82 protein-coding genes and 2 pseudogenes are annotated in these 88,877 nt (G+C 57.4%); 20 read left to right on the top strand and 64 right to left on the bottom strand.

The features are described 5' to 3' along the window. From GOX88_RS21710 to GOX88_RS21720, 3 genes are all read left to right on the top strand, one after another. Positions 1-502 (top strand): BCCT family transporter (locus GOX88_RS21710; RefSeq protein WP_170407022.1); only part of this gene is annotated, 502 nt, incomplete at its 5' end. Positions 503-1,146: 644 nt separating this feature from the next. Beyond that, the gene (locus tag GOX88_RS21715; RefSeq protein ID WP_170407026.1) at positions 1,147-1,878 is read left to right on the top strand and encodes an SDR family NAD(P)-dependent oxidoreductase; all 732 of its coding nucleotides are present in this window, start codon (positions 1,147-1,149) and stop codon (positions 1,876-1,878) included. After that, a complete protein-coding gene (locus GOX88_RS21720; protein ID WP_170407028.1) occupies positions 1,875-2,609 on the top strand; it encodes an SDR family NAD(P)-dependent oxidoreductase in 735 nt (244 codons plus the stop codon). Before GOX88_RS21715 ends, GOX88_RS21720 begins: the two co-directional genes overlap by 4 nt. A 293-nt stretch (positions 2,610-2,902) precedes the next feature. Here GOX88_RS21720 and GOX88_RS21725 read toward each other — a convergent pair whose 3' ends face one another. The 5 genes from GOX88_RS21725 to GOX88_RS21750 all read right to left on the bottom strand — a co-directional run bounded on the left by GOX88_RS21725 (position 2,903) and on the right by GOX88_RS21750 (position 11,275). Beyond that, complete coding sequence (locus GOX88_RS21725; RefSeq protein WP_170407030.1) at positions 2,903-4,456, bottom strand: trimethylamine methyltransferase family protein; 1,554 nt, start codon at positions 4,454-4,456, stop codon at positions 2,903-2,905. 565 nt (positions 4,457-5,021) lie between these two features. Continuing rightward, a complete protein-coding gene (locus tag GOX88_RS21735) occupies positions 5,022-5,837 on the bottom strand; it encodes a glycosyltransferase family 25 protein (protein ID WP_170407036.1) in 816 nt (271 codons plus the stop codon). A 395-nt stretch (positions 5,838-6,232) separates the two neighbouring features. Further along, entirely contained in the window at positions 6,233-6,667 is a 435-nt protein-coding gene (locus tag GOX88_RS21740; RefSeq protein WP_170407038.1) for a hypothetical protein, read from the bottom strand. Between the two features lie 380 nt (positions 6,668-7,047). Further along, the gene (locus tag GOX88_RS21745; RefSeq protein WP_170407040.1) at positions 7,048-10,188 is read right to left on the bottom strand and encodes an efflux RND transporter permease subunit; all 3,141 of its coding nucleotides are present in this window, start codon (positions 10,186-10,188) and stop codon (positions 7,048-7,050) included. A 4-nt stretch (positions 10,189-10,192) separates the two neighbouring features. Continuing rightward, on the bottom strand, positions 10,193-11,275 hold the full coding sequence (locus GOX88_RS21750; RefSeq protein ID WP_170407043.1) for an efflux RND transporter periplasmic adaptor subunit: 1,083 nt from the start codon (positions 11,273-11,275) through the stop codon (positions 10,193-10,195). Positions 11,276-11,668: 393 nt separating this feature from the next. Here GOX88_RS21750 and GOX88_RS21755 point away from each other — a divergent pair, with 393 nt between their 5' ends. The 3 genes from GOX88_RS21755 (at position 11,669) to GOX88_RS21770 (ending at position 14,468) form a co-directional block, all read left to right on the top strand. Further along, a complete protein-coding gene (locus GOX88_RS21755) occupies positions 11,669-11,923 on the top strand; it encodes a helix-turn-helix domain-containing protein (protein WP_170407046.1) in 255 nt (84 codons plus the stop codon). A 38-nt stretch (positions 11,924-11,961) separates the two neighbouring features. Continuing rightward, a complete protein-coding gene (locus tag GOX88_RS21760) occupies positions 11,962-13,233 on the top strand; it encodes a HipA domain-containing protein (protein WP_254443401.1) in 1,272 nt (423 codons plus the stop codon). Between the two features lie 401 nt (positions 13,234-13,634). Beyond that, positions 13,635-14,468 carry a Rossmann-like and DUF2520 domain-containing protein gene (locus GOX88_RS21770; RefSeq protein ID WP_170407054.1) on the top strand — a complete coding sequence of 278 codons (834 nt, stop codon included), beginning with the start codon at positions 13,635-13,637 and terminating at the stop codon, positions 14,466-14,468. A gap of 172 nt (positions 14,469-14,640) precedes the next feature. On the opposite strand, the gene GOX88_RS21775 is transcribed toward GOX88_RS21770, so the two are convergent. From GOX88_RS21775 to GOX88_RS21830, 12 genes are all read right to left on the bottom strand, one after another. Further along, positions 14,641-14,949, bottom strand: a complete 309-nt coding sequence (locus GOX88_RS21775) for a hypothetical protein (RefSeq protein WP_170407057.1) — start codon at positions 14,947-14,949, stop codon at positions 14,641-14,643. A gap of 360 nt (positions 14,950-15,309) precedes the next feature. Next, on the bottom strand, positions 15,310-15,546 hold the full coding sequence (locus GOX88_RS21780; RefSeq protein WP_170407059.1) for a hypothetical protein: 237 nt from the start codon (positions 15,544-15,546) through the stop codon (positions 15,310-15,312). Further along, positions 15,497-16,024: a 2,4'-dihydroxyacetophenone dioxygenase family protein gene (locus GOX88_RS21785; protein ID WP_170407062.1), complete on the bottom strand. Its 528-nt coding sequence runs from the start codon at positions 16,022-16,024 to the stop codon at positions 15,497-15,499. Before GOX88_RS21785 ends, GOX88_RS21780 begins: the two co-directional genes overlap by 50 nt. Positions 16,025-16,036: 12 nt before the next feature. After that, positions 16,037-16,741, bottom strand: a complete 705-nt coding sequence (locus tag GOX88_RS21790) for an SDR family NAD(P)-dependent oxidoreductase (RefSeq protein ID WP_170407065.1) — start codon at positions 16,739-16,741, stop codon at positions 16,037-16,039. Between the two features lie 3 nt (positions 16,742-16,744). Further along, complete coding sequence (locus tag GOX88_RS21795) at positions 16,745-17,662, bottom strand: sugar kinase (RefSeq protein ID WP_170407068.1); 918 nt, start codon at positions 17,660-17,662, stop codon at positions 16,745-16,747. A gap of 61 nt (positions 17,663-17,723) precedes the next feature. Next, positions 17,724-18,914, bottom strand: a complete 1,191-nt coding sequence (locus tag GOX88_RS21800) for an L-dopachrome tautomerase-related protein (protein ID WP_170407071.1) — start codon at positions 18,912-18,914, stop codon at positions 17,724-17,726. Between the two features lie 67 nt (positions 18,915-18,981). After that, entirely contained in the window at positions 18,982-19,632 is a 651-nt protein-coding gene (locus GOX88_RS21805) for an RraA family protein (protein WP_170407073.1), read from the bottom strand. Further along, positions 19,629-20,288, bottom strand: coding sequence for a bifunctional 4-hydroxy-2-oxoglutarate aldolase/2-dehydro-3-deoxy-phosphogluconate aldolase (locus GOX88_RS21810; RefSeq protein ID WP_170407076.1), 660 nt, complete (start codon positions 20,286-20,288; stop codon positions 19,629-19,631). The genes GOX88_RS21805 and GOX88_RS21810 overlap by 4 nt, the downstream gene beginning before the upstream one ends. Beyond that, on the bottom strand, positions 20,282-21,250 hold the full coding sequence (locus GOX88_RS21815; RefSeq protein WP_170407080.1) for a C-terminal binding protein: 969 nt from the start codon (positions 21,248-21,250) through the stop codon (positions 20,282-20,284). Before GOX88_RS21815 ends, GOX88_RS21810 begins: the two co-directional genes overlap by 7 nt. Positions 21,251-21,271: 21 nt before the next feature. Next, a complete protein-coding gene (locus tag GOX88_RS21820) occupies positions 21,272-22,282 on the bottom strand; it encodes a DctP family TRAP transporter solute-binding subunit (RefSeq protein WP_254443400.1) in 1,011 nt (336 codons plus the stop codon). Positions 22,283-22,301: 19 nt separating this feature from the next. After that, complete coding sequence (locus GOX88_RS21825; RefSeq protein WP_170407084.1) at positions 22,302-23,588, bottom strand: TRAP transporter large permease; 1,287 nt, start codon at positions 23,586-23,588, stop codon at positions 22,302-22,304. Positions 23,589-23,591: 3 nt separating this feature from the next. After that, complete coding sequence (locus tag GOX88_RS21830) at positions 23,592-24,092, bottom strand: TRAP transporter small permease (RefSeq protein ID WP_170407090.1); 501 nt, start codon at positions 24,090-24,092, stop codon at positions 23,592-23,594. Between the two features lie 163 nt (positions 24,093-24,255). Between GOX88_RS21830 and GOX88_RS21835 the strand changes: the two genes are divergently transcribed. Beyond that, complete coding sequence (locus tag GOX88_RS21835; RefSeq protein WP_170407094.1) at positions 24,256-24,897, top strand: GntR family transcriptional regulator; 642 nt, start codon at positions 24,256-24,258, stop codon at positions 24,895-24,897. A 108-nt stretch (positions 24,898-25,005) separates the two neighbouring features. On the opposite strand, the gene GOX88_RS21840 is transcribed toward GOX88_RS21835, so the two are convergent. The 7 genes from GOX88_RS21840 to GOX88_RS21870 form a co-directional block, all read right to left on the bottom strand. Next, positions 25,006-25,350, bottom strand: a complete 345-nt coding sequence (locus GOX88_RS21840; protein WP_170407097.1) for a RidA family protein — start codon at positions 25,348-25,350, stop codon at positions 25,006-25,008. 14 nt (positions 25,351-25,364) lie between these two features. Further along, positions 25,365-26,480 carry an NAD(P)/FAD-dependent oxidoreductase gene (locus GOX88_RS21845; RefSeq protein ID WP_170407100.1) on the bottom strand — a complete coding sequence of 372 codons (1,116 nt, stop codon included), beginning with the start codon at positions 26,478-26,480 and terminating at the stop codon, positions 25,365-25,367. After that, positions 26,477-27,874, bottom strand: a complete 1,398-nt coding sequence (locus GOX88_RS21850; protein WP_170407103.1) for an NAD(P)/FAD-dependent oxidoreductase — start codon at positions 27,872-27,874, stop codon at positions 26,477-26,479. Before GOX88_RS21850 ends, GOX88_RS21845 begins: the two co-directional genes overlap by 4 nt. After that, the gene (locus tag GOX88_RS21855; protein WP_170407106.1) at positions 27,861-28,172 is read right to left on the bottom strand and encodes a (2Fe-2S)-binding protein; all 312 of its coding nucleotides are present in this window, start codon (positions 28,170-28,172) and stop codon (positions 27,861-27,863) included. The genes GOX88_RS21850 and GOX88_RS21855 overlap by 14 nt, the downstream gene beginning before the upstream one ends. Before the next feature lie 74 nt (positions 28,173-28,246). Beyond that, positions 28,247-29,239, bottom strand: a complete 993-nt coding sequence (dctP, locus tag GOX88_RS21860; RefSeq protein WP_170407109.1) for a TRAP transporter substrate-binding protein DctP — start codon at positions 29,237-29,239, stop codon at positions 28,247-28,249. A 35-nt stretch (positions 29,240-29,274) separates the two neighbouring features. Further along, a complete protein-coding gene (locus GOX88_RS21865) occupies positions 29,275-30,573 on the bottom strand; it encodes a TRAP transporter large permease (protein ID WP_170407112.1) in 1,299 nt (432 codons plus the stop codon). After that, positions 30,570-31,061 (bottom strand): TRAP transporter small permease, encoded by a 492-nt coding sequence (locus tag GOX88_RS21870; protein WP_170407115.1) that lies wholly within the window; start codon positions 31,059-31,061, stop codon positions 30,570-30,572. Before GOX88_RS21870 ends, GOX88_RS21865 begins: the two co-directional genes overlap by 4 nt. Before the next feature lie 145 nt (positions 31,062-31,206). Between GOX88_RS21870 and GOX88_RS21875 the strand changes: the two genes are divergently transcribed. Continuing rightward, positions 31,207-32,121 (top strand): LysR family transcriptional regulator, encoded by a 915-nt coding sequence (locus GOX88_RS21875; RefSeq protein ID WP_170407118.1) that lies wholly within the window; start codon positions 31,207-31,209, stop codon positions 32,119-32,121. A gap of 145 nt (positions 32,122-32,266) precedes the next feature. Here GOX88_RS21875 and GOX88_RS21880 read toward each other — a convergent pair whose 3' ends face one another. From GOX88_RS21880 to GOX88_RS21890, 3 genes are read right to left on the bottom strand one after another with little or no spacing between them, the layout of a single operon-like run. After that, on the bottom strand, positions 32,267-34,735 hold the full coding sequence (locus GOX88_RS21880; RefSeq protein WP_170407120.1) for a GcvT family protein: 2,469 nt from the start codon (positions 34,733-34,735) through the stop codon (positions 32,267-32,269). A gap of 12 nt (positions 34,736-34,747) precedes the next feature. Further along, a complete protein-coding gene (locus tag GOX88_RS21885; RefSeq protein WP_174826214.1) occupies positions 34,748-35,923 on the bottom strand; it encodes a mandelate racemase/muconate lactonizing enzyme family protein in 1,176 nt (391 codons plus the stop codon). After that, on the bottom strand, positions 35,910-37,430 hold the full coding sequence (locus GOX88_RS21890; RefSeq protein ID WP_170407123.1) for a trimethylamine methyltransferase family protein: 1,521 nt from the start codon (positions 37,428-37,430) through the stop codon (positions 35,910-35,912). Before GOX88_RS21890 ends, GOX88_RS21885 begins: the two co-directional genes overlap by 14 nt. A gap of 92 nt (positions 37,431-37,522) precedes the next feature. Between GOX88_RS21890 and GOX88_RS21895 the strand changes: the two genes are divergently transcribed. Further along, entirely contained in the window at positions 37,523-38,431 is a 909-nt protein-coding gene (locus tag GOX88_RS21895) for a LysR substrate-binding domain-containing protein (protein ID WP_170407126.1), read from the top strand. 27 nt (positions 38,432-38,458) lie between these two features. Here the strand turns inward: GOX88_RS21895 and GOX88_RS23565 are convergent. The 5 genes and pseudogenes from GOX88_RS23565 to GOX88_RS21925 form a co-directional block, all read right to left on the bottom strand. Continuing rightward, positions 38,459-39,472 (bottom strand): annotated as a pseudogene (locus tag GOX88_RS23565) (MlrC C-terminal domain-containing protein). Positions 39,473-39,502: 30 nt separating this feature from the next. Beyond that, a complete protein-coding gene (locus GOX88_RS21910; protein ID WP_170407133.1) occupies positions 39,503-39,745 on the bottom strand; it encodes a M81 family metallopeptidase in 243 nt (80 codons plus the stop codon). Positions 39,746-39,828: 83 nt separating this feature from the next. Further along, positions 39,829-40,119, bottom strand: coding sequence for a hypothetical protein (locus tag GOX88_RS21915; RefSeq protein WP_170407135.1), 291 nt, complete (start codon positions 40,117-40,119; stop codon positions 39,829-39,831). Positions 40,120-40,134: 15 nt separating this feature from the next. Further along, the gene (locus tag GOX88_RS21920; protein WP_170407137.1) at positions 40,135-40,326 is read right to left on the bottom strand and encodes a hypothetical protein; all 192 of its coding nucleotides are present in this window, start codon (positions 40,324-40,326) and stop codon (positions 40,135-40,137) included. A gap of 27 nt (positions 40,327-40,353) precedes the next feature. Continuing rightward, positions 40,354-40,641 (bottom strand): ABC transporter substrate-binding protein, encoded by a 288-nt coding sequence (locus tag GOX88_RS21925; protein WP_170407242.1) that lies wholly within the window; start codon positions 40,639-40,641, stop codon positions 40,354-40,356. Between GOX88_RS21925 and GOX88_RS21930 the strand changes: the two genes are divergently transcribed. Further along, positions 40,640-41,260, top strand: coding sequence for a hypothetical protein (locus GOX88_RS21930; RefSeq protein ID WP_170407139.1), 621 nt, complete (start codon positions 40,640-40,642; stop codon positions 41,258-41,260). The genes GOX88_RS21925 and GOX88_RS21930 overlap by 2 nt on opposite strands. 149 nt (positions 41,261-41,409) lie before the next feature. Here GOX88_RS21930 and GOX88_RS21935 read toward each other — a convergent pair whose 3' ends face one another. From GOX88_RS21935 to GOX88_RS21955, 5 genes are read right to left on the bottom strand one after another with little or no spacing between them, the layout of a single operon-like run. Next, positions 41,410-43,110: a thiamine pyrophosphate-binding protein gene (locus tag GOX88_RS21935; protein ID WP_170407141.1), complete on the bottom strand. Its 1,701-nt coding sequence runs from the start codon at positions 43,108-43,110 to the stop codon at positions 41,410-41,412. Positions 43,111-43,114: 4 nt separating this feature from the next. Continuing rightward, a complete protein-coding gene (locus GOX88_RS21940) occupies positions 43,115-45,526 on the bottom strand; it encodes a GcvT family protein (RefSeq protein WP_170407143.1) in 2,412 nt (803 codons plus the stop codon). Then, on the bottom strand, positions 45,523-47,934 hold the full coding sequence (locus GOX88_RS21945; RefSeq protein ID WP_170407145.1) for a GcvT family protein: 2,412 nt from the start codon (positions 47,932-47,934) through the stop codon (positions 45,523-45,525). Before GOX88_RS21945 ends, GOX88_RS21940 begins: the two co-directional genes overlap by 4 nt. Next, entirely contained in the window at positions 47,931-49,220 is a 1,290-nt protein-coding gene (locus GOX88_RS21950) for an aspartate aminotransferase family protein (RefSeq protein WP_170407147.1), read from the bottom strand. Before GOX88_RS21950 ends, GOX88_RS21945 begins: the two co-directional genes overlap by 4 nt. After that, entirely contained in the window at positions 49,217-50,761 is a 1,545-nt protein-coding gene (locus tag GOX88_RS21955; RefSeq protein ID WP_170407150.1) for a trimethylamine methyltransferase family protein, read from the bottom strand. The genes GOX88_RS21950 and GOX88_RS21955 overlap by 4 nt, the downstream gene beginning before the upstream one ends. Before the next feature lie 109 nt (positions 50,762-50,870). Here GOX88_RS21955 and GOX88_RS21960 point away from each other — a divergent pair, with 109 nt between their 5' ends. Next, positions 50,871-51,731, top strand: coding sequence for a LysR substrate-binding domain-containing protein (locus GOX88_RS21960; protein ID WP_170407152.1), 861 nt, complete (start codon positions 50,871-50,873; stop codon positions 51,729-51,731). 271 nt (positions 51,732-52,002) lie between these two features. On the opposite strand, the gene GOX88_RS21965 is transcribed toward GOX88_RS21960, so the two are convergent. The 4 genes from GOX88_RS21965 to GOX88_RS21980 are packed head-to-tail and all read right to left on the bottom strand — an operon-like array spanning position 52,003 to position 55,886. Further along, positions 52,003-52,800: an HpcH/HpaI aldolase/citrate lyase family protein gene (locus tag GOX88_RS21965; RefSeq protein ID WP_170407154.1), complete on the bottom strand. Its 798-nt coding sequence runs from the start codon at positions 52,798-52,800 to the stop codon at positions 52,003-52,005. After that, a complete protein-coding gene (locus GOX88_RS21970; protein WP_170407156.1) occupies positions 52,794-53,630 on the bottom strand; it encodes an FAS1-like dehydratase domain-containing protein in 837 nt (278 codons plus the stop codon). Before GOX88_RS21970 ends, GOX88_RS21965 begins: the two co-directional genes overlap by 7 nt. Before the next feature lies 1 nt (position 53,631). Continuing rightward, the gene (locus GOX88_RS21975; protein ID WP_170407158.1) at positions 53,632-54,726 is read right to left on the bottom strand and encodes a CaiB/BaiF CoA transferase family protein; all 1,095 of its coding nucleotides are present in this window, start codon (positions 54,724-54,726) and stop codon (positions 53,632-53,634) included. Then, entirely contained in the window at positions 54,726-55,886 is a 1,161-nt protein-coding gene (locus GOX88_RS21980; protein WP_170407160.1) for an acyl-CoA dehydrogenase family protein, read from the bottom strand. The genes GOX88_RS21975 and GOX88_RS21980 overlap by 1 nt, the downstream gene beginning before the upstream one ends. Before the next feature lie 107 nt (positions 55,887-55,993). Between GOX88_RS21980 and GOX88_RS21985 the strand changes: the two genes are divergently transcribed. Continuing rightward, entirely contained in the window at positions 55,994-56,920 is a 927-nt protein-coding gene (locus GOX88_RS21985) for a LysR family transcriptional regulator (RefSeq protein WP_367648095.1), read from the top strand. A 356-nt stretch (positions 56,921-57,276) separates the two neighbouring features. On the opposite strand, the gene GOX88_RS21990 is transcribed toward GOX88_RS21985, so the two are convergent. The 15 genes from GOX88_RS21990 to GOX88_RS22060 all read right to left on the bottom strand — a co-directional run bounded on the left by GOX88_RS21990 (position 57,277) and on the right by GOX88_RS22060 (position 72,586). Continuing rightward, positions 57,277-58,038 (bottom strand): Phenylacetic acid catabolic protein, encoded by a 762-nt coding sequence (locus tag GOX88_RS21990; RefSeq protein ID WP_170407164.1) that lies wholly within the window; start codon positions 58,036-58,038, stop codon positions 57,277-57,279. Between the two features lie 13 nt (positions 58,039-58,051). Then, the gene (locus GOX88_RS21995) at positions 58,052-59,125 is read right to left on the bottom strand and encodes a 2Fe-2S iron-sulfur cluster-binding protein (protein WP_170407166.1); all 1,074 of its coding nucleotides are present in this window, start codon (positions 59,123-59,125) and stop codon (positions 58,052-58,054) included. 13 nt (positions 59,126-59,138) lie between these two features. Next, positions 59,139-59,600: a 1,2-phenylacetyl-CoA epoxidase subunit PaaD gene (gene paaD, locus GOX88_RS22000; RefSeq protein ID WP_170407168.1), complete on the bottom strand. Its 462-nt coding sequence runs from the start codon at positions 59,598-59,600 to the stop codon at positions 59,139-59,141. 6 nt (positions 59,601-59,606) lie between these two features. Next, complete coding sequence (paaC, locus tag GOX88_RS22005) at positions 59,607-60,365, bottom strand: 1,2-phenylacetyl-CoA epoxidase subunit PaaC (protein WP_170407171.1); 759 nt, start codon at positions 60,363-60,365, stop codon at positions 59,607-59,609. Then, a complete protein-coding gene (gene paaB / locus GOX88_RS22010) occupies positions 60,365-60,649 on the bottom strand; it encodes a 1,2-phenylacetyl-CoA epoxidase subunit PaaB (RefSeq protein ID WP_170336421.1) in 285 nt (94 codons plus the stop codon). Before paaB ends, paaC begins: the two co-directional genes overlap by 1 nt. Positions 60,650-60,672: 23 nt before the next feature. Next, positions 60,673-61,650: a 1,2-phenylacetyl-CoA epoxidase subunit PaaA gene (paaA, locus tag GOX88_RS22015; RefSeq protein ID WP_170407174.1), complete on the bottom strand. Its 978-nt coding sequence runs from the start codon at positions 61,648-61,650 to the stop codon at positions 60,673-60,675. Between the two features lie 64 nt (positions 61,651-61,714). Then, complete coding sequence (locus GOX88_RS23365; RefSeq protein WP_217354286.1) at positions 61,715-61,915, bottom strand: hypothetical protein; 201 nt, start codon at positions 61,913-61,915, stop codon at positions 61,715-61,717. A 16-nt stretch (positions 61,916-61,931) separates the two neighbouring features. Next, complete coding sequence (gene pcaF, locus GOX88_RS22025) at positions 61,932-63,134, bottom strand: 3-oxoadipyl-CoA thiolase (protein ID WP_170407177.1); 1,203 nt, start codon at positions 63,132-63,134, stop codon at positions 61,932-61,934. A gap of 209 nt (positions 63,135-63,343) precedes the next feature. After that, entirely contained in the window at positions 63,344-64,159 is an 816-nt protein-coding gene (locus GOX88_RS22030) for a PaaX family transcriptional regulator C-terminal domain-containing protein (protein WP_170407180.1), read from the bottom strand. 49 nt (positions 64,160-64,208) lie between these two features. Further along, entirely contained in the window at positions 64,209-66,239 is a 2,031-nt protein-coding gene (paaZ, locus tag GOX88_RS22035; RefSeq protein WP_170407183.1) for a phenylacetic acid degradation bifunctional protein PaaZ, read from the bottom strand. Between the two features lie 119 nt (positions 66,240-66,358). Continuing rightward, positions 66,359-67,546, bottom strand: a complete 1,188-nt coding sequence (locus GOX88_RS22040; RefSeq protein WP_170407186.1) for a cytochrome P450 — start codon at positions 67,544-67,546, stop codon at positions 66,359-66,361. Next, a complete protein-coding gene (locus GOX88_RS22045; RefSeq protein WP_170407189.1) occupies positions 67,546-68,898 on the bottom strand; it encodes a TRAP transporter large permease in 1,353 nt (450 codons plus the stop codon). The genes GOX88_RS22040 and GOX88_RS22045 overlap by 1 nt, the downstream gene beginning before the upstream one ends. Further along, a complete protein-coding gene (locus GOX88_RS22050; protein WP_254443402.1) occupies positions 68,895-69,350 on the bottom strand; it encodes a TRAP transporter small permease in 456 nt (151 codons plus the stop codon). Before GOX88_RS22050 ends, GOX88_RS22045 begins: the two co-directional genes overlap by 4 nt. Before the next feature lie 108 nt (positions 69,351-69,458). Beyond that, the gene (locus GOX88_RS22055) at positions 69,459-70,481 is read right to left on the bottom strand and encodes a TRAP transporter substrate-binding protein (RefSeq protein ID WP_170407195.1); all 1,023 of its coding nucleotides are present in this window, start codon (positions 70,479-70,481) and stop codon (positions 69,459-69,461) included. 77 nt (positions 70,482-70,558) lie between these two features. After that, a complete protein-coding gene (locus GOX88_RS22060) occupies positions 70,559-72,586 on the bottom strand; it encodes a 3-hydroxyacyl-CoA dehydrogenase NAD-binding domain-containing protein (RefSeq protein WP_170407198.1) in 2,028 nt (675 codons plus the stop codon). A 103-nt stretch (positions 72,587-72,689) separates the two neighbouring features. Between GOX88_RS22060 and paaG the strand changes: the two genes are divergently transcribed. The 6 genes from paaG (at position 72,690) to GOX88_RS22090 (ending at position 77,044) form a co-directional block, all read left to right on the top strand. Beyond that, positions 72,690-73,475: a 2-(1,2-epoxy-1,2-dihydrophenyl)acetyl-CoA isomerase PaaG gene (gene paaG / locus GOX88_RS22065; protein ID WP_170407201.1), complete on the top strand. Its 786-nt coding sequence runs from the start codon at positions 72,690-72,692 to the stop codon at positions 73,473-73,475. A gap of 2 nt (positions 73,476-73,477) precedes the next feature. Continuing rightward, positions 73,478-73,903, top strand: coding sequence for a hydroxyphenylacetyl-CoA thioesterase PaaI (paaI, locus tag GOX88_RS22070; RefSeq protein WP_170407244.1), 426 nt, complete (start codon positions 73,478-73,480; stop codon positions 73,901-73,903). Positions 73,904-73,926: 23 nt separating this feature from the next. Continuing rightward, positions 73,927-75,237, top strand: a complete 1,311-nt coding sequence (gene paaK / locus GOX88_RS22075) for a phenylacetate--CoA ligase PaaK (RefSeq protein WP_170407203.1) — start codon at positions 73,927-73,929, stop codon at positions 75,235-75,237. 3 nt (positions 75,238-75,240) lie between these two features. Continuing rightward, the gene (locus GOX88_RS22080) at positions 75,241-75,837 is read left to right on the top strand and encodes a TetR/AcrR family transcriptional regulator (RefSeq protein WP_170407206.1); all 597 of its coding nucleotides are present in this window, start codon (positions 75,241-75,243) and stop codon (positions 75,835-75,837) included. Between the two features lie 96 nt (positions 75,838-75,933). Next, positions 75,934-76,422, top strand: a complete 489-nt coding sequence (locus GOX88_RS22085) for an acyl-CoA thioesterase (protein WP_170407210.1) — start codon at positions 75,934-75,936, stop codon at positions 76,420-76,422. Then, positions 76,322-77,044 (top strand): transferase hexapeptide repeat family protein, encoded by a 723-nt coding sequence (locus GOX88_RS22090; protein WP_367648096.1) that lies wholly within the window; start codon positions 76,322-76,324, stop codon positions 77,042-77,044. Before GOX88_RS22085 ends, GOX88_RS22090 begins: the two co-directional genes overlap by 101 nt. 124 nt (positions 77,045-77,168) lie before the next feature. Here GOX88_RS22090 and GOX88_RS22095 read toward each other — a convergent pair whose 3' ends face one another. The 5 genes from GOX88_RS22095 to GOX88_RS22115 are packed head-to-tail and all read right to left on the bottom strand — an operon-like array spanning position 77,169 to position 83,499. Beyond that, positions 77,169-78,257 carry an ABC transporter ATP-binding protein gene (locus GOX88_RS22095; RefSeq protein WP_170407213.1) on the bottom strand — a complete coding sequence of 363 codons (1,089 nt, stop codon included), beginning with the start codon at positions 78,255-78,257 and terminating at the stop codon, positions 77,169-77,171. Positions 78,258-78,260: 3 nt separating this feature from the next. Beyond that, the gene (locus tag GOX88_RS22100) at positions 78,261-79,916 is read right to left on the bottom strand and encodes an alpha-glucosidase (protein WP_170407217.1); all 1,656 of its coding nucleotides are present in this window, start codon (positions 79,914-79,916) and stop codon (positions 78,261-78,263) included. A 9-nt stretch (positions 79,917-79,925) separates the two neighbouring features. After that, positions 79,926-81,074: a carbohydrate ABC transporter permease gene (locus GOX88_RS22105; protein ID WP_170407220.1), complete on the bottom strand. Its 1,149-nt coding sequence runs from the start codon at positions 81,072-81,074 to the stop codon at positions 79,926-79,928. 3 nt (positions 81,075-81,077) lie between these two features. After that, entirely contained in the window at positions 81,078-82,085 is a 1,008-nt protein-coding gene (locus GOX88_RS22110; protein WP_170407223.1) for a carbohydrate ABC transporter permease, read from the bottom strand. A 55-nt stretch (positions 82,086-82,140) separates the two neighbouring features. Next, positions 82,141-83,499: an ABC transporter substrate-binding protein gene (locus tag GOX88_RS22115; RefSeq protein ID WP_170407225.1), complete on the bottom strand. Its 1,359-nt coding sequence runs from the start codon at positions 83,497-83,499 to the stop codon at positions 82,141-82,143. Positions 83,500-83,708: 209 nt separating this feature from the next. Between GOX88_RS22115 and GOX88_RS22120 the strand changes: the two genes are divergently transcribed. Together GOX88_RS22120 and GOX88_RS22125 are read left to right on the top strand one after the other, a co-directional pair. Continuing rightward, a complete protein-coding gene (locus tag GOX88_RS22120; protein ID WP_170407227.1) occupies positions 83,709-84,740 on the top strand; it encodes a LacI family DNA-binding transcriptional regulator in 1,032 nt (343 codons plus the stop codon). A 2-nt stretch (positions 84,741-84,742) separates the two neighbouring features. Beyond that, complete coding sequence (locus GOX88_RS22125) at positions 84,743-86,062, top strand: GH1 family beta-glucosidase (RefSeq protein WP_170407229.1); 1,320 nt, start codon at positions 84,743-84,745, stop codon at positions 86,060-86,062. Between the two features lie 8 nt (positions 86,063-86,070). Here the strand turns inward: GOX88_RS22125 and GOX88_RS22130 are convergent, their stop codons facing one another. The 3 genes and pseudogenes from GOX88_RS22130 to GOX88_RS22135 all read right to left on the bottom strand — a co-directional run. Continuing rightward, positions 86,071-87,192: a linear amide C-N hydrolase gene (locus tag GOX88_RS22130; RefSeq protein ID WP_170407231.1), complete on the bottom strand. Its 1,122-nt coding sequence runs from the start codon at positions 87,190-87,192 to the stop codon at positions 86,071-86,073. A gap of 812 nt (positions 87,193-88,004) precedes the next feature. Continuing rightward, positions 88,005-88,306, bottom strand: a pseudogene (locus tag GOX88_RS23570) (DDE-type integrase/transposase/recombinase); the annotation flags it as partial. 422 nt (positions 88,307-88,728) lie between these two features. Next, positions 88,729-88,877, bottom strand: a 149-nt coding sequence (locus GOX88_RS22135) for an arginase family protein (protein ID WP_170407234.1), incomplete at its 5' end; no start/stop codon positions are given.

Below are 88,877 nucleotides of genomic sequence, written 5' to 3' on the forward strand. Positions count from 1 at the left end.
GCAAACGCCATACTCAGATGGAAAGAATGGAAAGCACGAGAGGAATAACCCGGGCGACAGCCTACCCATCGCTCATATTTCCAAAGGTGTGATGGTTGCTCTTGTCCTTTGGTCGCTGCTTTTCCTATTGAACGCCAATGGCTTGCCGACCACCTTCATCATCTTCAGGTCGTTCGTATTTGCGATATCCACCTACGCAACCGCTTTCATCGCCTGCGTTATCAGCTTCTTCTCGCGGTCCTTCGAAGCCTACGCGGCCAGGGTGCAGGGGCGTCTGTTTGGCTGGCAAGCGGGCTGGACCACCTTCTATTGGGTCTGGTGGATCGCGTTCTGCCCCGCGCCGTCCTGTTTTGCCTGGATAGCCATGCTGGGCGGTACTGCGGCTGATCTGGAAGTTGCCGGCACGACGAGCATGCTGAGTTACACGCGCAGACCGCTGAATAAACCCCGGCCAATCAATAAACGCACGCCACCCAATTCCGGGCGGCGTGTTACTATCTAATTACCAAGCCGACAGTTCAATGAAATCGACGTTTCTTTGTCGCTTGCTGGCCAACACTGTCGCGAACCGGCAAGCCGTAGTAGAATGATCGCTCTACCCATTTTCCATGCTCCATATTCAGAACCAAATAAAAGAAAACCCGGACCGTCAGCTTTCCGAAAAGAGCCTTGCTGCCCGATGCGTTGGCGCATCACGGGTTGCCGGAAATGCTTCGCTGCGAACGCAAAACAAGTACTTTCCCAACCACGAACCGATGGTGATTGGGTCTCTGATACCTTGCGATGCAGCTATTCGGGCTGGGTTTGGCGGAACGAAACACAAGGCGCTGATCAAGTGCCGCAGGTTTTTGTCCGATTGTCGGCTTGGCTGCTTAAAGTTTCGAACTTGGGCTGTTTGCTTCGCAACCCTCGTACGGCCTGTCGCGAAAAAAAATCGATCCAACAGACGGCTTCCGACCACAAGGCCCGCGATTGCCGCGCATTGCCCCAATCTCGAATGCCGAAGTCCTCTCGGTATCTTTGTTCGTTTGCATGAGAGGTCGACAGAACCCGCCCGTGCGACCGGACCGCAACCTGCAACCGACACCACCATGCGATGCCGCTGATCTGCCGGGACAGGCAATCGCAACTTAGGAGTACTGGAATATGTTTGAAAACAAATGCGCGCTGGTAACTGGCGCAGCTGGCGGTATCGGGCGGGTCATCGCAGACAAGCTCAGAGCCAGCGGTGCAAAAGTTGCCGTCGCCGATCGCACGACGGACGGCATCGAGGCCGATGCACATCTGCCCGGCGATCTGCTTGAACCGACCTACAGCGATCAACTGGCTGCGGCGGCGCAAAAGGCACTGGGTGGTTTGGATATTGTCATCAACAATGCCGGTGTCATCACCCGCGGTCCGGTCACGGAAACCAGCGACGCCGATTGGGCCTTGTCCATGGGCGTGAATGTCGAGGCCCCCTTTCGGATCTGCCGCGCTGCGATCCCTCTGATGGCCGAAACCGGTGGCGGGACTATCGTCAACACGTCATCCTGCTGGGGCGGAAAGGCCCCCGGCCCGAACCATGCCCTGTATTGCATGACCAAGGCCGCGATTGCGTCGCTGACCGAATGTATGGGCATGGATCACGCACATCAGGGCATCAGGATCAACGCGGTCTGCCCTAATGAGGTGAACACGCCGATGCTGCGCTCGGGCTTTGCCAAGCGCGGTTTCGATCCGGACAAGGCCGTGGCCGAACTGGGCAATACCGTCCCATTGGGCCGCATCGCCGAACCCGAGGACATCGCCGATGTCGTTCTGTTCCTCGCATCGGATGCGTCGCGCTACATGTGCGGCACGTTGGTCGAAGTCAATGGCGGGAAACCGGTGGCATGAGGCGTTTTGAGGGCAAAGTCGCATTGGTAACCGGAGGTCGATCAGGTATCGGACAAGCCATCGCAGCGCGGTTGGCCGACGAAGGTGCGCGCGTCTTCACGGCCCAACGTGGCGCGGAGGAAAGGTTCGAAGGGATCGCGGCGGATTTCACAGACCCCAACTCTCCGGCGCAGGTGATGACCGAGGTCGTGGACCGTGCGGGGCAACTGGATGTTCTGGTCAACAATGCGGGCATGATGCAAGAGGCTCGCGTCGAAGACATGACCCTGGAAGATTGGCAGAAAAACCTGACTGTCAATCTGACCGCGCCCTTCCTGATGATCCAGGCTGCCCTGCCCCACCTGCGCAAGACGCGGGGCAGTATCGTCAATACCGGCTCGATCGAAGGTTTGGGCAGCAATCCGGGCCACGCGGCCTATTGTGCCTCCAAAGCCGGCTTGCACGGGCTGACACGCGCCGTAGCCGTGGACCACGGGTCGGAAGGCATTCGTTGCAATGCAATCGCCCCGGGCTGGATCGACACCGAGCTAAATCTCGACTTCATCGAGACGATGCCTGATCCCGATGCGTTTCGCCGGGACATCGGAATGATCCATCCGGTCGCGCGTACTGGCAAACCCGAAGAAGTGGCCGCGTTGGTCGCTTTCCTTGCCGCCGAAGAAAGCGGCTTTATCACTGGTCAGGTTTACACCGTCGACGGTGGGCGCATGGCGAAACTGAGTTTGCCGTGAGAAAGTCACGGCGCACCTTTATCGCAGAGTGAAATCTGGACGTTGGCAATCGACCACAGGTGTTGATTTGCCAACGGCCTTAGTTCAATGGGCCAGTGAACCGAGCACCGCCTGGTGAGGCTTCGGTAATTCTTGCGCTGCCACCCCGGTCTCGTCGGGTTTCCGCGCCTAACCGCCTCCCTTAGCCAAGGCTCCGAACCCGCGGCAATCGTCCCGCCATAAAGCTATTTCCCATTTCATGGGCAAAAAAAGCCCGCCCATATTTCGGGCGAGCAAGTCGGGGAGTATTTTTCTTAGTAGGTCTGGTTCAGTTCATCGGCAGCGGGGATTTCCCGCTCGCGCCGGGCGATGTAGTCCAGAAGTTCTTCGTTCTTGGCTTCGTCCAGCTTGGGCTCTTCATATTCGCCAAGCAGTTTCCTGGCATGTTTCAGCGCGCGTTCGGTGATCTCGACGCTGCCTTCCGCCTGCCATTGCTCGATCGAGTTGTTGTCGAACAGTTCAGGCATGAAGAACGCGGTCTGGAAGTTGTCTTGCGTGTGCGGGTGACCCAGATAGTGGCCGCCGGGGCCCACGTCGGGAACAGCTGCCAGCGCCTGATCGAAATCGCCCCATTGCGGGCCTTCGGCCATGCGATAGGCCATTGCGCATTGTTCGGCGTCGACGATGAACTTGGCGACCGAGCAGTGCATCCCGGCCTCGTTCCAACCCGCCGAGTGCCAGATGTAATTCGCACCGGCATGGACAACCGCGCCGAGCGTGGTTGCGGATTCATAGCCCGCCTGGGCGTCAAAGGTCTTGGCCCCGCCCAGCGTGTTCGACGTGCGCCACGGCACATCGTAGAACCGCGCCATCTGGCCGATCATGAAGTTCATCAGGCTGATCTCGGGCGTACCCGCCATAGGCGCGCCCGACTTCATCGACACGGTCGAAAGGTAGTGGCCCCAGATCGCAGGCGCGCCTTTGCGGATCACCTGCGTATAAGCCAACGCCGACAACGCCTCGGCGGTCAGCTGTGCCACGGTGGCCGGAACGGATGCGGGTGTGTTTGCACCGCCCAGAACGAAGGGCGAGCACAGAACCGGCTGGTTGCGGCGGCAGAAGGCGCGCATTGCACCCAGCATGGTTTCATCCCAGACCAGCGGACTGTTGCCGTTACAGTTGCCGGTGGTGACGGGGTGGCTGTCGATGAATTCGTCACCAAACAGAATGGCACACATATCCATCACGTCCTCGGCGTTCTTGGGCGAAGTGGTCATGCCCATGAACATCTTGTCTGAATACTTCATCGATGAATACGTAATGCGCAGGTGCCGCTGGCTGATCGGGTGGTCGTAAGGCTCAACGATATGGTGGGCCGAGCTGTGCAGCGCAGGCATCATGTGGCTGAGCTTGTGGAACATCGCCAGATCTTCCAGCAGCGGGTTACGACGTACATCGTCCAGATCGCGCAGGAACGGCGCGCCGGTCATCGGCACGAACACCGAGTGCTTGCCACCCAGCTTGACGTTATTGTTGGGGTTACGCGCGTGATAGGTGAACTGCGCCGGAATGGTCGATATCAGCTCGCGCACCATGTTGCGATCCAGATAGACCAGCTCTCCAACCACCTTGGCACCGGCTTTCTTCCAGTCTTCCAAGGCGATCGAGTCGCGGAATTGGACGCCGACATTCTCAAGAATGTCCATGGCGGCGTTGTCGATGCGTTCAACCTGGCTGCCATCCATAACCTCGCAATCGGGAATTGCGCGGGTCAGGCCTGGCAACATGTCAAACTTCGGAGCGGTACGGATTGCCCGGCGGGCAGAACGCCCGCCTGAGCGGGAACGAGTGCGGGTTTCAGTGGTCATCGGGATTCTCCTGAATTTTCCTGAAGATCACATTTCCCAACTGTTCCCGCGTGCCATCTTGCGAAGCAAATTTGAAAGATACGACATGTATCCGATGTGTGTACCTTGCCTCAGCCAAAATCCACGCACTAAACACAGAGCCCCTATTTCAGCTTCCTTGACCTGCTCGCGACGCAGCGCTGACAACAATGGTCGGCTGACATGCGGGCGCATGTTGATGCCCGACAAAACCAGAAGCCTGTCGCATTTTTGAACCGAAGAGAAATCTCGGTCTACAACAGACTTTGCCCCATTCGAGCAGGTGGCAAAATCGCCATCTTCGGAATGCAACGACCACTCGCACAAGTTTCTTGTCACTGAGCAGGTTTGCAATTCGCAACGGTTCAACAGCGCAGGAAAATGCAAGGTGAGGAAAAACACGAACTATTGCGACTGGGAGGCTTCTGCCTCGGTCTAAAGGCCGGACCTGGACGGAAGTTGTACGACGAACTCGAAAACTTCTACGCCCGATACCGGCAAACACTGGATAGCTTTGGCACAGATGCACTGCCGGCATCAGTCAGGGTCAGGGGCTTTCAGCATAGGCCGCTGGCAGCAAGAACTGTTCCGACCGAATAGACAGGGGTCTGCGCTCTCCAAACAGCAACCCCTGACAAAACAAGCCTGATTCAGCAAAAGAAACCGAAAGCCGCTTGAGTTTTGCCTTTGTCCAAGAGCTGTTTTTATAGACCGCGTATGCTTGCGGTGAAGGGGGGTTCAGCTCTTGGGGTCCAAAAACTGCTTCCTTGTCGAAAACATCAAGCTGAACAGCCTGACACGGTTCGACCTGCATCTGCTGTGTCCAGTTTCTGGTCCACAAAAATGCCTCCATCATCGAATAATGCGTGGCTTCTTTGAGCAGTCTTTCCGCGACTTTCGGCCCTAAGATATAGGCGGCTGCGCCGCGCTTGTTCTTAAAGATCTTTCGCGAGACAACCTGCAGCGTAGGGTTTTGCCAAACCGGGTTTCGTCCAACCGTGTGTTTGTATTGCGCGTACTCAAGATCGTATAAGTAATTCCACGGCTCTTCGCGACTATCGATGTAGTCGAGAACTGACTTGAAACCGTCAGACAGCAAAACATCGTCTTCCAGTACGCAAACTTTTTCGGTTTGCGCAGCAGCTTTTTTCCAAACAACCCGATGCGAAAATGTGCAAGCGATATCTTGTGCTCTGACTTTTCGGGTCCATTCATTGGCTGCTTTTTGCAGCGTGGCCTCGGACAGGTCGCTAACCGAGACCCCGTCTATGAACTCTATGTCCAATCCGAGCCGCGCAGCTTGGCGCTGCTGAAACTCACGGCGCAGCTTGTTTTGGGGCGGGTTGATCATCATGATTTTCATAGTGGAACCTTTTTTCTTTCAGACCTGGTAGGAATTGGCCCTGAAAGAAGTTCGAGTGATTGCGCCCCGCAGGCGTTTCAACATGGGCTATTGCCGCCTGTGATTATTGGAAGGTACATCGCATGGTGTGCGCTGACCCCTGAGCCTGGACCCAGGCGTATCTGTACGATTGCAATCCAATTGACCTCACTATTCGAGAAAATACTATTGCATTTTTCGTCTGAGCCCGTTGATCCTCGATACGATGATTTTGAGTGCTATTAGTCGAAAGACCAACCTAAATCCACCCCCAAATCAAGGCTACAATAAAGGCGTGTAGATTGATTTCCACCAACGCAGCCAGCGGGTTTCGACAACGTGACTTTCCGTTTTCGAGTGTGTTCCAGCCAAGCCGCTCAGCTTCGCTGATCTGAATGACGTACAGGTGCCACAATAAATAACGACTGCGTTCGACCAAAACCAGCAACAACATACCAAGGTTTGCGATTGCCGATTTCAACGGGCCTATAGCTATGGAAAGAAATGAGCTGACCGAGTGATAGCTCTTTTTTCCATCCAATCTCGAAAGCTTTTCGGAACTGTTTGAAAATGTCGACAATTTCGGAATCCTTGCTCACTGACGGAAACGCTCTTGCCGATATATCGCCCGAGAAGATTACATCAGGATTACAACGCGGCAATAATAGCATCCCTGTTCCTTTTTTCAGAATCTTGGCGATCCATTTCACTAATTGAACGCAAACTAATGGCAGGCGCAGTCGCCTCTTCGTCCAAGGATTTCTGATTGAACGCATGGCTGAATTTCGAAACACGAATAGTTCTGTCGTCATGCGTCGGACATGAATCAGAGCGAACCATCCGCGACTATGCACCTAACGGATCACCAAGCTGCCACGTGTCAGAACGTTCCCAAGAAACGCCGTTCACGACGGGCTCGGGGCGTTTGGCCTACAAGTTGTTCAGTCGCTACAACGCGGCCCCACACCTCATCTGAAGCTTTAGCATCCCTCACAACATGACGGGCTTCCAGCCCCCTGGGCATTCTCGGAACCAGTGATGTGAAAGACAGTTCCAATCCCGATTGTTCCGCAAGAAGCGTGAAAATCATAATCCCAAGCCCCAGATCCTTTGCGCTGCGCGCCCTGATTTCTTTAATGGGCTCTATTTCAACAATTTCGCAGTCGTTTCGTTTTCTGATTAATCGGACGATCTAAAGGGCATTGTCACCATCACCCTTATTCGCCTTGCCATGCACTCTTTCCCTGAACCGCTGAGCAATTATGTACAGGGATGGAATTATGAATATGCCGACGAGGGCCGCCGAGATCATCCCGCCGAAAACCGGCGTGCCAACACCTCGGCGCGCAAGCATCGAGGCGCCGTCGGCCACAACCAGCGGGTAGAGCCCGGCGATGAATGCAAAGCTGGTCATCATCACCGCCCTGAAGCGCGCGCGGGCGCCCTGAATGGCAGCATCCATGGCGCTCAGGCCCTGTTGGTACCGATCCATTGCGAACTCGACGATCAAAATCGCATTCTTCGCAGCAAGCGCAATCAGGACCACCAGGCCGATTTGGGCATAAAGGTTGTTCTGAAGCCCCAACAACAGCAACGCCCCCAAGGCACCGCACACTGCAAAGGTGACCGAGAACAGCACCGCAAGCGGGATCGTCCAACTCTCGTAAAGGGCGACAAGAAAGAGATATGCGAAGAGCAAAGCAAGCCCCAGAACAATGGGCGTTTTTCCGGCGGCCTCGATTTCCTGCTGCGCAGTTCCCGTCCAATCGTAGCTGTACCCTTCTGGCAGGGTCTTGGCCGCGATTTCTTCCATCGCTGCAATGGCTTCTCCTGTAGAGACCCCCGGAGCAGGTCCACCGTTAATGGTCACCGCCTGGAAGTTATTGTAGCGGGTCAGCAATTGCGGACCCAGAACAAGCTCTGTCTTTGCAACGGCGCGCAACGGCACCATCTCACCGTCGCTGTTTCGCACATGAATGCGGGCAATATCTTCGACATTGGCCCGGTATTTCTCATCTGCCTGCAGATTGACCTGCCACGTCCGGCCAAAGAGGTTCATGTCGTTCACATGATAGCCGCCCAACGTGACCTGCATGGCCCGGAACAGGTCGTCGACATTCACGCCCAGCGTTTGCAACCTTTTACGGTCGAGATCGAGGTTCAGTTTCGGGGATTGTGCCGAGAATGTCGTGTAAACGCCGGACAGGCGGGGATCGGCATTGGCGGTTGTGACCAGCCCCGCCGCGGTAGCACCCAGATCCAAAACACTGTCGCCATGCAGATCCAGAAGCTCGAACTCGAACCCGGCACCCGTGCCCAGACCAAGGATTGGCGGTAGATTGAAAGGGAAGGCAATAGCATCTTCCAAACCGGCAAACTCGCGCCGGACATGTTGGATCGAGGACTTGACGGACAAGGCCGGATCCGTCCGGTCTTCGAACGGCTGCATGATAGCGATGCCAAATCCGCTGTTCGATTTGTTCAGGCCATCGACAAAGCTAAAGCCCGTGACCGTCATGACATCCTGCACGCCGGGCGCGGATTTGATGATGGTCGAGACGTCTTCCATAACTTTGGATGTGCGATTGATCGAGGACCCCTCGGGCAGCGCGACCTCAACGAAGTAAGCCCCTTGATCTTCGACCGGTAGGAAACCGGACGGCGCTGTCTTGAACAGCCAGCCCGCACCAAAAAGTGCAAAACCAAGCAACAAAACAGCCAGAATTACCCGACGGGCCAGAATTGAGACTGCATAGGCATAGCCGTCGCGCGCGTTGTCTATTCCGCGAGATAGCCAGGCAAGCGGTCCGCTTTTTGGCGCGCTATCCCGGCGCAACAACACCGCGCACAAAGCCGGGCTAAGTGTCAGGGCGTTCAGCGCTGAAATCAGCATCGAAAAGGAAACTGCCACCGCGAATTGTTGGAACATCGTTCCTGTAATGCCGGGAATGAATGCAACCGGCACAAACACCGAAAGCAGCACACAGGTTATTGCCAGAATGGGGGCTGTAATCTGTTTCATGGCCTCGCCGGTGGCTTCGGCCACGGTCATCTCGGGGTTTTCACCCATGACCTTTTCGACGTTTTCGATCACCACAATCGCATCATCCACGACGATGCCAATCGCAAGCACCAGTGCCAGCAACGAAACGGTGTTGAGTGAGAACCCCAAAGCGAGAATGAACGCCAGCGCACCAATAAGCGAAACCGGAACCGCGATAAGCGGGATTAGCGCCATCCGCAGGTTGCCCAGAAACAAAAAGACCACGATCACCACCAGGGCAAACGCTTGTACCAGAGTTTTCACAACTTCATCGATACTGGCGCGGACGAAGGTCACAGAGTTGTAGGGCACACTCCAGTTAACCCCATCGGGGAAAGCGCTCTGTAATCCTGTCAGCGCCTTTTTTATGGATTCTGACGTGTCCAAGGCATTTGCGCCCGGCTCAAGGTAGACACCGATCATTGCGGCCGGCTTATTGTCAAACGAGGAAAAGGAGTCCCGGGTTTTTGCCCCAAGGTCCACCCGTGCGATGTCACTGATCAAAACAAAAGAGCCGTCTGGAAGTGCCCGCACGACAATCTCTTCGAACTCGGCGACCGTGCTCAACCGACCTTGCGTCTGGATACTCAGCTGAAAGGTCGGGTCATTTGTCATCGGCTGCGCACCGACGCGCCCCACCGCTGCCTGAACGTTTTGCGCATTAAGGGCGGCGATCACATCGTCGACGGTCACCGAAAGACTTGTCATCTTGTCGATGTCGAGCCAGATCCGCATCGAGTAGTCAAGCGCTCCGAACAGCGTCGCATCCCCTACACCGGGTGATCTTTTGATGCTGTCCAGAACGTTGATTGTTGCAAAATTCGACAGAAACAAGTCGTCGTTCTTCGGGTCGTCCGAAGTAATGGCCACGACCTGCAACAGAGCCGAGGACTTCTTTTTGGTGTTGACGCCCGCGCGTGTGACCTCTTCGGGCAATGCGGACATGGCCAGGCTGACACGGTTCTGCACATTGACAGCGTTAATATCAGGGTCCGTTCCAGGCTCGAAAGTAACCTGCAGGTTATAGCTGCCATCCGAACCGCTCGTCGATTTCATATAGAGCATGTCGCTGACCCCGATCACCTGTTCTTCGATGATCTGGGCAACGGTCGACTCGACCACTTCAGCCCCGGCCCCAGGGTAACTGGTAGTAACCTGAACCTGTGGCGGCACGATGTCGGGCAGCTGCTCCACCGGCAGCTGCGTAATGGAGATCAACCCGGCCAGCGTAATCACCACCGAGATGACAATTGCAAATCTGGGGCGGCGGATAAACAGTTGCGAGATCATGGGATCAGTTTCCGCTGGTGGCTGACGGTGTGCTCTGGGGTGTGGAAATACTGACCTCGATGCCCGCATGGACGCGCTGAAGGCCGTCGGTGACAACCTGATCACCTTCGGTCAGACCGCTCGAAATGACGGCTTCGGCTCCTTCGGTCCGTTCCAGTTGAATCGGCTTCTTTTCAACCTTGTCGTCGCTTCCGACCGTGAAGACAAAGTAACCCGACTGATCTTTCTGCAAAGCCTTGGCAGGGATCACCAGCGATTTGTCCTGCGTGGGATCGGTGACAAGAACCCGCACCAGCTGATCATCAATGAGTGATCCATCCGCATTGGGGAAAGACCCCCGGACCAGGACGGTATCCGTGCCCGACTGCACTTGCGTGTCAGTCACTTCAATGCTGCCCGATTCACCATATGTCGTGCCATCGGCAAGGATCAGCTGCAGTTTCAGAGGCTCGGAGTCCGATGCCTTGGCGCGGCGGGCGCGAAATTCAAGCAGTTCGGCTTCGGTTACCGGAAAGGTCACATTGATGGGATCAATGCTGGACAGCGACAACAGGGTTCCACCCTCTGGACTGACGAATGCACCCACGGACAAATCCGTCAGTCCGATCCTGCCATCAAAGGGCGCGGTTATCTTTGTGTAAGACAGATCAAGCTGGGCGTTCTGGAGGCTGCCCTGTAGCTCGAGCACATGTCCGTCCGCCTCACCTTGCTGCGCTTCCGCTTTCTGAACGACCGCCTGCGGCGTGTCGCCTTTGGCGTAGAGCTTTTGCTGTCGATCAAGCTCGATATCGGCAAGTTTCTTTGCCGCTTGTGCCGCCTGGATCTGCCCCTGAATTTCCGTCACCGTCGCCTCGTAGGAATCCGGTTCGATCTCAATCAGGACATCCGCCGCTTTGACAGTCGAGCCATCTTTGAAATTGATGGATTTCACATATCCGGGCACGCGCGCAATCAGATCGACACGGTTCACTGCCACAACCCGGCCAGTGAACACTTCGGTCAACGACACCGGCTTCATTTCCGCCGCTGTCACGGTCACTTTGGGCTTCGGTTGGTTTTCCTGCGCCATGACTATGGAAGGAGACATACCCAAGTGCAGAAACATTGCAGCGACTAGCAACCTTAATAGCAAGGTTCATCCTCCTGAAAAATTTGTAAGTAACTGCGTTGGTGCCAGAGTAACTCAATGCATATGAAAATCCAGAAACTGACTTTGTGTGTCTTGTCCGCGCTTCAACCAAATGAACATTGTTGCAATCAAGGGACACAGCTTTGCCTCGCTCTGCTGTCTTTAATGCCGCGAAGTTGCTGCGTAATCGACGAAGGTCCGGTTCGAAGGGTTGCATCGCAGTGGAGTGGCCGATGAAGTTTGGCCTTTTCTGCACTCTTGGGCATTTGCAGGAAGGGTAATCCTATTGGGATTTATTGACAAAGTAACGATTTTGTCCTATTTGCGTTAAATCCCAAAAGGATTACCAACATGAAGCCCATTCGCAGCACCTCGGATCTTTCGGCATTCCTTCGCATCACCCGGCAGCAAAAGGGTTGGACACAAGCTCAACTTGGGGAACGGGCTGGAGTAGCCGAGAAGCATGTGAACCGCATCGAAAACGGTGCGAATGAACCGCGCATATCAACCGTCATTGCGCTTATGGCTGCGCTGGGGTTTGAACTGACGGCTCAGGATACAGGAGCCGACGCATCGATTGGCCGGTCGGTTGAGGATCTGTTTTGATGGCGCGACCCAGCCAGAAGCGCAGCCTTGATGTGTGGATGAACGGGCGCCTTGTCGGTGATTACAGCTACTCCGCCAGTACCGGCATCAGCTTCCAATATGAACGTGATTGGTTGGACAATGGATTTGCCGTGTCGCGCCAGCTGCCTCTCACGGACCGGGTTCAGAGGGGAGACCGGGTGGCGGCGGTCTTTGAGAACTTGCTGCCCGACAACACAGACCTGCGCCGTATTCTTGCGGAACGCACCGAAGCGCGCTCGGCGCGGCCCCATGATTTGCTCTCCGTCATCGGTCGAGATTGCGTCGGAGCCATGCAGTTCGTTCCCAAAGGCAGTGATCCCGGTGATCCGTTCGCCTACGACAGCGAGGCACAGGGCGAGGCAGAAATCGCTGACACGCTACGCAATCTCGCAACGTCTCCGCTTGGATTGCGCGAGGGCGAGCCATTTCGCATTTCTCTGGCTGGGGCGCAGGAGAAGACGGCCTATTTCCTGAAAGATGGCCAATGGCATCGCCCATTGGGACTGACCCCAACCACCCATATATTCAAGCGTTCAATGGGGGTGGTGAATCAGCAAATTGACATGTCTGACAGTGTCGAAAACGAGTACCTGTGCCTCGAACTGACCCGTAGCCTTGGGCTGCCTGTGAACAAAGCGCAAATTGGTACTTTTGAGGATCAAAAAGCCCTCATTCTCACGCGTTTCGATCGACGCCATCGCCAAAAAGACGGCACGCTCTTGCGAATGCCGCAGGAGGATTTTCTGCAGGCAATGGGTCTGGAATCCGGTCAAAAATACCAGGAATATGGCGGCCCGAGCTTTGAGGATTGTGCAGAACTGGCGAAAGGTTCAGCGGCACGAGAGGCAGATATGGCGCTGTTGGTAAAAGCACAGATCGTCTTTTGGATTCTACAGGCCACAGACGGGCACGCAAAAAACTTCTCAATCGAGATGCTGACCGATGGGTACAAGATGACCTCACTCTATGACATCCTGAGCGCGGCCCCTCATGACGCAGGTGGCAATCTGCGTAAGAAAGATGTCCGAATGGCCATGTCGGTCGGAGACAAGCGATATTACCGCATGGACCAGATACATCCTCGGCACTTTGCACAAAGCGCGGCACGCTCGGGCATTCCCCCTCGCGTTTTCAGTGAGGCCATTGCGGAGCTTGCAACACGCGGTCAACAGGCAATTATCCAAGTGGGCGACGAGCTTCCAGAGAATTTCCCGGATCGGGTTGCCGGGCCAATCATAAAGCTGGCTCAAAGCAGGATGCGGGTTCTTGAGGGCTTTGTAAAAGGATAGGTGATTGGTCCTCAAGAGCATCCGGCTGCAGACAGAACCGGGCCGGTCGTTCTTTGGCAATACCGGTATACACCTGACCTCGGTCGAACAGGTCAAGAAACAACCATTCTTATCAAGCTGAACTGGGCGCTGACCAACACCACCTGTTTCTACCTGAATGGGAGCGTCATCGAGCACAGCCTGCAGGATTGTCGGTCCGCTGGTCATGATCCTGTTTTTTTGCAAGTAGAGCCGAACATCCCCCAACCTGATGTCGCGTGCGAAATACAGTTTGTCAAAGACACTCTCTGAAAACGCTGCTTGAGAGAACAAGTCCAGAAGTGTTGAATTGGGCGCAAGGAAACCAACGCGACCGATCGATGTTGGCTACCCCTCATTTAAGCAGCTGAGGACCGCAGGATATGAAACAGATTTCCATAAACCTGATCGGCGCGGGTCGAGTCGGGCGAACCTTCCTGCACCTTCTGGCGGCAAACCCGAATTGCCGGGTTCAGGATGTCCTCAGCGCCAACTACAGTTCGGCCCAAAACGCCGTCGAACAGGCCGGGGTCGGGCGCGCCGTGCAGCAGATTTCGGAATTGCGCCCCGCCGAACTTTGGATCATCGCAGTGCCGGATACTCAGATCGCCGCGGTGGCGGCGGACCTTGCCGATGGGCTGGCCGGGACAGATGCGGCACGGCAATCAGTGGCGTTTCACTGCAGCGGCTTTTTCCCGGCTGCTGAGATGGATCCGCTGCGGCGTCTGAACTGGCACCTTGCCAGTGTTCATCCGGTCTTGTCCTTCGCCGACCCAGTGAGCGCAAAAGACCAGTTCAGGGGTGCGCTGTGCGGGCTTGAAGGTGACGAGGCGGCCCTGGCCGTCATTCAGCCCGTGCTGGAACAATTGGCGGCCGAGTGCTTTGCAATCCGTTCAGAGGGCAAAAGCCTCTATCACGCGGCAGCCGTGATCTCGAACAACTTTACCGTCGTGTTGCAAGCGATCGCACGAGAAGCCTGGAAAGATGCGGGCGTGGCGGATGATATTGCACGTCGGCTGAACGAAAAGCTCCTCGACAGTACGGCTGAGAATGTCCGTTCTTTGGGTCCGCAGCAGGCACTGACGGGCCCGGCGGCTCGCGGCGACGAACAGGTTGTCGTCTCTCAGGGTCAGGAGGTTGCGCGCTGGCATCCGGAGGCTGGCGAGATTTATCGTATCCTGAGCAAACTGGCGCGTGCCATCAAGACAGGCGACTGACTTTGTTGTGATGTTTCTGAATGAACAAAGAGGTCACGCGGAATGAGCAGAGACCGGTCGTGATTTTACTTTTCAGACCATGTTCGCGACAGGATCACATCCTTCGTATTGTGCCGCTCGCCACAGACACCAAAGAGACGAAGATCAAAGGTCACATGCGGTCATTGTGTGATTAACGGTGGGCAATGCTACTCGGAGGCCAGCTTGCCTGTGGCAACAAGAGTTTCAAAATACTCGCCCTACGATCGAAGGATTTCCGGAGCTTTCTGATGCTTGGCTTGACCACGGCATCATCGAAAGCGCCCTGCTCAAAGTGCCCAGCAGCCTCAAGATCGAACCAAAGACGCGTGACCACCAATTCCTTCTGATCGCTGGTCACCTTGACAACAAGGGCCGCGCCGAGATGTCCGGGAAGCTGTGCAATTTTGAAGTAGGAGCCCCGGCCATAACTTCTTTGCTTCGGGTTGATTGCGGAGTTCACTTGCTTTCAACGCCACCAGGGAGGGACAGCTTTGTGGACTTCGATTTGCTTAACGCCGAGGTGGGCCGTGTGTCGTCAGAGGAGTTTGGAGGACCGCGTGGCCGCACTAAAGGCGCTATTTCTACGTCCCTCCCATGTCCCCAGACCGAAGACACTTTACGGTCTGCTTCCTTTGCAAAAAACATGTTGGAGACCTATACCATGACCCCGGTAAGCATTTGGATTGGCATCGATTTCGGCACACCAAATTCGGCGGTGGGACGTCGGATTTTTTAGAGTTTCGATCGGGAACCATCATCCCAGTGGAACACAGGCCGATCATGCTCTAACAATCACGTTGGACCAGTCAGATAGGGCTGCTCAGCCTCCAAACGGGCCGCTGTTCAGCGCGGTGACCTGAAGATCAGGCAAGGCGTCGCTGATGCGGCCACCGGTGGTTCCGGTGGCAAATAGTTGCGCCTGACGCAGGGTGTCAGCGTGGGACCGGGCCCATTCGACCATCAGGTCTTTCTTGGCGTCATGGGCAACCAGGGCCAGTTTCAGCGGTTTACCTGATGAATTGCTCGACGTAATCCGCCCCGAAACCAACCTCTTCATAGTGCTTACGGCACATGTCGATCTTGGTAAAGACGTCCTCGTAACCCATGGTTTTGCCCCATGGATCGACATAAAGCATCACGCCGTTGACCTGAAAATAGGTGATCATCTCGTCTACATCATCGGGCACAACCAGCGTATGGGTTTCACCCGGCGGCTCGAACACATAACCGCCTTCCTGCGCCACCCAGTCATGTTCCAGGTAATGCCAGCGGCCTTTCAGAACAAAACCGTGAACGGGTTGTGGGTGCCGGTGCCGCGACAGAACCCCGGATTTCCGTACGCGCAGCAGGTTCATCCAGTAACCCTGCGACCGGTTCAAGCACAACGGCCGGAAAGAGACATTTTCGGTTTGCGGCACCCAGATGCGCTCATCCGTGGCCACAGCGTCAGGGATGACGATCTCATCCTGCGCGTCCTTTGGAAAGGGCAGTTGGTAGGGCATTCTGGGCTCGTCGTCGTGTTCTTGCACTGGCATCAGATGCCCTCCTCACATTGCAGAATAGCCACCGTCTACGGGATAGACGGCACCTGTCACGAAAGCAGCTTCATCCGACAGCAGCCACGCGGCCAATGCCCCCACTTCCGCAGGTTTGCCCCAGCGATCCAACGGCGTCCGACTCAGGATCGGCTGGTTGCGGTCTGGATCGGCGCGCAGGGCCTCGGTCATTTCGGTTTCGATCCAACCCGGTGCAACCGCATTGACACGCACGCCGTCTGCAGCCCATTTCCCGGCCAGCGCTTTAGTCAGCTGCGCTACCCCGCCCTTACTGGCGGAATAGGCCGGAACCAAAGGCCCGCCGAAGTAGCTGAGCATCGACGCCGTGTTGACAATAGCCCCGCCGGACGCGGCCAGCAGGGGCTGCGCGGCCAGACAACAGCGCATGGTCCCGGTCAGGTTGATGTCGATCACCGTTTCAAAGGTTTCGATGTCATATTCCGCACCGCGGGCCAGAATGCCTGCGCAATTGACCAACCCGTCCAGCTGCTCAATCCCGGCGAAAAATGCGGTGACGGCCTGCGTGTCACGCACGTCCAGCTGCACGCAGGTCTCGTTGGGGTGTTGCGCGGCGCAGGCTGCGACCTCGTCCGCGCCGACGCCGGTCGCCGTCACACGCCAGCCCTTGCGGCGCAACTCACCCGCGATACCAGCGCCGATGCCGCGGGTTCCACCAATGACAACGGCGTGTTTCATGGGTCAGCCCCCTTCCGCCAGAAACGCCTCGACAGCGTCTTTGCGCGGCATCGGAGCAACCGCCCCATACCCTTGGGTCGACAACGCAGCCGCGGCGTTGGCATAGCGGGCGGCGGTGAACGGATCGTCCCCGACCACGATACGCGACAGGAAGGCACCGTCAAAGGTGTCACCCGCAGCGGTGGCATCAACCGCATCGACCCGGCGGCCTTTGACTCGTTCGCGCTTGTCGGGGGTGGCGACCAGAGTGCCCTCGGCCCCCAGCGTCAGGGCGATAATTTTTGCGCCCAGCTCCAGATAGAAGTCGGCGATGGCATCCGGATCGGACAGACCGGTCAGTTGCTCGGCATCATCCAGCCCCGGCAGAGCGATGTCGCATTGCGCCATGGCGGCATGGGTCACGGCCCGTGCACGTTCGATCGGCCAGAGCTTCAGCCGCAGGTTGGTGTCATAAGAGACCATGCCCCCGGCCTCTTTCACGATCCGGATGGCAGCAAAGACGGCATCGGCGGCGGTGTCGGAAATCGCCTGACTGATACCGGACACATGCAGGATCTTCGCCGATTGCAGCGCGGACACCGGCAAATCATCCGGCCCCATCCGGCTGCTGGCGGACCCCGCGCGGAAATAGCTGAATTCATGCCCGTTCGCGCCGTGGGTCACGAAATATACCCCGGTATGAGCATCCGAGACCTGACGCACGGTCGAGGTGTCAACGCCCTCAGCCTGCCACAGGTCCATGAAGGAATTGCCGAACGTATCCGCCCCGATATGCGTCACATATCCAACGGATGCCCCCTGGCGTGCGGCAGCGATAGCGCAGTTCGAGGTGTCTCCGCCATGTCCGGGTAGGTAGTTGCCGTCCGGTTGCTGGTTGAACTCCAACATCGGTTCGCCAAGGCACAGAATATCGGGGGTCATTGTCATCTCATCTCAGGTAAAGGGGCCAGCCCGGGTGCGCTGGCCAAGTTTTGTGGGAGGATTATTCGGCCGTATAGCTTCGGCCGACACCCTGAATTTTCCAGATACGGAAGTTCGGGATTTCAGGATTTTCAAAGTTCATGTCGCCATCAACCCAGATATGCAGGTGGTTCGAGACCACATACATCTCGCCATCCGGCCCCCAGGCCAGCGTGTCGGGCCAGTTCATTTCCGGGTGGTGAACGAAGCGGCTGATCTGACGGGTGGATTCATCGAATTTCATGATCCCGTCCAGCGACAGTGCGGTCATGTAGATATTGCCCGCGTTGTCTGCCGTCATCCCGTCGGTGTTCGAGGGCAACACGGCTGCAACCTCCACCGCATTTTCGATCACGGTTTCATTGGTTTCAAAGTCGCGCAGAACCTCGGTTGGCAAGCTATACAAGTGATTGCCGGTCAGGTTGGTCCAATAAAGCGTTTCCTTGTCGCCCGACAGCGCGATGCCGTCAGCCCCTGTGCGCATCCCGCCATTTTTCAGAACCGGGCGGTCGTCGATATTAAAGAAGAAATTCGGCTCATCATTGGTGAACCGGTGTTGATCCAGAATGCGGCGCACCGAGTTGGTGTTGCTGTCATAGACGATCAAACCACCGTGCAGCGGATCGCAGAAAATGCCGCTGTCAGCGATGTAGGCAAAGCCGGTGTCGTTATCGACGGCCAAATCGTTCAGGAAGGAACACTGGCGATCCGCTTCTTCCGCCGTGAAGACATAGCGCTGGATTTCCTTGTTCTCTTTCAGATCCCACAGCACCAGCTTTGCGTCGCCGTCTTCGAAGGGGGGCCCCGCCACGTGGCCCTGATCCAGGATCCACATCACGTCGTTGCGGTCAATCTCAAAACCCAGGACGGCCTTCAGACCATCGGGGTTCGACATGCTGTTCATTTCCTCAGACGGAAACGCCTCCAGTTCCCACGTGTCGCCGTTCTTGACCAGCTTGGACACTGTCGAGGGGATTTCCGCTCCGCCCCAGCGCGCAGTTGAGACATAGATGTTGCCCTGACTGTCGACCTTGGCACCCTGAATCAACGCCTTGCCGAAAATCTCGCTGCCTTCCCAGGCGGACTTCGTAGCCTTATCCTTGACGGCATAGGGCAGGCTGTTCCATTCCGCTATGACCTCGGGCTCGTTTGCAAGCGCCGGGGTGGCCAGAACGGCGGTTAGGGCCACCGTGTTGAGCATTCGTTTCAGCATGTATTCCTCCCTTGCTGATCTCTGGTGCCCCGCAGGCTGTTGCGAGCGGCTTGCGGGGCGTTTTGGGTCAGATACGGCCGTATTTCGCCAGACCTTCGCGCAGCGAGCCGCTTTCGATAATCAGGCGCGCCTGTTCGGCTTCGCGCTCATCAATCTCGCGCGCCATTTCCAGAACCGCTTCGGCATGGTCACGCGGCACGGCGACAGCTCCGTCGATGTCGGCCACGATGATGTCGCCCGGGTGGACGATCACTCCGCCCATGTCGACTTCAACGTTCGAGGCCAGGGTTTTGATGCGGCCCAGCGTGGTGCCGGGGCTGACACAGCGGGAATAGACCGGGAAGTCATAGTCGCGTTTGATTTCGACCAGATCGCGCACGCCGCCATCCAGAACCGCGCCTTCGTGTTTGTTGGCCACGGCACCAGCGGTCATCAGGCCGCCCCACAGCGCCACATCGGTCGTGCCGTTGGTCGAGATCACGATGACCGACCCGGCCTCGGATTCGTCGATGGCGTCCAGCGCGTGCTGGGGCGGCAAGAATTCGTCGGTGGCCCCTTCCAGAATGGTCATGGCCGGACCGACGATCTTCTTTTCGTTGATGCGGGGCTTGATCGAGGCGGGCAGAAAGCCGGTCTTGCCTGCCACCTTGTCCACGGCATCGGCGACGGATGCGGTGGCCACGTCGCGAAACCCGGCAACGAGTTCTTGGGTGTTCATGAGAGTATCCTCTTACGTTGGGAAGATTGAAAGGATGCGGCCGAGAGGGCCGCGTTAATTTGTGCGCGGGCCAGGCTGATGTGACCGGCCTCAAGCGCCTGGGCGGGCAGCAGGTTTCCACCCATACCGACGCAAAGCGCGCCAGCGTTCAGATAGGATTGCGCAGTATCAGGAGACACGCCGCCGGTCGGCATCAGGGCAAGGCCGGGAAACACGGATTTGACGGCCTTCAGGAACCCGGGTCCACCGGCGGCATCAGCCGGAAAAACCTTGATCACCGCAGCGCCGTTTTCCGCGTGATGGTGAACCTCGCCCGGGGTCATTGCACCGGGCAGATATGGTACTTTTGCAGCAGCGGCTTCCCGTGCGGCAGCATCGCTCCAACACGGAGAGACAACAAACTCGGCTCCGGCAGCCAACACCATTTCGGGCTGACCAGCGCTAAGAACTGTTCCGGCGCCAGTGCAGATCGCAGGATAGCGTTGGCGCAGTTCCGCGATCAGTGCAGCGGCATCCGGGACCGTCGAGGTGATCTCCAATGCGCGTATTCCGGCATCGGCCAGCAGGTCGCAGGCCGTCAAAGCAATCTCGGGATCGCTGTGCCGGATCACCGGGACAATTTGCGCCGATCGTAGGCTGCTGACCAAATCTACCATTTGTTCACCCAGTGCTCGGGATGCTCATCGTTGAGAACCTTTGCGACCTCGCGCGCCGCGCATCGCTGCAGCACCGCGACCGAGCGTTCCGAGTACCAGGCGGCATGATCCGAAACGATGGTGTTGCGGCTATGCAGCAGCGGATTGTCCGGCGCGACCGGTTCCTGTTCGAACACATCGATGCCAGCGCCGAAAATACGCCCCTGGTTCAGGGCTTCGGCCAGCGCTGCCTCATCCACCAACCCGCCGCGCGAGACGTTGATCACGACCGAGGTCGGTTTCATCAGCGCAATGTGGTCGGCGTCCAGAATATGCCGCGTCTCGGGTGTCAGCGGCGCGTGCAGGCTGATGACGTCGGCGGTCTTGCACAGGTCGGCCAGATCGACCTTTTGCACATCGGCGGCGGCGGCCGCACCACCCGTCAGATAGGGGTCAAACACCAGAACCGATGTGAACCCCAGCGCCCGAAATTTATGCGCCGCCTGCAACCCGATCTTGCCGCAACCGATAAGACCCAGCGCGGCGTTCTCGCGGCTGGGGATCAGGGCGGCCTGCCCGATGCCCCATTGGCCCTGCCGAACTTCTCCATCGCGGGACGGAATGCGCCGCTGGATCGCCAGATATAGGGCGAGGGCGTGTTCGCTCACTTCGGCTTCAGCGCCATAGTCGGGCACATTGGCGACATAGATCCCGCGCGACCGCGCGTAATCCAGATCGATATTGTCGACGCCCACCCCATAGCGGACGACGACTTTCAGATTTGGGCAGGCGTCGATCACCGACGCATCCACGGTACGTTCCCGCACCAGGATGGCGACCGGGTCCAGCGCCTGCAATGCCGGAACCGCCTCAGTCTCCGGTGTGACCGGCGCGATCTGAGCGCCCTGCGCAGCCAGCACCGAGGCCTCGGTGTCATAGGTGGCGTAGCCGGGTTCAAGAATTGCGATGGTCTGGCAGGTCATGTGACAGTCCCGCGGCATCGGTTACTGGGCCTGATAGGCCGCAACGGCGGCGTCGAGACGGTTCGGCCAGTCTTCGCCAATCTCGCTGACGATGTATTCGCGTACAGCCGGCTGGGCAGCGGCACGGAACATGGCCTTCTGCTCGGGGCTGACAGGGATCACTTCCATGCCTTTTTCCGACAGGATCGTGGTCGCGTTCGCGTCCTGCGCAGCGGTCATGCCACGGTGGATCGTCTTTGAGATTTCAACGCATTGCTCAACGGCCTTTTTCTCGTCATCGGTCAGGCTTTGGTAGAACATGTCCGACATCAGATAGGCGTGCCAGCTGAACACATGTCCATCCAGCGAGACATATTTCTGGTGCTGGTAGAGCGATGCGTTGACGATATTGGTCACACCGTTTTCCTGACCGTCCACAACGCCCTGCTGCAATGCGCCGGGCAGTTCAGGCCACGGAACCGGGGTTGCCGAGGCACCAAGGCTTTCCACCAGGGTCACCCAGACCGGCGCGGTCATCACGCGCATTTTCAGGCCTTCCATGTCGGCCGGTTCGGCCACAGGTTTGACGTTGTTGGTAAAGTTGCGCACGCCGTTGTCAGCGACGCCAAAGTTGCGGATGCCGGTCTGAGCCAGCATGTCCTCGGCCAGCGCGTCACCGAATTCGCTGTCCATCACCGCCCAGGCCATTGCCTGATCGTCGAACAGGTAAGGCATCGCCAGAACCGAGAACGGTTTGTAGACGGCCGAGATCGGACCATCATGAATGGCCGCCATCTGGACGGTGCCCAGTTGCAGGCCCTCCATGATCTCGGACCCGCCACCCAGCTGGGAGGCCGGGAAGATCTGAACATCGATCGAGCCCGAGGTCTTGCCCTCGACACAGGATTCAAACGCCAGCGCAGCGGCGTGTTTGGGCGAGCTCAGGTCAGCGGCCTGGAAATGCGCGTATTTCAGTTCCTTGGCCGAGGTAGCGCCGGCAGCAGTCATTGCAATAACAGCCGTGGCCGTCATCAGTTTCGACATGGATTTCATGAGGTTCCTCCCTTTCATGTCAGTTCGCAAATCCAAAGAAGTTGGGGATGAAGGTGCTGACGCTTGGCACGAGGATGACCAGCAGTAGCACCACGAGTTCAGCCAGCAGCAGCGGCAGCACCGCCTTTGATAGCCGTTCGATTTTCAGTTGTCCGACGGTGGCAATCACAAACAGCACTGGGCCAACCGGAGGTGTGATCATGCCAATGGTCAGGTTCAGCACCAGCATCATGCCAAATTGCAGCGGGTCGATCCCGGCGGAATAGGCGATGGGCCCAAGGATCGGCGTCAGAATGATCAGCGCTGGCAGAGTGTCGATGAAGAACCCGCAGATCAGGGCGAAACCTGCCAGAATGAACAGGATGCCCAGACGGTTCTCAGTGATCTGGGTGATCAGTTTGGCCAGTTCCTGGGGGATCTGCAGATAGGTCAGCAGCCAGGCAAAGATCGACGCCATCGCCACGATCAGAAAGACCGAGGACGTAACCACCGCAGCCCGTACGAAAGCCGCGTAAAGCGTGCGCAAGGTGAAGGCCCGCAGAATGAAGCCCAAAAACAGCGCATAGGCCGAGGCCACCGCCCCTGCCTCGGTCGGGGTGAAGACGCCGAACAGGATGCCGCCCAGAATGATCGCTGGCATGATCAGGGCCGGGATGGCCGACAGGGTTGCGCTGCGCAGCTCGGTCAGGGTCGCGCGATGCTCGCGCCCGCGATAGCCGTAGCGGGTCGACACGATATGGTTGGCAACGGCCAGTGCGACGCCCAGCAGAACTCCCGGCACGATCCCGGCCAGAAACAGTCCCGCAACCGTCACGCCATTGGTCGAGATCGCAAAGATCACTGCCAGAATGGACGGCGGGATGATCGGCCCGATGGTGGCCGTCGCGGCGGACAGGGCACCGGCATAGTTCTTTTCATACCCGGCCTCGCGCATCATCCGCATGACGATGGCCGAAGGCCCCGCCGCATCCGCCAGTGCCGAGCCGCTGATCCCGGCAAACAGCATGGACACAAGGATGTTCACATGCCCCAGACCTCCGCGCACGTGCCCGACCAGAGCATTGGCGAACCGCAGCAGGGCATTTGTCAGACCACAGGCCGTCATCAGCTCGGAGGCGAGGATAAAGAACGGCACCGCCATTAGGGGAAAGCTGTCGATCCCGGCAAACATACGCTGGGTCGCAACCAGAGGGTTCAGCGACCCGTCGATGAAGATCGCCGAAACCCCGGCGATACCCATCGTGAACGCGACGGGGACGCCCAGGAACAGAGTGGCGAAAAACAGGATGATTAGGGTTTTTGCCAAGGCTCAGACCTCCGCCTCGTCGCCTTCAAGGCCGGTTTCGAAATCCTGTTGGACGAAGCGTTTGGCGAAGAAGGCCAGTTGAATCAGGAACAACGCGCAGCCGATCGGGATCGCCAGATAGGGGATGCCCCGTGAAATGCCGGTGGACATGGTTTCCTTGTTCCAGCCGAATTCAACGAAGCGTATGCCCAGCCACAGCATCGTCGCCATGAAGCTGAACATGACGATGACGATGCCCCAGCGCAGAAGACGAGCCAGAGTGTCCGGCAACAAATCAGGGATCATTGTGATCGCAACAAGCCGCCCTTCACGCAGGGCAAGGCCCGCACCGCAGAACGCGCCGAGGATCATCAGATGGCGGGCGACCTCTTCAACCCAGGCAAAAGATGCGCCGAAACCGTAGCGCCCAACCACATTGGCAAAGACGATTGCGAAAACCGCAGCCAAGGCCAAGGCGACCAGCACCCGGTTCAATGCAACGATCCATGTCTCCAGAGTATGCAAAGACGCCCCTCCCAATGTCGTCTCTTCGTTAGAATCAAAACTGGCATACAGTATGCCACAGTGTCAATACTAACACATTGTATGCCAGGCACAGGGCTGCTACTGTCGAACTGAGGAGAGCGATATGAGCCCATTCAACAGACCGAAATCATTGACGGAATTGGTGACCGAGAACCTGCGCGAGCGGATTGTCAAAGGTGAGTTCGAGTTGGGTGAGCAGTTGTCCGAGGCTCGAATCGCCAAGAATCTTCAGGTGAGCCGCACCCCTGTGCGCGAGGCGATCAACCGGCTTGAGATGGAAGGTCTGCTGGTCGTCGAGCCGCAAAGGGGGTCTTTCGTGTTCAACTTGGAACCAGAAGAACTGGCTAAGCTCTGCGATGCGCGTGTCTGCCTTGAGACAACCGCCTTAACCTCGGCCATGCAGGCGAACCCGCAGGCGCTTCATGCCGCGCTTGGCGACTGCGTCGATCGGATGAAAGTGGCCCGCGAAACTGAGAACGATGCAGACTACCTGCTTCAGGATACGATGTTCCACCAACGCCTTTTCGATTGTGCCGATAATCGGTTTCTCAACGACGCGTATCAGACGATCGCATTGAAAATGGCGGCTTTGCGAAGCCGGTTGGGTTACCACCCAGATCACATGGAAAAATCATACCGCGAACACCTAGAGTTGGTGCAATGCGTTCGGGATGGCGACGTTCACAAAGCGCTGGAGATACTGAAACTTCATATAGACAGGAAAGAAGGGTCCTATTGGAGCGATGCGACAAGCATGGACAGCCTTACTCAACAGTCGAAGTGAGCAGCCCCGCTTCTCTGCGTTCAGGCAGTAATGCCAGTTTCATGAAGCTTCTGGGGGTTTTCACTGAGCGTTAGGTGCATTTTCCTCTTCAGGCAAACCCCGTGAAATTCAATCACAAGCGGCCGTCACAATCATCTCAACCTTGAGCACGTCGCGCGCCAGCTTGGCCTCGCCACAGGCGCGCGCCGGGGCATGGCCTTCCGGCGCCCAAGCGTCCCAAACATCATTCATCTCGGCAAAATCCTCCATGTCTGCCACCCAGATCACACATTGCAAAATGCGGGTTTTATCGCTGCCCGCCTTGGCCAACAAACCCTCGACCTTGGACAGGATTTCGCGGGTCTGATCTGCAACCGTGGCAGCGTCCGACGTCTGGCCGCACAGATAGGCGACGCCATTGTGCTTGACGATCTTGCTCATGCGCTGACCTGTTTCGATACGGGTGATTGTCATGTCGGATATCTCCTTTACAGAACCTTGCGGTCAAATCGGTCGATGCGGAAGGGCGATAGATTGAACCGGCATTGCCCACCCGTTACCAAATCCGCCAGAACCTGCCCAACGACAGGTCCCATCTGAAATCCATGCGCCGAGAACCCGAAGGCGTGGAACGCACGCGAAGCATTCACAGCCGGGCCGATGACAGGAAGGTTGTCAGGCATATAGGCTTCCAGCCCGGCCCACATCCGATTGATGCTGGCCTTGCGCATGATCGGGAAAAACTCGGCCGTGGTGCGGCAGGCTGCGGCCAGTTTGGCATAATCCAGCCGCGTGCGATTATTGGCGCGATCCGCAAATCCCTTGGCACCACCACCGATCAACACCGTGCCATTCTCGAACTGCTTGAAACTCAGTTGCCGGCTGATCGCTCCGACCACCGGCTTGGCAAAATGTGGCATCCGGGCAGTAATCATCAACATCGGTGCGGCATGGCTGAGGGGAACATTGTCACCGATCATCAGCGCGACTTTATCCGCCCAAGCCCCGGCGCAATTGACGACGGTTTCCGCCTCATACCTGTGCCGGGCACCCTGCGCCAGCCATGCGTCGCCCACGCGGCGAAGCCCCAGAATATCTTCGCCTTCAATCACCTGAGCGCCATAATTTTCGGCCGCCAGACGAAACGCAGATGTTGCCTTGAAGGGGATCGCATACCCGTCCAGATCCGAGATAACTCCACCAACGCAGCCGGGACTTACATGAGGCAATCGTTCTCTGAGTTCGACCTGATCGATGATCCGCTCATGCGTAAATCCGGCGTCATGCATCTTGGCCTCGCGGGCCTGCGCGGTCGCCAGGTCCATCTCATCCACTGCGATATTGACCAGTGTCTGGCGGCGAAACCCGGTGTCATGACCCAGGTCTTCATCCAGTGTCTGCCACATCTCCATCGACGCTTTCGACAAAGGAACCTCGGCCATGTCACGCCCCAAAAGCCGCACACCGCCTGCATTGACGCCCGAGGCATGTCGTCCGGAGTAGTCCTTTTCAACCACGATCACGGACGCGCCTTTGCGTGCCAGATGGTAAGCAGTTGCGCAGCCTTGAATGCCACCACCAATGATCAGAACATCAGCTTTCATTTCGCTGCCTCCGCCTGAACCGTGCCGTACCGGCCCAGTTCATCCAAGGTCAGCAGGCGCTGCGGGCTGCGCAGCCGATAATACCCGACCTCTTCGGGGCTTTCCGCACGCCACTGCGCCAGCAGCCCGGTCACGACATGGCCACACTGCCGACCCTGACATGGGCCCATTCCACACCGTGTCAGGGATTTCAGGGCATTCGGGTCCCGCGCGCCTTGTTCGAATCCCTTTCGCAAGTCACCCAAAGTCTGCTCTTCGCAGCGGCAAACCAGGGTTTCCGCGTCACGCGGCAATCTCAACGCTTCGGTCGGGCGATAAAGGCAGTCGATGAACCGGCGAAACGGTTTCAAGGCCGACAAGTCGTTCAGATCAGCGCGTACCCTTTGATTCCTGTCGGCCTTGGAAATCCGACCAAGGCGAAACAGGATATTCTGCGCAGCCACGCGCCCTGCCGCACGCGCGCCATCTGCACCGATAATTCCAGCGCCATCGCCGCCAACAGAAACATGCGGAACCGAGCTTTGGCCAAACGCATCAACCGTAACCTGCCAGCACATCTGTCCGCTGTTCCAATGATGCGCCAACCCCATCGCCCGGGACATGTTCAGGTTGGGCTGGACGCCATGATGCAGAAACACTGTATCGGCCGAAACCTCGTGCTGCCGGCCCGATGCCGCAAACCGCAGCCCTGTGGCCCTGTCATTGCCGATCACTTCAAGTTTCTCGGCGTATCGGTAAGTGGCAACACCAGAAGCGCGGATTTCCCGCAACAATGACAAGCCCTTGCGCAGGTTCCCAACCTGCTGCAGAGCGCGCGGCATAAGGGGTACCGCGTCGAAAAAATGCTGACGCGGGGTCGTATCGACAAGCGCGGCCACCTGTACGCCCAATCGCAAATACTGCGCCACTATCAGATACAGCAATGGGCCGGACCCGGCAAAAACAGCCCCATCCGCAACAACCGCATCCGACTTGAGCATCACCTGCGCCGCACCAGCTGTCATGACGCCGGGCAAGGTCCAGCCGGGTATCGGCATCGGTCGCTCCATTGCGCCGGGGCACAACAGCATCTCACGGCAATGCAGCTCGCGGGTTTCACCCTGATAAGAAAACAGAATGCGACCATCATCCCCCAGATGCCAAGCATCTGCTCCGGCAAGATGTGTCGCGCCGGATTGCTCGAACCGCGTGATCAGATCAGCGCCTGCCGCATAATCCGGTCCCAGCCGTGCTGCATCCGGCAAAGGGCTGTCTGCCGCAGACCGATAGATTTGCCCCCCTGCCCGATCGGCCCGGTCCAGCACAACCACGTCCGCCCCGGCCTGCGCCAGTTCAATAGCGGCCGACATACCAGCAGGACCAGCCCCGACAATCGCGCAATCAAAGGCCTTCATCGGTTGCCTCGGTGTCTTCGGTAATTTCTTGTGTCGCAACACTCATGCCATCCGCCACACGCCGCAAACAGGCTTGTTGATTGGGAAGTCCATCGATTTCGACCATACATTCGAAACAGACGCCCATGGCGCAGTAAGCGCTGCGCTCTTCACCAGACAAGGCCGCCTTTCGGGTCACGACCTGACCCGCCACAGCCATCGCTGACCATACCGACTGGCCTTTGCGCGCAATGACCGGCTGACCATTGACGATCAATGTCACCAGATCGTGGTCGTCGTTTTGCAAGGATCTGAACATGGGGTGATCTCCGTGGACTGGCAGGGCAAGGCGCGGGGAGGAGCGCGCCTTGCCCGATCGCGGGGCCTGATCGATTAATTGCCGATCTTGTCGAGGATGGACTGACCCCAATCCTGACCCACGTCCTCGAGGACCTGCGGCCAGACCTGAGCACGCACATGGGCTGCGGTGGCGGCAAGCTCTTCGTCCGTCAGTGACACGATGGTTGCGCCATTGTCGGCCAGCTTCTGCTCGAACGCGCCCTGATCGGCCTCGGCGGTGTCCCAACGCTTGGATTCGAACGCCAGCGCCGCGCTTTCCAACGCTGCGCGGTCTTCATCGCTCAGTTCGGCCAGAGTGCCCGAGTTGATGATCATGTACCAAACTTCGAAATGCGTGTTCACGGGCACATAAGACGTGGTCACATCACGGAACGAGGCGTAATAGCCCTCGGCACCCGAGCCGACGACACCGTCAACAACACCGGTTTGTACGGCCGTGAACGCTTCCGAGAAAGGAATGGGCGACGAGATGTATCCCAAAGCATCCGCGGTCAGCTGGAAGCTCTTGATGCCCGGCACACGGACCTTGATACCTTTTGCGGCGGTCGGATCGCCCGGGTTCACGGCGTCGGTATTCAGGGCAACGCCGCCGAAATACACCGGATATGCTGCCAGCATGGTGATATCCTGCTTGGCGTAAAGATCCTTCATGGCTGTGTGGATCGCGCCACCGGGACCGTAGATACTTTTCGCTTCGCCCCAGTTTGCTGCAACATAGGGGAAAGCCGAGATCTGCATACGGCGATCAACTGCTGTGGCGGCAGGCTGCACTGCCATGTCGATGGCACCAACCGATATTCGTTCTTGAACCGAAGTGTAGTCCCCCAGGGCGGATGCGGGGAACAGGTTCAGCTCCAGCGAACCGTTGGTGGCGGCCTTCAACTCATCAGCAAAAGCGCTCAGCTCATTGTCGATGGTCGCACCCTGAGGGCGAATATGACTGATCTTCAGCGTTTCGGCAGTTGCGATCCCCGCAGTTGCCACAACAGCTGCGGCAAGGCAGGTGGATTTCAGAAAGTTCATCATGGATAAGTCTCCTCCGTGAATGATGAAAGGGTGGCTTAGTAGCCAAAGAAACGGGGCAGCCACATCGACAGATCCGGCCAGAAGCTGGTCAGGAAGACGACGGGCAGATATCCAAGCAGGATCAGGGTCATGGCCGGACGGATCACCTTGGTGACCGGCACCCGACCGATGCGCGCGCCCAAGTACAGGATCGAGGCATATGGCGGTGTCACACCACCCATGGCGGTATTCACCCCCATGATCGCGGCGAACTGGATCGGGCTGACACCGATGGCCTGCATCAGCGGCAACAACAAAGGAGCGATTAGGATGATGGCGGTGACATCATTCACAACCATGCCGACGAGAAACAGCAGGATGTTGATCAGCACCAGCAGCAGGGCTTTGTTTTCGGTTACAGAAAAGATCGCTTCGACGATCGCTTGCGGGACGCTTTCCAGGACGAACATCTGGCTGAGGATCATCGAGAACAGGATCATCAGCATAATTGCACCGACCGAGGTCGCGGCCTCTCTGCCCGCACCGAAGAAGGTTCTGATGTCCAATCCCTTGTAAATCAAAAAACCTACCGGGATCGCATAAATCACAGCCACGGCGGCGGCTTCGGTCGGGGTCATGATGCCGCCATAGATACCGCCCAGAATGATCACCGGCATCAACAGCGCGGGCGTCGCTTTGAAACCGCGCGAAGTTGCCTCGGATAGAAAGGCCTGCCCTTTCAGCGGTTCATTCAGCTGCAGGGGGAATTTGCGCGCCATGCGGATGTTGACGACCGAGAAACTTGCCATGATCAGCAGGCCGGGGCCCAACGTGGCAAGGAAGCAGGCCAGAATGGATGTGTCAGTCACCCAGCCATAGACGATCATTGTTACCGAAGGCGGGATCAGCAGACCCAGCAGCGAAGCGTTGGCAATCAGCGCCGTCGCGTATTCGCGGGGATAGCCTTGTTTCTCCATCTCGGGGATCAGCAGGGGACCAATCGCGGCAACGCCGGTTAGCCCCGAACCCGAGATGGCGCCAATCAGCGCGCAAGAGACGGTGGCGACCACACCCAGACCGCCCCGCAGGTGGCCGATGAAAATATTGACGAAGTTCAGAAGGCTGGCGGCGATGCCCGAGACGGACATGATCGTCCCGGCCAGAACAAACAGCGGAATGGCCAGCAGCACCGGATTGCCAAGCTGCTGAAAGCCCCACAGCATATTGCCCTTCATGACCACGTCACCGGCGAAATACATTACCATCAGCCCAGCCCCGAAACAGTAGGGCAGCGGAACACCCAACGTCAGCAGGATGACCAGAACCAGGACGGCGAACAGCGCGATCTCGATCATTGCGCTTCTCCTTGAGGGGTGGGAGCGACCGGAGCGAACAGCGCTCGTAGATGCATCAGTAGGTGCCAGGCGGTGAAGATCATCATCAGCACCATGCCGACGAACAACGCGACATCGACATAGAAGGTCGGAAGGTACAGGGTTGGACTCTCGCGCCAAACACGCATCGAGTATTTGGTGAAGTCCCAGGCCCAGGAGGTCAGCCAGAGGCCGACGATCAGGCTGATAACCTCTCCGATAACCGCAAGCACCTGATGCTGCCGTTCGGTGGACAGAAAGATTTCAAGCACGTTTGCGCGAATGTGAGTATTCTCGCGCGAGGCATTCACGGCACCCATCATGTACAGCCACAGCGTGGGGTAAAGCAGGCTTTCTTCCAGCCCCATAACGGGGATTTCCAGCACGTATCGCGTGATAACCTGCACGAATTGCCCTATGGCAACCAGGCAGATCAGGACTGTCAGCAGGACACTTGCAAAGCGTGTCATTTCCCCCTCCGTCAGACCGAATGCAGATGGTGCATTCGTGGCGGGAAAAATTGCGAGCGCGGCACATTAAGTCAAAACGATTAAATTGATTATAGGATAAAGTTACTTTATATTATCTAGAAAAACTTAAGGTTATCAGAGGCAAATGAATCTCAGCTTTCGCCAATTGCAGGCCTTTCGTGAGGTCATGCGGACAGGTTCGGTATCCGATGCCGCCCGAATCCTCGGCCGTACCCAACCAGCCGTCAGCGCGCTGATCGCGAACCTCGAAGCGGAATTGGGGATCGCCCTGTTCCGTCGGCAGCGCGGCAAAATGGCCCCTACACCCGAGGCTCAGTATTTCATCACCGAGGCCGAGGCGATCCTGGATCGTCTGTCGCTGTCGACCCGGACGATGCGCGAGATCGGCGCTCTGACAAAGGGCCGCCTGAACATCGCCTGTATGCCAGCCGCCGCCAGTCTGCTTATGCCGCAAATTCTGGGCGAATTTCTGTTGGACAAGCCGGATGTGAAGGCATCGCTGATGATGCGCGCATCACCGGTCATCGAAGAATGGGTGGCCTCTCAGCAATATGACATCGGGTTGGGTGAAACACCGAAACCCACCGCAGCGATTGAAACCATCGATTTTGACATGAGATGCGTATGCGCAATTCCGGCGGATGATCCGCTGACCGAGTTGGACACGATCGACGCCCGCCACTTGTCGGGCCGCCCGATGGCCGGGCTGCAAGACGGGCATCCGAACCTGATCGCAACCCAAAGAGCTTTCGCCAGCCAGAAAGCAAAATTCGAACAACGGTTCGAACTCCGAACCTTTCACCCGGCTTTGACCCTGGTGGAAAAGGGGCTTTGTTATTGTATCTGCGATCCGATTACCGCAGCAGGATACAACAACATGCGACCCGAGCCGAAACCTGTTGTATTCCGGCCTTTCCGCCCCAATGTCGTTCTACACGTCTCTATAATGCGACCGGCGCACCGTCCTCCATCTGCATTGGCAAGCGACTTTATCCTGCAGCTGAAGGCGGCATTGGAGCGTGTTAACAACCAATTTTGAAGCAGTGTGAATACTCGGCGGGCGCATATCAGCCGGGTAACAGCCCCGGTGATACCGGGGCCATGTTTGTCAGGTGGATTTGGTTCGAAAACACTTCGCGATCTGACGAGTTGATGACCTTTCCAAAGGCGTAGATTTCTTTGGCTTAGGCCCTCATATTTGAACCGTTGGCATCATACAGAGGACCGCCCAGTACTTCGGCGTCGTAGAATTCGCCCAGGATTTCAACCTGTAGCCTGGTTCCCGGTGTCGCGCTTTCGGTCGCCACATAGCCCATCGCCATCGATTTGCCGACGCGGTGACCGTAGCCGCCCGAGGAGACGTAGCCAACCGCTTCACCGTCTTTCAGGATCGCCTCGTCATTTGAGACGTCGATGCCGTCCACGTCGATTGTCATGGTGACCAGCTTGCGGGCGACGCCGTCCTCCTTGAACTTCAGCGTGGCCTCCTTGCCGACGAAGTCCTTCTTCCAATTGATGAAGACATCCATGCCGGATTCGACCGCGTTGAAGTCAGGGCGGAAATCGGTGGTCCACACACCCCAGCCTTTTTCTAGGCGCAGCGACATCAAAGCACGCGCACCGTACCAGCGATACCCAAGATCGGCTCCGGCCTCTTCGATCGCCTCGGCCAGACGCAACAGGTATTGCGGGCGGCAGTAGATCTCAAAGCCCAACTCGCCCGAAAAAGAGATACGGTTCAGGATCACCGGCACGCCGCCCACAAAGGTCTGGCGCAGATCGCGGAACTTCAGCGCGTCGGCACTGACATCGTCGCGGGTGATGCGGGCCAGCAGCTCGCGCGATTTGGGACCCGACAGTGCAATCCCGTGCCAATCGTCCGAGACGTTGGCATAGGTCACATCTGCGGGCAGATCCTTTTCGAACCAGCGGCGATGCGCATCCTGCATCGCGCCCGAGCCGAACAGCATGAAGTGATCTTCACCCAGGCACGCAACGGTCAGGTCACCATAGAGGCGGCCCTTTTCGGTCAGCATCGGCGTCAGCGCCAAGCGGCCGGGTTTCGGGACGTAACCGGCCAACGTCTTGTTCAGGTAATCGCGGGCACCCGCGCCTTTGAACTCGTGCTTGGCGAAATTTGCGATCTCGATGCCGCCAACTGCCTCCTGCACCGACCTGACTTCTCGTGCCACATATTCGTGCGAGCGGTTGCGCTCGAAGGTGGGCGTTTCATGCGCGTCTTCCGGATTATCCGCGAACCACAGGGCGTTTTCCAGGCCAAAACCCTGCCCCATCAACGCGCCCTTTGCGACCAGACGGTCATAAAGCGCAGTGGTTTTCTGCATCCGGCCTTTGGGCAGCGTTTCGTTCGGGAAAGTCATCACGAAGCGACGCTCGTAGTTTTCCGAGGATTTGATGGTGCCCCAGTCCGGTGTTGCGAACTCGCCAAAGCGGGCCACGTCCATCGCCCAGACGTCGATCGAGGGCTCTCCGTCGATCATCCACTCGGCCATCGTCAGGCCTACGCCGCCGCCCTGGCAGAAGCCCGCCATGACACCAACCGCGACCCAATAGTTTTTCATGCCCGGAACCGGACCAATCATCGGGTTGCCATCGGGGCCGAACGTGAACGGCCCATTGATCATATCCTTGATCCCTGCCTCACCAATGGTCGGGATACGCTCGAACGACATTTCCAGACGGTCGGCTATGCGGTCGAGATCGGGTTGCAGCAACTCATGGCCAAAATCCCAAGGCGTGCCGTCCACTTTCCACGGGGTCGACTTGGGCTCATAGGTGCCCAGCAACATGCCCTGACGCTCCTGACGGAAATAAATGTTGGCCTCATAGTCGATACCGGCAGGCAGACGGCCCGCTTCGCCCATGCTCTCCATACGTTCAGCGATCAGCGGGATTTTTTCGGTGATCAGATAGTGGTGCTCCATCGGCTGTACGGGCAGGTGGATGCCGGACATATGGCCAACCTCACGTGCCCACAGGCCGCCGCAGTTCACGACCTGCTCGGCGTTGATCACACCTTTGGGCGTGGTCAGATCCCAGCTGCCATCGGGGCGCTGTTTGATGTCGGTCACGCCGCAATGGGTGAAATATTGCGCGCCATGCACGCGGGCCGACTTGGCAAACGCATAGGTCGCGCCCGAGGGGTCAAGGTCGCCATCCTGCTCATCCCAGAGCGCTGCGTAATAGTGTTTTGGGTCGATCAGCGGGTGGCGCTCGGCCAGTTCCCTGGGGCTGATGAACTCCTGATGCAGGCCCATGTAACGCGCCTTCGAGCGTTCACGCTTGAGGTAATCGTACCATTCCTTGGTCGAGGCCGCGTAGAAACCTCCGGTGATATGCAGGCCGACCGAGTGGCCCGACGTCTCTTCGATCTCTTTATACAGATCAATGGTATAGCTCTGCAGGCGCGAGATGTTGGGGTCCGAGCTGATCGTGTGGATCTGGCCCGCGGCGTGCCAGCTGGACCCCGATGTCAGTTCATCACGCTCCAGCAGCACAACGTCTTTCCAGCCAAACTTGGCCAGATGAAACAGGATCGAACAGCCCACAACGCCGCCGCCGATCACGACAACCTTGGCGTGGGACGGGAGCTTTTTGCCGGACGTGCTTTCGTCTTTTTGAATCTCAGGCATGAGTGGTCCTTCTTAGTTCAGAGGTAACCGGCGGAAGCGGCCGGGCATAGCGGGGTCATGGAAATGGTCCAGTGGTCCATTCTGGATCAGATGGTTGTGCCAGTACGCAAGGGCATCGCGATCCAGCGTCACGCCGAGGCCGGGACCTTCGGGAACAGAGATCACGTTGTTTTTCTGACGGAAGGGCCCGCCTTCGATGACATCGCCGATCTGCCAGCGAAAGAGCGATTGCGACGGCTCGGAAATCCACGGCATGGCCGCAGACATGTGCAGGTATCCTGCAGTCGCAATCCCGGCGTCACCGGAATAGCACCAGAAGCCCACGCCCATCGCCTCGCACGCGCCAATAAAGCGCACGGCGCGGGAAATCCCGCCCAGCACGGCAAAGTTGGTCACGATGTAGTCAGGCGCACCCAAGGCGATAGCCTTACGAATGTCCGGCACATGGGTCGAGATCGGGATGGTGAAATGGCGGCGCAACTCAGCCATTTCCTCGAAAGTCGCGACCGGGTCTTCGTAGTTGCGGATATTGTAAGGCTCGATCTCGCGGAAGACGCGCATGGCAGTGGGCAGGCTCCACTGCATGTTGCTGTCCAGACGGATCATCGCCTCGCGCCCCAGACCTTCGCGCAAAGTTTTAACAGTATCGATCTCAAGCTCGGGGTTGCCGAGGATCAGCTTGCCCTCGAACATTGTGCTGCCATGTTCTTCGCGCATGCGGATACAGTAGTCGGCCACCGCCTCGGGACTCATTTCGCCGCCTTCGCGGAACCCGAAATACTCGGTGAAGGGGATCTCCTTGCGCACCGCACCACCCAGTAGTCGGTACAGAGGCTCATTCGCAACCTTGCCGCGCAGGTCCCACAGGGCAATCTCGATCGCACCAAAGGCTTTGACAACCGAACTGTCATCAGTGTTCTGAACAATCTGCCACGGCGGAACGCACAAGCTTTCGCAACCCGCAATATCCAGCGGATCAGCACCTATCAAACGTTCGCCCATCGCACGGACCGAGTCCACGACATCGACCGAGGGTGCCTCGCCCAGCCCGACAATACCCTGATCTGTTTCAACCTCGATAATGGTCTTCGAGGTGCCGGGATAATGCCCTCCGGTCCACCACATCGGCTTTTCCAGCGGGATATTGACCGGGGTTGCACGAAGGCCGGTGATCTTAATACCAGGCATCTGGGATCTCCTCTTTGCGGCGGGCGACATAGGCGGCCAGCTCTTCCTTCTTGGCCTCATCCATCGCGGGTGGCTGATATTCATTCAGCATCTGGTTCCAACGCTCATAGGCGCGGCGGCGCATTTCCTTTGATCCACCCTCTTCCCAGCTTTCGACATTCTCACTGTCGCTGAGTTTCGGCTCATAGAACGCAGTTTGGTAATTGCGCATGGTGTGGGCGCAGCCCAAGAAATGGCCACCTGCCTCAACCTCGCTGTAGGCGTCGCGGGCAAAGGCCTCTTCGCTGGTGTCCAAACCCTGGCTTAGGATCTTCTGGTAGGACCCCAGACGATCAGCATCCATGATCAGTTTTTCAAATCCGGTGCACAGGCCGCCTTCGAGCCAACCGGCCGAGTGCAGCACAAAATTCGCACCCGCAAGCATGGTTGAATGCATTGAATCCGCAGATTCATATGCCGCCTGAGCATCTTCGATCTTGGACGCGGTCAGCGAACCGCCACAGCGCAGGGGCAGACCAGCACGGCGGGCAAGCTGACCGATGGCATAGTTCGACATAACCGGTTCGGGCATACCAAAGGTCGGCGCACCGGATTTCAGCGACATGGACGACAGAAAATTGCCCAGAACAAACGGCGCACCGGGGCGCAGCAGTTGAACATAGGCACAGACCATCATCGCCTCGGCCATGGCTTGGGCGACACTGGCTGCGGTGCTGACCGGACCCATGGCGCCGGACAGGATGAATGGAACAACGATCAGGCCCTGACCACGCGCCGAATAGACGCGCGCCGACTCGGTGACCACCCGGTCCACCAGCAGTGGCGAGTTCGTGTTCACGTTGCCCATGATCACGCAATTGTCTTCCATGAAATCCGCACCAAAGACGATCTCGGCCATCTCGACGCTGTCCTGTGCGCGGCTCATCTCGGTGATCGCGCCCAGATGCGGCTTATCGCTCAGCGTCATATGCGCGAACATCATGTCCAAATGGCGTTTACTGACCGGGACGTCACAGGGTTCGCAGGTGACGAACCCACCATGATGCAGGTTTGGGTGCATATAGGTCAGTTTGACCAGCTTCTCGAAAGACTCGATGTCGCCATAGCGCCGCCCGCCTTCCAGATCGCGCACAAACGGCGCGCCGTAGACCGGGGCAAAGACCTGATTGCCTTCCCCGATCACCACCGAACGCTCAGGATTGCGCGCGACCTGTTTGAAGCTTTTGGGCGCCTTTGAACACAAATCACGTATCCAACTGGCGTCGGCGCGAACAATGTCACCATCGATTTGAGCGCCCTCACGACGCCACAATTCCAAAGCTTCGGGATCATCGCGGAACGCGATCCCCACATTCTCGAAAATCCAGTCGACCTGTGCCTCGAGGCGGTTCAAATCCGCTTCATTCAGAGGGTCAAAATGGGCCAAACTGCGCTGGATATAAGGAGATGCCGGAACCGAACCTGCCTCTGTACCGCGGGAACGGGATTGACGTGTGCGCCGAGCCATTGTGAGTCACTCCAATGTTTCGCGTGATACTACCTCCAGGACATTAGTGTTGTGACGCTTGAAAAATTGTATGGTTAGCATAAACACAGATTATGCAAGCCCTCTGGAAACAACTGGGATCACCCCGCCATCTGGTCGTCTTCGAGACGGCCGCCCGCCTGCAATCGTTCACGCGAGCGGCGCAGGAGCTTAACGTGCAGCAACCGGCGGTCAGCGCTTCAATCAAGCAGCTGGAGACATCGCTTGGCGTTGTACTGTTCCGGCGCAGCCATCGCCGGATCACCTTGACAAATGCTGGAAATCGTCTGTTTGCCGACGTTACCCGCGCCTTCGAGATGCTGTCACATTCCGCCGCCTCGATCCGGCAGTTTGCCAGCAACGATCACGTCACGCTCAGCGCCTCTTCGGCGTTCAACAATTACTGGCTTGTGCCCCGCATCGCGTCTTTTCAGCAAAATCACCCTGATATTGACCTGCGCCTGCAGTCCAGTGACCGTGAACCGGATCTGACCGTTGAAACCATCAGCCTTGCGGTGCGGCTCGGCGATGGCAACTGGCCTGACTGCGAGGCCCGGCTGATATCGGACGAGGTGATCTACCCTGTCGCCTCGCCCCGTGTCATGGCTGCGGCAGTGAACCTGCGCAGTGTGCCGGGCCTGCTGAACCAACGTCTCATTCATCTGGAAGAACCCATCCGCGAACGCCCCTCGTGGGATCAATGGTTCCGCGAATTCGGCATCACCGAGGTCACGCCCCGCAGTGGTCTGCGCCTCAACGACTACGCCCTGGTCCTACAGGCGGCAATGGCGGGTGAGGGATTTGCCTTCGGCTGGCACCACATTGTCGGTCCGCTGGTTCAGCAAGGTATACTGGCGGCACGGCCGGAATGGACGTGGAGAACCGGAAAGGGGTTTTATCTGGTCTGGTCCAAATCCCGCCCCCTGACGCCAGAGGCCGAGATTGTCCGCGACTGGATTCTATCCGCCCGGACCGTCGATTGAATCCTCTACCCGGCATCTGCAAGGCATTCATCTGCAAACGGCTGCACAACTGCGGGCCAGAAGGGTAGTTTTCGTTTGGTAAGTGCGAGGTCGTGAAACGCCGGTTGGGTCCCGCCGGGGCTGGCAACCTGAAAAAATATGGTCCGAGACTTGGTTGAACGGGCCGTAGAAATGAAACAGGGATTTCAACGCCACTACCGGTTTTTCGGCCAGCCGGATGACGATCTGCTCGAAGGCTTCAGGGTGGTAAACCTGAACGCGCAGGTCGTTGACCAGCAGGTCGACCTCGCCCTCCAGACGCAACCAGACCACGGTGCCCATAGGTTCTAGACCGGTGCCAAGATGCTGACCCAAACCCGTTTCGATATTCATAACCCGTGCGGTCAGATCGATCGGGTCCCCCGAAACCACATCTGTTTTTCCACCAAGCCGAAGCGTCAGTCTGCTGCCGATGCCCGCGTCCTGACAAATGCGCACCACACCGGGATTCTAGAATAGACCGCTGGCAAAATTCGTCATTCCGCGCGCCAGCATGGCTTTCAACAAATGGGTGGCATCGCCCGGTGCACCGCCGCCTGAATTGTCGCCCATGTCCGCCACGATACATAGCCCGGAACGCGTACCAACGTGATCAAGTGCTTCGGAGTTCGTCAGATAACGGGTGGTCACTTCGTTGCGCAAATCAAAGAATCGCCGCCCCAACCCCTCGGCCAGCTGCGTGGCCAGTTGTGGTTGGTCATCTGCAATAACCAGCATCCACGCGTCGACATCTTCGACGTTTGCCCAAGGAAAACCATGACTCAGTGAGACCGACAGCACATCGGGTCTGGTCTGAGCCGCGGCCATCTCGGCCACAAAACCCTTCATCGCCCCGGCTTTGGTCAGATAGAGGTTTACCATACGGGTGTCATAATACGCCATCTTAGGCGTGATCTCACCCGCATGTGCCCGCCGGGCCAGAATGTCGCCCTCGCAATCCTCGATGTGGGCGGCCACCATCGCGCCGTGAAGTTGCAGCAGCAATGATATCTGCCCCGCCACATTTTGCCAGATCGGAAAGAATCTCGCCGCTCAGCGCGTCATAACAGCAGCGCGTGGTAGGCCCGGCTGGCTCAGGGTCAGACTTTCGACGACTTGCCGGCCCAGGGATTCAGCCTTTACCCGCCACACATGCAGTGCCTCGGTCATAAGATTGGGCGGCTCTTGGGTCGTCGTACCGTGGCGCAGGAAATAATCCTCAAATCCCGACATCGCGGTCGGCATGGTGCAAAACGTGTTCGTCTCGGTCGACAAAGTGGCAATGAAAAGTTTCATGAATTTCCTGCCCCCAACACGTCAGAGGACGACTTCAAGAGCCATCCTCTGATCTTTGGCGATGCTATCATGTTCCAGCGGCGTTATTCGGCTTTCCACCAACGTTCCATAAAGCTGCTTCCATCCAGATCCAGGTTCGAGGCGAATTTCTCGGGCGTGCCGACGCTTGGGCGCGTGGCAAAGACGTATGAGGCAAACATCGGGATCGCGACGCCGCCCTGATTGGCCACGACATCCTGCATCTCGCCGTACATTTGGCGACGCTTGTCCGGGTCCAGCTCAGCCCGGGCTTCGACCAGAATCTTGTCGAACGTCTCGTGCGACCAGAGAGATTCGTTCCAGGCCACACCGGATAGGAACGCCAGCGAGAGCATCAAATCCTCAACCGGTCATCCGGCCCAATAGCTGGCGCACCATGGTTTTTTCGTCCAGACCTCGGACCAATAGCCATCATTGGGCTCACGTTTGACGGAAACATTGATCCCACATTTCGCCGCCGAGTTCGAAATCAGCGTCGCCGCGCCCACCGCGCCGGGGAAGGCAGCATCCGACGACGAGAGTTCGACATCCAGCGAATCCATTCCAGCTTGTTTCAGGAAGTACCTGGCCTAGTCCGGGCCGAAAGTCTTTTGTTCCAACCTGGCATTGGAATACTTCTGACCGGACCCGATGGGATGGTCATTCCCGACCTCGCCATAGCCCAGCAGAATCTTGTCGACCAGCTCCTGCCGGTCGATACCCCATTTGATCGCCTGACGAATGTTGTTGTCGTCAAACGGCGCAGCATTGGTCAGCATCGGGAAGGAATAATGCTGCGTACCGGCAACCGAATGCAGCGTTACGTTTGGATCACGCGAGTCAAATTTGGCCGTCTTGGGATCAACCTTGCCGGCAATGTCGACCGCCCCCGTCGGTGGCTGCCGTTTGCAGGGAGATCGGCATCAACAATTCGCCAAATACCTCAACGGCCGTAGCATGCCCTCACCCAACAACTTGCGCCGCCACACCACCCAGCTGGCCAAAACCGAAGCGGACCGACGGCGAGACCCTCTGATCGATGTTTTCCCGGGGGATCTGCAAAGGCTGCGGCCTTTTCTGGGGTCCTATCAGGTGTTCTTTCGCGCCCCGGTCGATCCGACCAAAGCCATCATCAACGTTGCCTTTTTGGATGAGCGGAACGGGACTGTCTACAGCCGGGTCGTCGAAGCGCTGAGCGAAGGGAAGTCATCGACGCGCCGCTGGACAAGATGTGACGGCAAAGCCGCATTTCGCGCAGGGCAGATCTTTGTCGTCGATTCCAAGCGCGGTCCGGACGCACCCCTCAGCCTGTATATTCTGAACAAACCTCATCGCGACAAGTCTAAGCTGTTGTTCGGAACTATGCCTTATTTGACTCCTTTGTCTGGGCGGGAACCGACCTCCTCTCCTTTTTTATGGAAAAGAGCTAAAACTACCACTCTGTCCGAGAGCTGTTCTCGAAAAGCGGTGTCGTCGACCTGCAAGGCACCAGAGTAGATATGAAGATACGGCAACACCTTTTGCGCACGTCCGAATGAGGGATATGTCGCCGTTTTCCTCTTCGGGCACAAAGTCCAGCATTAGGACGCTTGCGCCTTAATCACGCGCAGCATGTGCCGCGCAAAAGGCCACATTTCCGGCGCCGATCACGATAGTGCCCCAGGCGGTCGTGCTTTTGACCCGTCCTGCGGTGCCTTGAACAGATCTTTGCGCAATGGCATCAGCGCGCCGGGGTCGATCCTGGCTTGTATGACTATCGTTTTCCCCGAGGATGTTGCCTCGTGCAAAACCGGCCCCAATTCGCCCGGGCCGTCGACCCAAATGCCCTTGCCGCCACAGAGTTCGGCGAATTTGTCAAACCGGGGCGACTTGATTTCGGCCCCCAGCAGGCGTCCACCATAAAACTCCTGCTGATAGGCTTTCTCGGCCCCCCAGGCCTCGTTATCCAGAACTACGATCACGATGGGCAGATCATGCGAAATGGCGGTTTGGATTTCAATCATCGTATACCCCACCGCGCCATCGCCCATCACTGCGACAACCGGACGGTGGGGGGCTGCGGCCTTGGCACCGATGGCCGCTGACAGGCCAAAGCCGACCAACCCGAAATCCAGCGGCGTGATCAGCGACAGAGGTTCGTAGTGAGCCAGCCGGTCGGCGGCTTGCAAGCAGGTGTTGCCGGTGTCCAGCGTGACGATTGCGTTTTCGGGCAGCGCGTCGCGCAGCTCGCCCAAGGCGCGGCGAGGATGCATGGGCAGAGTCTCGATTGCGGCTTCTTTGGCGCGCTCGGTCCGGAGGCTATCCATATCGGCACGAAATGCGTCGCGCCATGGCCCGCAATCTGGTTTGGAAGCCGCGTCCATCAGCGCTTCGGCGGTCAGGCGCGCATCCCCTTGCGCCGCAATTTCTGCAGGGAAATAGCGCCCTACTGCGGACCCTTCGACATCTACCTGTGCAATCCGCGTCTCGGAGCCAACATATTCATTGCTGTGAAAGGTCGAGTTGAACCCGAGCCGCGCTCCCAACACGACGATTACATCGGCCTCTTTCGTTAGACGACTGGCCACGTGATTGCCACGCGGCCCGGCTTGTCCGGCAAACCACGGGTGACCGTGACGCATCACATCGGCATGACCGGTCGAGGCCACAACGGGCACCTCCAATGCCTCTGCCAAAGCGGTCAAAGCCTTGCGCCCCCGGCCCCATTTGAAACCCCCACCCGCGAAGATCACCGGGCGCTTCGCTGAGGAAAGCAGTTCAGCCATCGCCGCGACATCATCGGGGGCGGCAGGTCCCGGGCGGGCGATGTTCACAGGGGTCGGATCGATCGCAGGTACCTCGGCCGCAAACAGATCGCGCGGAACATGCAACACGACCGGCCCGCGACGGCCCGAATTCGCCAGCCGGATCGCATCCTCCAGCATCGGTGCCAGCCGTGACGGGTCGCTGACCATGACAGAGCGTTTGGAGATCGGGGCAAACAGCGCCACCTGATCGACCTCTTGGAACGTATCCTTGTGCTGATCGGCCCGCGTAATTGCCCCGGCAATGACCACCATCGGGGAATACGCCAGCTGCGCCTCGGCCACTGCGGTGACGATATTGACCACACCGGGCCCGGCCTGCGCGCCCAGCACAACGCCGGGCTTGCCGGTCATCCGCGCCCAGGCATCCGCCATATGACCTGCCGCTCGCTCATCCCGCGCTCCGACATACGCCACCTGGCCGCCTTTATACATGGCATCGTACAGTTCCAGCATTGAGCCGCCCAACAGGCCGAACACGGTGTCGATCCCGTTGGCCTTGAGCACGCGATAGACGGCCTCGCCGCCGGTAATGTTGGTCATGGGTCTAGTCCTCGGATCTTTGCACCAGGTTCTGCGGGTCAAAAATAGCGTCGTCATGGACAGTCACGGGAATTGCGCGATTCAGGATCTGCACGCGCAACTCATCGCGCGGCGTGCCTGTGCGTACGAACAGCCAGCACAACGACTTGCCAACCGTGTAACCGAACCCGCCCGAGGTCGTCAGACCAACCGGGATTTTGTTCCGCAACACGGGCTCACCGCCAAGAATATCTATGTCGTCGGCATGAAGTTCCGCATAGAGCAGCTGCCAATCCGGTTTGCGGGCCAGAAGGGCGTCTTTGCCGACAAAGTCCCGCCCCTCGGCGCGCACAAAGCGTTCCAACCCAACGTCGAACGGGCCGACATCCGTCGTCAGTTCGGCGCTCGCGCGATAGGCCTTCTCCATCCGCAACCCGTTGAACGCGTAGGCGCCCAGATCGACCAACCCATGCTTGGCGCCAGCTTCGAACAATGCATCATACAAGGTGCCGATCCGATCCAGCGGCATATGCAGTTCCCACCCAAGCTCACCGGTAAAGGACACGCGCAATGCGTGGCAGACCGTGCCGGCCACGGTAATCTCTTGCCCCGAGAGCCAGGGAAAGGCGGCGTTGCTGAGATCGGTGTCCGTCAGTTCATTCAAAATCCGGCGCGAGGCTGGACCTGACAGGGCCAACATCCCCCAATCCGCGCTGCGGTTGACCATCTGCACATCTTCACCGGGTCGGATGTGGGACCTGATCCAATTAAAATCCGGGGTCGCCCGCGCGATGGCGGAACCGGTGAAATACCGATCCTTTGCAATGCGCCAGATTGTAATTTCGGTCTCGAACCGGCCCCTTTCGGTCAGCAGATGGTTCAGGCTCATCCGCCGGTCTTTTGTCGGGATCGCGTTGGCCGACACCCGGTCCAGCAATGCACCCGCATCCTTGCCGGTAATCTCGAACTGCGCAAACGCACAGAGGTCGATCACACCGGCAGCGGTGCGCGTCGCCTTGGCTTCGGCCATGGCGTTTTCGTGCCATTTCTGATGACCCCAACCGATCGGTTCAACCTCGTCGACCTGGCCGAAATAGCGAGGGCGTTCCCAGCCCGCGACTTCTCCAAACACCGCACCCTTTGCAGCCAGCCGGTCATAGAGCGGGTGGCGGTTCAGCGGGCGCAGGCTTTCGAACTGCTTGCCGGGGCACGGCGTGTCATGACGGCGCATGAACTCGTCCTTGGTGCGTTCGACGATGAAACGGTCCGTGCTGAAATCGCCGTAGCGGCGCGGGTCCAACCCGCGGGTGTTGATCTGGGTTTCGCCATGCACCATCCAGTCAGCCAGCACCTTGCCCGCGCCGCCGCCCCAAGCCAGTCCGATCGATGACCCGCAGGACAGCCAGACATTGGGCGCACCCGAAGGCCCCACCAACATACCGCCGTCCGGTGTATGGGTGATTGCCCCGCGCACCACGCGTTTGATCCCCAGATCGGCCAGAATGGGCATCTTGTCCAACGCCACCATCAGGAAGTCCCCAATCGTGCCGTAATCCGCGTCGAACAGCTCATTTTCGGCAGCCCAGGGCGCACCTTGCGGCATTTCCCAAACCGTAGGGCAGACGTGGCCCTCATATATGCCGATCAGGCCCGATTTCTGTTCCTGCCGGATATAGCCGCCAAACGCATTGTCACGCATCACGGGCAGTTCGGGGCGATCCAGAAATTCGAGCACCGTTTCCGTGACCAGATAATGGTGCAGGCACGAGACCGAAGGAATTTTCAACCCGAACCATTCCCCCACCTGATTGGCGTAAGAGCCTGCGGCGATCACCACATGCTCGGCCAGAACGCCCCCCTTTTCCGTGCGCAATAGCCACATGTCGCCTTTGCGCGACGCACCGGCCACACGGTTGTGCCGTTCGATCTTAGCCCCGCGCGCGCGAGAGGCCGCCGCCAGTGCCATGGTGACACCGGAGGGATCAATATGGCCGTCTTCAAAGGTCTGCACAGCGGCTTTGATGTCAGAGGTCCTGTAAAACGGATTGCCCTTGGCGACCTCTTCCGGACCGACCAGTTCCATCGGCAGGTCCAGCAGCTTGCCGACCCCCATGATCGATTTCATCCAATCGACCTCATCATTGGTGGTGGCGATCCGAAACCCGCCCACCTCGTGCCAGCCGATGCTCTGACCGGTTTCCGCCTCGACGCGCTTATAGGTCTCAATCGAGGTTTTGTTGATCCAGCCTGCGATCCGGCTGCCGACCGCGTGGGCGATTTGACCTGCCGCGTGCCAGGTGGAGCCCGAAGTCAGCTCGGCCTTTTCGAACAGGATCGTATCGGTCCAGCCGTTCTCGGCCAATTGGAACTGGGCAGCAACGCCCATGATCCCGCCACCGATGATGGCGACCTGAGTGGTACGGGATGCGTCAGTCATTGGAACGCCTCTTTGGCGGGTTTCAGCGTGGCACGGGCGGTGTAACGGGCGCAGGCGATTTCCACCTCAACCCCCCATGTGCCATCTGCGGTGAAGGACTTTTCGCAAAAGATCCTTGGCGGGCCCGAAATCATCGCAAGCGCAACAGAACAGCCAAAACGGTAGCTCCACGCGGCAGAGGTGACTTGCCCGACAACCTGCCCATTGAAGTACACCGGCTCATCATGGATCGGAATCGCGCCGGGATCGTCAAACAGCAGCGAGACGATCCGGCGCGCAGGTGTGTGATCCTGCAGGGCCGCTTCGCCGACGAACCCAGTGCCCACCGCGCAGAACGCGTCCAGACCGGCCTCATGCGGTGTGGTGCCAGGGGTCAGTTCGTGCCCGAAAGCGCGGAACCCACTCTCGATACGCAGGCTGCCACTGGCATAGAGCCCCGCATGGCTGGCCCCTGCGGTCAGCAGCGCCTCATACGCGGCCATGGCCATGTCGGCGGGGATGTACAACTCATACCCCTCTTCGCCGGTGAAACTCAGACGCCCTGCCCAACCGCGTGCGAGGCCGATTTCGATCGGAGCGAATTGAAAGCGTTTCAGGTCAGGAACCGGCGTGTTTGAGGTCGCCTGCAACACGCTGCGCGCCTTGGCCCCGGCCAAGCCCAGAATGGCATAGCCGCTGGTCACGTCAGTGAACTCCACACGGAAATCGCCCCGGGTCTCGCGCATGCGTTTGAGAACACGCACAACCTCGCCGGCGCCAGCTATCAACAGATAGGTCTCGGACCCATGGCGCTGTACGGTCAGATCACTTTCGATGCCGCCGCGCGCGTTCAGGATTTGGGTGTACGCGATGCGCCCCTCGGGCACGTCCATCTGTGCCGCGCAGAGGTGGTTGAGTAACGCGCAGGCGTCGGGCCCCTGCACCATGATCTTGCCAAGTGCCGATTGATCCAGAATGGCCGCGCCACTGCGGCAAGCCGCGACCTCTGCCCCCACCTGACCACGCCATGCTGGTGCACAAAAGCTCAGCGGAAAATGCGCGGCTTCGCCACCAAAATGAACCGCCCGTTCCCAACCGCCGCGCGCCTCGAACTGCGCGCCCGCCGCCACCAGCCCGGCGTGAATGGGCGAGCGGCGCTGACCGCGTGCGCTGTCCATCACACGTCCCGGATAAGGGTTGTCGTAGTGGCGGCCCAACACCTCGGGGATGCGGGCCTCCAGGGCAGCCAGCACGTTCATCTCGGGGCTGAACCGGCGAATATCGGCCTCATTCAGTTCCATGGTTGGCTCGCCCGCGATGATCCATTCGGCCATCGCCTTGCCCGCGCCGCCAGCCAAGGCGATCCCGGTCGAGTTCATGCCGCCCATCAGGAACAGGCCGGGCACTTCGGGGCTTTCGCCCAGCATGAATTGACTGTCGAGGGTGAAGCTTTCGGGCCCGTTGAGCAGCATCCGCACCTCAGCCCGTTCCAAGGCGGGGATCCGGCGCAGGGCGTTTTCCATCATCGGCATGAAATGGTCCCAATCCTCGTCCAATAGATCAAAGCTGAAATCCTTGGGTAAACGGTCCAGAGGCAGGCCCTTGGCGTGCGGTTCAAAACTGCCCACCAGCAACCCTTCGACGTCATCCCGGGCATAGAGGAACGCGTCCTGATCGTTCAGCGTCGGCAGATGGGCCCCTTTGCCAAGCGCCTGCACCTCGGCCAGTGGTTTGGTCAGAATGTAGAAATGCTCGCAGGCATAAAGCGGCATATGGGCGCCGGCCATCGCCGCCACTTCGCGGGACCAGAGGCCACAGGCAATCACAACCTCGTCGGCCGCGATGACATGGTCCCCCACCTCAACGCCCGAGATACGCCCTGCCTTTTTCTGCAATTCGGTGACGGCGGTATCCTCGAAAATCTGCACGCCTCGGGCGCGGGCACCTTTGGACAGCGCCAACGCCACGTCCGAAGGGTTCACGCGGCCATCCGCCGGGGACCAGACTGCACCGATCACGTCATCCGTTTCGATCAACGGCCACAACTCTTTTGCGCGGTTGGCATCGACCACCTCGGCCTCAAGTCCGAAGGCACGGCCCAATGAGACCTGCCGTTTGATATTGGTCAGCCGGTCCGCGTTGGTGGCCAGCGTCAGTGATCCGGTTTGGGTCCAGCCAGTGGCCTGCCCGGTTTCGCGCTCCAACTCACCATACAGGTCGATCGAATAGTTGATCAGTTTGGTCAATGTTGCCGAGGGTCGCAGGCGGCGCACCAGACCGGCGGCATGCCAAGTCGTGCCCGAGGTCAGCTTCGAGCGTTCCAGTACCACGATATCTTTGCGCCCCTGACGAGCCAGATGATATGCGATCGAGCAGCCGATGACACCACCGCCGATCACAATGGTGCGGGCATGGGACGGCAGGGTCATGGCAGAACTCCGTCGCGGATCATGTCAGTCAAGGTGGCGCGAAACGCCTCTATCGCTTCGTCGATCAACTCCGGATCATGTGCAGCCGAGGTGAGGCCCGATGTGTAGGACATCATATCCACCCCACGTGCCAACATACCGTCGCAATAGGCTTTGACCGTTCCTTTGGGCAGCCCGCGGATCTGAGCGGGGCTGAGGTCGTCTATGCTGTCTCGCCCGAGAAACACGTGAAAAACCGAGCTGTCGCCGTAGGCCAACCCGACAACGCCCAGATCAGACAATGCGGTATTCATGCCGTCGCGCATCCGGGCCCCCATTGCATCGGCCTGGGCCTGCGCCTCGCCGCTTGCCAGTAACGGCATCGCAGCGCAGGCTGCGGCAGCCACCAGTGGCGAGGCATTGAACGTGCCCTTGTGGCTAACCGCTGGCGCAACGCCCTTGCGGGCGGTTGTGTTATTCATCAGTTCCATGATTTCGGCCCGACCACAGACCGCACCGCCCGGCAGGCCTCCTGCGACGATCTTGGCCAGGGTCGTCAGGTCGGGCACGATTACATCGCGGGCCTGCCGCCCGCCGGGCGACCAGCGAAAACCGCTGATGATCTCATCAAAGATCAGCACCACGCCGGCATCCCGTGCCACGTTGTGCAATGCCCGCAATGTCTCGGTCGGCAGCGGCACCGAGCCGTAATTGGCCCCCGAAGCCTCGATGATGACCGTGCCGATACGATCATCCTGTAGGGCGTGTTCCATCGCTTTGGGTTCTGCCGCACAGACATGGATCAACTCGTTCACCGCCTCCGGGACACCCAGCGACGCGGATTGAAGGGTTCCGGGTTTTGCGCCCTTGAGCACGTGGTCGTGCCAACCGTGATAATGCCCGTCCACCCGCAGCACATGATCCTTGCCGGAATGCGCGCGACCCAGGCGCAAGGCCAGCATGGTCGCCTCACTGCCCGAAGCGGTAAACCGCGTCCGCTCGGCGCAGGGGTAAAGTCGATTGACCCATTCGGCCCAGAGGATTTCGGCCTCGTGGCAGTCGGCACTGAAAATCGCCTGTCCGGCCTGCTTTCTGATTGCCTCGACGATTGCAGGATGACCATGTCCCAGCATCTGGCTGGCACTGCCCATCTTGAAATCGATATAGCGTCGGCCTTCGGTGTCCCATTTCTCGGCCCCTTGCGCGCGATCAATGTAAACGGGATGCGGATCGCGATAGCGCAGTTCGTGGCTGACACCACCCGGAAGGGCCGCGCGAGCGCGCAGACTGAGGTCAGAGTTGCTCATTCTGATCGTCCGATTTGGGTCCGTGTCAGACGGATGTCAAAACTATCCCGCAAAGCGCGGTCCAATTGATCAGGGATATGTCTAGGAAAGTGGCTTTTCAGGATTTCACGCGCGCGTTCGCGCGCCACATCTCCGATCCTCTGGCCGCCCTGTTCCTGCCAGTCGCGCGGTGCCCGGCGGTCGCCGATTTCGGGATAGAAGTAGTCCGATTTCATCCGACGAAACGTATGCATATCGCCCAGGTAGTGGCCCTCCCCGCGGCATACATCCGCAATGACATCCGCGGCGATATTCTCCGGCGTTGCTTCGATCCCGCGAATGGTGCGCAGAATGTTTCCCAGCAGGTCGTTGTCACTGACATAAGCGGCATGGCTAACGCCCAGAAGGCTGGACATCATGCCTGCAGCTTGGGTGACAATGTTTGATCCCGCATGAGCCGCCATGGTCACGGCCAGCGATTTCTCGGCCCCGTACTGAGCGTCCAGCCGCTTGGCATCGGTGATTCCGGCGATCGAGCTGGTGGGCAGATTCCAGTGCCGCCCCATCTGCGCAGCCCCCGCCATCAGAATGGCCTGTTCGCCGCCGCCACCGCTCATCGAGCCGGTACGCAGGTCGGCAACCAGCGGTTTAGGCGCAAAGATCGCCTTTACCTCGGGATCAACCAGACGGGCAAAGACCAGCCCGGCCAAAGTTTCAGCCACCGCCTGCACCAACGATCCCGCAATCGTTGCCGGGCTGGTCGCCCCGGCCTGCCCGGCACTGATCAACTGAACCGGAAAGCCTGCCTTGATCGCCAATTCCAGCACTTCACAGGCTTCTTCTGCAAAGCGCATCGGCGGGACCACATGGCAGACCATGACCGTCAGAAAAGGGCGGGCGCGAAACGCGGCCTCACCACCTGCGATGCAGTAGCAAAGCTCGGCGATCCGGGCGACGTTTTGCGGTTCGGTGATCGAAATCGACACATGTTTGGACGTGCCCGCCAGACAAGCATAGGCCGTATTGATGTCCATCAGTGCATTGTCTTCAATGTCCCGCGCCACCACCGGCCGGCTGAAATGGTGGATATTGTCCATCTGATCCACGATCCGCGCCGCGTCATAGAGGTCCTGCAAAGTGGAGTCGCGATAGCCATGGGTATCAAGGTCGAACACTCCCGGAGCCGCCCCACCAGTCGACATGTGCACACGCGACCCTTCGATCTTCAGATCGCGTTCAGGCTGTTGTCCGCAGAGCGTGAAACCGCGTTGCGCCCCGTCGATCGCCCACCGAACCAGATCGGGGGGAAACAGCAAACGCCCCTCGTCCGTTATCGACCCGCCAGCCGAAAGCACCCTGTCAATCATAGACGGGATGGCTTGATTTAAACCAAGAGTTTCCAGCAGCGAAAAGGCAGTGTTCTGGACCAGCATCACCTCGTCCGCAGAAAGTGGCTTCAGACGGCCACCGATTACCCCTGGCCAGACCGGCAGAGAGTTTTCGTCCTGCGTGGTATCTTTCAGTCGGTCTTTTCGACCTCGGCGGCGGCTGGATTTGACCATCGACTCATGAGATTTGCTTTTCGTCGGTATTATCTTTTCAAAGCTTTTCTTTATTTACAAAGGCATCATGCTCATCATTAGATGAGTTAAACTACACAATAGGCCTGCCATGAAACCTTCCCTTCCCGCCTTGCGCGCCTTTGAAACAGCCGCCCGTCTGAGCAGTTTCCGCGCCGCATCCGAGGCTTTGTCGGTCACCCCGACAGCAATCAGCCACCACATTCGCGGCCTGGAAGACCAGCTTGGCACCCAGCTTTTTGTTCGCAGCGGACGTGATGTCACGCTGACCGAAGACGGAAAGAGGCTTGCGGTTGCTGCCGCGCAGGCCTTTGGAATATTGGATGAAGCGGTGCGCACACTCCACCGTCGCACCCGCAAAGTGGTTCGTCTGGCCGCGGGTCCGATCTTTACGGCGCGCTGGCTGATGCCAAGGATCAGTGATTTTTGGGCCTCTTACTCGGACATCGAGCTTGAGGTTCTGCCAACCTTCGAACCCGGAACAAGCGCTCGGGAAAACCTCGACATCGTGATCCGCTGGGATCGTATGGCAGAAGCAGCGGGTGACGCGGTCAAACTGCTTGAACTCAGCCCGGTCGCCATTGCCTCCAAGTCCTTTCTTGCCGCCCATGGGCCGATCGAGAACCCAAAAGACTTGCTGGATTTACCCCTGCTGCACCAGAGGAACCACTGGGGATGGCTGGATTGGTTCTCCGCCATGAATGTCCCTGTCGATGACCGGCTGCGCGGCTCGATCTTCCAGGACGCAAACGCCCTTTTGCGCGGCGCAGCCGAAGGACAGGGGATCGTGATCGGTTGGCTGCCGCTGATTGATCAGGATCTGGCCGAGGGAAGGGTCGTTCGGCTTTTCGACGAGGATATCCCCCCAACGCACGGCTATTTTGTTGAAGTGCGCGGAAGCGACCCTGTGAGACGAGAGGTGCAACAGATCGTCGGCTGGCTTGTAAACTAGCTCAGTTCCATTGCCCAAATACAAGGGGGGGGTCAGGCAAACATATCCCAACCAATGCCATTCATCATCTTGTTGATGGCTTTGGTACAGGCCGTATTGGCGCCGCATTTGTCGATCGCTGTCTTCCTGAGGCCGCCTAAGGGCGGCCAAATTTCTTGAGGCTGGGCCCGAATTGACCCTTCAGAGAATTTTTCGACAAAGCAACCTGGCAATCCACATTTTTGACAGCCGGAGTTGTCGGGAAATTGCCAGCGCAGTTTAACCAGTTGCCTTATTCCGCATCCGTGAACTTTGCGGCCAGAATGGCGCGGGCTCGGATGCGCACCGGCTCGTCCACCATTTCGCCATCGATCATCACCGCGCCTTCGGCAGCTTTCAGAACCCGCTGCGCCCACTGGACCTCAACATCGCTTGGCATAAAGGCATGCTTTACCTTGGAGATTTGGCTCGGGTGGATGCACATTTTCCCGGTCATCCCGAGTGCCCTCGCATGCTCAGCATCCCGCCCGGACACCGAGGGGTCGGCGACTTCGACCGTCACACCGTCCAGAGGTGCGGAAATACCGGCAATTCGAGATGCAAGAACTAGCTCAGAACGGGCCAGTAGAAGCGCGTCGCGCTTGTGCTCACAGCCCAAGTCGGCGCTGAAATCAACGGATCCGAAAGCGAGGCGCGTTACCGCCGGAGCCGCTGCGATATCACGCGCGCGGCCCAGGCCTTTGGCTGTCTCCACAAGTGCGATAATCGGCAGATCGGGAACCTGCTCGGTGATCTGTTTGATGTCGTCGGGGTTCTCCGATTTCGGCAACATCACAGCCGAAAAGCCGCGATCCTTCAGCGCCCGCACATCATCAACAAACCAGGGTGTGCCCACGGCGTTGATACGCAGAATGACCGGCAAATCCGTAAATGATCCATCGACATTTGCGCGCGCCGCATCCTTGTCGGCAGGTGCCACGGAGTCTTCCAGATCTAGGATGATGGCATCCCCGCCCGAGGAAGCCGCTTTCGTAAACCGTTCCGGGCGCATCGCAGGAACAAAGAGTGGTACTTGGGTCGTGTTCACCATACCGCAACCGCCTCCATCGCAATCGGCCCACCAACAGCCGCTGTCCACAGCTTCATACCATCGCCGGTCGCCTCGGCATTCAACGTAAAATCAGTGTCATCGAAGAGAGGCGAATGACTACGGAAGCGGAAACTCTTGGGCGGTGTGCCCTTCAGATTGGCGGCGTATTGGCACAGCATCGTGGCCTGCATTGGCCCGTGTACGACAAGGCCGGGGTAGCCCTCGGTGTTGATGCAGAACGGTTTGTCATAGTGAATCCGGTGTCCGTTGAACGTAACTGCGGAATAACGGAAAAGCAGCGTTGGATGTGGAGTGATCACCTTGCTGTGGGTGCCGATTTTGGCGGGTTCAGGCAACGCTTTGGTCCGCCCTTCCTTGGGCAGATCTCGGTAAACGATGTCCTGACGCTCGCTAAGCACGACCCGTCCAGCTATCGAAAACTCGTGATTGACCGTAACGAAACACAGCGCGCCGGTTCGTCCGTGTTTCAGCTGAACATCCAAAACCACTGAGTGACGTTCGACTTTATCTCCTATGTGAATGCAGTCATGAAATTCGATCGCGCCACCAGCCCACATACGACGCGGCAGTGGAACGGGAGGTAGAAAACCCCCGAGCGCGGGATGCCCGTCGCGCCCGAGTTCTGACATTGGTGCGATGGGCTGATTCAAGCACCAATGAATGAGCAGCGGGGCTCGGTCTTTCGGAGCAGTATCGGAGGGAATGTTGAACGTGGCGTCGAACTGCGCCGCCAGCGAAGGGGACAGAGTTTCACAACTTGTGTCTTCATGGCCAACCCAGCTTTGAAGATGGTGGATATCAACTTCCATTTCAGCCTCCAACAGGTTTAAGGGCCGGAACAGCGCCAAATGTGCGGTCCTCACCCAAGAACCGTGCCCCCGGAGCGGGAAACCTGACGGTTCCATTCGGGCTGGCCACGCTGATCCGCCGCAGATGGGGGTGAGTGGAAAGTCCCGCCATATCGTTGACCGAAGCAAGAGCGATATTTGCCTCTGAAAGCAATGCAACCGCCTCTTCGGAATCGTAGCGAGCAAATGCCTCGCTTACCAGAGCGTCTACCTTGTTACGGTTGCTGACCCGCGCAACGTTTGTCGCAAATCGAGGGTCTGTACCGAGTGTCGCATCACCGATGAATTCAGAGCAAAGTTTGATCCATTCCCGATCCGATTGGATCGAAATCAACACCGGTGCGCCACTCTTGGGATAGAACACCCCGTACGGCGCTATCGACGGATGCGCTAAACCGATCCGTTTGGGACTATTGCCACCTTCATAGTTCAGAAGCGGCACAGTCAGCCAATCCGCCACCACATCAAACATAGACACCGAAATCTCGGCGCCGGCGCCAGTGACCCCGCGCCGGATCAGCGCTTCAAGGATCGCGGAATGCGCAGCTGCACCTGTGGCGATATCAACAATGGAAATCCCCACGCGTGCTGGCTCAGACGGTCCTCCTGTAATCGAGCACAAACCACTTTCTGCCTGGATCAGAAGGTCATAGGCCTTGCGGTTCGCCATCGGCCCATCTTCGCCGAAACCGGATATGGAGCAGGTGATGAGCCGGGGATTATCTTTCCGCAGACGTTTGATGGAAAATCCAAGTTTCGCCATGGCGCCGGGCTTGAGGTTTTGGATGAGCACGTCCGTTTCGGAAAAAAGCTCTTCCAATTCGGATTTGCCTTCTTCTGAAGAAAGATCCAGCGTTACCGACTCCTTACCCCTGTTCAGCCAGACAAAGTAGCTCGATTGTCCCGAGGCAACGTCATCATAGCCACGCGCGAAATCGCCCTCGGGTCGCTCGACTTTGATCACCCGCGCTCCGGCATCCGCCAATCGACAGGATGCGAACGGGGCTGCAACGGCCTGTTCGATGGCGACGACGGTAAGTCCTTCCAGCGGCAGCATCAGAACGACCTCGGCATGCCAAGCATGTGCTCGGCGACAAAAGACAGGATCAAGTTGGTCGAGATCGGTGCCACCTGATACAGCCGGGTTTCGCGGAATTTCCGTTCGATGTCGTATTCATTGGCAAAACCGAAACCACCGTGGAACTGGAGGCAGGCATTAGCAGCTTCCCAGGATGCTTTTGCCGCAAGATATTTGGACATGTTCGCCTCGGCCCCGCAGGGTTTTCCGGCATCGTACAGCGCGCAGGCTTTCCAGCGCATGAGGTTGGCCGCCTCAACCTCGATGAAGGCCTCGGCAATTGGGAACTGCACACCTTGGTTTTGTCCGATCGGCCTTCCAAAGACCTCGCGGTTGCTCACGTAGTCCGTAACCTTGTCCGTGAACCAGTACCCATCGCCGATACACTCGGCAGCGATCAGCGTTCGCTCGGCATTAAGGCCTGTAAGGATGTATTTGAACCCTTTGCCCTCTTCGCCGATCAGGTTCTCTTCCGGGATCTCCAAGTTGTCGAAGAAAAGCTCATTGGTCTCGTGATTGACCATATTGGCGATAGGTTTGACCTCCATCCCGGATTTGATCGCGTCTTTGATATCCACAAGAAAGATCGACAAGCCTTCGGACTTCTTTTTGACCTCGGCCAGTGGAGTGGTTCGGGCCAACAGGATCATGAAATCGGAATGCTGTACGCGGCTGATCCAGACCTTTTGGCCATTGATCACATAGCGACCATCTTTTTTGACCGCCGTGGTTTTGATCTTGGTGGTATCAGTGCCGGTGGTGGGTTCAGTCACGCCCATGGACTGAATGCGCAATTTGCCTTCTGCAATCAGAGGCAGGTATTTCTGGCGCTGTTCTTCCGAACCGTGCCGCACCAGCGTGTTCATATTGTACATCTGCCCGTGACAGGCACCCGAGTTGCCTCCAGCACGGTTGATCTCTTCCATGATCACCGAGGCTTCTGCCAGCCCCAGACCAGAGCCGCCATATTCTTCCGGGATCAAAGCTGCCATCCAGCCCTCTTGGGTCAAAGCATCCACGAATTCTTCCGGATAGGCTTTTTCCTCATCCACTTTGCGGTGGTATTCCGCCGGAAACTGGGCACAGAGCGCCCGCACACCGTCCCGGATATCCTGATAGTTGTCTGACACGAAGTTCATGGCTGCCCTTGGGTTTCATCGCTGTTGCATGACCCTAAATCAAGTCTCTTCCATTGAACAAATATATGATTGTGATACATGGCATATAATCTTTTTATGAGGCTGAAGTGGACATACGACAACTCCGATACTTCTTGGAAATCGTAGAACAGGGTTCTTTGACCGCTGCATCGCGTACATTGAACGTCGCACAACCGGCTCTATCACTGCATCTTCGCAACATGGAGGAACGGCTCGATACGGCATTGCTCGTTCGAAAGGCCAGTGGTGTTGAACCAACGGAAGCTGGCGAGATTCTCAGATCAAGGGCACGCAATATCCTCAATGAACTCGAGCGAACCGAAGACGAAATTCGCAATCTGGACAAATCGCCAGGTGGTGCCGTTCGACTGGGACTGTCGGCCACAATCAGCGAAATCCTTACCTTGCCACTTATAGACGCGCTGCAGGAAAAATACCCTCGGATTACCCTGAACATCGCAGATGCAATGAGCGGTTTTGTCACCGAATGGCTTGAGGAAGGCCGCGTGGACCTGGCTGTTCTTTATAATACGTCTGCGGGTGGTCAGACGAATGCAGACGTTCTTGTCGAAGAAGAACTTGTCTTGATACAGCCACCGGACAAACCGATCGCAAAAGAAGTCTCCCTTCGTTGCCTCTCTGAGGCGCCGGTCATTCTTCCATCAAAAGGTCATGGGCTCCGCGATCTGATAGAGTCAGCTGCCAGATCCAGAAAAATCGAGGTAAATGTCGCGATGGAAATTGATTCCTATCGGAACACTAAACATTTGGTGGCCAAGGGTTTTGGCAACTCAGTTCTGCCACTGCATGCCGTGACAAATGAGGTGTCTGAGGGCTCTTTGACATATACAAACTTCGCCAGATCAGAACTGCGCAGAGGTGCAATTCTAAAACGCTCCGGCACACCCAGCCGTGCACAGCAAGCGGTTGAAGAAACGATTCAAGAGGTCGTTGCCGATTTGGTTCAAAGCGGCAACTGGGCGGGGGCTACTTTGTCGACCAGTTTGACCTAAGAGATAAACGTCGCACGGAATTGCCGCGACTTTAGATAAGGCGACAGTCGGTTTCTCGCAGGACAACTTATCCTGCCAGTTGGGCAAATGGCTGAAAGCCAGAATTCGTGTTTAAGAATTGTCGTTTTCGGATCAAGTTCGCCACTTCGATACCATCCAAGGTAGCAGATTCAGATGCGAAAGACTTAAAACCACAATCAAGCCGAGCACGCCGTTTTTTGAACCGATTTCTGTGCACCGGGATAGTCGAGAGTTTGAAATGCCAACCCGGCGTTGCTGATTTTTTCCGCCATCCCAAAAACTTGGGCCTCTCCTCAGACTAGAGGACAGGCCCAAAGTCAGTCCAATCAAGTGTTTCAAGCAGGCGCCTTCATTCCCAAAGTCTTCAGAGTTTCATTCATTGTCTGGCTCCAGCGATCCCGCAAGGAACTGTTTTTGTTCCGTCTCAGACCAAGAGACTTCAACAACTCGAACCGTTTCGGATCATCGCCCCCGAAAGACACTGCGACGCGAGGCCACCAATAGTCGACCGAGCCTTGCATTTGTTCAGCTTCGCCTTGTTCGATCAGCTTGATCGCACCTTCCATGGCCAATTCGCCGTGGTGCGCTTCGACCGGCGCAATGGAGCGGAACGCTTCGGCGAGAGGTTGGTAGGAAATCGTCGAATACTCGGCCAGTTGTTCGGCGACGGCGCCGCTCATGAGAAGGTTCATAATCACCGCGTCCGTCCAGCCGGAAAAGGGATAGTTGAACACAGCAAGACGCATGTCATGTTCGGAACGCGTCGCTCCGATATCCGCATCCCGATCCAGCCGCGTCGTCCATGGGTGATGATTGGCATAGCGGTCCGTGTCGGCCCCGAACTCGCCCATGATGTTCAAAACACGATTTGCATGATCTGTTTTTTCGAGCACGATCTTGGACGCGGCGATACGTTCTTTGATTCCCGGCCCTAAATTTATGATGTCGGCAAAACCCGCAGCACCGGCCAATTCACTGTCTACAAAAGTTGCCATCAGTTTCAGCAGCTCTGCGCGATAGCGCGGTGGAACGTTTGACGGGTTGGTCAGCACACCGCCTGCGGCAAGATAGCTGTCGAGAGTCATAGTGTCATTCATGTCGGCCTCCCCTTTACTGATCGAAATCCACGACCACGCGGTCGGTCACCGGATAGGACTGACAGCTCAGCACATAGCCCTTCGCAACCTCGTAGTCCTCAAGCGCGTGGTTGGCGAGCATCTCGACCTCGCCTTCCAGCACTTTGCAGCGACAGGTCGAACAAACACCGGCCTTGCAGGCATAAGGCGCGTCCATCGCATTTTCCAAAGCTGCATCAAGAATGGACAGATCCTTGGGAACAGTTAAGGTCTGGGTGGACCCATCCAACGTAATGGAAGCGCTGGCTTGATTGCCCTTCCTGTCGTCATCCGCCGCACTTGCCTTGCGCTTTGCTCGGCCCGGCTGGGCGCTGGCGAACAGTTCGAATTTAATCTGGCTGTCCTCGAGCCCGTGTTCGCGCAGGGCAGCCGCAATACCCAGCATCATCGGTTCAGGTCCACAAATGAACGCCATATCGACGTTTTCGATATCGACCCAGTGCTCGAACAACTCGGCACACTTTTCCTGCGTGACCAATCCGGTGAACAGGTCGATTTCCTGAGAATCCGTCTCGAGAATATGGATCACGTTGAGGCGACCCATGTAGAGGTTCTTGAGGTCCTCCAGTTCTTCACGGAACATGATCGTGTTGATGCCTTTGTTGGCATAGATCAGCGTGAACCGCGATTGGGGTTCACGTGCAAGTGTCGTTTTGAGGATCGACAGAACGGGTGTAACGCCCGAACCTCCGGCAAAACCAAGATATTGCTTTTCGGCACTGGCATCGATCGGAGCGTGGAAGCTGCCCATTGGCGGCATGGCCTGCACGATGTCTCCGACACTCAGCTCTGAGTTTGCCCAACCCGAGAAAGCCCCGCCATCGACACGCTTGATGCCGACCTGCAAAACGCCATCGTCTTTGCCTGCACAGATCGAGTAGGACCGGCGCAGTTCTTCACCATCAAAATCGCGCCGGAACGTCAGGTATTGGCCGGCGGCAAAGTCAAACTCTTCTGCCGCGCCGTTCATGGGCTCAAGTGTCAAAACCACCGCATCGCGGATCGTTTTGTGGATATCGGTGACCTTAAGGTCGTGGAAACGTGCCATCCGGTGCTCCTCCTCAGATGCACTTGAAATAGTCAAAAGGTTCCAGACAGTCGGTACAACGCCAGTGCGCCTTGCACGGGGTCGAACCAAACTGGCTGACCTTTTCAACCGCCTTGCTGCCACATTGCGGGCAACGTTCCGGACCGCCCGCCGGCTGCGGGGGGGCGATGCCATATTCTTCAAGCCGTGCGCGGCCTTTGTCGCTGAGCCAATCGGTTGTCCAGGCAGGCGAGATGCTGGTTTCGATCCTCAAGTCCTCGATCCCGTGATCCCGCAGCGCCGTTTCGATGTCCATGCTGATGACGGATGTCGCTGGACAGCCGGAATAGGTTGGCGTGACCTTCACCCTCAACGTTCCGGCATCCCAGCGCACATCGCGCACAATACCGAGATCGACCACTGAAATGACTGGTATTTCAGGGTCGGGAACGGCCTCCAGCCATTCCCAAATCTGGTCTGTCGGCACCCGATCCATTTCAGCTTACCAGCTTGCGCCGGGATAGGCGCGTTGCAGCCATTGCATCTGGGTCAGCAAGTGCCCCAGATGTTCGGTATGCATCTGCCCGTTGCGCCCGCCCTTGTGCGCAAAATCGCTTTCCGGGATTGTAAGCGTTGCATCCGCCAATACCCGCTGGACCAAAGCATCAAACTCAGCGCGCAGATCGGCGGGATTAGGCGCAATACCTGCCTTTGCCATTTCGGCGTCCACCTCGTCGCTGGCGAACATCTCACCAACATATGGCCACAGATAGTCCAGCGCCGCCTGCATCCGGTCATGGCTTTCAGCCGTTCCGTCGCCCAATCCGACAACCGTGTCACCAGAACGTTCCAGATGATAGGCAACCTCTTTGCTGGCTTTGGCCGCAATAGCGGAAACACGTTCATCTGACGACTTGATCAGACGCCCCAGCATGATCGAGTGCCAAGCATCAAACAGGAACTGGCGCATCAAAGTCCGCCCAAAGTCTTCGTTCGGAACCTCGACCAACAGAAGGTTACGGAAATCCCAGGCGTCGCGCAGGAACGCCAGGTCATCAGCGCTCTTATTGCCCTCGATCTCTCCGGCAAGACCCAACCACATCTGGGTTTGGCCGATTAGATCCAGCGCGGTATTGGCCAGCGCGATATCTTCTTCAAGTACAGGCGCATGGCCGCACCACTCACTCACACGGTGACCAAGGATGAGTGTGTTGTCACCCATTCTCAGCAGAAATTGCAGGAAAGCTTCGTCGCGGGTCATTACATCGCTCCCACTTCTTCGGGGATATCGAAAAATGTTGGGTGACGATACACCTTGCTTTCGCTGGGCTCATAAAGCGGACCTTTATCGCTGGGTGACGAAGCCGAGATATTGTTCGCTTCTACCACCCAGATCGACACGCCTTCGTTACGGCGCGTATACACATCGCGGGCGTTCTTGATAGCCATTTCCGCGTCAGGGGCGTGCAATGAACCAACATGGCGGTGGCTCATACCATGCTGACCGCGGATAAAGATTTCCCACAGGGGCCATTCGTTTTTCATAGGGTTTCCTCCTCAGGTCAGACTTATTCAGCGGCCACTTGACCGGCGCGTTTCTTCTTTGCGTGGGCCAGCAAACCATCACGCACCCACTGCCCGTCGTCCCAGGCTTTGTTTCGGGCGGCCAGGCGATCTGTGTTGCAAGGCCCATTGCCTTGGATGACGTCAAAAAACTCGGACCAATCCGGTTCGGAAAAATCATAGTGACCGCGTTCTTCGTTCCATTTCAGGTCCGGGTCGGGGACGGTCAGCCCAAGGTATTCGGCCTGTGGCACGGTCTGATCGACAAATTTCTGACGCAGTTCGTCATTGGTGTTTATCTTGATTTTCCAGGCCATGGATTGGGCCGAATGCACCGAGTCCTTGTCCGAGGGCCCGAACATCATCAGCGAGGGGTACCAGAACCGATTCAGAGCGTCTTGTGCCATCTTCTTCTGTTCCGGGGTCCCCTCGGCCATCTTTCGAATGGCATCGTAGCCCTGACGCTGGTGGAAGCTTTCTTCCTTGCAGATGCGGATCATGGCGCGTGAGTAGGGTCCGTAAGATGTACGCTGCAACGGCACCTGGTTCATGATCGCCGCACCGTCGACCAGCCAACCGACCGCGCCAATATCGGCCCAGTTCAGTGTCGGGTAGTTGAAGATCGACGAGTATTTCATCCGACCATCCAGCAGCATCTCGGTGATTTCGTCCCGGCTGACGCCCAGGGTTTCTGCCGCGCAGTAGAGGTACAGCCCGTGCCCGGCTTCGTCTTGAACCTTTGCCAGCAGGATCGCCTTACGTTCCAACGTGGGCGCGCGCGTGATCCAGTTGCCCTCGGGCAGTTGTCCGACAATCTCGGAATGGGCGTGCTGACCAATTTGGCGGATCAGGGTTTTGCGATAGCCTTGCGGCATCCAATCCTTCGGCTCAATCTTGATGTCCGCGTCAATCTTTGCCTGGAATTCGGCAAGCTTTTCGGGGTCATCGTTTGTGGCTTCAGACTTCACCATTTGTGCGTACATCGTGTTTCCTCCTATCGGATGGGATCAGATTTTGAATATGTGGCTCAAAACCCGCATGTTTTCTTTAAATGCGGGGCCGCCAAGGTTCTTTGCGCAGCGGTTCGCAGTCCAATTCCCAACCATTTTCGGCGTTTTCCCGAAGCGCCAATTCTTCGGGCGGTTCCAAGTAGGCCAGCTCGTGTTTTGTCCCCAGCCCGATGTGGTGATCAACAAAAGCCGTCTCGGCCCGTTTGCTGTGGTCGATAATCTGGATCGCCTCAGTCAAAACAGTGCTCTCCCTATCAAACCCGTTCCAGGATCAAGGCTGCGCCCTGTCCGACACCCACGCACATAGTGCAGAGCGCGTACCGCCCGCCTGTCCGGCGCAGTTGGTAGGCCGCAGCCATCACGAGCCGTGCTCCGGACATGCCCAAAGGGTGTCCCATGGCAATAGCACCGCCATTCGGGTTAACGTGCGGTGCGTCGTCAGCGAGGCCCAATTCGCGAAGTGTCGCCAGCCCTTGCGACGCGAAGGCTTCGTTCAACTCTACCACATCCATCTGCTCAATGGTCAGCCCGGCCCGTGCCAACACCTTGCGGCTGGCCGGAACAGGGCCAATACCCATTATGCGCGGCTCGACGCCGGCAACGGACATGCCCACAACCCGTGCAATCGGAGTAAGACCGTTCATTGCAGCTGCCGCCTTATTCGCCATCAAAATGGCTGCGGCACCGTCGTTGACGCCCGAGGCATTACCCGCCGTGACCGTTTTGTCCGGGCCGTTCACACCCTTGAGGCCAGACAGTTTTTCAGCCGTTGTTCCCGGGCGGGGATGCTCATCGGTATCGACCACTATTGGATCACCCTTGCGCTGCGGAACCGAGACCGGAGTGATTTCATCCGCGAACAGGCCTGCCTCATGCGCGGCTGCCCATCGGGCCTGACTGCGCGCGGCGAAACTGTCCTGATCCGCGCGGCTGATACCATAGTCGTCGGCAACGTTATCAGCGGTTTGCGGCATCGAGTCGATGCCATAGCCCTGCTTCATCTTCGGGTTCACAAAGCGCCAGCCAATGGTGGTGTCGTAAACCGCGTTGCTGCGCGTAAAGGCAGATGTCGCCTTGGGCATCACAAAGGGCGCACGGGACATGCTTTCAACGCCACCCGCGACAGCCAGATCATAGTCGCCCGCCTTGATGCCTCGGGCAACCATTCCAACCGCATCCATGCCACTGGCACACAGGCGGTTCACCGTGGTTCCCGGAACTTCAATCGGCAAACCGGCCAACAGGGCCGCCATCCGTGCCACGTTCCGGTTGCTTTCACCGGCCTGATTGGCATCCCCATAGATGACATCATCGACGCTGGACCAGTCGACCTGCGGATTCCGCTCTTTCAAGGCAGCCAGCGGAATGGCCGCCAGATCATCCGTGCGGACCGACGACAACGCACCACCATACCGACCAATCGGAGTGCGCGTCGCGTCGCAAATGAATGCATCCATCTGTGATGTCTCCTGTACGTTCGCGTCTATTATAGACCGTATGGTCGGTTTATAGTGTTTCAGCCGATTCGAGGCAAGCGTCATGTTACCAAAAAAAGTATGATGAACCCCATTTAGTAACATTTAAAAATGTCTGTCCACCTGTTGCCCCTGCTACGGAAGCAAAACCAGCTTGCAGGTCAAAGTCAGAAAGGAACTCGATCCAGATCCTAAGTATTCAGCTCTGCTTCCAGAGTTGCGAGATGCGGTCGAGGCAACCTGTCCAAAAGCCTGGAAACTTCCTCGCGACAGGCTGGACCTTTCCAGTCAGCTGGCAGAAAATCCGCAGGCAAGACCGGGTGGCGCAGTATGATGCGGCGCCAGTTGTGGACAACAAGAATTCGCAGCACCGCCGTTTTCATTGGGTCGTCCACCCCAGTCTGCGGCAACAATTCATCGATAATCCGAACGGATTTCCAAAAATCATCGTATGCGGTCTTCAACGGCTCCGGCCCGAACAATTCTCGTAACCACTCGGGAACCGAAATCGCGCTGGCTTCAAAACCCAGCAATTCCTCCAGATCATCCGGCATCGGTCCCGATGCCATTGCCATTACCGGGTTCAAAGAGACGTATTCCCCTGTCAGCAACTGATCTGCCAATTCCTTTCGGGATGTTTCCGAGTTACTCGAAACCAGCACATGCCAGGTTTCCGGCTTGCTCGTTTCGCGGGCATAGATGCGCGGCGCGGCAGCTGCGCTTTGGTTGCGACCATATTCCGTAAGTCGATGGACACTCGCGCGTCCAACACGAGTACTTTCAATCCACCCCTCTTTACGCAATCGATGCAATGCGACTCTGGTCGCTTCGGCCTTGATCCCGACAAGACTTGTCAATGCAGTGATCAGTGATCCGCTTACCTGATCAGATTTGTTTTGCGCCAGATCGCCAAAAATCGTGACAAGCACCGACCACACCCGCAGCGAACCCTCGGACGTCAAATGACTGACACAAGAGTCGAACCAATCTGAGGAAGCGTCTTTCATGATCCCAGTATAGGCGGGCCGGATCGAATTACCATCCGGCCCGTCATTGTCAGTATGCCACCATTGTCAGCAGTTCGTATTCCGCGACAGGCTCATCATCCTGTTGCGTCAGCGTGACGTGCCAGCGCACCTCTCCATACTGATCGTTTCGTTTTGTCTTGGACTTGACGGTCAGGCGAACCTTGATGGAATCCCCCGCCACAACCGGTTTCATAAAGCGCAGCCCGTCCAGACCCGTGTTGGCCAGAACCGGTCCTTCGTTCGGTTCGACAAACAACCCGGCCGCGAAGGACAACAGCAGATATCCATGCGCGACACGACCTGGAAAGAACGGGTTCCGTTCCGCTGCGGCCTGATCCGTATGCGCATAAAATGTGTCGCCGGTGAATTCCGCAAAATGTTCGATGTCTTCGATCGTAACAGTTCGCGATGCTGTGTGGATTGTCTCACCAATAGCCAGATCGTTGTAGCGACGGGTGAATGGATGGGCCGGACCTTCGATCTCGGTCGCGCCCGAGACCCATTTCGACCCGATCGCGGTCAACAGGTCGGGTGAACCCTGAATGGCTGTGCGCTGCATGTAGTGTTTAACACCACGCACGCCGCCCATTTCCTCACCGCCGCCTGCGCGACCTGGGCCGCCATGAACCATGTGCGGCAAGGGCGAGCCGTGGCCGGTTGACTCTTTCATCGAGTCACGGTTGTTGAAGTAAAGCCGTCCGTGATAGGCCCCGGCGCCCATGGCGAATTTGCGCGCGACATCTGTGTCGCGGGTAATGACCGAAGCGACCAGAGACCCCTGCCCCTTGTTAGCCAGCTCAATTGCGTGATCGGTATCCCGATACCCCATGATCGTACTGACTGGACCAAAGGCTTCGGTGTCGTGAACACGCTTTGCCGCGTCCGGGTTGGCGCAATGGAACAGCATCGGCGGCAGGAAGGCCCCTTTTTCGGCATCGGCGCCGTCAACGGCGAAATCTTCCGGGTCACCGAATACGCGTTCCGCCTCCTGGCCAATGATCGCTGCCTTTTCCAGTACATCCCGTTTCTGGCCATTGGAGACCAGGGCGCCCATGCGCGTCGTTTCAAGTTTCGGGTCGCCGATAACTGTTTTTGCCAGCCGTGCGGAAAGCGCTTCGATCACAGCCTGCACATGAGGTTCAGGCGCAATAATCCGGCGGATTGCGGTACATTTCTGACCCGCTTTTGTCGTCATCTCGCGCTGAACTTCCTTGATGAACAGGTCAAATTCTGGCGTTCCCGGCTCGGCGTCAACGCCCAGCACCGAACAGTTCAGACTGTCCTGTTCCGCCACGAAACGCACGGAATTTTCAAGAATGACACGGTTGGACCGTAGTTTCAGCGCTGTGTCGGCAGATCCGGTAAAGCTGACCACGTCCTGCATGGTTAGACGATTCAGCATGTCACTCAGGCCACCCGACACGAGTTGTAGCGCCCCGGCAGGCAAAATGCCTGACTCCAGCATCAGCCGCACGCACAATTCGGTCACATAGCAGGAATTCGTCGCTGGTTTGACGATGGCCGGAACACCAGCCAGCAAGGTCGGAGCCAACTTTTCCAACATACCCCAAACCGGAAAGTTGAACGCGTTAATATGGACGGCCACACCATGCAGCGGCGTGCAGATATGCTGGCCGAGAAACGTACCATTGCGCGAGAGCTGTTCGACGTCACCATCCAGATACACGTGACCGTCGGGCATTTCGCGGCGGCCTTTCGAGGCGAACACAAACATTGTGCCGATCCCACCGTCGATATCGATCAGATGATCCGACTGCGTCGCGCCCGTATTGAAGGACAGATCATACATGGCCTGCTTGTGCTGGCCCAGATGCACCGACAGCGCTTTGAGCATCTTGGCACGCTCGTGGAAGGTCATCTGACGCAACGCCGGCCCACCAACATTGCGCGCATAGTCCAGCATGCCTTGTACATCCAGGTCGTTGTTTCCTGCGGTCCCAATCACCTCGCCTGTCACAGCGCTGGCAATGTTGCGGGCTCCTTCGCCCGGTGCAATCCATTCGCCCGCCGCGAAACTTGAAATCTGTTGGATCGTCATGAATCTCTCCTCAGTCCTGAGATGATCAACGCGGCCCTATGCGCGCGGTTATGTTAGCTATAATATCTACCGTACGGTCGGTCAATAAAAAGACAGACTCATTTCCGCGCCCAGGCATCTCAAACCTGCGCGGGTAGTTGAGCGAACCCACGAAAGCGAATTCGACCCGCGCGTTTTGCACCGTCTGCGATCTGATAGTTTGGAAAGCGGTTCAAGAACCGGCTGACTGCTATCTTGCCCTCCATCCGTGCAAGCGTCAGACCAACGCAGGTGTGCGGGCCACCGGCAAAAGCGTGGTGCTTGTTGGGTCGGCGGTCCAGCAACATGTCGTCTGGCCGGTCAAACTGCCTTGGGTCGCGATTGGCGGCGCCAATACACAGGTGAATATCCGTGCCAGCAGGAATGGTGTGACCGTGAAGTGTCACATCTTCTGTAGTCAGACGATTGCCAAACTGGTTCGGGCTTTCCAGGCGCAAGAACTCGTCCACTGCCGTGGCGATCAGGTCTGGCTTGCTTTGCAACTCGGCCCTTTTGTCACGGTGCTGATCCAGCAGGGCCAGCGCGTTGCCTATTAGGTTTGTCGTGGTTTCATGCCCTGCATTCAGGATGAAAATGCAGTTCTGATACAGTTCAACCTCGGTCAAGCCGCCGTCCGAGTCATCCTGCATCAGTCGCGTCAATACATCCGTTTCCGGGTTTCCCGGGTTGGCTCCTCGATCATCGATAATATGCCGCAAGAAAGCCTTGAACTCGGTGACGGCGCAGTTCCCCCACTCTTCCTGTTCGGGTGTCAATCGCGGTTCCAAGGCGCCAAGAATGGCCAGGGACCAGTCCCGCAATGGTCCGCGTTCGGATCTGGGAATACCCAGCAGGTTGCCAATGATTTCGATTGGGATCGCCCCGGCGAAATCCTCGATCAATTCGACTGAACCTTTGGCCTGCATCTGGTCCAGCAAGTTATCGACAAGCTCAATCAATCCCGGTTCCATCTGCGCCAAGGCACGTGGGTTCATCGCACCGACCATCACCTTTCGCACGCGGGTGTGCAGGGGTGGGTCGTTGAACACCAGACTGGTGGTGTGGTGTTCATATAGCGGACTGCCGACCCCATACTTTGGGCCAAACACCGCTTTCTTGTCCGAGATAAACCGCGCCGTATCCCGATAGACCAGATCCAGGTCCTCATACCGCGACAGGATCACCGAGCCGTCATACTGAAGGCAAACCGGCATATCCTCGCGCAACGCAGCATAGGCTGGATAAGGGTTCTCGTGAAACCCGTCAGGAAGCGCCGTCAGCGAGAACATCAGTGACCCATCGCCCCCATATTCTCGGGCAGAACCAGCACCAGCCAAGGCACCAGCACAATCAGCGCCAGACGGAAGATATCGGCAATCCAGAACGGAGTAACACCCTTGAAGATCGTTCCGGTGGAAACATCCCCGACCACACCTTTCAGAATGAACACATTCAAACCGACCGGCGGGGTGATCAGGCTGATCTCTGTTACCACAACAACCACGATGCCAAACCAGATCGGATCATATCCCAGTGACGTCACCAGTGGAAAGAAGATCGGCACGGTCAGCAAGAGCATCGAAAGCGATTCAAACACGCAGCCCAAGATGATGTAGATGCCGAGGATCATCAGGATCACCACAAAAGGTTCCACGTCATACGCCGTGACCAAAGCGATTAGCGCCTCGGGCAAACCCGCAAGATTGATGAAGTTCGAAAAGATCTGAGCCCCGATCAGAACCGAGAACAGGGCCGCAGCGGTATACGTGGTTTCCTTCAGGACCTCGAAGGTTGAACTCAGACTCAGCCCACCGCGCGACAGGGCAATCAGGAAGGCCCCCATGGCCCCCATTCCTGCGGCTTCCGTCGGGCTGAACGTCAGGTTCAGCGGGTGAAAATCAAACGCGCCATAAAGCCCGCCAATGACCAGGAAGAACAGCAACAACACTGCCCAAACCGATCGCAGTGCTGTCAGCCGTTCACCCCAACCGTGTTTCTCACCGGCCGGACCGGATTCCGGTTTGCGCCAGACGGTCCAGCGGACAGCAAACAGGTACAGAAGAATGCCAAGCACACCGGGAAGGATACCGGCGACGAACAGCTTGCCGATGGATGTTTCGGTCAACAAGCCGTAGATAACAAGGATCACGGACGGCGGGATCAGAATGCCCAGCGTGCCGCCTGCCGCAATCGAAGCGGTTGATAGTTCATCCGAATACCGATAGCGGCGCATTTCCGGCATGGCGACCTTGGACATCGTTGCCGCCGTTGCCAGGGACGAGCCGCAGATGGCCGAAAACCCACCACAGGCCGCAACCGTAGCCATCGCAATCCCGCCCTTGAAATGCCCCAGAAAAGCGTTCGAAACGGCGTAGAGTTCGCGCGCAAGCCCGCCTTTGTTCACGAACAATCCCATCAGGATAAACAGCGGAATAACAGAAAGACCGTAGTCCTGTGCGGTGTCGGTGATCTGGCGGCCCACCATTGACATTGCCGCCTTCAGGCCGCGTTCCGAGACAATGCTGCCTCCGCGCTCATATGCAAAACCCAGCGTCCCGACGAGGCCCATTGCGAATACAATCGGCAAGCGCAGAAGCACGAGAAAAAGAACAAGGGCAAAACCGATCAGCGCGGCAGTCATTGGGTGTGCTCCGACAAAGTATGGGGGGCAAAGATGTACAGAAGGCCGGTCGTGATCATCGCAACGGCCGTGATCGCAGTAGACGCGGCAATGAACCAGCCCACATAGAAAACGGGGATCGACAAGTACTCGGTGACATCACCATAGTCTCGCGCCCGTTCCGCCAGAACCCACACCCGTTGAATCGGCCAGAAGAGTATGATGCCTGAAGTCAGATAGACAATCGCATCCCGTGCACGGCTCAGACGGAAACGCGAAAACAACCCGTCCGTCAGGTCAACTGCAATTTGACCCTTTCCAGCTGAGATCATCGGAAGAACCGAGAAAACGAGGACTGCCATCAGAATGCGCGTCAGCTCTGTCGCCGCCTCGATCGGAGCGTTGAACATGGACCGAAGGACAACGTCGCAGAACGTCATGACCATGAGGATAAACAGCGCCACACAAGCCATCAGCGTAGGAAAAACACTTATTCGGCGCGCTAACGTTACGAGAGATTGCATATTTATTCCCCGTCGGGTCGAAATGGTTGGCGGTTAGACACCGCCAACCGGGTCGCGTTACTGCGCAGCCATTTCGGTTACGATCATGTCATATGCGGCCTGAGCATCGACGCCAGTTCCGTTCACTTCGTCAATGACCTTGGCGCGCACATCAACTGCAATCGCATTGAACTTTTCGAGGTCGTCGGCAGACGCTTCGTTGATCGCGTTGCCCTCGGTGACTTCGGTCTCTTCACGGCCGATCGCATCAATCTCATCCCAGATTTTTCCGATTTCGCGGCTCAATGGTTCGCCAAATACCTGCTCTTCCAACGCTTGTTGCAACTCTGCAGGCAGGTCGGCAAAAGTATCCTCATTCATGATAAAGGCGAAAGAACCGCGATACAGGCCGCCCGGAACTTCGTAGACGTTCTGGGCCACTTCAGTCAGCTTGAAACCCTTGCGCGACTCAAATGGCATCACAACACCATCTGCTGCTTTCGAAGCCAGCGTTTCGTACACTTTCGGTGCGGGCACCTGGATACCGGTCGCGCCAAGCGCTGTGCCGACATCACCACCCACACCGCCGGGGATGCGAACCTTGAGACCAGACACCTCGTCCAGCGTGGTGACAGGGCTGCTGGAATGCAATTGTGCCGGTCCATGCGTATGCAGCGCGATCACTTTGACACCGCGATGTTCGTCGGCGGCCTTGAGGTGCTTGTCATAAGCGCGCCAATAGGCAACCGACGCAGCCTCGGCTGAGCCTTCATACCCGGGCAATTCGATCATCTTGGTGGTGACGAAGCGACCGGGCTGGTAGCCGTGGAAAATGATCGAGGCATCCGCCGCACCGTCCATGATCAAGTCCATCTGTGCTGGCGGCGGTGCAATGCCCAGTTTCAACTCAGCGGTGACCTGCCCATCTGTGGCTTCTTCAACCATCTCGACGAACTTCGGCCACATCTTGGCGTTGATGCCGTGGGTTGGCGGCGCCCAACTGGAAATGGTCAGCGTGTAGTCAGCGGCAAAAACCGCAGAACCTGTCAAAGCCAGTGTCGCACCAGCCAGAAAAGAAGTGAGTTTTGTAAACTTAGCCATTGGATCCTCCCTGATGATGGCTGTTTAAGTTCATGGCCCCGAGATGCGGCCTGAATGCAGTAGGTTAATCGAGGGCTTCAAAAGTTTTCCCGCGCAACCCTCCATGAGCCGGGGCTTTCGGACGCTACAATATCCATCTTCGCGCGGGACGCTGGCACTCCGATTTCATTTCGGTAGTTCATAGGTCCACCACGCCATCGTGGAAAACCGTAGCCATGAATTTGAACCATATCTACGGCTTCAGCGTTTTCGGCGACGCCTTCCTCAATGATCAGTGCGCCCTCATTGGCCAATACGGCAAGAAGGCGAGAGGAAATATCCTCTGTCGAAAACCTACGGCGGACAATGCCCTGCGCAGAAGAGTAGCTTTCGATCAAAGCCTCGACTTCGGGATCCCGGATCGGTTTGCGCTTTCCCTCTTCATATCGGTACCAGCCTTTGCCCGTACGCTGACCAAACCGCTCCATCTCACACAACTGGTCAGCGATGGTGACATAGCGTTCGTTCGGGTCACGCGTAGCCGCATTGCGTTTTCGGTTGGCCCAAGCGATCTGTAGCCCGGTCAGGTCCTGTAGCTCGTATGGCCCCATGGGCATTCCAAAGTCCCGCATCGCCTGATCGATTTGGAAGGGCAACGCCCCATCCGCCAGCAGATAATCAGCCTCGCGCCGATAAGCGGCAAGCATGCGATTTCCGATGAACCCGTCGCAAATACCGGATAGGACCGAAATCTTGCGCAGCTTCTTCCCCAGCGCAAATCCCGTGGCCACCACTTCGGGTGCCGTCTGGGGTGTATGCACAATTTCGAGCAACTTCATGACATGGGCCGGGCTGAAGAAATGCAGCCCGATACAACGCGCTTGATTATCGATGCCTGCGAAGATTTCGGCAGGATCCAAGTAAGACGTGTTGGTGGCGAGAATTGCATTGGCGTCCATATATTGTGCCAATTCGGCAAAGACCTGCTGTTTTACCGATATGTCCTCGAACACCGCTTCGACAGCCAGTTGTGCGTCCGCTGCATCGGCATAGCTGTCTACGGCGCGAAACTTTGAAAGACAGTCCAGATAATGCGCCTCAGTCAACTTCCCGCGTTTGACCGCGCCTTTCAACAACCCATCAACCCGGTCGTAGGCGGAAGTCGCGGCCTCAGAATTCCGCTCAATTAGCGTTACAGACAAACCACCGTTTAGAGCCGCGGTTGCGATACCGGCGCCCATCAAACCACCACCGACAACTGCGATGCGGTTGATGTCCCGCGCCTCGGCGTCTTTGATCAACGCGGGCTTGGATACGCCTCGTTCAGCAAAGAAAGCATGCCGCAGAGCACGGCTTTCCGCGCTTTGGCGAAGCGCCAGATGGCGCGCGCGCTCCATTGGTTGCGCTTCGGTGAAGGGCATTTTAGCCCAGCTCAGCGCAGTCAAGTTTTCCAGCGGGGACTGCTGTCCTTTGGCGCGTTTTATTAATAGCTCACGAGAGGTCTCGATCAGATCAGGAGCAAAATCACCGACGGGGCGTTGACTTACCGGTACAGGGCATTTCGGCAGATCGGCCACAAAGCTTTCCACCGCACTTTCAAGATTGTCTGCCACCAAATCGATGGCGCCAAGCTGCTGCAACGTCTCGGCCTTCATTACCTTGCCTGAACAGGCTACATCGATCGCAACCTCCATCCCCACAAGACGTGGCAAACGCTGTGTACCACCCGCGCCGGGGATCAGGCCGACGTTAACCTCTGGCAGGCCAAACCCTGTGCCAGGCGCCGCTATCCGCCATGCACAGGCCATGGCTATTTCGAACCCGCCACCCAGTACATTTCCGTGCATACACGCGACAAATGGAACCTCACTGTCTTCGATCATTTGCACCACGTCGGGCAAATGTGGCTCGACCGGAGCCGCGTCGAATTCGGACATGTCGCCGCCCGCGACAAAGGTTCTGCCCGCGCATCGCAGCACGGCCACCCGCGCGCCTCTGACCGCTGCAACTGCATCCACCAGCCCCTGCCGGACACCAATCGAGGTCGCATTTACCGGCGGATTGTCAACGGTGACCCACGCAACATCGCCCTTCAGCTCAACATTCACAAGTGACCTGCGCGACATGACTGTGCCCTTCAAGCGATTCAGATTCGAGACTTGTTTATATATTGACCAACCGTTCGGTTAATGCAATGATAAAGTTGAAATGGCATCGGGTAGGACGGTCATGAACGATACGATTCTTGTAGAAGATCACGGGAACTGGGTGGAAGTTACCCTGAATCGTCCCGACAAGCTGAACTCCTTCAACGATGAGATGCACAACGCGCTACAAAACGCGCTGAAGTCCGCTCGAGACAACGGCGCGCGCGCGATCCTGTTGACGGGTGCGGGGCGAGGATTTTGCGCCGGACAGGATCTTGGCGACCGTGACCCATCGAAAATGGACAGCCCTCCTGATCTGAGCAAAACCGTACGGACCTTCTATGCGCCATTGGTGCGTTTGATCCGATCACTGAACTTCCCGGTCATTTGTGCCGTGAACGGGGTCGCTGCAGGCGCCGGGGCCAATCTGGCACTGGCCTGCGATATGGTTCTGGCTGGTGAAAGTGCCAAGTTCATTCAGAGTTTCGCCAAAGTTGGCCTGATCCCTGACACCGGCGGCAGTTGGCATCTGCCTCGCCTGCTGGGAGAGGCCAGAGCCAAAGGGCTGGCGCTAACGGCACAACCTCTGTCTGCAAAGCAAGCGGAAGACTGGGGTCTGATCTGGAAAGCATTGCCCGACGAACAGCTGTTGACGGAAGCCCGTTCTTTGGCCGATCAATTTGCCAACGGGCCTACCATTGGGCTGGGCAAGACCAAGCAGTGCATCCAGACTGCAGCGACCACCACCCTTTCGGATCATCTTGAGATCGAGGCGGACGCTATGAAAATCTGCGGGGAAAGCGCGGATTACGCAGAGGGCGTGTCCAGCTTTCTTGAAAAACGCGCGCCAATTTTTCAGGGCAAATGACGATGACCCCGAAAGAACGCGCCACCAAATCAGCCGCTGCGATGTGGGCAAAGGATGAGGCCAGCAAATGGTTCGGCATGGAACTCGTCGAGGTTGACGAAGGCCGTGCGGTTCTGGCCCTGACAGTTGCGGCTCATCACTGCAACGGGCATGGCATTTGTCACGGTGGTGTCACCCACGCCTTGGCCGACAGCGCCTTTGCCTTTGCCTGCAACAGTCGCAACAAGGCCACTGTCGCCCAACACACAATGGTGAGTTACCTCGCGCCTGGGCGGCTGGGTGACCGCCTGACTGCAGCCGCCACCGAAACCGCCGTTGCAGGCCGCAGCGGAGTCTATGACGTGCGCGTAACCAATCAAGATGGCATCGTTATCGCCGAATTCCGGGGGATGTCCCGCGCGATTGGCGGTCAGAATTTTGACGAATAGAAATACGCTGGAGGAGCAACGCGATGGGCGACCTGTCCCCGAACAAAGCTGAATTGGACCCGATCGAAATTGCCTCGATTGATGAAATCCGAGCGACACAGCTTGAACGCCTGAAATGGTCGGTTCGGCATGCTTATGACAACGTGGCGATGTACAAGCAGCGCTTTGATGAGGTTGGGGTGCATCCGGATGATCTCCAACAGCTCTCTGACCTGTCGAAATTTCCGTTCACTTACAAAAACGATCTGCGCGACAACTACCCCTTCGGGCTTTTCGCGGTGCCACGAAGTGAATTGATACGACTGCATGCGTCATCGGGCACGACCGGCAAACCGACGGTGGTGGGTTACACCAAGGGCGACATCGAGAATTGGGCGGATCTTGTCGCGCGCTCGCTGCGGGCGGCGGGATTGCGAAAAGGCGATATGGTCCACAACGCGTATGGCTATGGTCTGTTCACAGGCGGCTTGGGCGCACATTACGGAATCGAACGATTGGGCGCGACCGTAGTACCCATGAGCGGCGGGCAAACCGAAAAGCAAGTCGGTTTGATAACCGATTTCCAACCCGATGGGATCATGGTGACCCCGTCTTACATGCTCAACATCCTAGAACAGTTTCACAAAGCTGGGCTCGACCCCAAGAAAAGCTCGCTAAAAGTTGGGATTTTCGGCGCAGAACCCTGGACAGACGCAATGCGCACAGAAGTCGAAGCCGCGTTCGATATGCACGCGGTCGACATCTATGGCCTGTCGGAAATCATGGGCCCCGGCGTCGCGAGTGAGTGTGTCGAAACAAAGGATGGCCCCGTGATCTGGGAGGACCACTTCCTTCCAGAGATCATCGATCCCGCCACCGGCGAGGTTCTGCCGGACGGTGAAACCGGCGAGTTGGTATTCACAACCTTGACCAAAGAAGGGTTGCCCATGATCCGCTATCGCACGCGCGATCTGACCTGCCTGATGCCCGGAACGGCCCGTTCGATGCGACGGATGGCAAAGATAACCGGCCGCAGTGACGACATGATGATCCTGCGGGGCGTAAATGTTTTCCCCAGTCAGATCGAAGAGCAGGTCATGGCGACAGGTGGTCTGTCCCCCTATTATCAGATCGAGCTGTACAAATCTGGTCGCATGGATGCGATGCGGGTGTTTGTCGAAGCGTCAGCGGATTCGACTGACGAGATGTCCAGAACGGCAGCAGCCCGGATGCTGACCAAACGCATTAAGGACGTTGTTGGCGTTTCCACAGAAATTGTTGTAGGTGACCCTGGCGACGTCGAACGCTCTCAGGGCAAAGCGAAGCGCGTCATTGACAATCGTGATAAGGATTAAGCCTTGGCCCGGACAATTGCCAAAGACCACGACCAGAAGCGGAAGCAAATCCTCAAACGGGCTGCAAAAATTTTTGCAGACCAAGGGTTTGATCGCGCCTCGATGACTTTGTTGGCAAAAGAGTGCGGAATATCCAAGGCGAACATCTACCACTATTACGACGGCAAGGATGCCATCTTGTATGACATCCTTGAGACTTATCTTCGCGAGCTGCGTGACCGCATTTGCAATGTGGATTTGAGCGGACTTAATCCTGAGGAAAAACTTCGAAAGGCTGTCCGCGAAATCCTGTTTGCATATCAGGGTGCCGATGACGAGCATCGGGTCCAAATCAGCGGCATGAATGCCTTGGCGGAAGAACGGCAAAAGAAATTGCGCGAATATCAGCTTGAGATGGTAGGCTTCATCCGCGAGATCCTGAGAGAGCTGTCTCCAGAGACTTTGGGTGACGACAAAGCCAAGTTGCGCGGCGCCACCATGTCAGTCTTTGGAATGCTGAACTGGTACTACATGTGGAACACAGGGGCCGGAACCCAGGCACGTGAAGATTATGCTGACCTCGTCTGCACGTTGACCATCCACGGGATACGAAAACTGTAGGCCTGAGCTTTCTTCTTTCGCGTGGTAGGCAATAGTTGGCTTCCGTACTGAAGCCTCCTCAAAGTCGAACGCTCTACCGATGGAGGAAACAATCAAATGCCCGGCGATCCAAAGCTAGAAATGACGGTGCTGATGACTCCAGACATGGCCAATTTCAGCGGAAAAGTACATGGGGGAGCGCTCCTTAATTTATTGGATCGCATCGCTTTTTCCTGCGCATCGCGGTATTCAGGTCTGTATTGTGTGACGCTGAGTGTTGACCAGGTCACCTTTAAGCAACCCGTTCGCGTCGGACAACTGGTGACGTTTAAAGCCAATGTAAACGACACCGGTCGCACCTCTATGGAGGTCGGTATTCGCGTCGAAGCGGAAAACATCCGCAGTGGGATGCGCCGTCATACGAACTCTTGCTATTTTACCATGGTTGCCGTGGATGACGATGGCAACCCTGCACCGGTGCCAACACTCAATCCTGAAACGGAACATGGCAAACGCAGGCAGCAAGCCGCAAGGCTACGTCGTTCCTTGCGTCGAGAATTCGCAGAACGGTTCGAAGCAGCGTCTGCAGGTGGATCAGGGGGCTAAGGGCATGGGTGGATTTTATGCATTCGACGATGTCGTTCCGGTCGTCGCTCAGTCGGCATTTGTGCATCCGGATGCCGTTGTTATTGGCGACGTGATCATTGCGGACGGCTGCTACATCGGACCGGCCGCGGTTCTGCGCGGTGACTTTGGGCGAATTGTCATCGGAGAAGGTGCCAATATTCAAGAGACCTGCGTTTTACACAGCTTCCCGGGGCGGGATGTCGTTGTTGAACGGTTCGGCCATGTGGGCCACGGAGCAGTTCTGCACGGGTGCCATCTGGAAGAGAACGTTCTGATTGGTATGAACAGCGTCATTATGGACGAGGTGCGGATCGGACAATCATGCATTGTCGGCGCGCTCAGCTTTGTGAAAGCGAAGTCCAAATTTGAACCCAAGCAGATGATCGCGGGCTCGCCGGCGCGGGTCTTGCGCCCATTGACGGAGTCTGAAATCGACTGGAAGACCCGTGGGACCGGTGTATATCAGGAGCTTGCACGAAGGGCAGCAGATGAAGTTGTTGCGGTTGATCCCTTGCGCGACGTGGAACCGGATCGGCGGCGCGTTCGCGTTCCCGATTTTGACCCGCTGGTATTAGATAGATTGCGTACGAAATATCCCTGAATCTTGGGGGTTGAGCCATGCAACCGTGATAACGGCAACCAAATTAGTGGGGCCGGACCCTGACCTCAGACAAAGTTTTATCGCGTGCGCTGCCTCTCAACTTTGGATGGGTGGTTCATCTCTTCTATGATCGTTGCCGCAACGACAGGCCATTGTGAAAAAGATGCACTTTGCTCGGATCAGCGTTCAGCTTGATATTCTGCCCGCGCAGGTTTCGTTCGACACCGGGAAACTTGGCGACAATACCCTCAGCATCAGCCCTGCTGGCGAAATATAGCAGTGTGACTTCTCCCAGGGCTTCGATGAAATCGACATTGCCTTCAAAAAATCCAGAAGCGTCGTCGGCAAAGAAATCTTCTGGACGCACGCCAATATTGACCTGCAACCCCATTTGTTCGGGGTTGGTCGGAATGGACGAAACGGCCGTACCACCTGCATCCAGAGTGACCGAGGTCTGTTCCCCGGTTTTGGATATTTTCCCAGGCAACAAGTTCATGGCAGGAGAGCCGATGAACTGCGCCACAAATTCGTTGTCCGGCGCCTCGTATAATTCCAGCGGCGTACCGACCTGCGCAATGCCCTTATTGGCCAAAACGACGATCCGACTGGCCAGCGTCATCGCTTCGACCTGATCATGGGTCACGTAGATCATGGTGCTGTCAGGCATTGCTTCTTTCAGACGTGCGATCTCGATACGGGTCGCGACGCGCAGCGCAGCGTCGAGGTTCGACAGCGGTTCGTCGAACAGGTAAACCTTGGGGTCCCGTACGATCGCCCGCCCGATGGCAACACGCTGGCGTTGGCCGCCGGATAGGGCCTTGGGCAAGCGGTCCAAGTACGGATCCAATTGCAGGATCTGCGCGGCGCGCTCGACCGCGCTGTCGATTTCTGCGGCGGGCATTTTCGCGATCTTGAGCGCAAAGGCCATGTTTTCACGCACAGTCATATGCGGGTAAAGCGCATAGGACTGGAACACCATTGCAATGCCTCGTTGGGCGGGTGGCACGTCATTCATGACCTGCCCTTCGATTTCCAACGTGCCGCCGGTGATCTTTTCCAAGCCGGCAATCATCCGCAGCAACGTAGATTTGCCGCAGCCCGAAGGACCGACGAAGACGATCAATTCACCCTTATCAATATCCAGATCGATGTGTTTCAGAATATCGACTGGACCATAGGATTTCGCCACATCCGTGAGTTTGAGTTCTGACATGGTTTACCCCTCGTCCCTGACCATCAGACAGAATTGGGCGGGGTGCAACGTCACGCTGCCCTCGCCGTCGACGCCGCCAAGGTCTTGCCCGATGACCCGCCAGTTGCCTTCGGGCAGGTCGACCCGCTTCGCTTCTGCCCCCTGATTGAAAGCACAAAAAACCGTTTCAGACGCGTTTTCTCTTTGAAACATCAAGACAGACCCGACCTGTCGCATCTCGGATTGCGCACCCGAGGCGAGCGCCGGATGGGCGCGGCGCAGCGCGATCGCGCGGCGATAATGGTGAAGCATAGACTGGCGATCCGCCTCCAACCGATCCACGGCCTTTTCAGATTGCGCGGCGCTGACCGGCAACCATGGCTCACCTGTACTGAACCCCGACTGTTCGCCCTGCGCCGTCCAGACCATCGGAGTGCGGCAGCCATCCCGGCCTTTGAACTCGGGCCAGAATTCGATGCCGTAGGGGTCTTGCAGCATTTCAAACGGAACATCCGCCTCATGCAGGCCTAGCTCCTCACCCTGATAAAGACAGGCTGATCCTCGCAGGCACATCATCAGGACCGTATGCTGACGAATGGCCGCATCATCCAAGCCCCAGCGTGAGGCATGGCGTTGCACGTCATGGTTTGAGAACGCCCAGCATGGCCAGGCATCCCCGGCCTTGGCCTGAAGCTGATCGAATACCTGCTTCGCATAAGTGGCTGTCAGTGCGCGTTTTTCAAGAAATTCGAAGGCATAGCACATATGCATCCGCTTATCGCCCGACGTGTACTCACCCATGATTTCCAGCCCGCGCTGCGCGTCGCCGACCTCACCCAGACAGGCGCGGCCTTCATATTCGTCTGTCAGCTCCCGCAACCGTTCCAGGAAGGTGATGTTTTCAGGCTGACTTTTAGAATACAGATGGTCTTGGTGGTTATACGGGTTCACCGCAGGCGCGATTGAAGCGTTGCGCGCTTCGATTGGAAGGGCGGGATTGTCGCGCAGCTGTTTGTCGTGGAAATAAAAGTTGATGGTGTCCAGACGGAATCCATCCACGCCCAAATCCAGCCAGAACCGGGCGACATCCAGCAAAGCGTCCTGAACGTCTGGACTGTGGAAATTCAGATCCGGCTGCGAGGTCAGGAAGTTGTGCAGGTAATACTGCAGGCGGCGCGGGTCCCACTGCCATGCCGAGCCCCCAAAGATCGACAGCCAGTTGTTGGGCGGTGTACCGTCCGGTTTCGGATCGGCCCAGACATACCAGTCGGATTTCGGGTTATCCCGGCTGGCACGGCTTTCACCAAACCACGGGTGCTGGTCGGAAGTGTGCGACAGCACCAGATCGATCATCACTTTCAGACCCTTGTCATGGGCCCGATCCAGCATTTCGCGGAAATCTTCAAGCGAGCCGAACATCGGATCAACGTCGCGGTAATCGCTGACGTCATAACCGAAATCCTTCATCGGAGATTTGAAGAAGGGTGAAATCCAGATCGCATCGACCCCCAGCGAGGCGATATAGTCCAGACGTTGAGTGATCCCCTTCAGGTCTCCGATCCCGTCCCCATTGCTGTCCTGAAAGCTGCGCGGATAGATCTGATAGATCACCCCGCCGCGCCACCAATCTGATACTGCTTTGGTTGATTTGGAAAGTTCCACAGTATTCTGCACGTTCATCAGACGCCTCTATTTGACGGATCCGGCCAACAGGCCCCGGACCAGGTATTTTTGCATTGCGAAGAAGACGACCAGCGGCACGAAGATCGACACAAATGCCGCGGTTGCCAGAATTTCCCAGTTGCCCCCACGGGTACCCAGCAGCTCGACGATGCGGTTGGTCATCACGGTGGTTTGGCCGGTGGCATCGATCAGAAAGACCTTCGCCACCAGAAGATCGTTCCATGTCCATAGGAACTGAAAGATCGCGAAGGACGCGAGCGCCGGAAAGCTAAGCGGAAGGATTAACTTTGTGAAAATCTGGAACTCGGTCGCGCCATCGACGCGGGCGTTCTCGATCAGGTCGCGGGGCAGCCCGGCCATGTAGTTGCGTAACAGATAGATCGCCAGGGGCATCCCAAAGCCCGTATGGGCCAGCCAGACGCCCAGATACCCTTTCCCGATCCCGATATTCAGGTGGAACTTCAAGAGCGGAATCAATGCCAGTTGCAACGGGACCACCAGCAGGCCAACCACGGCCGCGATCAGCAAGGCGCGGCCCGGAAACTCCATCCATGCCAATGCATAGGCCGCGAAGGCTGCAACAAGGATCGGGATGATCGTTGCGGGGATTGTGACCGTCAACGTGTTAAAAAACGCTTTGGCCATACTGTCCGTACTGCTTTGGTCCAGTAGAATTTTTTTGTAGTTGTCCAACGTGAATTCAGGCGGCAGTTCCGCGGTCACAAATACGCGCGCGCCGCGCTTGCCGCTGAACTCTTCGCTGTTTTCCATCCGGTAGTTGCCATCTGCATCGACGGTGATTGTGCCGCCTCGGCGAAGCTCGGCCGTTTCGCCGGGCGCAAAGGCACCTACATCCCGCGCACTGATACCCCATTTGGAGATTGTGATCGGTTCGTCATCACCAAACAGCTGACCCTCGATGACATAGAGTTCACCTTCAAGCACCTGCGTGTCCGGTGCTGCGCTGCGCAAGGTCAGATTCTGCTCGGACGGGAACAGTGATCGCCACCATCCGCTGCCGGAAATCTGGTCCGCTGTGCGAAAGGACGAGATCAAGAGCCCAAGCGTCGGAATGACCCATAAGACCACCAGAAAGACGACCGAGGCATGGACAACCCAGCGCAGAGCCGGTTTGGTTCCCGCAATATTGTTCATGGCCTACTCCATCTCCTTGCGCGCATTGCGCACGTTCCAGACCAGGATTGGGGTCACCAACAGCATGATCACCATGGCTGAGGCCGAGCCCACGCCCCAGTCGTTGGCGCGAAACAGCTTGTCATACATGTAATTGGCCAGAACCTGCGTCTCCCACTGGCCGTTTGTCATGGCAAAGACGATGTCGAAGACCTTTAGGACCGTGATCGTGATCGTGGTCCAGACGACCAATATCGTGGTCTTGATCTGCGGCACCTTGATCCTGAAGAATATCTGAAACGGATTGGCTCCGTCGAGAATGGCGGCCTCGACTGTTTCTTCGGGGATACCACGCAGGGCCGCCGAAAGGATCACCATGGCAAATCCGGTTTGAATCCAAACCAGAACAATCATCAGGAAGAAGCTGTTCCAAAAAGGAACCGTCAGCCAGGTCTGCGGTTCGGTCCCACCAAAGAAAATATAAAGCGCGTTCAGGATGCCAATCTGATCCTGCTCTGCCGGACGGGCATCGTAGACCAGTTTCCAGATCACAGAAGCACCGACAAATGAAATCGCCATTGGCATAAAGATCAGCGACTTGGCGAAGTTGCCCCAGCGGATGCGGTCGGTCAGTTGCGCAACCAGCAGGCCGAAAGCGGTGGACATGGCAGGCACCACGATGAGCCAGAACATATTGTTGCGCATGGCTTCCCAGAATTTCGGCTCGGCCGCCATCTGGGTGTAATTGTCCAGCCCGACCCACCTGTACCCGCCGCCGGGCACGCGTTCCGTGAGTGACAGTCGCAGTGTCTCAACCACCGGATAGGCCAGGTATAGCCCTAGTGCAGCAAGTGCGGGGAACAGGAACAGCCAAGGCCTGATCATGTTCGCTCGGTTGATATTGCGCCCCGCGTTCGGACCACGCGGCGGGAACAGGACCTTATCCAGAAACTGGTTCGATAGGTAGAAGTAGCCCACGCAACCCGACACACCGATAATGATGGTCAGCAGGCCCTGAAGTGCCGGTGTCATGATACCCTCATCGGTTTGGGAACAGGGCGGTCGCAGAACCGCCCCGCAGTCTCATTTACTTCGCGGCATCCCACGAAGATTGGATTTCTCCGGCAACCGTAGCGGCATCCTTCGCGCCCGAAGAATAGTCGACCATGCCGGTCCAGAACGTCCCTGCACCGACCGCGCCGGGCATCAGGTCGGACCCGTCAAAACGGAACGTGGTGGCATTGGTCAGAATTTCGCCCTGCCCCCGCTGGGTGTCGTTGGCGTAATTCTCGGGATTAGCGCCAAGATGCGGTGTCAGGAATCCGTCTTGCGACATCATGATCTCATGCGCAAAGGGGGTCTTGAGAAACTCCATGAACACTTCGGCCGCAGGGTTCGGGTTGGTGATCGTGAACAATGTGCCTGCCCCCAGAACCGGGGTGCCCAGATCTTTTTCGGCAAAGGCCGGGAAGTAGAAGAAATCCGCATCCACGCCCAACTCGGTTCCTTCCGGGAAGTAAGCAGGGATGAACGACGCCTGACGGTGCATCATACAGGCTGGCGGGCTGTCGAACAGACCCTTGGGGCTGTCGCGAAAGTCAATCGCGGCGGTGTCATCGGCGCCACCCACAACATAGTCATCATTGCGGGTAAAGCTACCGTACTCCTCGATCACTTCGATCACGCGCGGGTCGTCGAACTTCATCTCATTCGACACCCATTGGTCGTAGACTTCAGGCGGCTGTGTGCGCAGCATCAGGTCTTCGACCCAGTCAGTCGCGGGCCAGCCGGTTGCGCCACCGGACGCAAGACCCACACAAAGCGGCGTCTCGCCATCCTCGACCATCTGGTCCATCAGAGCCTTGAACTCTTCCATGGTCTGCGGGACTTCATAACCAAAGTCTTCAAAGTTTTCCGGCACATACCAGACCAGCGACTTGACGTTCACATTGAAGAAGAAACCGTAGAAATTCTTGGCCCCCTCGGCGTTTTCAAAGGTACCCAGATCGACCCAGGACTGACCGGCCGCGAAATTGTCCTTGATCCAGTCCGCAGACCCTTCGGCAAGTGGCGTCAGATATCCGTTCCTGGCCATGTTCGCCGCGAGACCCGGCTGCGGAAAGACCGTCAGGTTTGGCGCCGAACCAGCGGCAGCGTCGATCAGGATCTGCTGTTCCAGAGAATCCGAACCGACATAGCTGGAATTCGCTCCGGTAGCCTGATCAAAATAGGCAACGAGATTTTCGAATGACTTTCCTTCACTCGCAAGCCACGGCCCGAAAATGGTCAGGTCCTGGCCGCTCAGATCATGGGCGTCGGCAAATGCCTGAAAACCGTCCCAGTCAAACCCGCCTTCGCCGACGGGGTGGATCAGCTCACCCTGCGCCTGGGCCGCCCCAGCCACCAAAGCAAATGTGGCCGCACCTGCATAAAGCGCGTTTCTCATGAATCTTCCTCCCAACAATTCCATGCGCCGCTGAGACTCAGTTCTCAAAGCGCTTTGGTTCTGCAGTTTATCCGCTAACATCCTTCGCCTGTCAATATCCACGTTAGAAACTTGGAACTTAAATAAACTAACTGAAACGGGTTGACGGAAAGAGCGTTTGCCCACACAACAAAGAAAACCAGAAAACTTGAAAGCGCTTTGAAACGACCATGAACCTGAAGCAGCTCTCAGAAATTCTTGCCCTTTCGCAAACGACGGTCAGCCGTGCGCTGAACGGCTACCCCGAAGTGAGCGAGGAAACCCGGATGCGCGTTCAGGCTGCTGCAGCCAAGCATGGCTATCGCCCAAACAGCCGGGCCAAAGGGCTGGCGACGGGCAAATCCATGGTGATCGGTCACGTGATTCCCAGCTCGTCCCAACACGAGATGGTGAATCCGATCTTCGGTGACTTCGTTGCCGGTGCTGCACGAACGTACGCCGCGCATGGCTATGACATGATGTTCACCACAGCCGATGACACCTCGCTCGAAGGAACTTATCGCAGCCTGTTTCAGCGCGGCGCCGTGGATGGCGTCGTTTTGCAAGGCCCCAAAGTCAACGAGCGGCGCATCGACCTCCTGAACCAGATGGCGGTGCCGTTTATCGTACACGGGCGTTCGACCGGGGTGGACGCAGAGTATGACTGGATTGATGTGAACAACAAAAGCTCGTTCCTGCGCGCCACGCAGTTTCTGATCGATTTGGGGCATTGCCGGATTGCTCTGATCAACGGGCTTGAGGATATGGATTTCGCGCAGCGCCGCCGCGCCGGGTACCTTCAGGCACTGGATCAGGCGGGTTTGAAACCGGACCCGCAACTGATGCGCAGCGCCGAGATGACCGAAGTCTACGGGCATTGCGAAACCCGCAATATGCTGCAGTTAGATGACCCGCCGACGGCCATTCTGGCGTCCTCGATGATTTCAGCCATTGGCGTGAGGCGGGCATTGGACGAGGCAGGGCTTCGGATCGGCCGGGATGTCTCGGTCATTGCCCATGACGACGACCTCTCTTACCTAAAGAACGGGCAGGATGTGCCAATTTTCACTGCAACGCGATCCTCTGTCCGACATGCAGGCGAGCTGGCTGCCGAGATGCTGATCGAGCGGATCAAATCGCCCGGGGACCCGGTCAAAACCAGATTGCTTGAGGCGGAACTGGTTGTTGGTAAATCAACTGGCCCCGCGCCCAACAGGATATGACGATGAAGTTTAAGCGCAGCGACTTTCCGGCGGATTTCCTCTTTGGCGTTGCCACCTCGGCCTATCAGATCGAAGGTCACGCCCAAGGTGGTGCCGGTTCGACACATTGGGATACGTTTGCGGCGACGCCGGGCAATGTGGTGCGTGGGGAAAACGGCGATCTGGCCTGTGATCACCTGAACCGGTTCGAACAGGATCTCGATCTTGTGCGCGATGCGGGGTTTGATTGCTATCGTTTCTCGACCAGTTGGGCGCGCGTGATGCCGGAAGGGCGTGGGTCGATTAACCAAGCTGGCCTAGACTTTTACGACCGCCTTGCTGACGCGTTATTGGAACGTGGCATCCGCCCCTGTGCGACACTGTATCACTGGGAACTGCCGTCAGCTCTGGCTGATCTGGGCGGTTGGCGCAATCGGGATATCGCCAGTTGGTTTGCCGATTTCACCGAAGTCATCATGGGCCGGATCGGCGATCGGATGTACAGCGTTGCCCCGATCAATGAACCGTGGTGTGTCAGTTGGCTCAGCCATTTCGAGGGGCACCATGCCCCGGGACTGCGAGACATACGCGCCACGGCTCGTGCCATGCATCACGTCCTGCTGGCCCATGGCCACGCCATTCAGGCGATGCGAGGGTTGGGCATGTCTAATCTGGGCGGGGTGTTCAATCTGGAATGGGCCGAACCCGCCGATGACAGTCCGGAGGCGCGGAAAGCGGCCGATCTGTACGATGGGATCTACAACCGGTTTTTCCTGGGTGGCGTTTTTAAAAAAGCCTATCCTCAGAACGTGCTGGAGGGGTTGGAACCCTACCTTCCTTCCGGCTGGCAAGAGGATTTCGATGTCATCGGTGTTCCTGTCGACTGGTGCGGGATAAACTACTATACCCGCAAACTCATCGCCCCTGCGGACACCGCCTGGCCCGGCCTGACCGAAATCCCGGGCCCCTTGCCCAAAACACAAATGGGATGGGAAATCGACCCCGCCGCTCTAAGTCGGTTCCTGATCCGAACGGCGCGCGAGTATACCGGTGGTTTGCCGATCTACGTGACCGAAAATGGCATGGCCAGCCCTGAGCGCAAACAAGACGGTGATCGCATCGGGTATCTGGACCAACACTTTTCCGCCGTTCAGGTGGCCCTGAACCAGAATGTGCCGATCAGGGGATACTTTGTCTGGTCCCTGTTAGACAACTACGAATGGGCCCTGGGGTATGAAAAACGCTTTGGCCTGGTTGACGTTGATTTCGATACGATGAAACGCACCCCAAAAGCCTCTTACTTCGCCTTAAAAGATGCGCTGACCGAAGACCGCGCCTCATAATTCCGACCTTAGTTGCTCGGCGTCATGTCCACGATTGTGGGTTCGCGATTGCCACTTGTGTCGAAGACAATCATTTCATCGCCCATTGCCGCGAAATCGATTTGCTTCATATCAACCATGTGGACCGTCCGATCATACATCGTGTGATAATAGTAGACGAGGTTCTGGGAGTCGCTGGCGGTCGTGATTTGTGTTGCACTGTAGAGTAAATCACTCGACTGGACATCATCCTGCGCGCCCTCGGCGGCGTCGGGGGGAATGTTGAAGTTGTCGAGGATACGGAACGCTTCACGCACCGTATCGTAACCGCCTTCGGTATCACGTGCAGTTTGTGAAAACGCTACGGCTCGGACAAAACGTGACGGAGGTGTGAAGTCACCCGGCAAGCCCATCATGCCGCTTCCCGCTCCAAGTGGAGCAAAGGTAACACCGCTGGCCTCGACTTCCGGAAGGCCAATCGCCGACAAGTTGACGTAATTGTTGAGGTTTGTCATGTGCCAGTCATAGGTTGGAGAATTGGTGATGACACCAAGGGGGGCATCAAAAACCGTCAGTTCACCATCAATGTACTCGACGACGATCCGCCCACCGAAACGGTCTGCCACCAGCATGTGAAGTGGAAACGGAAAACCGAGGGCCTCATCCACTACGCCTACGACACGTATGTCCTTGAGACCGGCCTGCGCCTCTTCAACCGTTTCGAACTGCGAGAGGACGTAGCTGGCCAGCAAGTCACCGGGGATGGAGTTATCAGCAAGGTCGGGAAGGTATTCCTGATACTCTGTGAAGCCGGGCAAGTAAAACAGCCCCGCAGTCAAACCAACCTCATTGATCCCGTCGGCGGGCGCGCCATGATCCAGCATACTGACGCCGACCATGCCATAGCGACCGGTCCACGTCGCGCCATCCTGCCCGTCCGGCATCGCGCCTGCGCTGTAGGTAAAGCCCCTGGGAATTATGTTTACCTTCGTTTCCAGATCGAACGGGCCCCACTCTGCGGTTCGAGCACGAATGATGCTGCCGTCGGTTCCCGTCAGCATGATCCCGGTGCAAGCCCACGCCATTGATACGGAGGCAATCAACGCGACGCTGGCCCGAGCAACCGCCTTTAGAAATCTCTTTAGTGTCAATGCTCTTCTCCTGTCGGAAAGCTCTGGATGGATAATCGCATTCTATCGTGAAGTTAGTGTATCAGACGACTGCTGCGCAGATGAAAGAATACACTGACTTTGAGAATTCCGGCAGATCAGCAACTGGAAGCACAGGTGATGGAAGGTCCTCACATAGGGTTGGCCGCCACGTCCGTTGCACCAAGGATCGCTATGAGGGGATACGAGAGTCGAACTCCAAACCCAACGTTCATGCAAGGCGCGGCTGAAGGCAGGGAAGAGCTCAAATTACCAGATGCTGCACTGAGCGTGATTGCCAGCAAAACGCAGAAAGCGGCCAGGCGTATAGGCGGGACGAATGGCCAGAAGACCCGCGGGGTAATCGATTATCCCCCAAAAAACTTAGGGTTTCATTTTTTGCGCCAGCATTGAGCAGTTACAGACACGCACACTTGGAAATGCTGGCTGACGGATATGGATTGACGCTGACGACCAGCGTGCCAGAGGCGCGGGACGCTTAGATCACGGGGCTTGATCACATCCTTGCAGCCACTTTTGGCGCAAGCGACACTTTTTCCGCTGCCGTTACAGCCGATCCGGGTTTCGCCCTCGGTCACGCTGGGCCTGCTCGGGCTCGAATGTATGATGGCGATATGCCTAGCGCCCAAGAGGCGATGGTGTCGGCCCGCGCCTACGCGTCAGGGTTGACCTCGCGTGAGGAGGGTCAATGTTCGTCCTCAGAGTTTTTCGGAGGTTGTGTCTGTTTCGAAGCGGAAGCTCTGGTTCGCTTACAGCTTCAGTTTGGCGTCGAGATAATCCGCCAATTCGGCAGCGACGGTGGCGTGATTGCATCCGGGTGCCTCCACCGCCAGTTCCAGCGTATCGGTGACATCTCTGGCCTTCATCGCCATGCAAAGTTTCCGAGCAAGGATGTAGCGGCTTTAATCGTCGAGGATCGTTCCGAGATAGAACCAGCCCCAGCCGATGACCTTGAGAAATGTGAAGTCGGCCTGCCAAGGTTCGTTTGGGCGGATGGTTTTGTCCCGGAACTCGTCCGGACAACGACATGGGCCGGGGCTGTGATCAGGTCCTCTGCCTTGAGGATGCGGTAAGCCGAGTGTTCCGAGACAAAATGAGGCATTCCCTCGGCCAGGAAAAATACAGGCTCTCGGCGACCCCCTCCCCGCGACACAGCGCGGCAATGCTCTCCTCACCTTTAGGCCAGCCAGATGAGGCCGCTCACCACGAGAACGTCAACTGCCTAAGTCTGCAACAGATCCCGCGCAACATACCTACACTTAGCGAATTGCGATTTGATGTCAGCATAAGGATCGAAAGCTGCCATAAGAATTTTGAGGCGAGGACTCGGTCAGGTAATGAACTTGCAAAGCGCGAGGAAAGCACCGGCGAGCTATTGGGGTGGATGACACGCAGGTGACCTCCCTGTCGCAACGAAAAATTGACCCGAAAAAATGGAAAAACCCCGGCACGCTGTTCTGGCTGACTGCGTGTCGGGGTATCCAGGCATTCGAGATGAAGAATGCCTTGGGAGGGAGCCTACTTTCTGTTGTGGAAAATGAACCCGATGAAGTTCAACAACAATTGAGCTGCCAGAATCTGGGTGCTTTCCGTTTGATCATAAGCTGGGGCGACCTCGACCAAGTCGATGCCGACCACATCTCCACGCATGCTCAGCCCCTGCAGGA

Origin of the sequence: Ruegeria arenilitoris, from assembly GCF_013030985.1 — a bacterium.
Classification (GTDB): Bacteria; Pseudomonadota; Alphaproteobacteria; order Rhodobacterales; family Rhodobacteraceae; genus Ruegeria; species Ruegeria arenilitoris_B.

Excerpts from the sequence above, each read along its gene's own strand:
- paaZ (WP_170407183.1), bottom strand. The coding sequence starts at position 66,239 with ATGACGATCCAACAGATTTCAAGTTTCGCGGCGGGCGAATGGATTGCA.
- GOX88_RS21875 (WP_170407118.1), top strand. The coding sequence starts at position 31,207 with ATGAATCTCAGCTTTCGCCAATTGCAGGCCTTTCGTGAGGTCATGCGG.
- GOX88_RS21805 (WP_170407073.1), bottom strand. The coding sequence starts at position 19,632 with ATGAACACCCAAGAACTCGTTGCCGGGTTTCGCGACGTGGCCACCGCA.
- GOX88_RS21930 (WP_170407139.1), top strand. The coding sequence starts at position 40,640 with ATGTCGACCGCCCCCGTCGGTGGCTGCCGTTTGCAGGGAGATCGGCAT.
- GOX88_RS22050 (WP_254443402.1), bottom strand. The coding sequence starts at position 69,350 with ATGGCTTGTGTGGCGCTGTTTATCCTCATGGTCATGACGTTCTGCGAC.
- GOX88_RS21975 (WP_170407158.1), bottom strand. The coding sequence starts at position 54,726 with ATGCTGCCGCTGGAAGGACTTACCGTCGTCGCCATCGAACAGGCCGTT.
- GOX88_RS22120 (WP_170407227.1), top strand. The coding sequence starts at position 83,709 with ATGAACCTGAAGCAGCTCTCAGAAATTCTTGCCCTTTCGCAAACGACG.
- GOX88_RS21790 (WP_170407065.1), bottom strand. The coding sequence starts at position 16,741 with ATGAAACACGCCGTTGTCATTGGTGGAACCCGCGGCATCGGCGCTGGT.
- GOX88_RS21855 (WP_170407106.1), bottom strand. The coding sequence starts at position 28,172 with ATGTTCAGATCCTTGCAAAACGACGACCACGATCTGGTGACATTGATC.
- dctP (WP_170407109.1), bottom strand. The coding sequence starts at position 29,239 with ATGATGAACTTTCTGAAATCCACCTGCCTTGCCGCAGCTGTTGTGGCA.
- GOX88_RS21815 (WP_170407080.1), bottom strand. The coding sequence starts at position 21,250 with ATGACCTGCCAGACCATCGCAATTCTTGAACCCGGCTACGCCACCTAT.
- paaI (WP_170407244.1), top strand. The coding sequence starts at position 73,478 with ATGACCCCGAAAGAACGCGCCACCAAATCAGCCGCTGCGATGTGGGCA.
- GOX88_RS21960 (WP_170407152.1), top strand. The coding sequence starts at position 50,871 with ATGAAACCTTCCCTTCCCGCCTTGCGCGCCTTTGAAACAGCCGCCCGT.
- GOX88_RS21885 (WP_174826214.1), bottom strand. The coding sequence starts at position 35,923 with ATGCCTGGTATTAAGATCACCGGCCTTCGTGCAACCCCGGTCAATATC.
- GOX88_RS22105 (WP_170407220.1), bottom strand. The coding sequence starts at position 81,074 with ATGAACAATATTGCGGGAACCAAACCGGCTCTGCGCTGGGTTGTCCAT.
- GOX88_RS22045 (WP_170407189.1), bottom strand. The coding sequence starts at position 68,898 with ATGACTGCCGCGCTGATCGGTTTTGCCCTTGTTCTTTTTCTCGTGCTT.
- GOX88_RS22085 (WP_170407210.1), top strand. The coding sequence starts at position 75,934 with ATGCCCGGCGATCCAAAGCTAGAAATGACGGTGCTGATGACTCCAGAC.
- GOX88_RS21740 (WP_170407038.1), bottom strand. The coding sequence starts at position 6,667 with ATGACGACAGAACTATTCGTGTTTCGAAATTCAGCCATGCGTTCAATC.
- GOX88_RS21745 (WP_170407040.1), bottom strand. The coding sequence starts at position 10,188 with ATGATCTCGCAACTGTTTATCCGCCGCCCCAGATTTGCAATTGTCATC.
- paaD (WP_170407168.1), bottom strand. The coding sequence starts at position 59,600 with ATGGATCGGGTGCCGACAGACCAGATTTGGGAATGGCTGGAGGCCGTT.
- GOX88_RS21755 (WP_170407046.1), top strand. The coding sequence starts at position 11,669 with ATGAAGCCCATTCGCAGCACCTCGGATCTTTCGGCATTCCTTCGCATC.
- GOX88_RS21715 (WP_170407026.1), top strand. The coding sequence starts at position 1,147 with ATGTTTGAAAACAAATGCGCGCTGGTAACTGGCGCAGCTGGCGGTATC.
- GOX88_RS21965 (WP_170407154.1), bottom strand. The coding sequence starts at position 52,800 with ATGGTGAACACGACCCAAGTACCACTCTTTGTTCCTGCGATGCGCCCG.
- paaC (WP_170407171.1), bottom strand. The coding sequence starts at position 60,365 with ATGACCCGCGACGAAGCTTTCCTGCAATTTCTGCTGAGAATGGGTGAC.
- GOX88_RS21980 (WP_170407160.1), bottom strand. The coding sequence starts at position 55,886 with ATGAACTTCGTGTCAGACAACTATCAGGATATCCGGGACGGTGTGCGG.
- paaK (WP_170407203.1), top strand. The coding sequence starts at position 73,927 with ATGGGCGACCTGTCCCCGAACAAAGCTGAATTGGACCCGATCGAAATT.
- GOX88_RS22055 (WP_170407195.1), bottom strand. The coding sequence starts at position 70,481 with ATGGCTAAGTTTACAAAACTCACTTCTTTTCTGGCTGGTGCGACACTG.
- GOX88_RS21995 (WP_170407166.1), bottom strand. The coding sequence starts at position 59,125 with ATGGCACGTTTCCACGACCTTAAGGTCACCGATATCCACAAAACGATC.
- GOX88_RS21845 (WP_170407100.1), bottom strand. The coding sequence starts at position 26,480 with ATGAAAGCTGATGTTCTGATCATTGGTGGTGGCATTCAAGGCTGCGCA.
- GOX88_RS21760 (WP_254443401.1), top strand. The coding sequence starts at position 11,962 with ATGAACGGGCGCCTTGTCGGTGATTACAGCTACTCCGCCAGTACCGGC.
- GOX88_RS21850 (WP_170407103.1), bottom strand. The coding sequence starts at position 27,874 with ATGAAGGCCTTTGATTGCGCGATTGTCGGGGCTGGTCCTGCTGGTATG.
- pcaF (WP_170407177.1), bottom strand. The coding sequence starts at position 63,134 with ATGGATGCATTCATTTGCGACGCGACGCGCACTCCGATTGGTCGGTAT.
- GOX88_RS21820 (WP_254443400.1), bottom strand. The coding sequence starts at position 22,282 with ATGAAATCCATGTCGAAACTGATGACGGCCACGGCTGTTATTGCAATG.
- GOX88_RS21840 (WP_170407097.1), bottom strand. The coding sequence starts at position 25,350 with ATGACAATCACCCGTATCGAAACAGGTCAGCGCATGAGCAAGATCGTC.
- GOX88_RS22090 (WP_367648096.1), top strand. The coding sequence starts at position 76,322 with ATGGCAAACGCAGGCAGCAAGCCGCAAGGCTACGTCGTTCCTTGCGTC.
- GOX88_RS21945 (WP_170407145.1), bottom strand. The coding sequence starts at position 47,934 with ATGACCCTGCCGTCCCATGCCCGCACCATTGTGATCGGCGGTGGTGTC.
- GOX88_RS21870 (WP_170407115.1), bottom strand. The coding sequence starts at position 31,061 with ATGACACGCTTTGCAAGTGTCCTGCTGACAGTCCTGATCTGCCTGGTT.
- GOX88_RS22040 (WP_170407186.1), bottom strand. The coding sequence starts at position 67,546 with ATGTTCTCGCTGACGGCGCTTCCTGACGGGTTTCACGAGAACCCTTAT.
- GOX88_RS21865 (WP_170407112.1), bottom strand. The coding sequence starts at position 30,573 with ATGATCGAGATCGCGCTGTTCGCCGTCCTGGTTCTGGTCATCCTGCTG.
- GOX88_RS21800 (WP_170407071.1), bottom strand. The coding sequence starts at position 18,914 with ATGCTGAAACGAATGCTCAACACGGTGGCCCTAACCGCCGTTCTGGCC.
- GOX88_RS21720 (WP_170407028.1), top strand. The coding sequence starts at position 1,875 with ATGAGGCGTTTTGAGGGCAAAGTCGCATTGGTAACCGGAGGTCGATCA.
- paaA (WP_170407174.1), bottom strand. The coding sequence starts at position 61,650 with ATGTACGCACAAATGGTGAAGTCTGAAGCCACAAACGATGACCCCGAA.
- GOX88_RS21750 (WP_170407043.1), bottom strand. The coding sequence starts at position 11,275 with ATGTCTCCTTCCATAGTCATGGCGCAGGAAAACCAACCGAAGCCCAAA.
- GOX88_RS21940 (WP_170407143.1), bottom strand. The coding sequence starts at position 45,526 with ATGACTGACGCATCCCGTACCACTCAGGTCGCCATCATCGGTGGCGGG.
- GOX88_RS22030 (WP_170407180.1), bottom strand. The coding sequence starts at position 64,159 with ATGAAAGACGCTTCCTCAGATTGGTTCGACTCTTGTGTCAGTCATTTG.
- GOX88_RS21910 (WP_170407133.1), bottom strand. The coding sequence starts at position 39,745 with ATGAAACTTTTCATTGCCACTTTGTCGACCGAGACGAACACGTTTTGC.
- GOX88_RS22115 (WP_170407225.1), bottom strand. The coding sequence starts at position 83,499 with ATGAGAAACGCGCTTTATGCAGGTGCGGCCACATTTGCTTTGGTGGCT.
- GOX88_RS22060 (WP_170407198.1), bottom strand. The coding sequence starts at position 72,586 with ATGTCGCGCAGGTCACTTGTGAATGTTGAGCTGAAGGGCGATGTTGCG.
- GOX88_RS21895 (WP_170407126.1), top strand. The coding sequence starts at position 37,523 with ATGCAAGCCCTCTGGAAACAACTGGGATCACCCCGCCATCTGGTCGTC.
- GOX88_RS21920 (WP_170407137.1), bottom strand. The coding sequence starts at position 40,326 with ATGGATTCGCTGGATGTCGAACTCTCGTCGTCGGATGCTGCCTTCCCC.
- GOX88_RS21795 (WP_170407068.1), bottom strand. The coding sequence starts at position 17,662 with ATGACCCCCGATATTCTGTGCCTTGGCGAACCGATGTTGGAGTTCAAC.
- GOX88_RS21970 (WP_170407156.1), bottom strand. The coding sequence starts at position 53,630 with ATGGAAGTTGATATCCACCATCTTCAAAGCTGGGTTGGCCATGAAGAC.
- paaG (WP_170407201.1), top strand. The coding sequence starts at position 72,690 with ATGAACGATACGATTCTTGTAGAAGATCACGGGAACTGGGTGGAAGTT.
- GOX88_RS21935 (WP_170407141.1), bottom strand. The coding sequence starts at position 43,110 with ATGACCAACATTACCGGCGGCGAGGCCGTCTATCGCGTGCTCAAGGCC.
- GOX88_RS21780 (WP_170407059.1), bottom strand. The coding sequence starts at position 15,546 with ATGAAGAGGTTGGTTTCGGGGCGGATTACGTCGAGCAATTCATCAGGT.
- GOX88_RS22100 (WP_170407217.1), bottom strand. The coding sequence starts at position 79,916 with ATGAACGTGCAGAATACTGTGGAACTTTCCAAATCAACCAAAGCAGTA.
- GOX88_RS22110 (WP_170407223.1), bottom strand. The coding sequence starts at position 82,085 with ATGACACCGGCACTTCAGGGCCTGCTGACCATCATTATCGGTGTGTCG.
- GOX88_RS21955 (WP_170407150.1), bottom strand. The coding sequence starts at position 50,761 with ATGGTCAAATCCAGCCGCCGCCGAGGTCGAAAAGACCGACTGAAAGAT.
- GOX88_RS21950 (WP_170407147.1), bottom strand. The coding sequence starts at position 49,220 with ATGAGCAACTCTGACCTCAGTCTGCGCGCTCGCGCGGCCCTTCCGGGT.
- GOX88_RS22095 (WP_170407213.1), bottom strand. The coding sequence starts at position 78,257 with ATGTCAGAACTCAAACTCACGGATGTGGCGAAATCCTATGGTCCAGTC.
- GOX88_RS21990 (WP_170407164.1), bottom strand. The coding sequence starts at position 58,038 with ATGAATGACACTATGACTCTCGACAGCTATCTTGCCGCAGGCGGTGTG.
- paaB (WP_170336421.1), bottom strand. The coding sequence starts at position 60,649 with ATGAAAAACGAATGGCCCCTGTGGGAAATCTTTATCCGCGGTCAGCAT.
- GOX88_RS21725 (WP_170407030.1), bottom strand. The coding sequence starts at position 4,456 with ATGACCACTGAAACCCGCACTCGTTCCCGCTCAGGCGGGCGTTCTGCC.
- GOX88_RS21735 (WP_170407036.1), bottom strand. The coding sequence starts at position 5,837 with ATGAAAATCATGATGATCAACCCGCCCCAAAACAAGCTGCGCCGTGAG.
- GOX88_RS21785 (WP_170407062.1), bottom strand. The coding sequence starts at position 16,024 with ATGCCAGTGCAAGAACACGACGACGAGCCCAGAATGCCCTACCAACTG.
- GOX88_RS22125 (WP_170407229.1), top strand. The coding sequence starts at position 84,743 with ATGAAGTTTAAGCGCAGCGACTTTCCGGCGGATTTCCTCTTTGGCGTT.
- GOX88_RS21810 (WP_170407076.1), bottom strand. The coding sequence starts at position 20,288 with ATGGTAGATTTGGTCAGCAGCCTACGATCGGCGCAAATTGTCCCGGTG.
- GOX88_RS21880 (WP_170407120.1), bottom strand. The coding sequence starts at position 34,735 with ATGCCTGAGATTCAAAAAGACGAAAGCACGTCCGGCAAAAAGCTCCCG.
- GOX88_RS21915 (WP_170407135.1), bottom strand. The coding sequence starts at position 40,119 with ATGCTCTCGCTGGCGTTCCTATCCGGTGTGGCCTGGAACGAATCTCTC.
- GOX88_RS21770 (WP_170407054.1), top strand. The coding sequence starts at position 13,635 with ATGAAACAGATTTCCATAAACCTGATCGGCGCGGGTCGAGTCGGGCGA.
- GOX88_RS21890 (WP_170407123.1), bottom strand. The coding sequence starts at position 37,430 with ATGGCTCGGCGCACACGTCAATCCCGTTCCCGCGGTACAGAGGCAGGT.